This window comes from Arenicella xantha, assembly GCF_003315245.1.
GTDB lineage: Bacteria > Pseudomonadota > Gammaproteobacteria > Arenicellales > Arenicellaceae > Arenicella > Arenicella xantha.
This window is the reverse complement of sequence record NZ_QNRT01000001.1, coordinates 468,336-583,678: the sequence shown is the minus strand read 5'-3', so window position 1 is coordinate 583,678 and position 115,343 is coordinate 468,336. Positions and strand designations below refer to the sequence as shown.

Sequence of the window (115,343 nt, the reverse complement as noted above, 5' to 3'; positions counted from 1 at the left end):
CGTATGAAGATTTCAAAGATATCTATATGTACGCGTATGACAAAGGTCTAAAAGGTTGCACCACCTTCCGCTTCAACCCAGAGGCATTTCAAGGCGTGCTGGTGAAAGAAGATGATTTGGAAAACACCGTTTACCAATTCACTTTAGAAGACGGTACAACTATGGAGTTAAAAGGTAACGAAGAAGTTGAGTATGACGGTGAAACGCATACCGCAGCGAACTTGTTCGATGCTTTGAAAGAAGGTTACTACGGAAAGTTCTAATTGGGAGCATCCATTTTACGCTAGTCCGCATTGGGGAATAATTTTAAGCGCGTTACTTACTTGAAACAGTTCCTCACCTTGCCTAGCAAGAAATGGCCTCACCAAGAGACGTCGACGCAAATACATGGTTCAAACCATTTTGGCTCCATGTATTTGCGAAAGTACTGCTAAGAATAAATATTAAATTACAGAACATTAGTTAGCGCAAACCCAAGCCGGTCGGCACCACCACACCGAGCGGCTCGCGCCACAGAGGAACCAAATCATGGTTAAAAAAATAGAAAGCAAAATCACCAGCTACAAAGTAAAAACCGCTGAGTCGATTGAATTAGATCAAGCGCGACGAGCCACCGCTGATGAAGTCGAAGCGCAGCAAAAGAAAGCCGAAGTAGTGCGTATGCATGAGTCGGTTAAGCGCCCAGATATGTTGGTGGGGTCTACCTACAAGGTGAAAACGCCCGTCACCGAACACGCTATGTACATCACCATTAATGACATTATTCTAAACGAAGGCACCGAGCACGAAGCACGTCGCCCGTTTGAAGTATTCATTAACTCCAAAAACATGGACAACTTTCAATGGGTTGTTGCTCTCACGCGCTTGATCTCTGCGGTGTTCCGTAAAGGCGGCGACACTACCTTCATGGTAGAAGAACTGAAAGCCGTGTTTGATCCAAAGGGCGGTTACTTCAAGCCCGGCGGCATCTTTATGCCAAGTATCGTTGCCGAGATCGGCCACTGCATCGAGCGCCACATGCAAATGATCGGCATGATCAAAACCGACAATCTAGACGAGCATCAGAAAGAATTCTTAGCCAAAAAACGCGAAGAAATTGATGCCGCGCAAGACGCGAGCGATGGTAAGAAATTGGAGAAAGGTGCGTTTCCTGAATCGGCCAGTGTGTGCTCTAAGTGCAGCACCAAGGCTTTAGTTTTGATGGATGGGTGTATGACTTGTCTTAGCTGCGGCGACAGCAAGTGCGGATAGGCAATTCTCAATGATGTTAAAGGTTGATTAAGTAACGGAGTGAGAGGGAGTTTTCATGACTGGAGTTTCTATAGACAGAATTCGGGTGCGGCGTTTTAAAGGCATAGAAGACGCGAATTTTGAGTTAGGCAGCATTAATTGTTTCGTAGGAGCAAACAACGCTGGCAAAAGTACTTTGGTCCAAGCTTTGCACTTTAGTGTAGGTTTGATTCAAGCAATGAATTTACTTGATAAGTGGGGTAACAAACAAACCATCAGCAGCAGTCTTAGTCGAGCAGAACTCTTATATACCCCGTGCGAAGACCTTCATGCTTTGGGTTTTGGCGGCACTCTATTAGAGGATGAAGCAAGAGCCATAAGCGTACAAATCACCCTGAATGACGGTCAGCTAATTGATGTGACGACAAAGAAGGGGCGCAACGGAAATATCCAAGTGATTGTCTCCAATGTTGCAGCAGCTAAAACTATCAGTTCATTGGAACAGCCTTTTACTATATATTCACCGGGATTATCTGGCATAGCGAAGAACGAAACGTACATGTCAGATGGCGTTTTACTTCGGACTATCGCAAGAGGTGACGCAAATCTAGTTTTTAGAAACGTGTTATTGAGGCTGAATGCAAAAAACGAGGATTGGGACAATTTTCTAATAGATTTGCAGAGTCTTTTCCCGAAGATGGATCTAATAGTTTCATTTAATAACAACACCGATGAATTTATAGGCGTGAATATCGTCAACGATAATCGCGAGGTACCAGTCGAACTGGCTGGCACTGGTATCTTACAAGCGGTACAAATCCTGAGCTACGTCCACTATTTCCATCCATCGTTAATAATACTTGACGAGCCGGATTCACATCTTCATCCAAACAATCAGCGTTTACTGTGTGAGCTTTTGAAGTCGGTTTCTGAAGAGAGGCACACACAAGTGGTATTGACCACACATTCTAGACATGTAGTTGACACGCTCAGAGGTCAGGCGAAGTTTGTTTGGGTTCGCGCAGGAACAGCCGAAATAGTTCGAGATGATTATAGTCTTCCGATTTTCTTGGATATTGGAGCTTTAGATGTCAAGGAGATGGTTGCCGAAGATGGATCTAAGATAAATATATTCTTGACTGAAGATACAAATTGTCGTGGTTTGAAACATCTGGCTTTAGTATCAGGTTTCCAGGAGGAAAAGTCTCTTTTTCTTTCATATCACGGCTGTACCAGCTTAAAAAATCTCCGACCTCTGCTTGAAGTCATAAAAGGCTCTAAGCCCGATGCAAATGTTGTCGTACATAGGGATAGCGATTACATGAGCGAGGACGAGCGGGAAGAGTGGAGAGTGAAAATAAGGACCTTGCAGTGCAATCCATTTTTGACAGCAGGAGTCGACATTGAGAGCCACTATTTCACCGCTGAGTGCATCAGTCGGTCTAACCCGGATTTGTCTTTAAAACAGGCAATTGAACTAATTGAAGCCGTGGACATTGAGTTAAAACAACAATACATCAGCAGTTACGTCAATGGACGAATTGATTTCATTAGAAAGAATAAGGGTGGTGCAAGGATCGATATGGGTGCTATTGCAGTCGAAGCAAACGCTATGATCGATAGCGAACTCGAAAGATTCAGGCATGGAAAATCTGCTGTTAAGAAGGCTAGACAAATTTATAGAGAAACAACGGGCAATAATTTGGCGTTGACTCCTCAGGAAATATCACCTGACGATGTTTTAGCCGGCTATGTCCGAGACTAGAAAAAAAGCTAGGAACAGAGAACAAGAGGGTCACCCATTAGCCAACCTGTGTCAACGGGCCGTACAAATCCCGGCCTATTGGTTTGGGCCCGATTCACTCTTAGGCCATCGATTTACTCTCTTCACGCCTGATATTTTCTTTGGTTGTGCTGGGTAAAACTACCCGCAACAGTCACCCATCTGGATTTAGGCAAAGCATTACTGCCGCCCTTGATGCATACGCATCCCACAAGAATAATAGGGGTCAGAGCCGATTTAATTAGTAGAGATGCAACCCCATTTCAGTAATTGTCCGGTTTTTGTACCAGTCGCTTAATTGGGCGAAATTTTAGGCGAGTCCGGGTCTCACGCAGGCGTGACTACTCTAGGAAGCTCGAGTTCAGCTAACCGAACAGTGTTCGGTGTGAATGGGTGTCTAGCTATTGGCGCCAGAAAAGGAGTCAGAGCCGCATTAATTGGAGAGGTCTACTGAGTCGGCCAGGGAGTGTGGCTTGAATTAATCGAAATGGAGTTCGATATACCTAGATTACCAACACAACGCGAGACACATTGGTAAAAGGCCGCATCGGCAAGCGATACCAATCGTTTACGAAGAAGAGTCATCCTTGTCTCTAGCTTCAGTATATTGGACGAAAAGGGGTCAGAGCCGATTTAATTAGTACTTATGGCGAATCGAGCGTTCAGAATAACTATGGTCGCGTGCCTTTCGCGAGTGAGGATTTAGGTCACTTTCAAAAAGCAGTACCCGGCGTCTACTTCTTTATGGGCGTGGCAAACGGTGATCTAGGCAATATTGCTTTCCCACACACGCCGAATTTCGAAGTAGACGAAGCCAGCATCGAGTTTGGCGTAAGACGCTTCTCGACGTTGATCTTGAGCAGACTGCAAGAATGAACTATAGGCAAGTGTTTGGTTAAATTAACTGGGCTCGACAAATCGCGAGCCAAGTATAATCAGCCGTTCTGACCGTAGCAAAGGGCTGCGCCTTAGCTGAGACGGGTAACCTTAAAGCCGTAACCCTTTATTAGTCACAAGCAGCCGATAACTCGTTACCGTTATCATCCGCACTGTACGCGCACTCAATCGTCGCTCCGCTTACGCCACCAACTAGGGTTGACCAATGCACTTTCACTGAGTGAATACTTTCTATTGACAGGCCAGTGCTGGTTAGAGTCGAATATTTAACCGTAGCTTTACTATACAGGGCTCGTGCATCGGTGCCCGATGCGATTAGATCTGAATGGTCGATAACGGTGCTGCTGGCAGCCGCTGAATACACGGCGCGGTTGACAGTGCCACTATTAACCTCAATACGACTGTCGACTATTCGGATGTCACCGGAATAGGCTCGAATGCCATAATTGGGGGTAGTTCCTTCGATAAGCACATCGGCGTTGCGGATCAACACTGAACCCTCTTCAACATAAACACCTCTGCTGCTATTGATCGGTGCTCCACCAACTCGAACTGTCACGTTTTCAATCGTTATATTATCTTGAAAGTTCGATGGGTTGAAAACAGAAATCCCCAATGAATAGCTTGATCCACTTGATGTGTTATGTACCGAGAGATTCGACAAGCGAACATTCGCGACGAGAAATACAGCAGGCGAATCAAAGCCACGGGCTCGCACAGATCCTGAAATAATCGTAGTGCCTTGACCACTGCCCGTGATGTCAACATATTCTTTAGCAACGATGGTGGTAGCAACGTCATATTGGCCTGGCCCGATTACGACCACATAAGGATTCGTTGCACTAGCGTTGCTAATTGAATCTATAGCTGCCTGTATGTTGGTAAAATCTCCATTGGCTTTCGCCACAGTCACTATGTTTTTAAGTGGTTTAAATTCGTCGCCACCTAATGGCACGACCACCACTTTATTATGTGCGACAGCACTATTTATCAAAGCAATAAACAACAATCCCAATAAGCCTATATTTAATCGCATAGTCACCTCTGACTTAATCGTGAGAACCCATCAGAGTTCTGATGTGCCTGTACTCAGTATAGGACTGTAGGGTGCGGGTCGTTGTCGCGCAACAGGCCATCTGGCCCTGTGTTCTGGGTAGGGACTAATGAAGTTGGGTAATTGTTGATGAAAAAGATGGTAAGAAAACTCTTACTCTGCAAGATAACAACGCTACGTATGTATACACAGAGTCGCAATGATTATAAAAATGGGGACAGCTTCAGGCCACGGTTTTTGGCGATCGCCGACTAAATTAAATGAAGGGGTAAGTGGGTGTCCACCATGTGGTTAACCTTTATTGATCTATAAACTTATGATCAGGGTCTTACCGTTAATGAGTGGTAATACAGTCTCAACGTTACCCTGATTCGGATCTTCATTAACTGACTCTACGAACCCTTCAAATGCACCAATATCACAGCGACCCTCAGTACGTGTCTCACCGCGTTGATCGATAATTACATCTGTCCCGGCTCCACAATAGCTTATATTCGCAGCGTCTATTGCGAGACTGTTGACGGCCAAGGCGTGAGTCTGGATGCAGACTGCATCGGAAGTTCGACCAGCAGTTTGTTGGCACCCGTTGTCAGCTAACGGATTCAGGATTGAAGCGATTGAGGTGGCTGATGGTCCATCATACGTCGCATTAAAGTCCGACGCACCAATAACATCACCATCGGCAAATGGAGATTGCAGAATTGCCTCCGCGAGTGGTTTTGCATTGCTACCGACAATATTTGCATTGTCGCTAATAATACTGGCGTAATACCCCAAGTACACTTCTGCCCCTCTCTTGGCAAAGTTGCCCGACATAATATTATTTTTGATACTTAAAGTGGCAAACCTACCTACAGAAACACCGCCCCCCCAAGATTGCGAAATGTTGTTCGTTACAGTGCTATTTGTCAAAGCAACTCCAGACTGGTACAACGAAATTCCGTGCCCGGCGTTACCCGATATCGTACTATTAGTCATTGATAGCCCAGAGCCAACAGAAGGGTACAGCCCGCCAGTGCTTTGGGCTGATCGGCCCAAAGCGCTAACTCCAGTGCTGCTGTTACCGGCGATTGTGCTGTTGGAAATCGAGATACTGCTGCCGGCCAAACCGGAGATACCCTCGCTAAGATTTTGCGAGAAAATACTGTTAATGACATCAACCTTGCCGTAGTAGGATGAGAGACCACGATAAGAGTTGCCTGTAACGAGTGTGTTCTCAATCGTCACGTAGCAGTGCGCCGCGGGGAGCATCTGCATAGTGTCGATGAGGTTAGTGCCTCTAATTTGAATACCACTCCCATTATTGTCGGTGACATTGCTATTTCGCATGCTCGCGCTGCAGCCATTTCGAAGCGAAATACCGTCGCGATAATTATTAGATACTGTGCTTTCGGTAAGGCTTAAGTAACCGGTGTCCTGAACAGCGATGCCACCGCCGCGTAATTCAGCAGAGTTTTCTGAAACTGTGGTGTTGACGAGGCTTAGACTGCTAGCCCCCTTGGCGTAGATGCCCGCGCCTATGCTAGCATCCCCGCCGGCAATGGTTAAGTTGTTGACGCTAAGTGTGCTGTCGTGCAGGTATAAAACTCGGTTTTCGCCTCCGCCGTGGACAGTTAAATTTGCTTCACCAATGCCATTGATGGTAAGTGAAACTTCAGGTGCGATTGAAAGCTGCCCCCCTTGCGCTGCGATCAGCGTGATGGTGTGAGAACTGGCTTGATCAAATTCAACGGGGTCAAAACCAATTGAATCACTTACGCCGAAGGCATCACCACTTTTAACACATCCGTCTTGTTCGTTCGCCAAATTAACTGAAACAATCGCCTCGCGTAAAGTGCAACCTACGCCGTTGTCATCTTGAGCACTGTCAACTAAAAACGAAGCGGTGTGTGCGGGAGTCGCGATCATCTGGCTAATAGTCAGTGTCAATAACGTCTTACCAAAATGGTTCAAAGGAGGCATTTTCTGTTCTCGTGATTTCGTCTATGAAAAAAGATAGTGAATTCGAACAATTCACTCGTCACATCATTGCTAGTATCAGTGTATCATCAATTTTTTGTGAGTTTTTATAAAAGAATTTGAGGATAAACCACGGTTTTCGGCAATCGCCGACTAAGTTAAACGTCGGTCTGTTCCTGTTTCTTTTCAGAGGTATATGAAACCTTCAACGTAGTCACGCTGAACCAATCAGTGCGATAAAGAGCCTCGCGAATTGCGAGGCTTTTGCCTTGCTATTAATAGGAGTCGGGCGGTTGTTGTTTGCCCTAAAAGGAAGCTAGAGGTAACAAGAATCAGGAATTTTCGAAACTTCGTCAGACATGTTTAATAAGCTACTCACCGAGAATATCAAGAATAGATGGCAGGAAACTCATGAAATCCCCATGCTTAAACGTTAACTGGCTTAGTTGACCAGCCGCGGGAACCAGCTCATCTACAACTCTAGAAAAAGGTTGGCTCGCAAAAAATATATCTTCACCGACCTCGACTGCCGAATTAACTGAAAATAATATCGGCGTTCGCTTGACGTCATAAAGTGTGTCAACTCTACTGTCGTAAACAAATAATTTAGTTGGAATAACATCGCGGTTTGTAATCAGCAAAACACGGTTCTTCAAACAGCTGCCGGTAAATTCTACGTCAGGAAAATTTTTACTCAAGCCAGTTTGAGTATCAAGAGTCGTGGCTGAGGTAGGTCTAACGGGATCGAGATGTGTTAATGAAATAAGTGCAGTAGAGTTAGATATACAGACTGCATTCACCTGGGAATTAGAATCAATTTGAAGCAACCTGACATTACCATCGGGATAGCCATTACCCTTCCAGAAACCATCATTAGTAGTAAAGAAGAAGCTATCTTTATCCCCATTGTTTGTGTCAAAGACTCCGCTACAGTTGCCTGCCAAGCGGGTAAGACGACCGTCCGCCGATAATCGCCAGAGAGACGAGTCACTTTCAGCAATAGATGTTCGACAAAAAACGAGTCCCGTTCGAGATTGAACGCTTTTACCAGATACCATCAAGCGCCGGTCTAATTCACCACTAAATCCATTAATATAGCTCAAATGGTCTTGTTCGAGACTGACTCGCCAGAAAGAATAACCTTTTGATTCGTTATAGCCAAAGGCGACAGCGCTATCATTGAGTGCAGACCCTGCGATCATAGTCAGTCCTTGCGTATTCGGATCTGAAATAAGATTCGCCTGCGCAGTATCGAGATCAATCCGCCAAATCGTATAGTCTGATTCGCTGTAGAAGGCAGATTCACCAGCACGTGTAACAAATATAGTATTGCCAACCAGTTCAATATTAACTATTCGTGAAACACGGATCGGAGCAAACCTAGCGTTGTCTGTCTCCCCAAAATCTTTGAGAAGTGAAGTGCCCGCTGCAGTGCCGTTTGACAGGTAAAGCTTACCGAAGACATCGATTAAGAGTCCATTAGGGGTCGTAAAATAATTGGAAGAAAGCCGCTCCCTATTTAGCTTTGCTCTATCCACAGAAATAAGCTTGTCGACTGTCTTGCTTATTGTGTCCTGAGCATAGACTCCAAACCCTTGCTCCGTGTCCAAAAAACTCACTAACTTGTTTTGTACCCGCCCCAGAACACTGGGATTATATGGAAGGCCGGGATAAGCCGATACAGTTGATTCTGAGTAATATTGAGCCTCAACATTGGCGGACAAAGAAAGTAAAATAAACAAAGATATGACTATTTTTTTCATAAAGTAGCCTTCCGAGGCTTTACTAAAAAACTATCAGGTTTAAAAATTCGAAAGCAGAATATCTGAACGGCAGCCATTAGTATATTACGGCAGATGTCAAATTATGTACAACCCTCAGCCCCTGAACGTCATGTAAACACTTCTGAAGAGCTTCGTCATCAATATGCCCGTTCGATCGTATGATTTGGCATTTTATTTAAAATAGCTGAAATTATTTCTATTGGCTCAGAATTTTAAAATTGCACGAGATAAAGGGTTAGGCCTTTGATTTAGGATTCGTTTTCCAAACAAGCTAGGGCCTCTATCGTTCCATTTTAGATCCATCTAAAAGGTATCTAAAGCTTGTTTCACGCGGACACAGTTTTTGGCAATCGCCGACTAAGTTAAACGTCGGCCTGTTCCTGTTCAAGAAACAGTTTTTAGTTGTTGATAGCTCGACGGTGTCATTTTCATCTCGCGCTTGAATAGCCTGCGAAATACACTATCATCTGAATAGCCTAATGAATAAGCGATCTCCTTGACAGACTTGTTGCTCGTGATCAATAGCGTGCAGGCGTGCCGTATGCGTATGCCGTCGATGAAGGACTTTGGGGTTTGGCCGGTGAGTTCTTTGAGTTTGCGATTGAGTGTTCGTTCAGACACCGACATAATTCCAGCCAAATCTCCAGCACTCATGGGTTTGTAGTACGCTTTGCGTATGGCGTATTCTGCATTTGATAAAAATGTGTTTTTAGAAGTTTGATAACCTTCTGGTACATACAAAGCTTGGGACTTCGGGATGGTGTCGACAACCGCAAAGTCGGCAGTGATTCTGGCGGTTTCCGCGCCCGCGAGCTTTTCCACGATGTGCAAGGTGATGTCGACCCAAGACAGTGGTCCACCGGCCGTAACCACCTTAGCGTCATCAACCAATGCGCTGGCCCAAATCGCATTTGCGCGTGGGAAGCGCTGTTTTAATTCGTCGTGTAACCACCAAGTGGTTGTACACCGTTTGTTGTTGAGTATTCCCGCTTCGCCTAGAGCAAACACACCGCTACAAGATCCGCAAACCAGGGCTCCCTGTTTGTGACGTGCGGCTAACCATGACTGTGTTAATGAATCCGTGATTGGCGTTGGCGGACAACCTTCCGCGTTCGGAATAAAACCGGGCACGAGCACCGCATCACACTGATGTATGGCGTCGAGATCAGAATCAACATCAAATGAGCGCCCGTGGCCATCAATGATCGAGTCACCGTCCTGATTTGCCAGGATTACCTTTGGTTCCCATGCGGACTCGTTTGTTGTTCGGTGCGTGCCTTGTTGCACAAAATGGAGCCCGCTTAAGGCGAGCAAGTCTTTTATACCCATTAGGCCCGATGGGAGGGCGTTGTTTAGGCAGAGAATGACAATCGTGTTCATAACGGAAGCTGCGATGAGAAATTGGCAAATATTGCACGTATATAGTCATTTTTGTCACTCACGGTCAAGTTGTGTCCACTCATAAAATGGCTTCTCTGCAATTAAATCAGGCCGAAAAATGAAACTTTTCAATACAAGTAAGCGCATCTGCGTATATACATTCGTGGTGACATTCACCTTTGCTAACGCTGCGCTATCTCAAACCAACAACACAACTTCAGAGAGCGTCATGAAAGAAGCCACCTATATTCCGTTTAAGGCCAACCAAGGCCAAGAAGACAGTCTAGCCCAGTTTCTTAGGGATGGAGCCAAGCTGGTTGAGAAAACTGAGCCCGACACACTGTATTGGTATGCGTTACGCAAAAACCACGGTAGCTACGGTATTTTCGATTTCTTTTCGAGCTCAGATGGTCGTGATGCGCATTTTGCTGGGCAGGTTGCGGCAGCATTAAATGAAAATGCGAGTACACTGGTCCTTGACGGTTGGGATGCTGGTATTGTCGCGAATATCGTTAATCCGTCGGTATTGTCGTTTAAGGCTCCAGAGCTAAATGATACAAGGGCGACTACGGCGACATATATCGTGCTGAATGCACAAGTGGGCAAAGAGCAAGCGCTCGAAGACTTGTTGACTGGGGCTGCCCAGATCATCGACCAAACAGAGCCAGAAACACTGTTGTGGACTGCGCTTAAGTTAAATGAAACTACGTTCGCAATTTTTGATACCTTCGTAGACGAGAGCGGCCGAGAGGCTCACTTCGCTGGCAAAGTGGCTGGTGCGTTGCATGCCAACGCTGATGTGTTGATTGTTGGTGGTTGGGAAGGTGGTGTGCTGAGCAATATCCATAATTTTGATGTCATTGCGCAAGCTGCGAGATAAGCATCTTTAAATCAGACTTGCTCGATCGGTCATCGTATTTCGGGCAAGTCGGTTCATTTGTTAAGATGGTCGAATACGATACATCTTTGTAATAGATACGTACGTAGTGTGCTCAGGATGATGGGTTGGGCTATAGAGTCACTGGATAGATTAAGAAGGTAAAGAGTCTAAGAAGGTCGATGGTCAGGTCTTTGATTTAGGGTTCTGTAGACTAGGAAAGATATAGCTAGTGCCTTACCTTGAATAGTCGTTTCGCTCCTCGTAATGATGCAAAAGATAGACGGTTAAGGTTCTGATTTAACGGTGAACTTTTAAGCGGTTGGAAAAACTAAGTTGACACAGACTGAGGTATTTCCAACTTTTCTTTAGAAAACGTCCAGCGTAATAGCAAACTATTCGTAGCCTAGTTAAGGACTCTCAAGCGACATCTGAATGCTAATCGTTAGGTATTGTCTGCTAATTTTTCTTTTCTGCCTTTAGCGCAGAAACGCATTCCGCTCACAAATACATTTCGTTTACCTGCATTTTCGGCTCTTTGGCGGGCTGAAGATATCATTTCTACACTTCGATCTATTGCTATAACACTACCAGCAGAACCGACTATCTCACATAGGAGCTCGGTGACTTCTCCAGGACCCCAGCCAAGTTCAAGCACCGTCATACCTTCAGAAAGTCCTGCCGCCCTAAACAATCTCTCTGTTGTTGAATTATCTCTCTTCATCTATTAATCCTCCAGTTTTTCCAGGCAGAATAATTTGTTGTCAGACACCGTGTCGCGAAGCTTCAAATGTTTGGGTGCTCAAATCAAGTGTGTTTTCAGATAACTGAAACCGGTATACAAAACCGAATTCTCATGTTTATTGCAAATAAATTAGACCAGCGCTTGCCTAGGATGCCAGATTTGCTCGCAAACTCTGGGAAGTCCAGTCGTTATATATAGGAGGCTGCTCTATTCAGGGTAATAGCGGTTTAAATCATTTGCGAACTGAAGCCATTGCTTGAGGTTTTTTATAAATGTACTGAGGGCCTTTGCTAGGCTAGGTGCGGCTCGGGCACATAGATTTGCTGAGTGCGCGTTTCCGACTGGCCAGATGGCCCGTTGTTTGCCGGCGGATTTGCTTTTAGATTAGGCTATTCATATTACCTGATTTCCCCGAGGGTCATCGTGAACACAAGCGCAGCATTAACTTCTCTATCTAAATATTTTTTTGCGATGACTCTTGTTTTTATTGCGTGTGCCGCACATGCGCAAAATAAAGTCGTTGTTGTTCCCATGTCTGGTGACGACTTAAAGCCGCTTGCAAACATCATTACGGTTGCTAAAGCCAATGGTGACTTTAATGATCCCGTCGAAGCTTTGATGTCAATTACGGATGCCAGCGCAGCGAATCCGTATTTGGTGGTTATTGCGCCAGGTGAATACACGTTAACGGAGCGATTAACCATGAAGCCGTATGTCAACGTGTCAGGTAGCGGCCCAGAAGTGACTCGCTTGCTGGGATCTTTTGCTAGTAGCAGTCAAACTTTTGGCACTGTCGTAGTTGCGACATCAAATTCACGGATTGAGAACTTAACAATTCAGAACACGGGCAGTGGTGCCAATATGTCTGGTATTTACGGGGTTTTTTCCGACTTCACGGTTTCTAATGTACACATATTGGTTGAGGGAAACACGGACGGCACCGTGTACGGAATGATCATTCGAGTTAGTAGCTGGACGGTTTCTGATTCTGTTATCGAAAGCGTTAACGAGGGTGCTGGTGACTCGTATGGTATCTACGGTGAATATGCTACGTCTCGTTTACGAGCCATCAACACGACGGTTGTTGCCCAGACGGATCCCATTAGTGTGCTTGGGGAGAATTGTAGTTTTGTGTTCGACTCATTGACCAGTATATCCCCACTGGATAGCAGCTGCGACTGATTAACTCGGAAGATAGAAGCGCTGGTCTTGAGTTGAGGCTTCGGTAACAAATAAAACAAGGTGACCTCGAAGGCAATTCTTTATAATGTCAGCTGCTAATCATATGCCTCACAGATTGTTGCGTGAGGCATTCGTTAATTGACTGTATTGCTAGAGGTTTGTATGAAAGTGTTGGGTTTTGAGGGAGTTGTTATTCGTTTCGTTTTTGCATTGGTACTGGTCTTTGCTACTTATAACCCGTCAGCGTATTCCTATTTTCATTGGGCGGAAGGCTCGTTTCCACAATTTACTCCAGCACTTGCGATTTGTGGATTATTCCTGGTTATCGCTTGGGGAATCTACCTGCGTGCGACATTTCGCTCGCTTGGCGTAATTGGTCTCATATTGGCTGCTGCATTTTTTGCTAGTTTCGTATGGCTCTTTTATGATCTAGGGTGGCTTGAGGCAAACAATGTCGGTGCCATGACGTGGGTGGTGCTGGTAATCGTCTCATTATTGCTGGCTATTGGTATGTCGTGGTCACATATTCGTCGCAGGCTCACAGGCCAGGTTGATATTGATGATGTCGATGACGATTAAGCAAACAATTAAGGCAATGGATGTGGCGAGCTAAGCGAGGCTACCTCTGTGGTTAAGCCTTTGTGATACACAGGCGGTGGCTTTTTACACGGGCGTTATCATAACTCGGTTTGTCCCTATTCATTGCCGAGAGAATGCCGGCGTTGCCGAAGTTTAAGCTGCCAGCGACTTACCGATAGGGTCGAGCGCTGCATATGGATGTGCATAAACACCTCGCAAATACTTGACGATAGTCTACTTCAGGCTATATGGTGTTTTTTAGGAACTAAGTGTGTGTTTTTTAAGGCAGTTAGACCAATCATCCTAAATAGGCCTCTACCCTAAAGCGCAACGCCTTGGTTTCGTTACGAAAACCAACAGAGAGAGCTATTATGAAAACTATTGCTTCCCGCAGGACCCTACCTCTTTGCCTGACTTTGTTTACATCTATTATTGTCAGTAACTCAAATGTTACCTCGGCCCAAGTTGATGAGGACGGCGAACAAATTTTAGAACAGATTACCGTAACTGGCTCGAGGATTTCTCGACCCGAATTTTCACAGCCGGCACCGGTGGTTACGATTAGCCAAGAAGAGATGACTCGCTTCGCGACCCCCGACGTTGGCAGCATGCTCGCCGAATTGCCGGCGATTGGTGCTACTCGTACCTTGGCTGGTAACACCAGTGGCGACAATGGTGGTAATGAGCTCGCCGGTACCAGCTCGGCTGACCTTCGTCGATTCGGCGAGGAGCGCACCTTAGTATTAGTTGATGGCAAGCGACACGTGGCTGGCGTTGCTGGATCATCGCAAGTTGACTTGACAACGATTCCCGCCGCTTTGGTTGAACGAATTGATATTGTCACCGGCGGAACGTCCGCCGTGTACGGTTCCGATGCGGTTACCGGTGTGGTAAATGTAATTTTGCGCGACGACTTCGAAGGCTTTGAGCTGAATGTGAGTGGCGCGGGCTCGACTGAGGGCGTTAGCAACGATAACTACTCAGCATCCTTGGTTGGCGGTTTTAACTTTTCAGAAGACCGCGGCAACATTACGGTGTATGGAGGGTATGACAAAATTGAAGAGACCCTAGCAACCGATATTCGTCAGTTTTCTAGTTTTGGTACCATCGCAAACCCCGCGGACGGGGGCGAAGATGATGGCATACCAGATCGTTTAGTGGTGCCAAATGTGGTCTCTGAGCGAATTAATTCAACCGGGGTTATCAATCCTTTTGCCGGGGCTGGCGACATCATTACTTTTGACAACGCGGGGAATCCGATTACCCAGCAAGCGCGCGACGGGACTAATAGCTTTGCGTTTGGCAGCTTTCCTAATGGCTGTGATTTTTGTTTCTCAACTGAGGGCTCTGAAAATTATTTGCCAGAAGTTGAGCGTAAGATATTTGGCACATCGCTAAACTACGAAATCAACGAGAATATGACAGCGTATGGTAGTTTTAAATACGTGGAATCAGAGGTTTTACAATTATTTCAACCGGCTTTCCGATTCGGCGATATCGTAATTAATGTTGCCGAGAACCCGTTTCTCGATAACGGCCTACGGCAGACTTTATTGAGCACAGGTCAGACTGCGGTGCCGTATGCTAAGTTCTTTGATGAGCTGGGCTTTCGTTTGGCTGACAATGATCGAGAGTTGTTTCGTTATACCGCAGGCTTGGAAGGTCGTTTCGGGTTAGGCAACACCGATGTTAGCTACGACGTTTATTATGTTGACGGCGAGAGCGAAAACATTCGAACCACACCGAATGATTTAATTCCCAGCAATTTTGATGCAGCGGTTGATTCGGTTATTAATCCGCTAACAGGGCAGCCCGATTGCCGAGCTAACGTACCTAGTGCGCAAGGTGAGGGTTATAGTAATCCGGCGTTGGTTAACCCTGGCGGTTGCGTCCCTTATAACCCATTTGGCTTTCAACAAGCGTCGCAAGAAGCCCGTAGCTATGTGTCCGGAAGCGCAACTCGAACCGATAAGATCACGCAAGAGGTATACGGTGTTTCGTTTGTCACGGACACCCGTGAGTTTTTCAATCTACCTGGTGGCCCAGTAGACTTTGTATTGGGTTATGAACATCGTGAGGAAAGCTCAAGCACAATATCCGATGAAGTTATCAAGTCCGGCGTGTTAACCACAGCGGCAACGCCAGATAACTTTGGACGCTTCGATGTAGATGAGTTTTTCGTTGAGGTGAAGTTGCCATTGTTGGCGGATAAGCCTTTTGCGGAAGAGCTGACAATTGACGCAGCCTTCAGAGCAGCTGATTACTCTCATGCTGGTGATGCTGACGCGTGGAAGATCGGTTTTCTGTACGCGCCAGTTGAAAGTTTGCGTTTACGAGGCACAATTGGCGAAGCGGTGCGTGCACCGAGTATTAGCGAGGCGTTCGACTCGGTATCACCGGGGTTCGCACAAATAAATGACCCATGCGACGCGGACAATATTAATGACGATCCAGACCGTGTAGCTAACTGTGCCGCGTTGGGAATTCCGGCGGGATTTCAAGCTAACGACAATGTCTCAATCGATATTCTGAGCGGCGGAAACTCCGAGTTATTCTCCGAGTCGTCAGAGTCTTACACCGTTGGATTCATTTGGCAGCCCAATTTTGCCGAAAACTTGAACCTCACTTTTGACTATTACGACATTGAGATTACCGATGCGATTGTTAGTGTAACCGCGCAGAATATTCTGGATAATTGTGTGGATGGAAGCGGCGGTTTGGATGCGGGCTTTTGCTCACAGATCGATCGGGACCCGAATACTCGTGATGTGTCTTTAGTTCGCTCAGGCTTCCTGAATGCCTCAGCGTTCAACACCAGTGGCATCGAACTCGCGATTGACTATCGCGGTCTGGCAATTGGGCCTGGTGAATTAGACTTGTATTTATTCGTCAACCAACTGCTGGAGTTAGAGCGATTTGAGTTTCAGAATCGACCAGACGAGATTAATGTTGAAGACGGCGAAGTCGGCGACCCAGAGTTCCAGTATCGAGCTAGTGCGACTTACCATGTAAACGATTTAAGCATCAACTGGTCGGCTCGTTTCATTGATCGTTCGGCGAATTTTGATGTGTCGCCAACAGGCGATACGCCAGAAGATCAATTTCCGGCGTTTATCGCGTCGATCACAACTCATGATCTAAGTGCAAACTATGCCGTAAATGATAGTGTTTCGGTTTATGGCGGTGTGCGTAATGTATTCGATGATGTCCCCGTTGGGCTTATCAAGAATGCGCTTTATGATTTGGTAGGGCGCCGAGTCTTTTTTGGAATTAAAGCGAAATTCTAGGACTTGAAAAATAACCCGAGTGCAAAAAAAATCCTCGCATTTGTGAGGGGTTTTTTTGCACGAAAGTGCCGGGCTAAATTTAAGAGTTAGAGTACGAATATAAACAGCCCTCAGAGTTTAGTGGCGGATGATCGCTTAAGAGCTGGTCGTGACTGTATGCAACTTTTCACTCTATCGACATAAATTCCGCTGCGACTCTCATTCGCTGAACCTCCGATTCGACCCGTCACGTTTTCAATCGTTATCTCATCTAGATTGAGTGATGGCTACGTATTTTTTTGCAACAATCGTGCAGTAACGTCGCACTTGCCCCGCATCTTGTATGTGTAATAGTTAAGAGAATGCTTCGGCCAAGAACTGCCATGGCTGAACTTTTCCGCTGCCACCGTACTTTTTATAGTAGGAGCCTCTGACTCCAGAGTTAATGAGCCCTCGCATATTATTAATTGCCGCCGGATCAGTGACGCCTCCGTAGACGTTTGGAACATCATTAATGTTGTCTGTGGTTACGTATTCGATAAACGCCTCCAAGTAATTCCAACTACTCGGATTGCTTCCGCTGGAGGAAGAGATGCCACGCGCATTGTAGTAATACCAACCGTTGATCAGGCCTAAACGAGTTGTTGGCGTGTAGTTATAGGTTCGCATCTCCTCAAAGTGTTCAGGGATTCGGTTCATGTCGGTAATCCACTGCTTGATCTGATCTGAGGTAATTGGTGTCAGATTAAGGCCCCACGCGTTAAGTTTATTAATAACATAGGCGTTAGACAGGTTCCCACTTGCGCCGACATTGTCATTAATGGGGTCACTCTCACCTTGGCCGTAACTGCTTCTTGATCCTGGCACGGTGGCATGCCTGCCGCGCGTATAAAGTAGTGTGTAATTTTTATTTGACCAGCCACTAATTGTTTTGCTATCACTTGTCGGAGAAAGTGGGTCCCAGACAACTTTCGAACTACTGCCATCTACTCCCACTACCTTTGGCACCACACCATTAAAGCCACTGGATGTTTCATCAATGGCGTAGATGCCAACATATTCCATGTTCTTCATTCCGGGGATTTGAGTCAGACATGGCCACCAGTCGCCAGGGCCTGGTACCGGGTCCAGCGCAATAATTTTTATATCTAAGCTCGCAAACCATTCGGCTAAATAATTTGATGCGATCAAACAAGCGACTCCGCCGCGACTATGGCCGACCAGTGCGACCCTACTAAAAGCGGAGAGGAACTTCGTTATCTTGTCGTTGTCGGCGGCATTCCAGCGCAAACAATAATGGCCAGCGGTGGCTTGAGGGGTGTTGTTCCACATACTATTGTTGACTGGGTATGCTAGATCGTCTTGAGTGTATCCGCCGGCCGTGCTGTCGTCCCAATACTCTTTGATATGATCGAATTCGCCAAGTGGTACGAGGTGAAGCGTGACCCCTAACATGCTGGCTATGCCGGCTACCGCGATAATTTCGACCGACAATCCCAGTGCTGAGTCACTGTACATGGAGAGTGGGTTGGTTAGGTAGTCTACCGCACGTCGAAAGGCTGGCGCTTTATTACATACGCTATGTTCTTGAGGGTCGGGGTCGTTGGGGAATTCTGCTACTGTTTCGATTGTCCAGATTCTGACGGGTAAGTTTTGATGGCTTTGTGAATAGGGCGCGCCACAACCATTCATTGTTACGCAGTTCGCTTGGGCTCCGAGAGCGCGAGTAAGGTCATGGTATATCTTGCTTGGAATATATCCAGAGCTAACGTTGTAAGAGTGCATTTCCTCTGGTTTACGCATCACCAGAGATTGATCCAAATAACAGTCTGTACCGGAATAGCATATTGTGTAGGTCGTCATATTTAAGCCCTATATCGTAGGTCCGCACCGCACATTTGGAGTGGCCAAACGTACATCTAGTTAGTCACTAATAGCGACTACAAAAGTATGGATGAGGATCTAATGACTTGATTGGCTAATCTTATGAAGAACATGGGGTTTATTACTGAGATGTGCAGTGTGCCTATTGCGACGTTATGCCTCGTGCGCTTAACTTGTAAGACACTCCCTTGTGATGTCGCGTTAACCGTGGTTCTGCCTGACCGTGATTTTTTATACAAGTGTAATCTATTGTAATGGAAGTCGGTTAGACCTCTACGTAAGATTTTCTCTCGATGCGGTTATAAGTAACTCCTGCCCCCCAGGGGTGGCTTAAACCCCCTGAAGTAATCACGATACCTTGTTTGGCGGCTTGGGATAAGGCCTAGATCAATTTAGACATAGCGAAAGGGTTGATATGTCGTGGGTATGGATTGGAGTTCAAAATGGACAAATCACGAATAGAGAAACAACAATTGGAAGCGGAGCTAGTGACCGCGTTAAAACAAGCTGGAGCGGCTTGCACCGTTGATACCATCGAGGTGGAAAGGTTTGATCTAAATGCGCCACAACAGGACTTAACGGTGCGAGTGAAAACGTACTCACGCTTCGCTGCGAAGACAAAACCGGTAAACCAATTTAATCGCAATTCAAAAGGTAGTTCTATTACCGTTTCGTTGGTTTATCAGAATAAGCCAATCGGTGACATTGAAATCGTTTTAGCTGAAGAGGGTATGGATTTAGTTGATGTTAAGCGAGCGTTTGAGGACATTGCCTTAGATTTCACTTATTTTATTAAGCGTAAGCAAGCACATAAGAAGATCAAAGATAGCGAAAACCTTGATATGCAATGGCTTGGTCGCAGTCGTGCGGCGAAGCAAGTAGACCAGTTTATTGAAAAATCCTCGAGCGTCGATTTTCCAGTGCTGATTTACGGTGAGTTTGGGTCAGGGAAACTGTTAACCGCATATTCTATTCATTGTCATAGTCTGCGGCGACAAGGGCCGTTTGTTGAGGGGCGTTGTGGCAAATGGCAAGATCAAGACATTATTAAAAATATTGAAACGCTTTGGCAACAGGCTCAAGGCGGGACGCTCTTCCTAAGAGATATTGATCTGCTACCGCAATCGCAGTTTATCAAGGTTAGAAATTTTTGGTTACATGGGACTAGCTCCACAGCTTCAGCCATTCAGGGTGTCGGTGTGCCGGTTAGAGTTATCGCCAGTGTTTCGCAAAAGCGAATTGAGAAACAGCGTTGCGTCTGGCAAGAGCTAGACTATTTGTCGATTGAACTTCCGAGCTTACGTGATCGGCGTGGCGATATTAGAGAGATGACCGAACACTATCTGCGGAAACTCTCGCATATCAACAAGGTGTCACTGTCGTCTGATTGCATGGAGTTACTTGAACGCTTCGATTGGGAGGACAACATACAACAGCTTGAGCGCGTGATTTCAAAGCTGGTATTGATGTCTGACTCGAGTCATCTTGAACCGTCGGGTTTGCTTGCAATCATTCCACAATTGAGTGACAAGCAGGGACAAAAAATAGAATTACCAGAGGCGGAATTTTGCGAACAGTCTCTAACGATCGCTGATATCGCCACTCTGATTGCTAGTGACTCTTACCTTGGGCAAGTCACGCATCATCCGGCACTAGAAAAAGCAATCAACTACCTTGCTGAGCAGTATTCTTCGGATTTGACGCTAAGTGGTCTGGCCGAAAAGGCGTTTGTGAGTGCATCTCACCTTTCGTATTTATTTAAACATCACCTTGATTCTTCATTTAAACAATTACTGATTCAAATTAGGATTGCTAAGGCAAAGTTATTGCTTAAAGAAAAGCCGACTTGCAAGATAACTGAAATAGCGTTTGATGTTGGCTTCCACGATCTTAGTCATTTTGAAAAAACGTTCAAACGAGTCGTAGGTATTAGTCCAGGAAAGTACCGCAGACGTAGAAGGTAGTGGCATTGTTTGACGCATAACTAATGAGCTAAAAATACGCTGATAATACCCAGCCGATTCGTGTTGCCATAGATCGCCATTCAGGCGATGTGGGGTTAATGAAGTCGTTATAAGACAGAGGCACGATGGCCAAATCGCCAAGTGCAAGTTTGTGGTTTCGCCAGTCTTGCTCATTTTGTTCTGCTTGCTCGGCCCATTCACTGATATCAGTTGGCTGATTCCAATGGTTAAATAGGCTGCTCATAACCTGTGCCGCAAAGTCTTCGCTATCGATTTCTAACATGATTTCGCCGTCGTATTGCATTGAGCGATAGGTCCAGTTGCTTGTGCCGATCATGGTGTAGCGTTGATTGAAAATAGCGAGCTTTGAATGCGGATATGGCCACTGATTTGGGGTGGTGGCTTGATTCAATATGGGGCCATACATGAAATTTCTAAGCGGCATTAAACCGGCTAGATATTGAAAATCGTAGGTAAATTGAGTTCCCTCAGCATCATTAAATCGCAGCTTATAGCTGGTGGCGGGATTAAATTTTGCTAACTGGTCAGGAGTGATATTTGGCCCAACAACGGTCGTATTGTGCATGAAACTGTTATCTAGAACGACAGGGTCATTTTGTAAATAGCGCTTCCAAGTTGACCACACTGAGAGTGTGTCGATTACGTTAGAGTGGAGCGACACATAGCTGTAATACATTAAATACGAAAAGGTCTCGAAACCCTCCATAATTTTGTTTTGAGGGTGATTAACAAGAACCACCAAATTGAGTGCCGGGGAGTCTGCAATTTTACTCGTTAAGCTATTGACGATTTCTGGGTCAGTTAATGCGTAATTCTCCATATAGATCGAGCCTTCAGCAGGCGTTTCGCTAATCCGCTGTAATACTCGATTTCTTATGCTGGTTTCAGGCGGTGTTGCTTCGATATTGGTAGTTAGCATCGTGATTGATGTGTCACCAGCACGGTCTTCGTTAGGTAGCAGTTCGGGTGGGGGTTCATCGTGAGAGCGTAGTTTATTCCACCTTCTTACAAACTCCGAATCCACCGCCTGTGCTACTGGCCCTCTTGCCATAACGGCTGTATCGTGCCACCAGTTTAGAGGGTCGTGATTGATGTTGGATAGATACTTTCGTGCAATGTTTTCGCCGCCAACTAAAACCGTTCTGTTGGTGCCGGTATTAACGATAGTGATTTTTTGATGGGTACTGGTACCAACATTGGTCCGCTTGCCATACGACTCCATATACAAGTCAATCGGTCGAAAATGCGCTTGATTAGTATGCTTACGATTAAACTCTTGAACCCACGAATGAAGTTCCCAATTTGACTTCATCTCTGCATTAAATGAATTAACAACTTGCGTACCACTCCACGCGATCAACTGGATCTTATGACCTTGTAAAGCCAATGCGGCCAGCATATCAATAAGTCGAACAGTATTGGTCCGATGGCTGTTGGCAGGCAATATCGCATCAGGTGAAAATTGCCAGTACGCCATTCTTAAGTACGGAGTTGGGTTGTCGTCTTCGAGCTGGATGGCTAAGAGGCTATCTAATAGTGCCCCCAATTGTTTAAAAAACAAATCACCATCGAGAATGAAATCGACCTTATTATTTTGGGTTTCTACTTGCACTGGTGTGAATCCTCGTCGCGTATTAACAGGGCAGCAGTCAAAATTGCATGACCTTAATTAGTCAGAGCTTGATCGTAAAAGAATGGCTGAATCATGACTTGGTCTGAAATTCCATTGATACGACGAAATCAACCTTTTAGTTGTCAAAAATTACGGTTAGCGAAGTTGGCTCGTTGTAGAAAAAGGCTTTACACCAAACTAATCGTAGGTTTCACCGAGCGCAGAGCTGGTATTAATCCTTATGCTAAAAGTGCGTTTCAGCATTAGCCGGGGCGCACACTATTTAAACAACCAAGAGGAAAACCTAATGCATATTATTAAACCGGGTCAAAAACATAACTTCAGTCAAGGCAGTCCTGAATTGGCTGTTACTAACATCGGATCAGGTAGTACTACGTACACCATCAAAATTGGCGAGCATAAGACTAAGAAGAAAACTCTAAATGGCGCGGGCGCCATGGAGACTTATGAAAACGTGAGATATCCAGTGGAGATCGATAATTTAGGGCCTGACAAAATCCAAGTATCGTAAGCACAAGATTGCGTTCAGTGGTGAGGCTCGTGGACTGGCTTCATCACTTCCTTGATCGAAATTTAAGCTAGGGATGCATAGTTGCCTTCGGCCCACACCTCATTATTGGCAAATAAGCTTTGTAGTGCGATAGGTTGCGTACTTGCTAATTCAGAGAAGCTCGACTCCCATACTATTTTAGGACTCGACACTTTAATCACATTGTTGAAATCATCATCCCAATCGATTGGTAGAAAGACCGTTTTTACTTTACGATCACTACCATATAGAAAATCACTACTGTGCAAGCATACTATTCGTCGCTTACCGGCTAGTGATAGCTCGCTCTCCAAAACCATATACTGAAGACTGCTGGTAAACCACGGCATGGTATTGGCTCGGGGATTAGCGCTATTTGTTGGCGAGGCTTGTCGATAATTCGTATTCCAGCAAATACCACTTTCCGCACGATCGCGCTTCCAGCTGTTAAAGGAATCAACTGAGCATGATGCGTACATGATTGCGCTTAAGCCTTTAGTAGTCGGGTCTTCGCGGTCAAGTAGCGCATCAAAGATATCTTGGTCATGCTCTGGGTGACCATTTTCTGCGACTACGTATCGCGCGTATAGACCTAGCATGCTGGCTCGCCTAGCGGCCACTAAGCTTGGACGATTTAGCCCTAAGACAGCAATGCTGACTTCTCCTTTATACCGTACCGACTCCTGTTCGTTATTCCACTTTTGATACTGTGCATGAATGTCAGACTTTTTGTTTGTCGCTGCGCCCGCATCGTCGATTATTGTTAATAAATCTGGGTGGTCCCAAAGGTGCTCGCCGACCTTGTTTTTTGGAATATCTAAATACCAACTGAAAAACTCACTGAGTTTATCAAAGGCATAGGCATGTGATGTTATAGGGTTGAAGCGAATGTGATCCCTTGGATTATCTGTATAGGGGTTAAGAATGAGTGGCACTTCAGCACTTACGTCGACTTGTGGTGCTCGCGGCCCGACAACCGGAAACTGATTGCCTTTGTATAGATCTGTGCATGCTTGACAGCTATACAGTAAATTCTTTGGCTCATAGGCAAACTCAAAATAGCTGTTTCGTTGCCATTGGCCATGACTAAATGCGCCCCAGGGCGGCCGATAATGGCTGACTCGAGCTAAGCTCGCGTGATCAACTGAGCTTTCACAATATGCACAGCGACCATCATGGCTCACTCGCAAACTATCCATGATCGAATCACAAGCGTAGAGTGATGGGTCAAACGCGGAGTGCGTAAACCCAACGACTAGCTGATCATCGTGAGAGTGTCTTACTGCGTCACTTGCTCGCTCAGTATAGAATATAACGTTGTCGACTAGATCCTTGGCGAAGCCTTTCTTGAGTAACATAGCCCGGTCAGCGATCGATAAGGTTGCATGCCGTCGTCCGTCGCTGATCAACTCCATTAAGTCGACCATCTGCTGTGTTGCTGCGGTATTTTTTAGAGATTCATCGGCTGACAATGTCGGCGCCTGAAAACTAATTGCCATCATATGAGATTCTCCTTATTCGTGATTAACCCTACTTTTTAATGTCTGGCTGTTCAGTTGAGTCGGGGTTTTGAGTCAGTGAAGCATGTTGTTCATTGGCTTGGGTTTGCTGGTTCATAAGCTGTTCTAGGGCAGCGTTTTTTTGCTCCATGCCGTGTTGCAAGGCTGCCGCAGTCGCATTAATTGACTGTTGCACTGACTCCATTGCCGCTTGCAAATGTGTTGGCATCTCCATTGATTGCGTTTCTAAAATCGACTGTGCGCTTTGATTGGTATGGGCGGCTTTTCGAACCTGCATGTTCGCCTCATCCATCGACTCGTCCATTGATTTTTGGGCATCGGCCACAGTGGGGTAAGAGCCACTCACCGCTTGTGCTTTATTCAATGGTTCTACTGTTGGTTCATTGATGTGTTCGAGATGGCCCTTGGCCTGATCTATAAGGTCATAGGTCTTTTTTAGATTATCCGAAATACTCTGCTCTGATTGGCGCAGATTGTTATCGATTTCGGTCATTATTTTATTCAGTTCATTGCTAACCTGAGGGTTCGGTGTTGCGGCTTGTCGCCGCGATTTTTTCTTCTTAGTCATGATTGTGTTCCTCGTAAATATGGTGTTCTCTGGTCGAGCCTAAATAGCTTGGACATATGGCGCTAGTGGAAGGTCATGTAATCGAGCGTAAGGCAACCATGTGGGTCGAGAGAAAGCTGCGTCGATGGATTGCTGCTTTCAACTGCGTAGGTCAAGCAAGTACCATCTTGCAAAAGGACCGGTGGCTGAATAATTGCCGATCTTAAAAACATTTGTGTTTTGCCGACATAATCAGCTGTTGCTTTGGCAATGACGGACTCCTGCAGTTGCGTTAACTCCAAGTTCTGCGCAAGCTGAAGTAGTGCTCTAGCATTGGAACAGAAACCGATTGAATTCCCATAATCTAACCAGGTTGATACAGCTTGTGTGATTTCGTCTTCTGCAGTAGAGCCAGATAGTTGGGGACAATTAAGTAATTCCATTGCAAAAGGGTTTAGTGCCTGCATCACCTGCCAGATTGCCTTATTTCTACTAGCAACATCATTGTCAGTGATATCTAGTTTGTCGACGACGACTAAGTTGAATGACATTAGATCCGCAAAGTCTCTCGGAGTCTGAGCAGACTCTAAAGCCAGACTAGATGCCTCCTTGAGTATCGTTGTGTTGGGCGTCTTAGGCATTCGGCTAAATTGGGCATCCAAGCTTAGTAGGTCGCTGATTGACATAGCCTCAAACAAACTGTTTGATTTAACGCCGCATTTGCTCAGCATCTTTTGCGTGACTGAGTTTAACTGTGTATTAGATTGTAAGTTGTAGGTGTCGCAGACCTCAATTGCCTGCTCTATGTTGCCCCCGGAGGCGGCATCCACAATGTATGTTAGCTCCGCTGTGGTCATTGCGTAGAGTTTTTCAGGATCCAAACATAGTTCTAATGATGGAATGAATAAGAGTTTAGTATTATGGAGGCCATCAAGCACTGCGAGGATTAAATCCGACTCAGATTGGAATGTGTAATGTGGTGCCAATTGAGAGGTCGATAAGTCAATCCAGGTAAGCCCGTTGGGAATGAGCTTTAGTATCAACTGGGATTTGTCAGACAAAGATTTTGTGTCTAACATTGATTGTTGGATCGTAATAGTCATATCGAAGCCTCTTTTTAGATTGCCGTGTTACCCACCGGTTGGGAACGACTCGAGAATATTGCTTGCGTTGTCGCCAACCGTTTTGAAGTTAGTAGCACTGTCGGTGAGCATTGTATTAATTTGCGCCATTACTTTGCCGAACGTTTCTGTGTCGCTAGTGGCGATCATCTGAGCGACAGCCACACCAGCGGCTGTTGTTCCGATTGTGTTGAAGTTGCGCAACGTGTCGGTTGCGTCTTGGATTGCAATCGCAGTCGATTGGGCAACCGATTGATACGCTTTTCCTGCACCGGAATGCGAAATTACGGTTCCGGTCATAGATGCTTGTTGCACTGCCTCTATTGAATTAAGAATTTGCGGGTTGACCTTAGTGATGTCATTCATTGTTAGCTCCTCTGCCGTTTAAACGGTGTCGAAAGAATTGAATTGTTGCGCGTCTCGCTACGTTGGCTCACCAGGTTTTGGCGCATTCTTTTTAGCGGTGTCCTTCTTGCCCGTGATGGTCTGTAGCTTAGCGAGCAGGGCTTTCAGACTTTTTTTGTCTGCGGCAGTTGCCGTAGCATCTTTTTCCATCATTGCAATTGCTTCCTCAGCCATCGTCGTTGCCTCTTTTACATAGTCGCCAGCGGTTTTATCGGTGTCTGGTTCTAATGGCATAAATGGCGGTGGTGATGGTGCCGGAGGAGGAGCCACTGTCGGTGGCATACTCGGTGCGGCCTGCAGCATCTTTGCGCAACTTGCTGTGACTGATGCTGATGTCGACATTTGCGAATTCTGTTGAGCGGTCACGGCGTTATGCATGGACATACCTAGGGTCTCGGCCGATACCATCTCGAGTAGGCCGATTGATTGCGACGCGGAGGTACCCAACAATAAAGTATTCACTTGAGAAACCGAGTCGGTAGTTTGACTATTTACTGAGCTTTCATCGATCATTTTAATGTTCCTATTAATGTTGGTGTTCTAGTTAGTGGTAATGCCGGACCATGGTTAAGCCAGTTTTGCTGCACCTGTTGCTATAATTAGCGCACAGCACTGAGTGACGTTACTATTCTGTATAACCTGCGAGTTTCCTTCTGCGGATACTGCGTTGCCCATCAGCTTTGCAATACTATTTGCCATTGCTATATAGGTCAGGCCCATCGACAAAGGTGCTGCGTAACCAACGTTAAGTAAGTTAGATTGATACATTTTATTTCCTAAAAACTATGCTTAAACACGTCAAATTTGACGAAAATTCTTGGTTCCATACATTCGGGCCTTCTACCAACCGCTGTTGCATGAAACCAAGAATAGCTAGTTACGCAAATATTTCACGAGTAGCAACTCCCGTTGACGCTGTATCGATTGAATAGAGCGTTGAGATACCTTGCGTGGTGGCTGCTTGCGCAGTAACGGCTGCCTGTTGTTGCCCGCTTGTTGCATTGTGGGCAGCATTAGACAGGGCCTGGCTGGTAGCGATCATAAAATTACCCATCGCGGTGGCCGGGGCATCCCCTAACACTTTGGTATTAACTTGCGTTATGGAGTCCGTGATTTGGCTGTTCACAGCTGTTGGAAAAGACATAGTTCATTCCTCATACTTATAGTTAAATTAACAGTGCGTTGTTAAAAAACGCGGTTTACTACTAGGCTTAGCGGTTCAGGCGCTACGCCTTTTAGGACGACAAAATAGCGGCTGTTGCTTTGCCAGTAGATGCGGTATCCAGAGAGTACAAAAGTGCTACTCCCATTGTCGTTGCAGCTTGCGCTGCAATATTGGTTTGTTGTTGCGCCACGGTGGCGTTATGTGCCGCATTCGAAAGCGCCTGAGCCGTTGCCTGGAATAAATTCCCCATGGCAATTGCCGGCGCATCACCCAATACTTGTACGTTTGCTTGGGTGACAGAATCGGTAATTTGACTATTTACGGCAGTTGGAAAGGCCATAGTGATCTCCTAGTTAGTTATTTCTGTCGACGCTATTTGAGTTAATGCTAAACGCTTTAGCTATTGAGTATCGACGCTGTTGCTTTACCCGTTGCCGCGGTATCCAGCGCGTATAGCGTTGCGACCCCCATCGTAGTGGAAGCTTGCGCAGTCACGTTAGTTTGCTGCTGGGCAGTCGTTGCATTGTGAGCTGAGTTCGAAAGTGCCTGAGCGGTTGCTTGGAATAAATTGCCCATAGCAGTCGCCGGAGCGTCGCCAAGAACTTTTACATTCGCTTGCGTAACAGAATCGGTTATTTGGCTATTAACAGCAGTTGGAAAGGCCATAATTGTGTCCTCTTAGTAGTAATCGTTAAGGGTTAAAGGCCAGCGGGGCGTGCGCCGCTGTTTAAGATCGCAGAGGTCGCTTTACCCGTCGCGGCTGTGTCTAGCGAATACAGTGTTGCAACGCCCATAGTTGTTGCTGCTTGCGCGGCAACTGAAGTTTGCTGTTGTGCGGTTGTGGCGTTGTGGGCTGCGTTACCGAGTGCTTGAGATGTTGCTTGGAACAAATTCCCCATTGCAATTGCCGGTGCGTCACCGAGTACTTTTACGTTTGCCTGAGTGACTGAATCGGTAATTTGATCGTTTACGGATGTTGGAAATGCCATGATTATTCTCCTGTTCTATTGAGAGTTAACTCAATGCACTAAAATCAAAAAGAGATCACAAGAGAGCACTGAGCAAATAAAATGAGTTGTCCTTGAAACCTAGCGTGGTTGGACAACTCGAAATAAATGGTAGTGCTCAAATCAGAAACGACGTTAGGAAAAAACGACCAATAACATGGAGAAAATGACGAATCGCTATAGTCACTTTAGACAATTTTACGGCGTTAGGAATGGCGGTAAGCGGTTTTGACAAACAAAGAGAGTCATGAGTTTTATAACGTTTTGAGAAGTTAGAACGCAACTAAGAATACGCTTTTGTATGTCTTGATATGCTGGGATTATCTCTTCAGGACGTTGGTGCTTGGTGGTGGAAAGATAAAATTATTCTGTGCTGCTTTGCTGAGCGATAAGCTGTAAGTGGTTTGCAGTTTGAAGCGATACGGGCTATTGCTGCGATTCAGGCTTTGAAGCGAAATGCTCGGTTTAATTGTGCGTAAACAAAACCAGACAGGTGAATGGACAGCGCCACAGCCGTGGGCGGCAATCAACTTATATTCACTAATGTCAGTACCGCGCGTTCGCCGCTATTTTACTTGCAAGGTACCGAACTTGGCGATGATGTCGTGGTAACTATTGAGGTTTTCGAGACGGGTACTGAAACGCCAATTGGTTATGAGTCTTTGTCATCAACCGTTGATGTCGACCCTTCTGGCGTATATCTGGGCACTGGTGACTTTACTATGACTACCTTCGGTGCTAATCGTGCGGTGCAAGTTCGTTCTGCTGTGCTCCGTGATACTGAAGATAGCGTTCACCTCGAAGGCCAGTTCCTCAGAGACCAAGCGGTTCGCGGTGGTCAGAATTTAACGGTGCCAATGCTGGTCGCGGACTCTAATGTGATTGCGCTGCCGGCCGGTGCTAGCGGCGACCTAAGCATCGTCGGTGGACAGCTATCGGGCATAATTGAAGCTGACCCGCTAACCGCTGGTGTGACGACAATCTCGATTGCTAACCAGCCGAATGCGAGCTTTAGTCTGCCTAATAATCGAAGTGGAGAAATCACTGCCACCGTAAGAGCGCCGAGCGTGGCCTTGATCTCTAAGGATCCACTACCCCAGGGTAGTGCGAGCCTTACTTTTGACAAGGTGACCAGCGCTTCAGTGGGTACTATTTATGTGCAAGGCTTGAGCGTCAATGGTGCGACACAGTTGCGCGTTAGCGCACCAGGCTATAGCGACGGCACTGCTGATGTCGCGGTTGTGCCCTCCGGCTTTCAACTGACTGGTAGCTTCAGCAATATGTCTGTCGGCGATTCACGTAATTTGTCGGTACGTAGCGGCCGCTTGTTCAATAACGGTGCTTTTTCGGGAGTGCAAGCGGTTCGAGGCGGTCAATCGTTTGCTATCGACGTCACTTCTTCGGACGCCAGCGTTGGCGCTATAACCAGCCCCGTTATGATATCCAATGGTGAGTCCAGTGGTACCGCTAAGTTCTCAGCTGTGGCGCCAGGCACAACCACGATACAAGTATTGCAGCCCGTCGGGTTTAGTCCCCCAGTAGGCACTTCGGATGCGGATATCACGGTGCAATAATCGAGTACGTGAGCCAAATAAAGAGCCCTCGTACCGCGATTACTTGCAGTGAGTTTGCACTGAAATTGATCACGGGGCGATGGAGAGGTCAATGTTAGTATATTTCTATTAAGCTCGAGAGGCTTATAGCCGGCTTCAATTATGGGAGTTTTTCGACACAACTGTTGGTGCACATTAGCCGTCGCTTAAAGACAATTGCCTGATAATATTTCTTAGCTGCAGCCCCTGTGATGCTTCGTAAGTATTGGGAATAAACGAGGGCGCTGGTAAAACAAGTTGATCTTCATGTGCATTCCCTTCCCGCAACCTAGAACGCTATTTTGGTGTATATTGACTTGGCTTTTTGTGGTCTTTGATCCGCGGGATTGTATATTTGTTCCACGATATTTCATCGTTCTTAATTAGGCTTGTATCGTAGTCAACCTTGTAGAAAGCTGCCCAATATTGACGTGGGTGAAACCAGTTGAGCATACTAAAGCCTAATCCATTTTTCAGAGCCATTTTTTTCACGGAGTCAGGTGTGAACTGTACGCATCCAGGGTATATCCACCCAGACTCTGTGCTGTCCACTTCATCGATAAGAAACGTTGCAAATAGAACTCCGTCGTCCCTTAGGTGGTAGGCAACTTCACTTAACCATCTATCAAAAAGATCAGTGCCCGTGTGACTGAATATTGACTGCGCAAATGCGTAGTCCAAGCCGAGCGGTTGTTTAAATTCTTTCAAACAGTCTGTATATGAAAATATCGGGGCTTTGGTTCTGATTAAATCTTGACCGATTTCGCTTTTAATGCCGTCTTCTACAAGCCATTTATTTGGTTCAACACCGTAATAGTTGCCACGGTTTAAATACGGTATTAACAGACGACCGGTTCGTAAGGATCCGCAACCGATATCCAGCACTTTATGGTGCTGCCGAAGCCCTAAACACGTAAGCAAATTGAATACCATTGCAGATATAAGATCGTAGTCCCCAGGCGGCCCAACGTACGCACGATAATGGGCGTCACCTGGTTTTAAATCTAAACCTAAATTATCTTTTATTTGTTTTTTGAAGGGATTGCTAAACATCAATTATTTAATGGAAAGTAGTTTTCCAAAAGACTGCCACGATCAGCCTGATATTGCTAATAATTCTACAAAAAATCATGAGTTGTTCTGAGCTTCCTTTATTGCAAGTCTAATTGCCGCTCTTCATGGCTTTTTGTTTAGCTAAGGCAATACGTATATCCTCTTCTGTGCCGCCAAGCAGCGCAACGACTCGTGATTCATGGAGATCGATTTGTTCTTCAGTTTCGTAGGGTCTGTTTGCGTGTCGTGCTTCGTGCACTAAGAGTCCAGCGACTCTTATTTTATTGATCCGTTGAATATAGTCGATATCCAGTGCTATGTGCCTGTAATGGTATACGCCTGCAAGTTTGACATTGTCTCTGACGCTGCGTAAATCTTTGGCTAGATAGGTTCTGTCCAAGTGGCGTGCGACGGCGGCATATTCGGGTATTTCTAAGCCCTTCAGTAAGTCTAATGCGGCAATTATTTTTGGGTGATCTTGCGCTTTTCCGACTATGTCGTAGGCGTCAGAAAATTTGGCAAAGTCTGTGGCAACAGGATCTACAGGGGGCACGGGTGTACTTTGAATACCACCGCTTTGAGTGCCACTGTCGCCACAGGCGCTCAGAAATATTGATATGACTAGCGCGGATAAAAGTTGTTTGAACATCGTGCTCATTTTCCTTGTGTTTGAATTAGCCTGTTTAGGCTGTTAAATAATCCTGTAGGTCCATTTCGACTATATTAAAGCAAAATTTCCAAATCAAAATTAAGCGAACCTTGCGCGGGAGACACAGGTTAGTCAGCATCATGACTTCTGATTACGTCACCTAAAGGCTGGGTTCTTGGAAATGGCGTCGCTTGGTGTAATTTATTGTTCCTTTTGGGAATTGAAGACGCAACACTTCAAGGCGACTATAATAGCCGAGAAATTTAGCCTAGCGTGCTGGTTTTTAATTATATGGCAGGTGTTGAGTGACGAGAGGAGGGGCACTTAGCAACTGTTTGAATTCTTCAGCTTTACCGAGCATGGCTGGCATATTTCACTTAACGTCGCTAATTTTTTAACCAGCCGCTCAATGCAGGGACTGTTAATCGTTGTGCACCGCTCTGCCACAAATGCCGTGCGAGAGTGCAACAGGAATCGAGCCAATAATGCTATCTGCACTTAAACGATCATTACAAAGTAAACCATCTTCTCAAGAGATTCAGGCCAATATTCTGGCTGGATTAACCGTTGGCGTTATCGCGCTTCCGCTGTCAATGGCGCTGGCGATAGCCAGTGGCGTGCCGCCGCAACATGGCCTGTATACCGCTATTGTGGCGGGTATTGTTATTGCGTTAACCGGCGGATCTAAAGTCAATATATCGGGGCCGACCGCCGCGTTTGTAGTTATTTTGCTGCCAATTGTTCAAGAGTTTGGTCTTGGCGGTTTATTGATTAGCGGCTTTATGGCCGGGATAATTCTGATCATGATGGGGGTCGGGCGACTCGGTAAGTTTATCGAAATTGTTCCGTACCCGGTCACCGTTGGCTTTACCGCTGGAATTGGTGTAGTCATTGCTACGTTTCAGATAAAGGATTTTCTAGGTTTGGGCATTGAATCACTAGATGGTCATTACGTAGATAAGCTGATGGCGATTGTTTATGCGCTACCGTCGGTCGAGTGGAAAGAGACGTTAATTGGTGTTTTAACCTTAGCTGTATTGTTGGTATGGCCGAAATTTCGATCAAAAGTCCCTGCTCACCTTATTGCGCTGCTCGTTGGTAGTATTTTGGCGTGGTTACTTACCCTGTATGTGCCAGGTTTTTCTGTTGCAACCATCGGCAGTTATTTTTCATACGACATAGACGGGCTTTCTGGAAGTGGAATTCCGCCGATATTGCCGGCTTTTGCATGGCCGTGGAATCTGCCGGGAGCGGACGGCACGCCTATCGGTTTAAGTTTTGAGCTTATTCGACAACTGCTTCCTGCCGCGATAACGATTGCGATCTTGGGTTCATTGGAGTCTTTGTTATGTGCCGTTGTTGCGGATGGTATGTCAGGCAAAAAACACAACTCAAATGATGAGTTGATTGGACAGGGTATTGGGAACCTGATTTCACCGCTGTTTGGGGGCTTGCCTGCCACTGCCGCTATTGCTCGCACAGCCGCGAATATTAAGTCGGGCGGAAGCATGCCGCTCGCATCCGTGGTTCATAGTGTGTTCATTGTGGCTAGTATTTTGCTTCTTGCGCCATTGTTGTCGTACATTCCAATGGCTTCGATGGCGGCACTACTACTGCTAGTTGCGTGGAATATGAGCGATGCTAAACATTTTGTTCGCACGCTGAAAGTTGCGCCAAGAGATGATGTTCTTGTTTTGGTCTTGTGTTTTCTACTCACGGTTTTGTTTGACATGACCGTCGCGGTCGCCGTAGGCATAGGCTTGGCTGGTATGTTGTTTATTCGAAAGAGTATTGGTCTGACTCAGGCCTCGATGATTGAAGGAGATCATGCGGACTATGATTTGCCTGACAGCACAGTGGTCTATGATATTAATGGCCCGCTATTTTTTGGTTCTGCACAAAAAGCGCTTAGAGCAATTACCGCGGTTCGCCCCGAAATTCGCGTCGTCATACTCGATATGTCCGAGGTAACATTACTTGATATGAGTGCCATCGTTGCGATGGAGTCGATTGCGCACGAGTTGCAGGGTCGAAGCGTTGGTATGGTGATTGCGAATCTACAGCCACGCATGATATTGAAGCTCGAGCGTGCTGGAATTCAAACTCAATCAGGCAGTATTGCTTTTTCTGCAACACTTGATGACAGTTTTGACGCAGCAAAGGGAATGCTTCAGTAATGTGCCTGACGAATATAAAGATCTAGCCGCGAGAGGTAGGTATGCGTCGCAGAGAATACTAAAATAAACCTGCGACTTGATGAGTCCTATTCTAAGTTATTTCAGATGTGTAGCGTTGGTTTGGTGTTAGCCGTATTGACTCATAATAACCTTGTGTTGTTCAATTTTTGGACACCGTTTTTTTTGCTAAAACAGGCTAGGCCTTTAAAGTGCTTGGATCTCAGTGGAATCCAATCGCAACCATTTATTCCGCCCATTGGAGCTAGTTCGACCTGTAGTTCATCGGAATGAAACTCCTTTATTTGGCTGATCCGTTTTTTATAGACATCTTCATCTACCTTATCAAGCCCGATATAAAGGTCTGAACGAAAGAGGTACGGTATTGCATCAACAAACTCAGAAAGAGATTGTGCGGTTTTCCAGTCTTTAGGATTCTCCGGCAAATTCATTATGATGCGCTTAACATTTTTTCCAGGGTAACTCGAAAGTTTCAAATCGTAATCTTGAGATTCGGCGAGCGAAATTAAATGTACCCCATCGCCCATTAGCACCTGTGCAACAGGCCGCTCTGTGTAGACAATCCAGGTTCCAAATCCCATGCACGATAATTGCAAGCACCCTATTAGAGTAATATCCCGCTTTAGTTCAGGTTTGGCTAAATCGAAAACAATGAATGTCAACACCGGGCCTAATACTAGGTCGACACCGACGATCAGCTTTAAGCCTTCAAGTCCACCGGCATAGATCATACCATTGGGGTACCATTGTAGTAGAACGATGGTGAGCAAGATGGCTGCCAATAATAAGCTAATCGATAAATGAATAAAGAATGCGTTAAGCCGTGGTTTAATTGTCATATCGCGTTTAAAAGTTTAGCTAGGTTTTTGAAGTTTTTTTGTATTCATTGTCTGTAAGCATTTAAGCATATAGAAATGGCTGAACCAACCTGCAATATCAAGATGAGAGTAAAATGCTGATTCACAATTCAAAGACTACACAATCACTGAGACTCGTTATTTGCGTTTCTATTGTCGCTTATATTCTACTTTGGTTATTAGATACAAGACATTTCTATCTCATATTAAAACAGCTTCAATTGATTGTTTTGAGTATGGTTGTTGCCACTTTGTTTTTGGATACGAAAAAAATCAGACCAAACTCAGCGCTATGCATTTGGTCGATTATATTCGTGGTAATTGCAACGCTATCAACTAACGCATCTCTAAACTACTTGGTTTCGTCGATAAAAATTTGGTTAGATTTTTTTCTAATTGCTTTCGGGGTATTGTTGTGGCTTGTGTTTTCAAAACAGTTATCTAAATCAACTGAATTGATTCTGCTTGTCATTGTATTGGTGTTTCTAATCGGGTCCTGCCCTACGACATTATTGGAGTTATATGATCAGATGCCAGTCGAGCCATTAGGCTCTTGGCCCGAGGGCTTTGAATTAACTCATAGCTTCGATTTGAGTTTGTACGAACATCTTCGGGTTTATAGTTTTCACGCTTTCATTGCTGCTGCATCTGCATATTCATTATGGCGAATCGAGGCAAAGAGTAAGGGTAAAAAATATTTTTACTTGTGCTGTTTCGCGGTGTGTTTACTAGCGTTACTGCTGGCGTACGGTAGAGGGTCTATTTTGGCTTTTTTAGTTTTTGTTGCATGCGATACGTATTTAGCTTATGGGGTTTCACGGGCAATAAAGGTTCTAGGCCTAAATATTTTACTTATTGGGTTAATCTATGCATTGTTCATGTTCACGCCATTTTCAGTAGTTTCTGAATACCTTTTTTCATCATTTCTACCTGGCGGAGATGGGGAAGTCTTACAGATAGCTAATTCTGTTTCTAGCGGTAGGTTAACTATGTGGGTTGAAGGAATTAATTTGGCAAAGGAAAGCCCTGTATTCGGCCACGGAGCGAGCAGTGCAGTATGGCTCTTTGCGGATACCCCGTATTCATTTGCCTCTCAGCCCCACAATGTTTTCGTTCAAATTACAATGGATTATGGATTTGTGGGAGCTTGTGTTTTGATTTGGATTGTTTGCTCGTTGTATATTCCGATTGTCATTAACGTAATAAAAGAGTCCCATTCTGTTGGGTATGGTGGGGCGCTATTAGCTATTCTTGCGGGTTATGCCGCGTATTCTTTAACTGATGGTGTTTTTTATCATCCTTACCCCTTACTGCATTTTACTATCATCAGTGTTCTCTTGTTCTCTCTTGAGAATCGGGGTTATTGTAAAGATATTCCATCTTAGTCTGTCTCTGCATTTAATAGCTCTTGTTTCCAGTAGGCTCGCAGTTTGTTTCGGAGATTGACAATGTTCAATGAGAGCTTTTGCAAGCCATAGGTTTCAGCTAAAGTTGGCGCAATCTCGCTTATATTTCTGCCGAAATTAAGAGTTTTGATGTCGTAGCCCAGGTGCGCGAGAATCGTTGGCGCCACATCAAGGGAGGTCGCAATACGGGGAGGGATTAACTGTTGCTTGTCGAGTGGTAGGCGGCTATTGAATACAGCAAACATATTTTCTCGCTGTTGCCTCGGAATTGACTTTCCTTCACTTTTCAATTCTCCTGGATATAGGTGGTCTGATATAAGGAAGATAACGGTGTCTTTTGTTGATTCGGCTTGAATAATCTCGGATATCAATCCACTAATTAGATGGTCGGCGCAGTGAGCAGCATCTAACAGCTTATCCCCAAGGTCTAAATATGTTAGATTCACACATTTTGGAGATGGGTATCCAGGTGTATGTGTGTCGACCGTTAGAACGACGAGCCCTTGGGGGCTCCGTTGGTTTCGCTGTTTGATAATATTGAGAGTTGTATCGAACAATGTGTCGTCATAGACTCCCCAAGTGGTGGTTGGCTTAGGGGATTGTTGTTGAGACTGGATCTCTTTTTCCCCAAAAAAACGGTCAAACCCTTGTTGGCGAAATAGTCGTTCTTTTGATTCCCACCCGAATTCCGAGCCTCCAATGAATGCGAGCTGGTAGCCATCTGAGTGTAAGATGTCACCGATACATGTTTCGCCCCTCAGGGTTGATGATGCTTTTCGGGCCGCTATTTTCTGTGCGCTGAGTTTTGTTTTTGATGCTTCCGTGAAATCGACAGTCATGGATAGCCCACAGGTTGCCGCAGTCAGGCCGGAGTCGGTCCAATTGCTCAAGGTTAAATCTTTGATTCCTTGGTGGCGGAGACCTCTGTCTTGAATGAGCCGATTAGTGCTACTCATTAATCCTGGAAACCATTTTTCGTCAAAGAATGTTGCTTCCAGGCTCTCGGCGAAAATTATCACGAAATCAAACTTCTTTTCCGGGCTAATGCTGCCTATAGGAGGCGCAATGATTTGAAGTTTCGTTTCATGTTCCGATATTTGGTACTGGCGTTCTAAACTTCTTGTTTTCGCAATGGCTGCTAGGTCTTGAGTTAAAGGATTGAGCGCTAATAAGATGAGCAATGTGCTGGGTGCTATCAGTGTTATGAAAGTTCGAAAGACAGAGGATGTATTTATCGATGTTTTTATAATTCGCCGCTCGAGAAATGCTAATCCAAGTAGCGAAAACAATAATGCCGCTAGCGTTAAGATTGCGATGGGCCAAAATCGAATTAGGGTGCCCCAATCAAGCAAGTATTTCAGGTGGGCGATGACGGTATTATTAAACCCGTCTCTACCGAGCCAATTGGCAATATTGAAGGCGATTAGGAATACTAGCTGAAGCCCTAGAAGTGTAGTGGATAGACGTACGACCAATCTATTCTCAATAATTGCAGTAGTGGCATAGGTGATAAGAAGTAGAGGGATAAGAATGGTGAGAGACATTTTAAATGGGGTTTGTAGGGCGGTCTATTCAGTAATCAAGGTCAAAAAAAACGAGGCCGAAGCCTCGTTTTCTCCTAACCAAAATGTCGCTATGACAATGTTAGTTACGGCAAGATGCTGGGCGCAGATTGGCATCAATTGAGCCGCCGCAAATCCAAGATCGGATTGTTGGCACTGCTGCAGTAAGCGCTGTGTAACTACCAACAGAACTTGAAGGTGAAAGCGTGATGTCACCAGTTACGCCGGTGATGTTTTGAGACGTGGCTGTAATTATACCGGTTGTGGCAGCAACACGTACTTGAGAAACATACTCAGATTGAGTTGTTGGGCAACCCCAACCTGCTGATGTTGATGCTACTGAGCCTTCTGACTGTGTGTATTCGCTAACGGCGGTACGGCAAGCAGACGCAGCAAGAATAACTTCAGAAATTTTTGCTCGTCGCGTGTAGTCTTGGTAAGCCGGTAAAGCAACAGCAGCCAAAATACCGATAATCGCTACAACAATCATCAATTCGATTAGGGTGAAACCCTTAGCGTTTGAACGCTTCATTTGAATATTTTTCATCTTAATAATTCCTCTATTTAAGGATAGTCCAACAATAACGAGTAAGTGCCTGAGTCAGCAGCCTGCTCTCTTAACTTGGGTTGTTTGTCGCCCCAGTGATGATATTTATACCAAATAATTAACCTGCTGTAAGAAAAACCTTCAATTTATATGATAAAAATTGTTACGCGCATAAGTTGTTGATTTAAAATAGAAAAAATGTCAATAAAAATGTCGAAATATTGCCTTTATGCTCTGACAATTATTGTCAGCCGATCTCATACTTGGTTAATTTGTAACGAAATGACCGAAATGTCATGCCGAGCAACTTTGCGGCTTCGGTTTTGTTTCCATCGGTGCTGGCGAGAGCGGATTTCAACGCACGAATTTCTTCCCGCATTAAATATTCCTCTATCGACTCATTGCTTGGCATGTAGGTTCTGAGTTCCGCTGCACGTACTCGCTTAGCTAGCAAAGAAATTGTCCATGCGAGAAACATGAGCAGAATTCCATACCCAGCCATCTGTCCGAGTTTGGCTGTTACCGCTATATCCGACACGAATATGCTGTAAATATGTTCATAAAACAGCAGGATGATTGCGCCAGACGCGAGCCCTAAAGCATGTTTGCGGCGTAGTACCACGCTGCCGGTGGTTACCACCATAAAATACAGCATGGCAAAGCTGCTAGAAATGCTACCTGTGGCATGCACTAAAAAGGTGGTTATGATCAAGTCTATGGCGAATTGCGCGACTAATATCTGATTTAGTGCGAATCGGCGGGTCAAGGTCAACATTGTGAAGCACAACGCTGAAAATAATAGGGCCAATGTACTGCCGAGGAACATTGAAGGGTAAGTCAGTTCATCGATCGCGGATACGCCAGGGAAGAGTTTTGGCAGTGAATATAAGAATAAGAAGAATAGAGCTAAGCCATAACGCATCACATTTAGTGTGAATACGGCTTTCCAAATGTCTTTCCTGAAACTCTTATGAAATCCTTCGTCTACTGGTTCCGCTGCAGTCATCTCCGCTGGGGATTCTTTGACTTTAGTTTTTTCCGCGAGTTTACGTGCGAGATTTGGGTTGGCTATTGCGATTAAATCTGTCGGTTTGGTGGTCATGTTTTATCGTGTAAATTAAGGCGCGATACGCGATTTAGAGGGATGGCGTTGAATCACATATGCTTCTGAAAACACTATACTTTTCCCCCATTTAAAGAGTGTGAGCAACTCCCCATACTTGAATATAGTCTACACCCTTTTTTTTCAAAATTTTAGCAATTTCTCCAACGGTGGCTCCGGTTGTTACTACATCATCAATGATCGCTACGTTCTGCGCTTCAATTTTTCGGTTTAACTTAAAGCAACCATTTAAGTTTTGACTGCGTGCTTTAAGCGATAGTTCCGCTTGGTTTTTAGTCTTAACTGCCTTCTCTAATAGTGTGTAGTCGACCGGTATATCTAGTATTTTTCCCACCTGCTTTGCCAATAAACTAGCTTGGTTGTAGCCCCTTTCTCGTATGCGACTTAGATGTAGGGGGACCGGTACGATTAGTTCTGGCAACACAGAGACTGATGTCTGGAGCTCGTTTGCAAGCAGAGTACCGAGATCACGGGCAAGCTCGGGATGATTACGGTATTTGAGTGCAATGATTTGATCGCTGATTGGGGATTCATAACTAAATGGGCAATAACATAGATCGTAGTCGGGCGGCGACGCGATGCAGCGACCGCAGTGGTCAGTGTGTCCGCTAAAACGTTGGCCGCAACGACGGCAAGTAGCGCTTTGAAACGGCAGTTTGGAGTAGCAGTTGTCGCAGCAAGCTATATTCGGTGTATGTGTCACGCGATCGCAGGCTAAGCATCGCTTGGGGAATAGCCAGTTGAGGCCGTTGCTTATTTGATTGTAAAGTGTAAAATCCATTTTGGTTTACAGCTCCTTTTATTCGATTAACTTCTAACGTCAATGTTCGGCGATCCGTGCCGATCTTCATCATATGCCAAACTCCAAAACGACACAACGCACGCTGACGGTCGAGCCAGGCGGCCTGCGCTGGCCTCTTCATCTGGTTGAAGCTTTGTTTGATCTACCATTCAACGATCTTATGTTCCAAGCTCAATCGGTACATAGGGCGAGCTTTAATCCAAATGAAATACAATTGAGCAGCTTGCTCAGTATCAAAACTGGTGCTTGCCCAGAAGACTGTAAATATTGCCCGCAAAGTGCACGTTACAAAACCGGTCTGGATGCGGAGCGTTTAATGCGCGTCGATAATATAGTAGCTGCCGCACAACGCGCTCGAGACAATGGAGCGAGTCGGTTTTGCATGGGCGCTGCGTGGCGCAGTCCGAAAGATCAAGATTTAACGGTAGTGGAAGAAGCCGTGCGCCAAGTAAAAGAGTTAGGTTTGGAAACCTGCGCGACGTTGGGGATGCTAACGGCGGAGCAAGCGAGCAGCTTGCAGCGTGCCGGATTGGATTATTACAATCATAATTTGGATACGTCAGAAGAATACTACAAGGAAATTATTACCACTCGGACTTATCAGGATCGATTGGATACCCTTGAGCATGTTCGAGATGCCGGCATGAATGTATGTAGCGGTGGCATTATCGGCATGGGGGAGACGCGACGTGACCGAGCGGCATTAATCGCTAACTTGGCGAACTTGCCGGTGCCGCCACAGAGTGTGCCGATCAATAACTTGATTCGTGTCTCGGGTACGCCGCTGGACGATGCTGAGCCGGTCGACGATTTTGAATTTATTCGAACTATTGCCGTGGCACGTATCACAATGCCGGCCTCGTACGTGCGCTTGTCGGCTGGTCGGGAGGCAATGAATGACCAAATGCAGGCAATGTGCTTTTTGGCCGGTGCGAATTCGGTGTTTTATGGCGAAGAATTGCTGACCACCAGTAATGCCTCAGTCGACCACGATCGTGCGTTAATGCAGAAACTTGGTTTGCAGGCGCAAGGTTTGAGAGCCGAAGATTCCGCTGAGCACGGGCTGGTAGAAGCTTCAGGTTCGCACGCCGAATCGCATTGAGCTATGCAGCATACCTGGCGCGCCGATTTGGCGGCTCAACATCACAGCCGCAGAGCTAGCAATCATTGGCGTGAACGCATTGATGTGGGATCAGCGCAATCTACTAAAGTGATTGTTGGTGGGCGGTCAGTCCTGAATTTTTCGAGCAATGATTATTTAGGCTTGGCTAGCCATCCGCAGCTCGGCCGAGCTGCGGCGGATGCCGTGGCGCAATGGGGGGCGGGCAGTGGTGCTTCGCATCTCGTGTGTGGGCACCTTGATCTGCACTCAACTTTAGAACGAGAAATTGCCGAATTTGTTGGTGCTGAGCGAGCGTTGCTGTTCAGTAATGGCTATATGGCTAATCTTGGAATCTGCGCTGCCTTCGCCGAAAAGCGCGATGCTATTGTGCAAGATAAGTTAAATCATGCTTCATTAATAGACGGTGGGCGTTTGAGTCTGGCTCATAGTTACCGGTATCGTCATTTGTCGGTGTCGCATGCCGCCGCTATTTTGCAGCGGAGTGAGGCCGCTCGGCATCTCATTGTGAGCGATGGCGTGTTTAGCATGGATGGCGATGTCGCACCGCTGACGAATCTTAGTGCGCTGGCTGATGCCTATAATGGTTTGTTGATCGTTGATGATGCGCATGGATTCGGCGTATTGGGCGATCAGGGTCGAGGCACCTTGAATGAGCAAGGGTTACGACCGCGCGGAAATGTATTGCTGATGGCGACTCTGGGTAAGGCGCTGGGCAGTTTTGGCGCCTTTGTTGCGGGCGATGCATTGCTTATTGATCATTTGTTACAGACTGCGCGTAGCTATATATATACCACTGCACTGCCGCCTTCGGCAGTTTCGGCTTCATTGGCTGGGTTGCACCTTATAAAGGAAGCAGGAAGCGATCTGCAAATTAGGTTGCGTAAAAACATCGACTACTTGCGGGCTGCGGCGGCGGAACTGGGTCTTAATTTTGAATCGTCTAACACGGCCATCCAGCCGATAATTATCGGTGCGCCACAGCGTGCACTCGAGGTTAGTGAGCGACTGCGCCGTGACGGAGTTTGGGTAGTGGCGATTCGCCCTCCCACCGTTCCAGTAGGCTCATCTAGGTTGCGGGTCACGCTGTCGGCCAATCATACCTTTAATGACATCGATGTGTTGCTGCAGTCTTTAATGGTTGCATTGGGAGAGGCTCAGTGACAAAGGTGAATAATATCGTTTTGGTGCCTGGCTGGGGAATTAACTCGTGTGTTTGGCTGGGGTTGCTTGAGTTGATCGGGTCGTTACGGCCAGACCTTAATGTTCAGCTTATTGATTTCCCTGGGTATGCGCAGCATGCCGACTCTGTTTGTCCTAGCGATCTCAATGATTTGGCAACGTTTTGTCTTGAGCAAGCACCTCAGGATGCAGTTTGGGTAGGCTGGTCATTAGGCGGTATGGTTGCCATGCAGGCGGCGTTGACTAGCGGAACGAGTCGTGTGCGTGGCTTGCAGTTGATAGCGACGAGCGCAAAATTCGTGGCTTCGCCGGATTGGCAATTCGGAGTCGATGTGTCTGTATTCGAACGCTTTTGTAACGAGTTGAGTAATGATTATCGGCAAGCGCTTAAGCGATTCCTATTGTTGCAGGCTGGAAATCGACATGAAGCGCGGGGCGTAGTTAAAGAATTGCACCAACGAATTATCGCAACGACTAGTCCGACTAAAGCCTCCTTGCAAGCAGGTTTGTCATGCTTGGCCGGTGCTGATTTGCGCGGTGTTGTTGATCAAATTGATGTGCCGACTCAGGTTGTCATAGGCAAGTTGGATCGCGTCGCGAACCCCGCAGGCGGTGAAGCGTTGGCGCGATCTTTAGGCGGCGAGTTGGTGGCCTTGCATTGTGGTCATGCTCCCTTTATTACCCATGCAGAAGACGTGGTTGCATCGTTGCTGCGGTTGCTGGCTGACGTTGAGCGAGCTGAATGCAATGATTGAGCGAAAGTTAATTCAGCGGCAATTTAGTGATGCCGCACACCAATACGATCTGAAGTCGAGCATGCAGCGAGACATTGTGGACTCACAATTGGCCGCCATCAACGGTAAGCCCAGCTCGGTCGTCGACTTAGGGTGTGGTACTGGCTATGCGATCGATAAATTGACGCAACTCGGAATTGAGCGAATTGTTGGCGTTGACCTAGCGCCGAGTATGCTAGAAGTGGCACGTCAACGGAATGCCAATGCCAGCTATCTATGTGCTGATTTAGAAGCCGTTCCGCTAGCCGATTGCAGTGTTGATCTAGTGTTGTCGGCATCGGCGTTTCAGTGGTGTGATCTAGCCCGTGCGGCGGCAGAGGCGATTCGTGTTTTGCGCCCGAAAGGTCAGATTGTGTTGAGCACTTTTTCGCACGGAACTCTAGCGCACTGGCGGGACATGTGGGGCTTTAACGATGAGCGTAGGTTCGTTGAGCGTGATGGCTTAATTCGAGCCGTAGAGCAATGCGGGGCAACTGTCTCAGCGGTCAGTAATGTGATTTTTCGTCAGTCATTCGGCAGCTTCAATGATGCGGTATCGAGTATTCGCGATATTGGTGCTGGTGAACGACCTCAAACGGGTTTAATGGGGGCCAAGCGATATCGGCAAGTTCGCGATAAGGTCAACGATATTATCGCGCAGCGAGGGCATATTACTTTGGTCTATCATGTTACAACGATCAACGCCGAAAAGTGCGCTAGCGCATCAAATTGTCGGTCTGGAATGACTCACTCACAGCAATCGCAGCAGAAATCGTATGTCTAATGGCTATTTTATAACCGGCACTGATACTGGTGTTGGTAAAACAGTGTCGGCCGCAGCGTTAATTCGTTTGCTTGTCGCGCAAGGTAAGCGAGTGGCTGGTTTAAAGCCGATTGCGAGCGGTTATGAGATGACCCCAGAGGGGTTGCAGAATGAAGATGTGCAAGCCTTGATGGCTGCGTCGAATGTTGTATTAGATGAGCGCCGAGTTAACCGTTATGGGTTTGAACCAGCGATTGCGCCACATATTGCCGCGTCAATGAACCAGGTGCGCATTGACGCGGATGCTATCTATCGGGATTTATGTTTTGCGCAAAAGTTGGCGGATTTGGTGGTTGTGGAGGGCGTTGGCGGTTGGTTGGTGCCTTTATCGCAGCCGTTTGCAGGGCGAGAGCCGCTGAGTATCGAAAGCTTGGCGCAACGATTGGCGCTGCCGGTGGTGCTGGTCGTGGGCTTGCGTCTTGGCTGCCTGAATCATGCTTTGTTAACGGCCGCGGCAATTCGTGGTTCAGGTCTGCCGCTAGCTGGCTGGGTAGCAAATCATATTGACCCGGATTTTTCTTGCTGCGCAGAAAATCTCCAGACCTTGGAGGCAATGATTGGGGCTCCAAAGCTATTTGAGCTGCCTTATGAACCGCAATCACCGTATACTGTACGGGCGACAAAATGCGACCCTAGTTGGTTGTCACCGGATTGCGCTTGATAAACTTTTATTAAGATTAGCGGTTGAATTTGTTGATGCGGTGTTGTGCCTGTGATACCTTTCCTCCGCCCCGATTTGGGCGCTTTCCACGATTTCTGTCGGGACACTCTTGATGCAAAATTACGGTGATTCACACTGGTGAAAGCGGTAATAAGTCAAAGTGATAAAATCCAACAGCAAGGTGAAGTGATTTACGGAGCAAGGGCGAGGGTAGGTTGAGTACTGATTTATCCAAGTTACCATACCTGAGTTGACATATTTTATTGTTGGCTAAGTGATTGATTCTGTAGAACTTTATCTACCAAAACGAAATTTTAATTGGAGTACCTCTAATTATGGTGTTATCTCAACACACTAGACTGATCGCTAAATTGTCTGCGTTTGGTTCTTTACTGATCGCCACGTTGTTCAGCGGCCTTGCGTTAGCTGAAATGCGCTTGAACTTTCAAGACCCGGTTACCGAAGTCGCGAGAGATATTTATGGCTTACATATGTTGATTTTCTACCTGTGTGTGGTCATCTTCATTGTTGTGTTCAGCGTCATGTTTTACTCGATCTTTAAGCATCGTAAAAGCAAGAATTACCAACCCGCGCAGTTCAGTCATAGCACCTCTGTAGAGATTGTATGGACTATCATACCGTTCCTAATTTTGGTGGCGATGGCCGTTCCTGCGACCAAGGTTTTGATCAAAATGGAAGACACCACGAAGTCTGACTTGACGATCAAAATAACCGGTTATCAGTGGAAATGGGGTTATGACTACTTAGATAGTGGCATCAGTTTTTACAGTACTCTGTCGACTCCACGCGAGCAAATTAACCAGTTTGACGAAGATTCAGCTCAGCCTCTAGGCGAAAATTACTTGCTGGAAACCGACAATATGGTTGTAGTTCCATCGGGCCGTAAAGTACGTGCCTTAATTACAGCCAATGACGTGATTCATGCGTGGTGGATTCCGGCGTTCGGCACTAAGAAAGATGCGATCCCAGGCTATATTAATGAGCTTTGGTTTAATGTTGACGAAGGTAAAGAAGGTATTTATCGAGGTCAATGTGCTGAGTTGTGTGGTAAAGACCATGCGTACATGCCAATTGTTGTCAAAGTAGTTACTGGCGACGAATTTGATGCTTGGGTTGCTGCAGGCGGCAGTTTTGATGCATCAAACATCGCCGACGCTGAAGAAGCAAAAGAGCAAAGCATTCCAGAGGCGGCAGCTGAAGCTGTGGTCGACGCTATCGTTGCAAGTGCTGAGGCGGTTGAAGCCGTCGCTGCAAAAACTTGGACTCAAGATGAGTTGATGGCTAAGGGCAAAGAAGTATCCGCTACCTGTAATGCGTGCCACGGTGTCGATGGTAAAGGCATGCCTGGCGTGTTTCCAGCAATCGCCGCTAGCCCAATTGCTACCGGTCCGATAGAGGATCATCTAAGTATTGTGATGTACGGTAAAGCCGGAACCCCTATGGCGGCGTTTGCAGGCCAATTGAGCGATGAAGAAATCGCAGCCGTTATCACATATCAACGTAATTCCTTTGGCAACGATTCTGGCGACGTAGTATTGCCAGCCGATGTCAAAGCGAAACGTAATTAAGTATTAGAGTAGGAGAATAACCATGTCACATGCAGCAGCGGCGCACGATCACGACCATGATCATCACATGCCAACTGGTTTTAAGCGTTGGTTCATGTCTACCAACCATAAAGATATCGGTACTCTATACCTTATCTTCTCACTGACCATGTTGTTTCTGGGCGGTGCAATGGCTTTGGTCATTCGTGCTGAGTTATGGCAACCCGGTTTACAGTATGTAGACCCGCATTTTTTCAACCAAATGACCACAGTGCATGCACTGATTATGGTGTTTGGTGCGGTTATGCCGGGTTTCGTTGGTTTTGCTAACTGGATGCTACCGTTGATGGTTGGCGCGCCAGATATGGCATTGCCTCGTATGAATAACTGGAGCTTCTGGATTCTACCATTTGCATTCAGTATTTTATTGATGAGCTTTTTCGTACCCGGCGGAGCACCGGCGTCCGGCTGGACGCTATATGCACCACTGACCATTCAAGGTGGAATGAGTGTCGACATGGGTATTGTGGCGATTCACATGATGGGTATCTCATCGATTATGGGTGCCATTAACGTGATCGTTACTGTGCTGAACATGCGTGCGCCTGGAATGACCTTGATGAAAATGCCAATGTTCGTATGGACTTGGTTGATCACTGCGTTTCTGTTGATTGCAGTTATGCCGGTTTTTGCTGGTGCGGTTACCATGTTGTTGACCGATCGTCACTTCGGTACTGCGTTCTTTAATCCTGCTGGCGGCGGCGACCCTGTGCTGTATCAACACATTTTCTGGTTCTTCGGTCATCCAGAGGTGTACATTATGATTCTGCCAGCATTTGGCATTATCTCGCACATTATTCCTACGTTTGCGCGTAAGCCATTATTTGGTTACAGCTCAATGGTATTTGCTACCGCTGCGATTGCATTCTTATCGTTTATCGTTTGGGCTCATCACATGTTTACGGTGGGCATGCCTTTGCAAGGCGAGCTGTTCTTTATGTACGCCACAATGCTTATTTCGGTGCCGACCGGTGTAAAAGTATTTAACTGGGTAACCACAATGTGGCGCGGTTCAATGACGTTTGAAACGCCAATGCTGTATGCGATTGGTGTGGTGTTCTTGTTTACCCTAGGTGGCCTTTCTGGCTTGATGCTAGCGATCACACCGGCTGACTTTCAGTATCACGATACGTATTTCGTAGTGGCTCACTTCCATTACGTACTATTTTCTGGTGCGGTGATGGCTATGATGGGCGGAACGTTCTTCTGGCTGCCTAAATGGACCGGCCATATGTACAACGAGACCTTAGGTAAGTTCCACTTCTGGTTAACCGCGATATTCTTTAATGTTACGTTCTTCCCGCAGCACTTCTTAGGCCTAGCCGGCATGCCGCGTCGTTACGCTGATTATCCAATTCAGTTCACTGAGTTTAATCAAGTGTCATCTATCGGAGCCTTTGGTCTTGGGTTGTCACAATTATTGTTCGTTTACATCATTGTTTCGACCGTTCGTGGTGGTAAAAAAGCCACTGCTGAAGTTTGGGATAACCCTGAGGGTCTAGAGTGGACAGTTCCAAGTCCGGCTCCGTTCCATACGTTTGATACCCCACCGACAATAAAGTAAGCGTGGGTTAGATTGTTCGAATAGACGAGGCCTTAGATGGCCTCGTCAGTTTTAGTGAAGTTCACTTATCCCGGCTAGCAACATTTCTACAAAGCCATAACATCCGCTTAAAAAATGTCTGAAAACGAAATAAGCAATGAGAAGAAAAAGAGTAACGCTCGGGTAGCGTTCTTTATCGCGCTGATTCCATTCGCATTGTTTATTGCTTCTTTTTTTATTATGCGTTAATTGTGAATGATGAATAGACTAGCAAAATTCCAAGGCGGCCGCTCTCAACGGGGTAACATCGTCGTAAAACTGGTTGTTATTGCGGTGTTAATGTTTGGTTTCGGTTACGCCTTGGTTCCGTTGTACGAAGCTTTTTGCAGAGTGACTGGCTTCGGTGGTAAGACTGATATTATCGAAGAAGCGGCAGCCAATGCCGCCACGGTGAGCGACCGAGAAGTGGCAGTTACGTTTACGTCGCATAGTCATACGTCTTTGCCTTGGGAATTTAAGCCGATAACCAAAGGTTTAGATGTAAAGATAGGTGAAGTTCAAGAAGCCGTTTTTTATGTGAAAAACTACTCAGATAAACCTATTACCGGTATGGCAACATTTAATGTTACGCCACCGCGTGCGGGGTTTCATTTTAAGAAGACTGAGTGTTTCTGCTTTAGCAAGCAGGTAATGCAGCCCGGCGAAGAACAGGAAATGAAGGTGCGTTTTATGCTGGATACTGATATGCCAGAAGACGTACAAGAACTAACGTTGTCCTACACGTTTTTCGATAATTCGAAATACGCTGGACAATAATTATCACGAATCCGTTATAAAACGGCTAAAATAGACTAGTTAAAGGTTTATTCAAGAGGAAAACCAGATGTCTTCACATTCTCAAGATCAATATTTCGTACCAGACTCGAGTGTCTACCCGTTCGCGGCGTCTATTGCGCTGTTCTTTATTGCTATGGGTGGCGCTAGCTTCTTAAATGGTTATGCATTTGGACCTAAAATGATGACGGTTGGCTTTATTGGTATGGCCTGTCTGTTGTTTATCTGGTTTCGCAAAGTCATTATTGAGAGTCCTGATTACAATATGGATGTTGATAAGTCGTTTCGCATCGGGATGGCTTGGTTTATTTTCTCCGAAGTGATGTTTTTCGCGGCTTTCTTTGGCGCACTTTACTATCTTCGTACACTGGCGATTCCTTGGTTGGCTGAAACCGAATTGCTATGGCCTGGTTTTGAGGCATCATGGCCTTCGACTGGGCCAATGGGGGCAGCGTTGTTGACCGGCGCCGGTGCCACACCAGATGCTACCGCCATCGCAGAAGGTACTGAGTTCGCGATCATCGACCCTTGGCATCTGCCTTTGTTGAATACATTATTGTTACTTGCTTCAAGCGTGACCTTGACTATTGCTCATCACGCATTGCGTGCTAATAAGCGTGGTCAGCTAATCTTTTGGTTAGGGTTGACTGTGTTCCTCGGCGCATTGTTCTTGTTCTATCAAGCCGAAGAGTATATCGAAGCCTATCAACACTTAGGCTTAACACTGGGAACCGGTGTTTATGGATCTACGTTCTTCTTGCTAACCGGGTTTCACGGATTCCATGTTTGCTTGGGCGCGTTTATTCTGTTTGTGGTTCTGATTCGTTGCATCAAGGGTCACTTTACCGCTGAACGCCACTTCGTATTCGAGGCCGGTGCATGGTATTGGCACTTTGTTGACACTGTCTGGGTCGGACTATTTATCTTCGTATATATTCTATAGTACGAATTTAAGTCACGATTTAGAAAAAAGGGCGTCCATCAGGCGCCCTTTTTTAGTGGTTATAACAGCGGCGTTCGAATTGAGCTCTATCGCACTGAGGGTAATTGAGTTAAATGCATAGGCTAATCAGGATAATCCATAGCCTTTTAATCATCGACAAGCTGGTGTTGATTTGTGTCTGCACGACTCGAGAGGTTTAAGCCGTAGCGTTGAAATAGTGTTTTATGGATTAGATTGGTCAATGCGTTCTTGTTGTTCTTGATTGAACTTTTCAGGATTGACAGAGTTGCTCGGTTTAATCCAGCCTAATTTCAAAGACAGCAGAATAAAAACAAATAGAATGACCCAAATGCCGATGCGCCACGTAAGCGATTTTACTAACTGGTCGCCTTTATCATTTTCATTTGGGGTCTTGATTAAATGAAATAGTCCGACGCCAAGGCTAGCGATCATGGCTAATAGAAGAACGATAATGACAATTTTGCTCATAGTGAAGGGCTGGCCTATAAGGCATGTGCTAAGGTGCGCAAAGTTTAGCGTATTTAGGTCAAAGTGTTGCGAATGAAGCCCAATAAATCTCAATCTGTACCTTGGAAATTGCCAATTATGTTGATTTTGGCAGTCGTGCTGATACTTGCTATGTTGCGCTTGGGTATCTGGCAGTTGGATCGTGCTGAGCAGAAACGAGACATGCTTTCGTCGTTAATTAGTAAAAGTCAGCGTGTCGCCGTGCCTCTCGCATCCGTTAATAGAAATGATGCAAATCTTCGATATACCTCAGTGACCGCCAGCGGACGGTTTCTGCCGGAAAAAACCGTGTTGGTCGATCGTCAGGTGGTTGCAGGCCAGGTTGGGTATACGGTGGTAACGCCATTTGAAGTTGAAGGTATGAGCGATGCTGTTTTAGTGGCGCGCGGTTGGGTCTCGGCGGGTCAAAGTAGGGCAGTGTTGCCGACCGTCGAAACACCGGTTGAGACTTTGACGCTTACTGGCCGACTCAATTTTCCGGCCGCCCAACCGCCTTTATGGGATGACAAGTATCCGGTGTCGGATGGTTTGGTTTGGCAGTATTTACCGCTGACTGAGGTGGCACAGGAAATGACCTTATCGCTATTCCCTTTAGTGTTAGAATTGGCGCCCGATACCGTGGGCCCAGCAGCATTACGTATAGATTGGCCCGCCATAGATGATCAATGGGTTGCCAAGCACCAAGGCTATGCGTTTCAATGGTTTGCCATGGCATTCGCGTTTTTTATTGCTTGTGTGGTGTTACTATTGCGCCGTCGCAATGCGACCGATAACGATGACTCGTAACGTTAGAACAGAACTATGACCGAATTAAATAATACGACTCCTGCCCCGAAAGCTTCAGGCAACAAAGCGCAATTCTGGAATCGCGTACAAATGGTGTTGATTCTTGTTGTTTTTGCTGCCCCAGTTGTCGCCGCCTATTTCTATAAACCGACACACTTTAATAATTACGGCGATATCTATCAGCCTGTCAGGCCAGTTAGTAATTTAATGATGCACGGCACGGACGGTGTTGTTGAGATGGATAGTCTGCGTCGGCAATGGGTATTTTTAATTGTCGCCCAAGATGCATGTAGTGCTGAGTGTGAAGCAAATATTCTCAAAATGCGTCAACTTCGATTTATGCAGAATAATGATATGACGCGTATCCGCACGGTGTTTTTACATAGTGGATTAACCGATGAGCTGGCAGTGGACTTGGCGGCAAAATACAGCCCCATAGAAGCCTACTCTTCAGAGCCTGCAGCGTTTCAGGAGTGGGTTAAAGTTCTCAAGCTTGATGACGCGCCGAAAGAAGCTGAAAAAGACCGATTTTACGTCATCGACCCAGCGGGTAACCTGATGATGAGTTATCCGGCTTCAGCTGATCCGAATATTATGAAAAAAGATGTTAAACGCTTGTTAAAAGCATCGCAGATTGGCTAATTGTCATGACAAACTCGAAGCACGATACTGTATCAAATGGGGCTAACGAAAGTCTAAGTGGTGCGATTCAGCAATACTATGACTTGACCAAACCGCGGGTTGTGATGCTGATAGTGTTTACCGCATTTGTCGGTATGTTGCTAGCGGTCGATGGCATGCCGGACTGGGTTACTGTGGCATTAGCATCTTTGGGTATTGGTCTCGCTGCGTCCTCTGGCGCCGCGATGAATCAGATTATCGACATGCGGGCTGACGCGATTATGGCCCGTACCCAGAATCGTCCACTTTTAACCGGTGGGCTGCAAGTGTGGCAGGCGGTGATTTTCGCTGGCTTACTTTGCGTGCTCGGTATGCTGGTGCTCGTTGTTTGGGTTAATGTCTTAACAGCGGTTCTAACGTTCATATCTATGGTCGGCTATGGGGTAATTTATACTGTCTTCCTTAAACCGGCGACACCGCAGAATATTGTGATCGGCGGTGCGGCTGGAGCGGCACCACCGTTGCTCGGTTGGGTCGCGATGACTAACGCCATCACGCCGGAGGGATGCTTATTATTTTTGGTAATCTTCGCTTGGACGCCGCCGCACTTTTGGGCCTTAGCACTGTATCGGCGAGAAGAATATGCCGCGGCAGGCGTGCCGATGTTGCCGGTCACGCACGGCGAAGAGTTTACCCGCTTACAGATTTTGCTTTATACCTACATTTTGGTGGCAGTAACCTTACTTCCATTCACCATTCATATGTTTGGGGCAATCTATCTAATTGCAGCACTGTATCTGAACGCTCGTTTTATGTTTTATGTATACAAGCTGTACCGCAACTACAGTGATGAGCTTTCGCGCAAGACCTTCTTCTATTCGATAAATTATCTTATGTACCTGTTTGGTGCCATGCTGATTGACCACTATTTATGGGATCGAATACGGTTGTTTTTGATGTCATATGGCTGATTAAATTCAGCAAAATATTTTCCCTGATCGGTTTAACCGGTTCGGTGTTATTGGCGAGCTTACTATTGGTTTGCTGGAGTTTTGAAACGGGCTTTGTTAATTACGTCAGTGCTCAGGAGGAGCGACGACTAAGTCTGATGGCGTTAAATTTTGCTGAGCACTTTGCGGAGAATGGTGGTCATTGGTCCTCCACCATTTTGCTCTAAAGTCAGTAGTTATCAGTTGGTAGATAAGATTTTATAGCTACTAGCAAGGAAACGCTGAACCGGCTTATTTTGTGAATAATACGCGAGAGGCTCGTCGTACCCATTGTCCTAGCGCCTTGATAGCCATGCCAAATTTTCCGGCAATTTCTTCCGGGTTAATGTCTGTATCTACAATTAACTCTGGAGCTAGACGTCGCTTTATCTTGGTGATCGCCGATTTGTCGACTTGGGAAAATTTACTAAAAAGCCATTGGTTAGGAAGATTCCACTGACGGCCCTTGCAGAAACAAGCGACTAAATCGACTAAGATTGGGTCGCCGTCCTGATTGACCAAGGTATTGGTCGGGTTGCGCAGATCATTGTGAGCGACGCCAGCAGCATGCACATTGTCGATTGCTGCGTTGAGCTTGTCGAAAAAGATCGGCCAATCCGGTGTGAATCGATTGAGGTGAGTCACCTGTTCTGCGTCGTGATAGGTCATTAAAAATGAACGCGATGATGGCGTATGTAATAGCGTTGGAACGCAAGCCACAGCGTCTAAGCGACGTAGTGCTTTACACTCTCGCCAATTCAAAATGGGGCCAATCAATAGTGCAAACCATTTATCCGCACCGCCTTGATCTTTCAGTACTGCGCGGTGTCCGTCGATTTCGATCAACATTACATCTGGGCGTGACCCACCACCGGCGCGAAACGACTGTATCGAATGCGCTCGGAGCTGTTCAAGGGAGTAGTTTGACCAATGAAATGACATCAAAGTATGGTAACATCCCGCACTTCGATAAGTCACACTTTCAGTCTTCTATCTGTATCAGACTGCTCCAGAACAGGGCCCCATCTATGCTTGAACTAGACCTTTCAGCGACCACCGCATTAACACCATTAGACGGCCGATATGGCGATAAAGTCGCGGCATTACGGCCCATATTTAGTGAGTTTGGTCTAATAAAATATCGTTCGTTAGTAGAAGTGAAATGGCTGCAAGCACTTGCTGCGGAACAGCATATTGCGGAAGTTCCAAAATTTTCGGATGCCGCAGTCCGGCAACTTGACCAAATCATTGAAACGTTTTCAGTCGCTGATGCCGAAGCCGTAAAGCAGATTGAAGCAACCACCAACCACGATGTGAAAGCGGTTGAATATTTTCTCAAGCAGCGTTGTGAGTCGATTGACGAAGTACACAAAGTCAGTGAGTTTTTTCACTTTGCATGTACTTCCGAAGATATTAATAATTTGTCGTATGCGCTAATGCTCAACGAGGCGCGTGAGCAAGTTGTTGTCCCAACCTTCAAGCAGGTAATTGCCGCTATCGAAGCGTTGGCGAATGATCATGCTGAACTATCTATGTTGGCACGTACGCACGGTCAGCCGGCGTCCCCAACCACGCTCGGTAAAGAGATGCGTAATGTTGTTGCGCGCCTTGAGCGGCAGCTAGCACAGATCAAACAAGTCGAAATTCTCGGTAAGATTAACGGCGCTACAGGTAACTATAATGCTCATGTAGTGGCTTACCCAGAAGTTGATTGGCAAGCATTTTCACAAGGTTTTGTGGAGTCATTAGGTCTCTCTTGGAATCCGCTAACTACGCAAATTGAACCGCATGATTACATGGCGGAATTGTTCCATGCTGTGGTCCGGTTTAACACCATATTGTTGGATTTTGATCGCGATATATGGAGTTATATTTCGATAGGCTATTTCAAACAACGAGTCATTGCTGGTGAGGTCGGGTCATCAACTATGCCGCACAAAGTTAACCCAATCGATTTCGAGAATTCTGAGGGTAATCTTGGCTTAGCTAACGCCGTATTCGAGCACTTAGCGCTTAAGTTGCCGGTTAGTCGCTGGCAACGTGACCTAACCGATTCAACCGTTTTGCGTAACATCGGCGTGGGTTTCGGGTACACCATGCTAGCCTGTGCCGCATCCCTCAAAGGCATTAGTAAGTTAGACGTAAATGCGCAGGCATTAGCCGACGATCTTGACGATAACTGGGCGGTACTTGGCGAAGCCATTCAGACCGTGATGCGTCGTTACGACATTCCTGAGCCTTATGAAAAACTGAAAGCGTTGACGCGTGGTAAAGATGGTATCGATCAATCGACACTAGTCGCATTTATCGAGGCATTGGATGTTCCTCCTGCCGTCAAAGCAGAACTCAAAACATTAACGCCAGCTTCATATGTGGGCTTGGCGGCTAATCTGGCGCGTAGCTAAATGACTGAATTAGTTCGTCTTTCTAAACTTATGTCGCAACGTGGCCTGTGTTCACGTCGCGAGGCTGATAAGCTGATTGAGCAGGGTTTAGTGCGTGTTAACGGCGAAACCGTGAATACGCTGGGTATTAAGTTTCCTGAGAGTGTCGACATTCAGCTGACTCAGCGTGCGCAAGAAATGCAAGACGAGCGCGTGACGATTATGATCAACAAGCCTGTTGGCTATGTGTCTGGTCAAGCGGAGGATGATTATATTCCCGCGGTTCGTTTAATCACCGAAGAAACGCATTCACCAACCGACCAAACCGGTAAGCGTTTGAAGCCGAGTCATTTTCGAGGTCTGGCGCCTGCAGGTCGTTTAGATATTGATTCACAAGGGCTGTTGGTATTAACGCAAGATGGGCGTATCGCTAAGCAGCTTATCGGCCAAGATACTAAGCTTGAAAAAGAATATTTAGTGCGAGTTAGCGGTGACATTAGTGACGAACAAATTGAGCGTTTGACCTTCGGATTGGAGTTAGATGGAAAGCCGTTGAAGCGCGCCAAAGTGCGTCAATTAAATCCTGAGCAGGTTCAAATAATACTGATGGAAGGAAAAAAACGTCAGATTAGGAGAATGTGTGAATTGGTTGGATTGCACGTTACTGGATTGAAACGTGTCCGAGTTGGCGAGCTTCGTTTGGGTAAGTTGGAAGAGGGAATGTGGCGGTTTGTAAGGCCTGAGGAGTTTTTGCATGGAGCCAATAAGCACTCTGGACAAAAGGTGAGTCGAAAGCCTAGGCGTTAGATTTAAGTGATCACAATCATTAACAAATTGTTAATTATTTCTGAAATGTAATAATGTTGTATAGATTTGACCACTTCTGATTCGTCAGAAAAAAGCGCACGCAGTAATTTCGTTCCGTAGCTCGGGGCAAAATGTTGAGTATCTGTGTGACCCTACAACGCTAAATCTCAGGATAAAAATATCATGAAAATGAAAAAAAGTGCTCTTGCGAGCACGCTTTATGGTGCGTCATTAGCCCTACTAACAATGACCTCCAACGCTGTTGTCATGCAAGATGATGCAGCGCAAATAGCAACAACACAATCCACAACCCTTTCTTCCAACTTTGCTCAACGCTTTATCGTTACCTACGACGACAGCAGCGCCAACGCACAACTCCTTACCGCTAATTCAGCATCTACCATGGCCGTCGCGGCAACACGCGCGTCGGGCGTAGGTATGCAGTACTTGCGGAAAACTGCGACTGGTTCGCATGTCTTCAAGCTTGATAAAAAGCTAACTCAACAGCAGGCTCAAGCCGCGATGCTAAAGCTGTCAGCGCAAGCTGGGATTGCTAATGTCGAAGTTGATGAATTGATGCAGCCGATGGCTACCCCGAGCGATCCAAGCTACAACAACCAATGGCATTACTACGAAGCCACTGGTGGTTTGAATCTGCCCGATGCATGGGATACGTCAACGGGTAGCGGTGTGGTAGTTGCTGTACTCGACACAGGCTATACGGCGCATGCGGATTTGCTGCCAAATTTGTTACCTGGCTACGACATGATCAGTGATGCAGGTATTGCTAATGATGGCAATGGTCGTGACTCTGATGCGCGCGATACCGGTGATGCAACGTCCGCCAACGAATGCGGTGATGGTGGCGGTGCTCGTAGTAGTAGCTGGCATGGTTCGCACGTGGCGGGCACCGTGGCAGCGGCCACCAACAATGGTATCGGGGTCGCTGGTGTGGCTTACGATGCCAAGGTGGTACCGGTTAGAGTTCTGGGTAAGTGCGGTGGCTATACTTCGGACATTGCCGATGGCATCATTTGGGCCGCAGGTGGTTCGGTGTCAGGCATACCGAGCAACCCGAATCCAGCTGACGTTATTAACATGAGTCTCGGTGGCAGTGGGTCATGTGGCTCCACTACGCAGGATGCGATAAACCAAGCGGTTAGTTTAGGTGCAACCGTGGTTGTGGCTGCGGGTAACTCCAATACCAATGCGTCCGGTGCTAATCCGGCTAACTGTAACAACGTCGTTACCGTTGCTTCGATCGGTCGATCAGGTTCGCGCGCGTACTACTCAAACTACGGTAGCGTAGTCGATGTTGCGGCTCCTGGTGGAGATCAAAGCACTGGTACCTCAGACGGCGTGTTGTCGACGGTGAATACCGGGTCAGGTGCACCAGCTGGCGACGGCTATGCGTATTTCCAAGGCACCAGCATGGCGGCACCTCATGTCGCTGGCGCTGCGGCCTTGTTGTATGCGGTGGACTCAGGTATTACACCGGCTGAAGTCGAGAGTATTTTGAAGTCGACTGCGCGCAGTTTTCCGGGTTCGTGCTCAAGTTGTGGTAGCGGTATTGTTGATGCTACCGCTGCTGTTGCCGCCGCGTCTGGTACGCCTCCGCCAACAGGTGGTAGTGTGCTAGAAAAAGGCGTGGCTAAAACTGGATTGTCTGGTTCCGCTGCCAACGAGAGACGTTACACGATTGAAGTGCCTGCTGGCGCTACCGATCTAACCATTACTATGTCTGGTGGATCTGGCGATGCTGACTTGTATACTCGCTTTGGTTCCGCTCCTACAACAACGACTTATGATTGTCGTCCATACCTGAGTGGTAACAATGAGTCGTGTTCTGTGGCTTCACCAAGTGCTGGTACCTATCATGTAATGATTCGAGGCTACTCAGCTTATTCGGGCGTATCGATTGTTGCTGATTACACTGCCGGAGGCGGTGGTGGTGGTCAAGCTGACAGCATTGATGAGTCCGGTGTCGCAGGCGCTCGAAACAGTTGGCAGGCATACACATTGGACGTGCCGGCTGGACAGTCGCAACTCTCGGTGCAAATCAGTGGTGGTAGTGGTGACGCAGACCTTTACGTGCGTTACGGTGCTAATCCCACTACGTCTGCTTACGACTGCCGCCCATACCGCAACGGCAACAACGAAACGTGTACTATCAGCAACCCTCAAGCGGGTACTTGGTATATTCGTATTCGTGGATACTCGGCTTACTCTGGAGTACGTCTACAGGCGTCTTCTCAATAATCGGGTGCTGGCTCTATTGATTTAGAGCTAGAAAATCCAATAGGCGGCCAGTCGAGTTTTCGACTGGCCGTTTTTTATTACTGCGCCAATTTACTAATCCCCATTGCGGGCTTACCAGTCACATGGCAATCTTCGCCTATGACTCTACGTAACCAAAAAAATCAGTCGCGTTTACTGCTCAATGCCGATGTCGGTGAGGGTCTAGATACTGATGCCGAACTATTTCTATATCTTGATCAAGCGAATATTGCCTGTGGTGGTCATGCCGGTAGTGCTGAATCGATGCGTCAAGCGGTTGAGGCATGCATCGAAAATATGGTGATTATCGGGGCGCATCCGAGTTACCCTGATATTGAGAATTTTGGTCGCGTGTCTATCGACATAACTCATGATAAGTTGGTGGAATCTATTGTCGCGCAAATTACCGGCCTCGAAGCAATATGTGATCACGCTGGTGCTAAGTTGAGCTACGTTAAGTTTCATGGCGCCTTGTATAACGATATTGCGCGTGATGTCGGTTTGTTTGAAAAGATGGTGCAATTAGTCGCCGCGTACCCGTTACCATTGGCTTTGATGGTATCGGCCACCATGCTAAGCGCGGAGCATCGAGAGACGGCCAAGCGATTTGACCTTACACTGATAGCCGAAGCATTTGCCGACCGACTTTACACGGCGGACGGCGCTCTCACACCTCGAACTGAATCACATGCGGTGCATCAAGACTCGGCGCTGATTTTGGCACAGGCGCAAAGTTTAGTCAGCCGCGGTGCGGTGCTGCTGGCTAACGGTCAGCCACTCAATATTTGCGCGAACAGCGTGTGTCTGCATGGTGACAACCCTGCCTCTGTACGGGCGGTGCGCCAGCTTAGCGCTATACTTAAATGACTGACTCAGTGCTTGTCTCGGAAGTATCGGAAGACAGCTTATTGGTTTCTTGGCGTTTAGCTGCCGGTGAATTGCCGAGCCCGAGGCTTGCTCAATTGATCGGCGGGTTAGGCCAGTATTTAGCATCGACGTATGCCGCTCAGATCTTGAATGTTATACCCGCTTACAACACCTTATTGGTGCAGCGGAAGGTGCTTGGTATCACTGCCGCCGAGTTGACGGATGCGATTCAGCAATGGCTTATTGAATACTCCCCGCATGCGCGCGCCGTGCCACACTGTCATCAGATTGCGGTTTGGTATGACATCAGTGTCGCACCAGATTTGGTAGCGCTGTGCGCGCTGCACCGATTAACCGAGAGCCAGCTGGTCGAGCTACATACCGAGCCGGAATACACTGTATTTGCAGTGGGTTTTCAGCCTGGGTTTGCCTACCTAGGCTACGTAGACGAACGTTTGCAAACACCTCGGCATGCCTCCTTTCGTGCTGAAGTGGCAGCGGGCAGTGTAGCCATCGCAGACCGGCAAACAGCGATCTATCCAAGTGCGTCACCAGGCGGCTGGCAAGTGATTGGCCGAACTCCAACCCCGCCGAATCATGGTCAATTTAGCGCTGGTGATACGGTTCGGTTTATCGCAATAGACCGCGCTGAATACCTAAAGCTTGGTGGTTTGGTTTGAGCTCGCCGCTGATCAGGTTAAAGCGACTCGGTGGTCAGTTATCGATTCAAGACTTTGGTCGCCGTCATTCTATGCAGAATGGTGTTACCGAAGCTGGCGCCGCTGATATCCAAGCTTTTTGCTGGGCTAATAAATTGCTTGATAAGGCAGTGGGCTCGGCAATGTTTGAAATCACCTTAGGCAATCTTGAATTAGAATTTTTGGCTGATTGTCAGGTCGCTATTACCGGCGCTGACTTGAGTGCGACTATTGATGGGGCACCGGTTTTGCCATGGCGTACCTACACTATAAATGCTGGCGGGCGATTGTTATTTGGTTTTCCTAAATCAGGTTTACGGGCATATCTAGCGGTTAATGCTGAATTGGACTTACCGAGTCATTACCAGAGTCATAGTAGCGTGGCGCACGAAAATTTAGTGGGCGCACTTAACTATGTTGTGGGGAAGGTATTTAATGCCGAACAGATTAATCAAGCTACCATGGCGCGTGGCGTCGCTCGTCGCTTTATTCCTGATTATCAGCAGCCTCTCACCGTGGAAGTTATGCTGGGCTATCAATCAGAGGATTTTTCGCAGCAGGCACTCGAGCAATTATTTTTTGCTGACTATACGATTCGACCCGACAGTAATCGCATGGCGTATCGGTTGGAAGGTCCAACGATTAGTCACACTATTCAACAACTCTACTCGGAGGGCATTGCGTATGGTGCTATCCAAATCCCGCCAGATGGCCAGCCGGTGGTTTTACTGAATGACCGTCAAACGATGGGGGGCTACCCTAAAGTGGGTTGCATAACACGACTCTCAGGTTCATCTTTAGCGCAAAGAATGCCCGGCACGTCGGTGAAGTTTGAGCCAGTCACGATTAAGCAGTCGGGTTTGCAATGGACGCGGTTTCTGAGATTTTTTGATGGCCCAGAATAGCCGCATAACGCGGCTTGTAGTCATAAGGTTTTTGCGCAACTGATCCGCGTTGGCCTATCGACCCCCGGGGTCGTATTCCCTAGTTATCGAGAGAATTGCAGGACATGCCCTTTAAACGGATGATCTAAGTAAGTGGTTTGTGTCGGTTTAATATGATCTGAGTGGTAGCCGAAGTCATGCATGAGGTTGCTGAGCTTGTTTTTTCGACCCCGACCTGGATCGACCAAAATAACTTCACAACTTGGTTTTGCATGTGCGTTAATGAAGCCTGCGAGCAATTTAATATGTTGGTCTTCGTACAACAAATCGCTGCCGATAATGAGGTCAAACAGTCCGAGTGTGTCGTTATGATTTGCCCAATCAGATTGCTCATAGGTAATGGCACTGTCCTCATTGAGCTGTGTGTTTCTCAACAAAAATTTACCGACCTCAGGATGGTAGTCGGTGGCGGTGATGTCGGCATTGAGCTTATTTAGCAATAGGCTGCTGAGTGCCATTCCACAGCCTATCTCTAATATTCGTTTGGCTCTGGTGTCGACGCTTGATAAGTGGTGTGCAAGCACTAAACTAGACGGCCAAATCACGCCAAAAATAGGCCACATGGCTGAAGATATTCCCAACTCTTCAGCGATGCCTTCGGGGTCATCAAACTGCTGATTGTCGCGCAAAGTGCAAAGATGAATGTCGGTGTCGCCAAACTCAATCGTTTGGTAGCAATAGCGAAGCTTCGTCATTGAGCAACCTCAGTTGGTGCTGAGTCAGCTATCGAGCGATAAATGACAAAACGGTGAATGTCTACCTAGACTACTCCCTTTAAGCTAAAGCACAAGTTCTATAAGAAACTGGGCGTGAGCCGCTCAGTGTCGATAATTTTGCGTAATTGTAAAATGCAAATGGACCATCGTTGATGCCATCAAGTGCTCTCGAGAGTTAGCAGTTATTGCCGCTATGGAGAGAAGCTACTGGGTTAGTGATAGCACTTCATTAAGCGATGAAATAATGTGTGTGGGGCGTTCTGGAATGTCATCAAAAGCCCGCTCTCGCCGTTGCTGCGAGGGGTCATAGAATACGCCACTCATTCCGGCTCGAATGGCGCCAGCGACATCATTTAAAGCATGGTCGCCGATTTGCCAAGCTTGATGGGGCGCGACATTGGCTCGTGTAAGTGCGAGATCGAACACTGGTTTATGTGGTTTGTGGGCGCGGGCTTGAGCACTGACTATGACGTGGTCAACTTTATGATAGAGATCAAGCTTATTAATCTTACCTAGTTGCACGCGCTCCATCCCATTGGTGATGATTCCGGTAATGTAGCCTTGAGATTGCAAGTCCTGCAGCGTTTGCAAAGCATCATGGTGAAACACCACATTATTCGCACTGAGCTCTAAAAAACGGTCGAACATGGCTTGTGCCAACGTGTGTTGTTCAGTTGCGGGCACGGCATTGATCGCTGCGATACTGGTAGCGAAACACGCGACGAATTGACTTTCCGGAGCTTCATCTCGTTCGAACATTGTCGCCCAAAGATTCGCGGCATTGGCGCGTAGCGATTCGAAAAACGCGGCTTGGTTTTCAATGCCGAGACTGGTTTCGAAATCGAAGTACATTCGCGCAAACAGTTTGGGAACAGGAATTTTATTTTCGATCAGTGTTTCGTCGAGGTCGAAAAAGATCGCTTTAGGTTTGACTGAATTCACAACAATAATTACGGCGTTTGGGTTAATTCGAGCACTCATGCGCAATTACATCGTGAAACGTAAGCGCTGCGACATTAAATTATGCCGCAGGTGAGTTGATGATAATGTTTATTTGCTGGCTGGCGGATTACGTAAAGTTACGTTACCGGTGGCTTCTTCCCAAGCGCGGCGTAACACGAATTTTCGGTCTAAACCTATTGGAATACCGGCGAATTTAATGGCCGTGTAACCGGCGTCGGCAGTGAGGGCTTGATCAGCCACCATGTCGTCTAATGATGTGTCATTGTTGGCTGCGAGTTCCCCGAGCATCGCTAGTTGACTCATGAAGCGTTGATACCCAAGTAAGCCAAGACGGTCGGTGGTGTCACCGTGACCGGGAATGACACGTTCAAAATTTTCAGGTAGCACATTTTCAATGGTCGTTGGCCAAGCTTGTACCGAGCCGCCAGCTTCCAGATCAATGTTGGGATAGTGTTTATTAAAGAATAAGTCGCCCATCACCATGGTGTTTTCCTGCTCTAGAAGCACTACTAAATCGCCGTCGGTATGGCCACGACCGGGATGGATGACGCTGATGGTTTTGTTACCAAGATCAAATTGCTTACGGTCTGAGAAGGTGTCATTGGGGAGCAATAGGGCGGCATCTCCATCCCAGAAATCGGCGTCTAAGGCTTTTAGGTGTGACAAGGTGCGTTCTGTTGAAACCACCGCAGTTCCGGGTTCGAAGCCGGGGTTGCCGTGGGTATGGTCAAGGTGGTAATGGGTGTTAATAAGCAACGCGACTTCGCGGCCGGTCAGTTCTTCGGCTTGTTTGCGAATCAACTTTCCTTGCATCGGAAAAGTCATGCTGTCGATGACTACAGTGCCTTGATCGGTTTTGAGCACGGTGGTGTTGCCACCAATGCCTCGAATGACATAGAGGTCTTCGCTGAGTTGCTCGACTTCAAAGCTACGTACATTCCAGATGACATAACAGACAAAGACGGCAATAAGCAATACGATTAAGCCTGCGGCTCGTTTTAGGAATGTCATCGAAGATTACCTCGGTCTACTTGAACTCTATGATCTCGACACTATAAACGAACCTGAAAATGTAACAAGAGACGCGACCGAACAAATCTACACTCGCGTATTTGTCCCCAGTTGAATAGCTTATTGCTAGCCGAACTTAATGGCATGAAATTCGCACTATGTTAACGGCTTATTGAGCTTGAACTGAGTTGCGCCCCAGTAATTCGTGTTCAATTTCTCGGCAATTTAGGCTTTGCCCCGTTCAGTCCTGCTGATCTGGCTATGATATGATCGGCATCTACTGTGGGGCTTGAGCAACACTTTATGATTGACAACATTCGTTTTAAAAAATTAGAACAAAATACTAGAGAAAATTATGTCTGAAACCAGAATTGAACTCGTGCAATTAGCCAATGGCGATATTGCGCTGCGGCATTCGGACAATCCGGATCAGCCGTTGGTCACGATTAATATTTCGGACCAAGTGCAAGACCTAATGCCAATGGATCGTTTGGATATCGCCCAGTCGATGGTTGAAGCGGGCATTGAACGATATCGTGATATTCAGATCGAGCGCGTTGAGCAGCAAGAACTCGCTGTGGCCTCGGGGATGCTTCATTAGTTATGTGGTACGCCATTATTGCCGATGACGTGGCCGACAGCTTGCCACTGAGAAAAATCCATCGTCCAGCGCACTTGGCACGTTTGACTGCCTTGAATGACGCGGGCAGACTATTGATTGCCGGTCCGCATCCAGCGATTGATGCTATCGATCCAGGTGAAGCTGGGTTTTCCGGTAGCCTAGTCGTGGCCGACTTTGATTCGCTTGAATCAGCGATCACTTGGGCTGAACAAGATCCATATAAACTCAATGGCGTTTACGCTAACGTGCTGGTCAAGCCTTACCTTAAAGTACTGCCATAGCCCCGTGATTTCGACCTTGCCGCTTGAGCTGAAGTTCGTCTAAACAAGTCACTCAAGCAAGCGGCTGACAGATTGCCGCGCTACTAGGTCAGGCCGTTTTATCCATGGATGGTTGCGTGGTTTTATTCTCTTGAAACTGCAGCTCCGATAGTCGTTTATACAGCGGCGAACTGTCTAATAATTCGTTGTGTGTGCCGAGTGCGGCGATATTTCCGTCTTGCATTACGGCGATTTGATCGGCATTTCGAATTGTTGCAAGTCGGTGTGCGATGATAATAGTCGTGCGACCTTGCATAAGATTGTCGAGCGCTTGCTGCACGCGGAATTCGCTTTCAGCGTCGAGCGCTGAGGTGGCCTCGTCCAATAATAGAATTCTTGGGTTTTTGAGAATCGCTCGGGCAATCGCAACACGTTGTTTTTGGCCTCCAGAAAGGCGCACGCCTTGCTCACCGAGGTCGCTTTGATAACCCTCTGGTAATCGTTCAATAAAGTCGTGCGCATTTGCTGCTTTGGCGGCTTCTATGACTTCGGCTTCGCTAGCATTTGGGTTGCCGTATCGAATGTTGTGCAACACGCTACCGCTGAACAACGTTGGAGTCTGTGCCACCACCGCCAGTTGCTCACGAAGGTCTTGTGGAGTAAAGCTTCTCAGGTCCTGGCCGCCAAGCAAAATCTTACCTGCACTCGGGTCGTAAAAACGCTGCAATAGTTCAAATAAGGTTGATTTACCGGCCCCGGAAGGTCCAACTAGCGCTAGCGAACGGCCAGCGGGTATATCAAGAGTGAGTTCGCTGAGAGCGGCCTCATCGGGGCGCGAAGGGTAACAGAAACTGACCTGGTCAAAGTGAATAGCGGCTTCCAGCGGGGCGGCGGGCTGAGGTTTGCCCGGGGCCACAATGAGGCTTTTGATACTCAGCAACTCAAATAGCCGTTCGGCGGCGCCAACCGCTCGTTGTACGTCACCAATTACTTCGGAAATTGTCGCGACTGAGCCGGCCACGATAATTGCGTAGAACACAAAGGCTCCGAGTTCACCAGCAGACATTGCACCACTGATTACATCGTTACCGCCGACCCAGAGCATGGCGGCAATAGCGCTAAAAATAAGCGATATCACCACAGCTATCAGCAGTGCTCGTTGACGAATCCGTCGCTTTGCTGCGGCAAATGCGCCTTCGACGTGTGCGTTAAAGGCGCGCTTTTCGTTATCTTCTTGCGTGTAGCTTTGCACGGTTTTGATTTGTTGGATTATTTCACCAGCGTAGCTGCCAACGCCAGCGATTGACTCTTGGCTTTGCCGCGAGAGGTTACGTACGCGTCTGCCGAACAACATGATAGGCAACAGCACCACAGGCACGCCGGCCAATACAAACGCGCTTAGCTTTAAATTGGTGACGAGTAGCAGAATCATGCCACCGATAAAGGTTAACAACGATCGCAACGCCATGGAGGCGGATGACCCGATTACGGTTTCAAGGAGCGTGGTGTCGGTGGTGAGTCGCGACATGATTTCGCCGCTCCGATTTTCTTCAAAGTAACTCGGATGCAGGGTCAGGAGGTGGTCAAAGACCGCTTGACGAATGTCTGCAGAGACGCGCTCGCCTAACCATGAAACCAAGTAAAATCGAATGTAGGTGCCAATCGACATCAACACGGCGACTCCGATGATGAAAATAGCGGCCCCATTTAATTTGTCAGGCGAGCCAGCTACAAAGCCATCATCAATCAGAAGCTTGACACCTTGGCCCATCGCCAGTGTGACGCCGGCGGTGAACATGAGGGCTAGCCCAGCGCCGACCAGCGTTGCCTTGTAGTGTGAAAGAAATACCGCGAGTTTGCTTAGGACGGTGTAAGTATTGTTCTTCATAGATGAGTGGCTCACGGGTCAGGCTAGGGCTGAATCGGTAGGTTTATAATTACATGGCTTATCTCATACATGGTTACAATTACGTTTTATTCAATTGCTATTGTTTGCGCCACACCTTGAGTGATAATGTTGTCATGAAAAAGTATTTGTTGAACCATTCTTTAATTGGCTTAGCCGTTGGGTTAATGCTGCTGGCTTTATCTGCTTGTTCGGATGCGCCGGTGCTTGATGTTGAGTCTGATCCAGTGTTAACCGAACGTGTGACAATCAGTTTTTCGGACGGCCCGAATAAGGGTGAATACGTTTATCTGGCAAGCGACCTACCGAATGCTGGTGTGTCGCTCAGTTATAGTCAGCCGAACTCGGTAAGCTTTTTTGCTGCATCAGATTTAGTTTCGAATATTGATAACCATACGATCGGGTCATTACGACGATTCACCAAAGGTGAATTAGTTGTTGGTGACAACCTCGCATCTAGTTGGCTTACTAAGCCAACTGCGTTAAAGCAAAATTCAGTGCTAGATTGTGGGCGCCTCGAAATCCGCGATACCGAGAACCTGCGAGATTACCGCGTTGTGTATGGCACGTTTATTAATTGTGGCCCGACTACCATTTCGGAATTAACCGAGTGGCAAGTGGATGAAGTGAGTAATACTCGTTTTCGTCAAGTAGTCGGGCAGTTTTCCGACCGTGTGCGACTGCAGGTTGCTATGGATTCGGCACGCTTTCAAAATATTGAGTCGGCGATATTGGTCGAGTTTTCATTAATTCAGCGCGAACCAATAGCCGCCGCCGCATCAAATTAGCCAGCGTTTTCGACGCTTACCCTTATAAATATCGTTAAATTAGGAGACATTGATATGACGCCAGATATGGCTATACCGGATATGGCAATAATAGGACCAGTAGTTGCCTTGGTCGCGTGGTCGATGATTATGTGGGTATGGATGTACGTAACACGTATTCCAGCGATTCTTGCAGTGAACATGGAATTAGATTCACATGCTCCGCGTGGTCAGCAAATGGCAACCTTACCCGCCAAGGTTCGTTGGAAGGCCGACAACTATAATCATTTAATGGAGCAGCCGACATTGTTCTACGCGCTGGCTATTTCGTTGGCGGTTATCGGTGAAGGCAGCGGAATTAATCTGTATTTTGCCTGGGGCTATGTGGCGCTGCGTATTTTGCATAGCCTAATTCAGTCGTTGACCAACAAGGTCGAGGTCCGTTTTGCTATTTTCATGCTCTCTAACGTGCCGTTGTTGGTACTTACGTATAACGCCGGAATGGTTTTCCTAACCTGAATTGTTCAATCTAGATCAAGCCTACTCGACGTTATGGTTGAAAGGCTTGAATTGAACGGTTTTCCGAGCGTTGCTCGCTTAATCATTGTTTAAGGCTGTCAGCAAGGGGATCTACACCAGTGTTATTTTATTTCAGGGTTTTGTTGTGAGCGGTGCTAAACAGCTAGCTGTTATTGCCTTGTTGTTGTGTGTGCTCAGTGTGTCAGCTGTTTATTATTTTGGTCGATCGTTGTGGTACCCGGTTGTGATTAAAATTCAAGGCAAGCAAACCGTGAGTCAGGTGCTGGAGAAGTATTCTGCTACTACCGACAGCGAGATGCGACCGTTGTTTAGCCAGGCGGGTATTCAATACCCACCAACTAAGTTGGCGTTAATCACCTTCAAGGACGAGCGGTTAATGCACCTATGGGCCGCGAATGATGATGTTCAGTATCAACTGATTGTGTCGTATCCCGTGCTTGCGGCCAGTGGTAAGCTGGGCCCAAAACTTCGCGAAGGTGATCGACAGGTTCCTGAAGGCATGTACCGAATTAGCGGTTTAAATCCGAACAGCAGCTATCATTTATCGATGAAGCTAGATTATCCTAATCAGTTCGATTTAAAGCATGCAAAAATAGAAGGTAGAACCGAGCCTGGTAGCAATATTTTCATTCATGGACGAGCGCGTTCAATTGGGTGTTTGGCGATGGGAGATGAGGTGATTGAGCGCTTATTCACGTTGGTGAATGCGGTCGGTCTAACCAATACCCAAGTGATTATTGCGCCTAGCAATCCGGCACGTGGTCAGCTGGTTAGCCCCGCGGATGCGCCCACTTGGGTTCCTGAGTTGTATCGTGATATTGAGCTGCATTATGCGCAGCTGACTGAGGGTTTCGATCGAGCTTAGAGGGTACTCGTGCAATAATATGTATCGCGTTACACTGATCAAGACTTCCGTGTCTTGATCGCAGGTAAACGTCTTATCAAAGGCTAAAATTAAGCGGTTAATTAGCCACCAAACAAATCACCTAGTTTAGGCATTTCGGGCATGTCTTTGGGTTCAGCGGTGATTTCTGACTTTGCTCCGTTCATACCGAACTCAACTAACTGCGACTCATACCGGCTTTCCTTGCCGTTAGTAGTTGTGGTGCCATCAACCTTGACGGTTCCAAACGGTACTTTGGTCGACAACCATGAGGTGTTGTCACTTTCGACATTAATTTTTTTGAACATAACCTTCATGCTCACACTGCCTTGGCCGCGAATTTTCTGAGCACTAAAGTCGCCGGCAGGGACAGTGACCGATTCATTGCCAAGTGATTCGAAATCAAATTCAATTTCGGTGTTGAATGCTTTCATCACGCCGGCCATCATGCCGTCAGTATCGCCCATACGCATTGGCGCTTCGTTACCGCTTTGAACAATGGTTTCTACACCAAAGCCACGAAGGTTGTTGAGTACGTTGGCTGGATCGGCTTTGAGCGTGGATTCTGGAATGAGAGTCTTAATTATTGCGCGGTCGCCTTGGGGTTTACGCTTGCCCTTTTTTGAAATTTTGTAAGAATCCATGGCTACCTCAATCCAATAATATGCTTTGCCATCACGCACTTCACGCTCTAGCATAGAGGTTCTAATGCTGGAACCAGTTTGTCGGCCTTTAGCATCGGTCTCTGTGTCCTCGCGTAATTGCCAGCTGCCGGATGGGGTTGATGCCAGTAGATTAAAATCGACTTGCGCGTTAGCGGGTTTGAACGAGACTAGCGCGATTGCAACGAGTGTTGATAAAACAATCATCAGGTTTTTCATATGGGGCTCCAAAAAAATTAATATAGTTATGCGTGCGGTTACGAAGTTAGCGTTGCACATCACGAAATATTAGTGCAAAAATGTGACAATCCTCTCACGCCGCATTAGGCTACACTTATCGTTTGTTTCATGCGGGCTGAATGGTCAGCCGCTTACTTAGCCATTTACTCAGCACTATAGTATTTTATTGGAACATAGAAACCCGATTCGGCGCAAACAGTTCGCTGATGAAGCCTTTGAACTGCGAGACTAAACGTAACCTTTATTATTCATGCCTAGACTTTCATCTATCGAGATACGTAAACAGTATCTACATTTCTCAGCGGCGCATTTCACCATCTTTTCAGCCACTGAGCGTGAGCGATTGCACGGACACAATTGGCGTCTAGGCGTAGAAATAACGGGTGAAATCGATGCCAATGGCCTGTGTTTTGATTACGCGATATATAAGAAGATCCTCAAGGACTTATGCCATCAATATGATGAATACACCTTGATTGCCGATCATTCGCCGTATCTGCAGATAAGTGAAGACGAAGAATTCTACTTTGTCACGCATAACCACCGAACCCAACCGTTGTTAAAAACAGATACGCTGTTATTGCCGGTTAAGAACATTACGATTGAAGAGCTGGCCAACTATTTTCTCAAGCTTTTAACTGACGACCGTGAGCGCTTAGAAGAGTTGAAGATTTACCGCTTTGAGGTGCGAGTCTCGTCTGGACCGGATCAATGGGGCATTGCTCGTTGGGACCGTTTGGCGGAGGCCAATGATGTCTGAGTTCGCTATTTCGGATTCACTACTGCAGGAACGACGCGAACGAGTTTTTCTGGTATTAGCGGGTTTTTTTCTGTGTGCGATGACCTTGCTGAATGTCATCGGCATTACGCGTTTTGTGCAAGTGGGGCCGATGCAGCTGGCGGTTGGTGTACTTGCTTACCCGCTGACATTCCTTTGCACTGACTTGATTTCTGAGCTTTATGGTCGCGCTCGTGCCAATTTCATGGTTACAGTCGGCTTGGTCCTGAATATATTTATTCTTGCGGTGATGTGGCTAGGTAACGCTTTGCCGGCGGTCGATGTTGCGGTGCAAGCGCCTTGGCAGACATTGCCGCTGGCGGATGATGTTGGCTTACCAAACGGCACTAGCGTGCGCGGCGACGTTGAGTTGTTTGCGCTTATCTATGCGACCACGGCTGGTGCTGTTCTGGCCTCAATGGTGGCGTATATACTGGCGCAATATGTCGATGTCTTTCTGTTTCATTGGATCAAACAAAAAACCAAAGGCAAACATCTTTGGTTGCGCAACAATGGCAGTACCATTGTCAGTCAAGGCGTTGATTCGGTCACCGTGATCTTAGTTACGTTTGGCGCTGCCATTGTTGCTGGTGACATGGCGTGGCAGGCGGTGCTTGGCCTGATGCTAAGCAATTATCTATTTAAGTTGTGTTCAGCCTTAGCGGATACTCCGATAATCTATGGATTAGTCCACGTTCTAAGGCCCTATTTGGGCTTAAATAAGCAGCCCTCAGGAGAAATATGATGAACCAGGTTCTAGTTATTAGCGGTGCGAGCAAAGGCATTGGTTGGGCGACCGCCAAGCGCTATCTTCAAGCAGGGTTTCGTGTCATCAACCTGTCTCGCTCGCCCTGCGAGTTGCCGGAGGTCAGTAATTTATCGGTAGACTTGTTGGACCCAAATTGGGAGCAGCAGCATACTGACGCGCTGCTAGACTTGGTTGGCGAGCCTGAAAAACTGGTGTTAGTGCACAATGCGGCGATGATGACTAAGGAGACGGTTCAAACGTTAGAGAGTGAGACCTTACGACGCGTGATGGAGCTAAATGTAGTGGCGCCAGCGGCCTTGAATCGCCTGTTAATACCTCGGATGAAAACGGGTTCATCTATTATTTATATTAGCTCTACCTTGGGTCGGAAAGCGGTCGCGAATACACATGCTTACGTTGTGTCGAAACACGCGGCAATTGGCCAGATGCGTGCAACCTGTCAAGATCTTGCTGGGACTCTAATTCATACGGCTGCGGTTTGCCCAGGTTTTACCGAAACCGAGATGTTGAAAGAGCATTTAGGGGCACATCCAGAGGTATACCAACAAATCACCGCGGGTATCGCACACAAGCGTTTGGCCCAACCCGAGGAGATTGCTGAAACAATTTGGTTTGCAAGCCAAAATCCCGTGCTCAATGGTGCCATTATTGATGCAAATCTAGGGCAAATAGAAGTGTGAGTAAGCTCGATCCAGCGCTTGAGGCTTGGCGTGCAAGAGGAAGCTTCTATTCAGTTAAGCCGTTAGCATTACACGTTTTTGCACTCGACCTTGGTGACTCTGGTGCCAGTTCTGATGATACGCTGCTGCTATTGCATGGCTTTCCTGAGTCATCTTTTTCATTTAATAAGGTTGTTGATGGTCTCCGCAATACGTTTGCGCGGATCGTGCTACTCGATATGCCCGGATATGGCTTTAGCGATAAGCCAGGTGCGGAATACAGTTACTCACTGGTGCCTCAAGCTGACTCGGTATTGCAAGTTTGGCAGCAATTGGGTGTGCGCGGAGGTCATGTACTGAGTCACGACATGGGTACTAGCGTGCTGACTGAGTTGGTGGCGCGGCATGTGAACCGCCAGTTGCCAGCGAGCTTTAGTGATGGCCTAAAGAGTATTACTTTTACCAATGGCAGCATGGTACTGAAATTGGCGAAACTCCGATTGATGCAAAAACTCTTGTTGAATAAAGCGGTCGGTCCGCTTGTGAGTTCGCAGGCAAGGTATGCAGTATTTCGTCAGACTGTGTTGAGTGGGCATGGTGTCGGCATTGGTTCCCCCGGTGGCTTGAGCGAACAAGATATTCAATTATTGTGGCAAGGTTGCACGCTGCAAAACGGTCACCAAAAAAATCATCACTTGATACGTTATCTTAATGATCGTAAACGTTTTGAGTCGACACGTTGGCTACCAGCATTGAAGTTGCTTGATGGCGACGTACCGATACATATATGTTGGGGCGATGCAGACCAGGTAGCCAGAGTTGAAATGGCGCATTACCTACAGGCGCAGATCTGCCCATCGGCAAGTTTGTCAATCATGCCGAGTGCCGGACATTTCTGCCAGCTCGGGAGTCCGGCGCTGTGGCTTGACACGGTTAGTCAGTTCTTTGGTGATTTATCATCATTCCGCGTTTAGAATTGTGCTTCTAAGGTGTTTGTCGGACTCACAGCAACACCGTATAATCGAATTCTTGTGTGTCAAAAGGCACTCGAATTCTAACCTCAATGCTGAGACAGCTGACCTGACGAGTTATCATTGTTCGACGTGAAAAACACACCTGCCCACCTCGATATTCTCGATTCCCATTCACTTGCTACGGCAAGTTTAGAGAATCTGTACCGTATCTTCACGGTTCCGGAAGCACCTAACAGTACGTTGGGCGCTATTGATAAAGAAATTTCGGATAATCTGATGGGCTTTCTTACTGATCGTATTGTTGCTCGGGAGCGCTCGTTAAAAGCAATTGAAGCTGATTTTTCTGGTAGTCAAATTCCTGAAGTGCCACAGTTTGTTTCTGACTACACTGATTTTGTGCTAGAGAAGCTGGTTGCGCAATCGGTGCATACGGCCGCGCCAGGCTTTATTGGTCACATGGCGACACCACTGCCTTACTTTATGTTGCCGTTGTCGCGCATCATGGTGGCGTTAAATCAAAATCTAGTCAAAATTGAAACCTCTAAAGCGTTCACACCACTAGAAAGGCAAGTGCTGGGAATGCTGCATGGCATGGTGTACGAGCAGAGTGATGAGTTCTACGCTGAGAATTTACACAATAGTGAACGAGCATTAGGTTCGTTTTGTTCGGGCGGAACTACTGCAAATATCACCGCGCTATGGGTTGCTAGAAATCGAATGTTTCGCCCGACAGAAGGTTTTCAGGGGCTCGCAAAAGAGGGTATTGCCGCGGCGATGGCGCATGCCAATTATGACCGACTCGCAATCGTTGTGTCAGAACGCGGGCACTACTCGTTAAGTAAAGCCGCTGATGTGCTCGGCATAGGTCGGAACAACGTTATTTCAGTGCCAACCGATGCCTCGTCGAAAATCAGTCTTGACGCGTTGCGTGCTACGTGTGCTGAGCTAACAGCTAACGGCACTGGAATTGTATCTATTGTGGGTATTGCTGGTGCCACTGAAACCGGTCAAGTCGACCCGTTGACCGAGATGGCGGCAGTAGCCCAAGAGTTTGGCACCCATTTTCATGTCGATGCGGCGTGGGGCGGGCCGACCTTGTTGTCGAACACCTATAAACATATTTTAAAGGGCATTGAGTTGGCTGACTCGGTGACCATTGATGCGCACAAGCAATTGTATGTGCCGATGGGCGCGGGCATGGTGGTGTTTAAAAACCCGAGTGCACTTGGAGCGGTTGAGCACCATGCTGAGTATATTTTACGCGCAGGGTCAAAAGATCTAGGGCAATATTCAATTGAAGGCAGTCGTCCTGGAATGGCGATGTTAGTTCACGCTGCATTTCATATTATTGGGCGCAAAGGCTACGAAATAATTATTGATCAGAATGTGCAGAAGGCTAAAACTTTTGCTCGTATGATTGCCGCGCATCCTGATTTCGAACTGATTACCGACCCAGAACTGAACATACTTAATTATCGATACGTGCCGGCGGCGGTACAAGCCAAGTTGGCGGCTGTTGATACCGAGGCGCAAAAGGTGATTAATGACGTACTGGATCGCGCCAATCGACGTATGCAAAAACAGCAGCGTGCCGCGGGTAAAACTTTTGTATCACGTACACGTTTTTCGCAGCATCGTTACGGCGGCCAGCCGGTGTCGGTGTTCAGAGTGGTGATGGCGAATCCAATGACGACACTCGAAACACTGCAAATCATCTTGGATGAGCAAGTCGAATTGGCCGGTCGTGAGGGCACTAAAGCAATTTTGGCAGAAATACCGCTCGAGTCTTAAGCGTTAGTAAGTGACGTAGTAGTGGCAATCTAAAGTTGTCGTTGTAGTGGTAGAGCGGTCGTGTTTTTAATTTCAGTAACCGCCATGTGTGAGTGAATTTCGCCGATATTGGGCACCTCGACCAGTAGTTGATTACGCACAAATATTTCATAGTGGCGAATGTCTTTCACCACAACTTTTAGCATGTAATCCCACGCTCCAGTCATGGTGTAGCACTCTACTACTTCGTCTAACTTGGCGACCGCGGATTCAAACATCTCCATATTTTGTCGACCAGCTTGGCTCAAATTAATTGTCGTAAACGCAACTAAATCCATCCCCACTGCCTCACGATTAATAATCGCGACTTTTTTCTCAATAATGCCTTCTTGCTCTAAGCGGTTAATGCGCCGCCAACAAGGTGATTGACTCATATTCAGCTGTTCAGCGATGTCGGCAGAGCTGCGATCAGCGTTGTTTTGCAGTATTTCTAGAATCTTAATGTCTTGAAGGCTTAATTCGGTCATATTTATTCGTTAATTTGGCTATCTGGGTCTAATTTAGACTGCTCGGCTTGCAAAGTCGACTCGCAAAGCATAATTTTTGCACTCACTCATCGATATAATTCGCCAATAATAAAATTAAGGTCGAGGATCGACGTACCGATACCCCGATCGAGCTCTAATTCATAGCTGACCTGAAGTCGCAGGACGTCCGGTTAGAATTGACGTGCTAATCAGAGATCGCAGCGCTAATGACTACGCGATTTCGCCATTTAAAAGGAGACTCATGTGAGTACCATTGCCCCATTGCACCTAAGGGTGCCAGAACCTGGTTGCCGTCCAGGGGATGAGCCTGACTTTTCTGATTTTGTTATTCCCAAAGCTGGCGCAGTCGCTAAGCCAGATGTCGATGTCGATCCAAACACAATCCGAGACATGGCATTTTCAATTATTCGTGTGCTCAACGAAGACGGCGAAGCGGTCGGTCCATGGGCTGGCACCTTGTCGAGCGACGAGTTGATTGACGGGCTACGCCATATGTTGACTCTGCGTATTTTTGATGAGCGAATGATGACTGCGCAGCGTCAAGGGAAAACCAGTTTCTATATTCAGCATTTAGGTGAAGAGGCGGTTAGTTGTGCTTTTCGAATGGCCTTAGAAAAGGGCGATATGAATTTCCCAACTTACCGTCAAGCTGGCTTGTTAATAGCCGGCGGGTATCCGATGGTCGAGATGATGAATCAGATCTACTCGAATGCGATGGACCCCTTACACGGGCGTCAGTTGCCAATCATGTACTCGTCAAAAGAACATGGTTTTTTCAGTATCTCCGGCAACTTAGGAACTCAGTTTATGCAGTCTGTAGGATGGGCGATGGCATCGGCTATATCGGGTGATACGCGAATCGCTACTGGCTGGATAGGTGACGGGTCTACGGCGGAAAGTGATTTTCATGCAGCATTGGTTTTTGCTTCTACTTATCATGCTCCAGTGGTGCTGAATATTGTTAATAACCAATGGGCGATTTCGACCTTTCAAGGTATCGCTCGCGGTGATGTTGGCACGTTTGCAGCGCGTGGTCATGGGTTTGGTATTCCGGCGGTTCGCGTCGATGGCAATGACTATTTGGCGGTGCATGCTGTGGCTAAATGGGCCTCAGAACGTGCGCGTGCTGGTCATGGTCCAACGCTGATCGAGCATGTTACCTACCGCGCCGGTGGGCATTCGTCGTCAGATGATCCGTCAGCCTATCGAGCTAAAGAAGAAAGCGCTGCGTGGCCGTTAGGTGACCCAATAGAACGATTGAAAACGCACTTAATTCGAGTCGGCGCTTGGTCTGACGAGCAACATGCTGACGCTGAACAGGAAATTCGCGCCTCGGTAGTGGCCGCCCAAAAAGAAGCAGAAGCGAACGGTACCCTAGGGTCTGGAAAGCTACCCTCACCACGCGATATGTTTGAAGGTGTATACGAAACCATGCCACCGCACTTAGTGCGTCAACGTCAGGAAGCGGGGTACTAGATCATGACACGTATGACAATGATTGAAGCGATTCGCGATGCCCACGATGTGGCAATGGAGCGCGATGAACGAGTCGTCGTCTTCGGTGAAGACGTTGGCTATTTTGGTGGCGTATTCCGCTGTACGGCGGGCTTACAGAAAAAGTACGGAAGAACGCGTTGTTTTGACGCGCCAATTAGTGAGCTTGGCATCGTTGGCGCGGCGGTTGGCATGGCGTCTTACGGTTTACATCCGGTAGTCGAAATTCAATTTGCTGACTATGTTTACCCTGCGATTGACCAAATTGCGTCAGAAGCGGCTCGACTTCGATACCGTTCGGCTGGTGACTTTACTTGTCCATTGGTTATTCGCATGCCTACTGGCGGTGGAATATTTGGGGGTCAAACTCACAGTCAGTCACCCGAAGCGTTCTTTACTCATGTTAGTGGTCTGAAGACGGTGATGCCGTCGAACCCGCAAGACGCAAAAGGCTTGCTATTGGCCGCGATTGAAGATCCTGATCCGGTAATTTTTCTGGAACCGAAGCGTTTATATAATGGTCCGTTTGATGGTCATCATGACCAACCAATTGTGCCTTGGAAGAAACATGATTTAGGCGAAGTCGATGACGGGTATTACGTGACTCCGCTCGGTAAAGCTGCGGTACGCCGCGCTGGTGAAGCGGTTACGATTTTAGCTTATGGCACCATGGTTTATGTTGCCGAAGCCGCCGCCGATGAAGCCGGTATTGATGCTGAGATTATCGACCTAAGAACGTTATTGCCTCTGGACCTAGATACGATCACCGAGTCGGTACAAAAGACCGGTCGCTGTTTAGTAGTGCACGAAGCAACTAAAACTGGGGGCTTCGGAGCCGAGCTGATGGCACAGGTGCAAGAGCATTGTTTTTACCACCTTGAGTCACCGGTCATTCGAGTAACCGGTTGGGATACGCCATACCCACATGCGCAAGAGTGGGATTATTTTCCTGGGCCAGCGCGTGTCGTTGCCGCCCTGCACCAGTTGATGGAGGATTAAGCGATGGGAATATACACAATAAGATTGCCTGACGTTGGTGAAGGTATTGCCGAAGCGGAATTAGTTGAATGGCATGTCAAAGTTGGCGATGTCGTCAATGAAGATGACGTAGTGGCGGCGGTGATGACCGACAAAGCGGCGGTTGAAGTGCCGAGCTCTGTATCGGGTACTGTGACCTGGCTTGGTGGTGAGGTCGGCGACATGATCGCGATAGGGGAGAAGCTTATCCAGCTTGAAGTTGCCGGTGAAGGCAACGATCAAGTTATGGAATCAGCGACTCCGACAAGTGCTTCTACGGAAGTTTCCAGTAGCGATGGAGCGGACCACAAAGTCGCTTTACAGGCCTCAGTGCAAGTTCAAGCGGAAGAAGTCCCCTCAAGGACTAAAGATATACCGGACGAGGCGCGGGTTACTGATGCCAAAAAAGGCGCATCAAAGCGTCCGCCGGCATCGGCTAAAGCCACTGCGAATAAGCCCTTGGCGGCGCCGTCGGTACGTGCGCGTGCTAAAGAAGAAGGGATTGATCTACGTTCGGTTCTGGGCACTGGCCCGGCCGGTCGGATAAGCCATCACGATTTAACTAATTATATCGATGAGGGCGGTGCAAGCCCGGTGTCAGTCGGTGCGCATGTTAAGAATACTAGCGTTAAGGAAGTGAAAGTTATTGGCATGCGACGCAAAATCGCAGAAAAGATGTCGCTTTCGAAATCACGTATTCCGCATATCACTATTGTCGAAGAAATCGACATGACTGAGCTAGAAGAGCTACGCGCAGCGCTCAATAAAAAACATGCTGGTAGTCGCCCAAAATTAACGATATTGCCGTTTTTGATGCGCGCCATCGTGGAAGCGGTAAGAGATCAACCTGAGCTCAATGCGCGGTTTGATGACGAAGCTGGTGTGGTGCATCAATACGGAGCGGTCAATATTGGTATCGCAACACAAACCGATAATGGGCTTAATGTGACAGTAGTGCAGCACGCCGAAGCCGCGAATCTATGGAAAAATGCGGAGCGAGTTTCTGACTTAGCGGATGCCGCCCGCGCGGGAACCATTCGTCTGGAAGATTTAACGGGAGGCACCATCACGATTACCTCGCTGGGCGCCATGGGCGCAATCGCAACCACACCGATTATTAATCATCCGGAAGTGGCGATTGTTGGCGTGAATAAAATGCAAATCCGTCCGATGTGGGACGGGCAGCAGTTCCAACCGTGCAAAATGATGAACATTTCGTGCTCCTTTGACCACCGCGTGGTGGATGGTTGGGATGCTGCTGTGTTTGTACAAAAACTAAAGACCTTGTTGGAATCGCCAGCAATGTTGTTTGTGGAGAGCTAGATGTCGGATATTAAAACTAAGTTGTTGATTATTGGCGCTGGCCCCGGTGGTTATGTCTGTGCAATTCGAGCGGGTCAACTGGGTATTGATACGGTGATCGTTGATACTCAGGCGCCCGGCGGAACCTGTTTGAATGTCGGCTGTATTCCGTCCAAAGCACTGATCCATGCGTCCGACGAGTTCTACAAAATGCTACACGCCAACCAAGGGCCTTTGGGTATTTCGCTGCAATCTCCTAAGATCGATCTTGCGCAAACGGTGAGCTGGAAAAACGGTATTGTCACGCGACTGAACCAAGGCGTAGCAGGTTTGATGAAAAAAGCCGGCGTGAAGCGTATTCAAGGGCAAGCTAAGTTTGTTGATGGCAAAACAATCAATGTAGTCAGTACGGATGAAGACCACACAATACGCGCTGAAAATATTGTCATTGCAACCGGCTCCGCGCCGATCGAGATACCGTCGTTGCCGTTTGGAGGCGACATAATGTCATCGACCGAAGCTTTAGCGCTAGAGTCTGTGCCAACGTCATTGGCGGTGGTTGGCGGTGGCTATATTGGGTTAGAAATTGGCACCGCTTTTGCTAAGCTGGGCGCTAAAGTGACGATCGTAGAAGCGACCCAGAAGATTCTGCCGCAGTACGATGACGCGTTAACCAAGCCGGTCTTAGAGCATATCAAGTCACTTGGTATCGACGTGCAGGTCGGCACCAAAGCGCAGAACTTCAAAGATGGTCAACTACATACCGATAAAGGCGTGATTCAGGCTGAGAAGGTACTGGTTACGGTGGGGCGTCGTCCGCGGACTGAGTCGGTTGGTATTGATGAATTGAGTTTGTCTATGAACGGGCCGTTTATTGAGATCAATGATGCTTGTCAAACCTCGATGCGTGGCATTTATGCGATTGGCGACGTGACCGGTGAACCAATGTTGGCGCACCGAGCCATGGCGCAAGGTGAACTAGTTGCCGAACGAGTCGCGGGCCATAAAGTGGTTTGGGACAAGCGCTGTATTCCTGCCGTGTGTTTTACCGACCCTGAGATTGTCAGCTGTGGCCTGCTGCCAGATGAGTTGCAAGATGCCAAGGTTGCCGAATTCCCATTCGCGGCCAATGGCCGGGCGATGACAACCGAGCGCGAAGATGGATTTGTACGCGTGGTTGCTCGTGCGTCCGATGATGCGGTGCTAGGGATCCAAGCCGTTGGTGTTGGGGTGGCTGAAATGTCCGCAGCGTTTTCGCTTGCGATTGAAATGGGCGCGACACTACAAGATATCGGCGCGACTATTCACGCTCATCCCACACAATCCGAGGGCTTTCAAGAAGCCGCATTGCGGGCACTTGGCAAAGCACTCCACATATAGCTAAGGCTAGATAAACCAAATATATTATTTAGAGGATATGCAGAATGAATGCGAATCAATCCCCATCATTTGATAATCACGAGCACGTTGCCACTATCGATGATGCCGCGAGTGGCTTACGCGCCATTATTGCGGTGCACAATACTAAGCTCGGCCCAGCCGTTGGTGGCTGTCGTATGTTTCCATATGCGAACGAGGAGCAGGCATTGGAAGATGTGTTGCGGCTTAGTCGCGGCATGACCTATAAGTCGGCCTTAGCTGGATTGCCTATGGGCGGTGGTAAGGCGGTTATTATCGGTGACCCAGCCACACAAAAGTCGCCAGCGCTATTTCATAAAATGGGCGAGTTCATTGAATCGTTAAACGGCATGTATGTCACCGCTGAAGATTCGGGTACTTGTGTTGATGACTTGCGACAGATTGCCACAGAAACTAAGCATGTGTTGGGCGTCAACGATGCACAAGAATTTGGTGGCGACCCGTCACCATTAACTGCTTATGGAATTTTTTGTGGTATTCAATCTGCGGTTAGATATCAGCTTAAGCGAGACTCATTAAATGGCACGACCGTGGCAGTGCAAGGTGCTGGATCGGTTGGTCGTTATTTGATCAAATTGCTACGCGAAGCCGGTGCTGAGTGTTTAGCGTGCGATATTAATCCACAAAACGTAGCTCGTGCTGAGGAGCTTGGTGCCACCATTGTTGGTGTGAATGATATTATTTCAGCTGACGTTGATGTGTTCGCTCCGTGTGCCATGGGCGCGATTTTGAATGATGATTCGATACCGCAATTGAAAGCAACGATTGTGGCCGGTGGCGCTAATAACCAGCTTGCTAAGGGGTATCATGCGCAAATGTTGCGGGATCAAGGTGTTTTGTATGCTCCTGATTTCGTGATTAATGCTGGTGGTATTATTGAGATTTACCGTCAATATAAAGACCTGCCGATGGAACAGTGTCGCAGTAAAATTGAAGGGATCGGTGACACACTCACAAGTATTTTTGAGCAAAGTGACTCTGACAACATGACCACCGCCGATGTGGCTGAGAAAATTGCAGAGCGTCGATTCAAGCCAAATGCCAAAGTGAATAATGCTGCTTAAACGCTGAGTTCATAAGGTGTAGCCTTTGCTGAGCAAGGGCCATAGAAACGGGGTTGCCGGCAAGGCTACCCCGTTTTTAATTTGTTGGCTGTACGTGATCGTCGGCATACGCTAAGATTCACGCCTGACGCGCTTGAGGGAGCTCGAGTGATCTGATAATTCAAGTTAGGAAGAAATTACCACATGATAGTAGTGCCGGTCGAAAAGAGGATCGATTGGAAGCGACCGCCCGTGGTACTGATAGGTTTGGTGCTGATCAATATTTTGGTTTTCGCTTTCTATCAAAGTAGTGACATGGAGCGTGCTGAGGAAGCGGTGGTTCTATATCACGAACTTAACCTTCAGCAATTGGAGCTTTCCGCATTTCGCTCATATATGCGCAAACGCGACCCCGCCTATCAGCTAGATCAAGAGGATGAAACCGTTATCTGGCAGATGGCAAGTGACCCTGGGTTTGCCGAATTTCTTGATGAGCACTATAAACGCTATATACCGCTTAAAGATCGCGGCAAGTGGGAACGGTTTCGTGCTGAGGTTAATAAAATTGCGGGCACCATTAGCTCACGGATCTTAGGTCTCAATCCGAATGACATCGGCATTGTTACTCTTTTCTCACATCAGTTTTTACACGGTAGTGTCGACCACCTAATTGGCAATATGGTGTTCTTATTACTCACTGGATTTGCCGTAGAAGCCGCGCTAGGTAGTAAGCGATTTTTATTGTTTTACCTAATCTCCGGGGTCGGTGCCGGTTTGTTATTTTCTGTTGTGGAAATGGCTTCAGGCGGACACAGCGCCAGTTTAATTGGTGCGTCAGGATCTATTTCTGGTGTCATGGCAATGTACGTGGTGCTGTTTGGCATGCGTAAAATTGAATTCTTCTACTGGCTGTTTATATTCACAGGGTATTTCCGTGCAGCGGCCATCATTATGTTGCCGGCGTATATCGTCAAAGAACTCATCATGCAGTTTTCGGGTGATGCCAGCAATGTGGCTTATCTGGCGCACGTTGGTGGTTTTATAGCAGGCGCAGCGTTGGTTTACGCAACACGCTCGGTGCAACACGATGCCATCGATGACCGCTACTTAGACAATGCTGAGGAAGCGGTCGACCCTTATTTAGCCGGCCTTCAGAGTGTTTATAATGAATTAGGCCGGTGCGAGTTTAAGCGAGCGTACGCGTTACTCCGGCCACTCAAACAAAAACGCCCACATGATCCCGAGCTAATCGATATTGAGTTCAATATCGTCAAGGCATTGAACGGCGCAAAGGCGCATGAGTATCTATTGCGACGACTCGGCCAGAACGGTAATAGTCACCGTATAGTGGCGGCGCAGCTGCAGCGTTGGAACCGAATGTCACTCAAAGACAAGTCGCACCTTAGTTTTGAACAAAAGGCCGATTTACTGATAGCTGCACTGGAACTTGGGCGCGAAGATATATCTGAAGTGATCTACCAAGAACTTTCACAAGATGAAGAAAGGTCGCTCGAACTAGCAACTCTATCGAGACGTATGGCTTCGTGTTTTCAGGCTTTAGGGCAGCACAACAAGAGTGAGCAGTTTGACCGTCAGGCTCGCGACCTAATGAGTCCTCAATATGGTTCGCAAGGTGGTGCTGCGTGACTCATTGTGTCTACCATCCAACTCAACAGGCAATACGCAGTTGCGATCATTGCGATCAAAGTTACTGTACGGCCTGCAGCGACGAATCGCCGCTTCGAACTAGTCATGTGGCCGACTATTCGTGTTTCGTCTGTGGAGGGAGCTTATTTACTCTCCAAGCCGCTGCCGACGTTGAGCCGTTTTGGCGACGGTTAGGTGCAATCTACCAATACCCCTTAAGCAAGGCCTCGGTCGCAGTAATACTAATCACGGCGTTGTTGTCGGCGTTGTTTAGTAATTTCGGCTTATTAGGTCTATTTCCCAGCATTGCGATGTCGCTTTACTGTTTTGCTTGTCTGCGAGAAACCGCCACTGGTGATATGCGTGCGCCATCTGTTGAAGCTTCATTTGAAGGGTCGCTGACGCCTGTTTTCAGCGTGCTTGGTGTGATGTTTGTTGCGACGCTGGCTACGGTGAAAATATTTGCCACATTCGGCACGGGGTTTGGCATTTTAGCGACGTTCTTTTTTACGGTAACGTTGCCAGCGGCGATTTTAGTGCTCGCCATTGAGGAGAAATTTTTACCGGCAATTGATCCGTCGCGTTTGCTTTCGGTCGTGCTAGCCACGGGCAGTTCCTATTTTGTGATGCTGCTTTTTTTGGTGATGATGTTATCGTCAGTGGGCATTTTGTCATCGTGGGTCTGGAGTGAAGAGCCTGGCAAGTTCGAGTTTTTCGTGCAGTCAGTCATATCTAATTACTACAATATCGTCGCCTTTCACATTATGGGTTATTTGGTCTTCCAGAATCGTTACCGGCTCGGCTTTAACAATATGGCGGTTGTGACAAACGATGAGTTGCGGTCTGATACCGACTGGCTGAATGCTAAACTAGAAGTATTGGTGAAGGCTGGCGAATACTCAGCCGCAATTACCGTTGCTAAGCAGCAAGTGGCCAATGGTAGGGCTTTGGAATGGCAATGGGCGCGATGCTTTAAACTAATGTGCACGGGCACTTCGTTTAAAGAGCTAAAAGCGTTTGCGCCTAAATATTTTGATCGCCTGTTCTCGCTAGAGCAGTACGAAACCATTGCCGATAGTTACGTGGAGCTTAAAAAACGTATCCGCGATTATCGTATTGACGATAATGAACGTTGTATTGCTATTGCTCGGGCGCTGTTCGAGGTGGGGCGTTATGTCTATGTGGTAGAAATGCTGCAACAATTTCATACGCGTACCGCGCCAAACGAGTTAATCAATGAATCACTCACACTTCTAGCTAAAAGTTACCGCAAGATCCCCGGTAAGGAAAAAAACGCTCAGTTGTTCCAGAAAATTTTTGAAATGCGTAATAGCGCAACCTAAACTTGCTAGACACTTTGTTCAACCTATATCATCTATCTAGGTTTTAAATAAAAAACATCTTAATGATCACACTTTGACTCGAGGAATTTATGCGTCACTTATTATTAGCTTTACTCGCTTGTTTGTTTATAGCGTCATGTGGAAATCAACCGGCCACAGATTCTTCGGTTGCTGAGACAGCAGAGGCCGCCGCACCAACTGCCGCAGAACCAGTTGCAGAGCAGAAATCCGAAACCGAAAAATTGAACGAATGGTTTGAGGTAAAGTACGAAGAGGAACTGATGATGAGCCCTATCGGTCTGACGTTCCAGGGACGCAAAGAACGCTATGGTGAGATCGACGACGTTAGCGAGGCCGCACAATTAGAACAAATTGAATGGAAGGGCAAGACCGTCGAAGAAATGAAGTCTACGTTTGATTACGCAAAACTTACCGACGATGGCAAGCTCTCTTACGACTTGTGGGCGCACCAATATCAAATGGCTCTTGATGGTAAGCCGTTTATGCGTCGTGGCTATGTATTTGAACAAATGAATGGCTCACACTCGTTTTTCCCAACCTTGATGATGAGTTTTCATAAGGTTGAGAGCGAACAGGATATGAAAGATTACGTGTCTCGTTTGTCCGGTATCGGCGTGGTAATAAACGAGTTGATTGAACAAGCGAAGTTGGCGGCTAGTGAAGGCGTTCGTTCGCCTCGTTTTGCGTATGAAATTGTGGCCAAAGAAGCGCAAGCAATCATTACTGGAGCGCCATTTGATGACAGCACTGATGACTCGTCGCTATTGGCTGACGCCAAGTCTAAGGTCGCCGCGTTGGTTGAGGCTGAGACGATTACGCAGGAGCAAGCTGATAGTTTAGTTGTAGCAGCTAGCAAAGCGATGAAGGATGACTTCGGAACCGCCTATCAAAATTTGATTACGTTTTTGAATGACGACATTAGTAACACCAGCGAACAAGCTCAAGGAGTACATGCCTTACCGGATGGCGCAGCTTACTACGAGTATCGCTTGAAGAGTATTACCACCACCGATATGACGGCAGACGAGATCCATGAACTTGGTCTGGCTGAAGTAAAGCGCATTCGCGCTCAGATGGAAGAGATCAAAGAAAAAGATGGTTTCACTGGCACGCTGCAAGAGTACTTTGCTTATATTCGTGACAGTAAAGATGACGAGAAATTCTACTATCCGAATACCGATGAAGGTCGCCAAGCTTATATCGATGACGCCACAGCGGCGCTCGATATTATCAAGCAAGAATTACCGAATTACTTCGGTGTTCTACCTAAAGCCGACATGGTGGTTAAGCGAGTAGAGGCCTTCCGCGAGCAAGATGGTGCACCACAACACTACTACCCAGGCACTCCCGATGGTTCTCGCCCCGGTGTTTATTACGCGCATCTTTCAGATATGAAGGCGATGCCAAAGAATGAACTTGAAGTGATTGCGTATCACGAAGGCTTACCGGGTCATCATATGCAAATCTCAATTGCGCAAGAGCTTGAAGGAATTCCTACGTTCCGAACTCAGGCTGGTAGTACGGCATATATTGAGGGTTGGGCGCTATACAGTGAAGCTTTGGCGAAAGAAATGCCAAACACATTTACTACCTTGGGCTCTGATTTTGGACGTTTAGGCAGTGAGATTTGGCGTGCTATCCGTTTGGTTGTGGATACTGGAATGCACCATAAGAAATGGACTCAGCAACAAGCTGTGGATTTTTTCTCTGCTAACTCGCCAGCTCCGTTAGAAACAATTGAAACCGAAGTTCGCCGCTATTTAGTCATTCCAGGCCAAGCCACCGCCTACAAGATCGGCATGATTGATATCCAGCGACTGCGCAAAATGGCTCAAGATGAGCTTGGTGACAAATTTGATATTAAGGCGTTTCACGACACTATCTTAGGTGGTGGAGCCTTGCCATTGAGTATGTTGGAGCGTCAAGTTAAAAGCTGGATCGCAGCAACTAAAGCGAGCTAGGCGGCAATTTGTGGCGATAAATTTCACATGGCGCTCGCCCGATGAAATGATCGGCGAGCGTTATATGCGGCGCTGGCATTTGCGTCGTAAACCGGGTCGCCACAATTTGTATTTGCATCGCTACGACGGTAGCGATGATGATCGGGCCCTGCATGACCATCCCTGGAAGTCGATTGGGATTGTATTGTGGGGCAGTCTATATGAAGTGACAGAGTCTGGTGAACGCCGGCTCTGGCCACTCTTTCCAAAATACCGAAAAGCCGAATACGCACATCGCTTGAAGCTGAAGAGTAAGGTCGCATTTACGCTATTTTTTACATTTCCCAAAGAGCGCGAGTGGGGCTTTTTGTGCCCAAATGGGTGGGTTCACTGGAGTCAATTTACCGACAGCTCGGGTCAGCAAACTGGTTCTGGTTGCCCAGACGATAGTTGAATCTCTACGGCAAAAATTAAGCTCTTCATCGTATTTCAATATGCTACTCGCCGTTATCTCGACGGGCGTTGGTCAGGTGCATCGGGTTTAATAATTTTTCCAGTTCGTCACGACTTAGGTCGGTATTTTCGACGGCTACATCGATGACAGGTCGATTCGAGGCATACGCTAATTTGGCGATCTTTGCCGCTTGTTCGTAGCCAATGATTGGATTGAGAGCAGTTGCTAGAATAGGATTGCTGGCTAAGGTTTCAGTGACATTGCCAGTATTCACGCTGAATCGGCGGATTCCGAGCTCGCCCAAATGCGTGGCTGAATTGCTTAGTAGCTCGATGCTTTGCAGTAAGTTGTAGGCAATCACGGGTAGCATTACATTGAGCTGAAAGTTACTCGACATAGCGCCTACGGTAATCGTTGCATCGTTGCCAATAACTTGTGCGCAGGCCATGCTTACCGCCTCGGGAATGACCGGATTGACCTTGCCGGGCATAATGCTGCTACCGGGTTGGAGTGCCTCGAGTTCGATTTCTGCAATGCCCGCTAGCGGACCGCTGTTCATCCATCTTAAGTCAGTGGCTATCTTGTTTAGAGACACTGCTAATACTCTCAGGTGCCCTGACAAGCCGACCGACAGATCTTGTGAGCTGAGCCCTCTAAAAAAATTATCGGAGACGGAGAATTCATGACCGCTAAAATCGCTTATTTTATTTGCGAAGCATTCGGCAAAACGTTCGTCTGTGTTGACCCCAGTGCCGACCGCCGTACCACCTTGCGGTAAGGCCGCCAGACTCAGGGTGAAATCCTCTAGATTGATTAACGCTGAGCGAATTTGTGATGACCAACCAGATAATTCTTGCCCAAAGGTGAGTGGCATCGCATCCATTAAGTGGGTTCGCCCAGTTTTGGCTACGTACATCAATTCATTCGTGCGGTGGTCGATCGCTTCAATCAACTGGTTGAATGCTGGGATTAGGTTTTCGGTTAGGTCCGTCAAGCTGGCGACTTGAATGGTGGTTGGAATAACGTCGTTGCTGCTTTGCCCTAAGTTGACATGATCATTTGGATGCACTTCAACGCCAAAGTCGCGACGACATATCGTAGTAAGTACCTCGTTCATATTCATGTTGGTGCTGGTTCCAGAACCGGTCTGAAAAATATCCAGCGGAAACTGCGTTAGGTGTTTACCAGCGAGAATTTGGTCGGCAGCCTGGGCGATCGCGTCAGCTTTTGGCTGATCCAGTAAGCCAAGTTCAGCATTAACCGTCGCGGCGGTTTTCTTAACCAGTGCAAGTGATTGAATAAAGCTTTTGGAAAACTTCAGGTCACTAATATTGAAGTTATCAATTGCGCGCTGTGTCTGTGCTCCATAGAGCGCTGAGTTGGCTACGCGCACTTTTCCCATGCTGTCCTGCTCTATTCGATGCTTTGGTATTTGGCCCATTCTGTTTGCCCAGTGGTGGATGTTATGTTGCTCAACGTAGTCGTGTGCTAGGTGTTCATTGGTAGCATCACTTTTGCCTGTTCCTTTAGTTAGCATAATCAGTGCCAATCCGATAAGCTAATTTTGCTGGACACTTAGCTGTGAAGTCGGCTTAATGTCAGTTGGCCCTCGTTGAGTGTGGTGGATATCAGCCGCTTTGCAGGGTTATATGCACCACTTGCAGATTAGTTGAAACTGGCCACCAAGCGAGTATGATTTTGATAAGTAATGAGCTGGTTGTTTGTTAATGTAAAACAACCGCATAGTTAGCAACAGTTGATCAATTTTCGGGAGTAATTATGCCTACACCACCTCGGGGTTCCAAGCCAAGCTATACGACTATAATTGTTGCCATTGATGATGACGATCCGGAAGCTGTCTGCCGGCGTGCTGATCAGTTAGCGTTGCAGTTTGATGCAAGTGTACTACTGGTAAACGTGGTTGAGCCATTTGCGCCGATGGTAACGCCGGGCGTAATGGGCGGTGCAACGATGGTGACGCCGCTAGAGGCGGCTGAGTATGACAAGCTGCTAGAGCAACACCGGCGCAGATTAACCGACATAGCGGCTAATATGGCGGTCGAAAACGTAGAGAGTAAAGTGCTCGAATCTGCGGATCTGGGGTTGGCGATTCATACTGAGGCAAGCGAACAAGGAGCCGACTTGATTATCGTTGGTAGTCACGGTCGCCATGGTTTAGCCTTACTCTTTAATGGATCAACGGCGAGCGACATGCTAAAAGCTTCGCCCTGTGATGTGCTCGCCGTCGCGATTTAATATTCGATTACACTGCGGATACTTTCGCCAGCGTGCATTAAATCGAATGCTTTGTTGATATCGGTTAACGGCATTTTATGCGTGATGAGTGAATCGATATCAATTTTCCCGTCCATATACCAATCGACGATTTTGGGAACATCGGTTCGACCTCTAGCGCCACCAAAAGCTGTGCCGCGCCAAACTCGTCCAGTGACTAATTGAAACGGACGGGTTGAGATCTCTTGCCCGGCTCCAGCGACGCCAATAATAATGCTCTCGCCCCAGCCCTTGTGGCAGCATTCCAAGGCTTGTCGCATGGTATTAACGTTGCCGATGCACTCAAATGAGTAGTCGGCTCCGCCGTTAGTTAGATCTTGAATTGCCTCGATCAAATCTTCCGTATTACTTGGGTTGATAAAGTCGGTCATGCCAAACTCGCGTGCCATCCCAACTTTACTCTCGTTGAGGTCGACCCCAATTATTTTATTTGCCCCGACCATTCTGGCGCCTTGAATTACATTCAAACCAATACCACCAAGGCCAAATACAACAACGTTGGAGCCGGGTTCTACTTTCGCGTCAAACACGACGGCGCCGACACCCGTAGTGACACCGCAACCTATGTAACAAATCTTATCGAACGGCGCATCGCTACGAACTTTGGCTAGTGCTATTTCGGGTAAAACGGTGAAATTTGCAAAGGTTGAGCAACCCATATAGTGCAGCAGTGGTTTACCGTTTAATGAAAAGCGAGAGGTGCCATCAGGCATTAGACCTTGGCCTTGCGTGCTGCGAATAGCTTGGCACAGATTGGTTTTCGGATGCAGGCAGTAGTCGCACTCTCGACATTCTGGTGTGTACAGCGGGATTACATGGTCGCCAGGTTTTAGCGATGTAACACCGGCGCCAACTTCTCGCACGATCCCAGCGCCTTCATGGCCAAGAATCGCAGGAAATTCACCTTCAGGGTCGTCGCCTGAAAGCGTAAATGCATCCGTGTGACAAACGCCAGTTGCCATTACTTCAATCAAAACTTCGCCGGCTTGAGGCCCGTCCAATTGAACTGTTTCGATGGTTAATGGTTGGCCCGCAGCGTACGCAACAGCGGCTTTAACATCCATAACTTTCTCCTAGGTTTGGTAAGTCAGTTTCATTGCCGCAAAGTGTACACTTGAGTTGCTCGAAATGCTAAACGGAATATTGGGTGTAGCAAGCAAACATGCCACGGTGAGATGGGTTACATTTTTGAGTTCGACTTAGACTAAATATCGCGATTGTCGATAACTTGGAAGGCCGGTTGCTGCGGTGATTCATTTAACGCTACGCTGGCTACTCGTTGCGCGACCTTGTCAACCGATACAAATTGCCAAGGCATGAGCGTTGCAAGGGGGCGCATAAACCAGTCTAGGTGGAGCGCCTTTCCGCTGGCCAAGTATCGCGTACCGTAGATTGCACCGGGTTGTAATACCGTGGCTTGGTTGCCGGGCACGGCAGCAAACTGTTCGGCCGCCTCACGGGCTAACCGCTTGCCTTTAGCATAGCCAAATTGGTCGCTTTGCAATAGCGCGGGAAGTTTCGCACCAAGCAAAACAATACGTTTCACACCGGCTTGTTGGGCTTTATCAATTACCGTGGCGTTGGTGACACCGTTCATAAAAACTTGTTGCTCATAGGCTTGTTTAGAAAAGGTTGGCACCGGTGGCGAGCCCACTAAGCAAATCAATACATCCATTCGTTGCAGAAGTTGCTCATCCGGATCGCTGGCATCGCCTTTACACCAACGAATGCGTTCACTCCAAGACTCATCTTTTAAGTGCAACGGTTTATAGCCAGTGCGGCTGAGGCAAACCGTGCAGGCATCTTGGTCGGCGAGCTCTTTTGCTATATGGGTGCCAACAAAGCCGTTGCCGCCGTAAATCACAATTCTGGTTGGGCTGTCGGTTTCTATATCACAGTGTTCCACTTTAAACCCTTTACTTGGTAATTCTAAAACTAATACGTTTCAAGCATAGTCCCAAGCATGTTGATAAAATGTGTTGCAATAGGAATTAATATTATTTGGTGTTATAACGTCGCGATGAATATAAAAAATAAAGTAGCAGTAGTCACTGGCGCAGCTGGTGGAATCGGCTCGGCTCTGTGTCGGGCATTGTCAGCAGCCGGCGCCAAAGTAGTGGTGTCAGACCTTGATCTGGCATCAGCAAACGCGGTGGCGCAAGATATTGGTGCTCTGGCGGTCCAGTGCGATGTTAGTCAGCCACAATCAATTGATGCCTTGATCGAAAAAGTTGAAGACGAACTCGGTGATATCGACTTATTTGTATCTAACGCCGGCTTCGGTGTTGGTGAGCCTGATACGGCTGCATCGGCGGCGGATGCGGTTTGGCAGAAAAATTGGGATGTGCACGTTATGGCGCATGTTTGGGCGGCACGAAATCTGTTGCCAAAAATGATTGCCCGCGGCGATGGCTATCTAGTTAACACCGCGTCAGCGGCTGGCCTATTAAATCAGATTGGTGATGCGGCCTACAGTGCGACTAAGCACGCTGCGGTGTCGTTCGCTGAATCACTGGCGATTGCGCATAACGATCAAGGCATTAAAGTGTCGGTAATATGCCCGCAATACGTTAATACTAATATCTTGGCTATTTCCGATGAGCAGCGAAAGCAGGATATTGAAGGTGTTATCACGCCAGAGGACTGCGCCAATAGTGTATTGGCAGGCATTGAAGCTGAACAATTCATGATATTGCCACACGCTGAAGTCGCTGGCTATTATCAAAACCGCGCGAACGATCCGCAGCGTTGGGTCAGTGGAATGCGACGTTACCGAGCCGCCATGTTAGACGACAACGGTAAGGTCGATTTCAATAAAATATTTGGTGTCTAATAAAGACCAATCAGCTTGCAACGTAGGGCTAGTCTTCTAAATCGTCAGGCAACGTGTCGGCGATTCCAGGTTTGCCCTGTTTGATCTCGCTGATGCTGAGTCCGCGCAACTCGTGCGGAAATACCAGCCAGCTATCGGTCTCGTTGACGTAGTAATCGGGCATGATGTCGGTGGTGTTACGGGCCGGCTTATACCAAGGACAAGCAATTTTTATTTGCTCTGGCATATTGCGGCGTGTTTTCTTTTTGAGGCGCTCCAAAATAGCTAAGATGCTGCGCCCAGAATCAAACACGTCATCGACTAGTAGCACGCGGTCATCGGCGTTGATATTGTCAACGATGTAATCGAGACCGTGGACGCGCACGGTTTTTTCCTGCTGGCCAATATTGGTATATGACGACGTGCGAATGGCGATGTGGTCAGTCTGAATACCGGCAAAATCTAGATATTCTTGAATAGCGATACCCACCGGTGCGCCGCCACGCCACACGCCAATAATAAAATTTGGTTTGAAGTCGCCCTCATACACTTGCTTGGCCAATTTGAACGAGTCTCGTAAAAGATCTTCGGCGCTGATAAATACTTTTTCCATAATGATGTTTGTTGGGCCGCACAATGGGCGTTCGGTGATTGGTTTATAAAAAGGTAAATTTAAGGGCAAATATTACGGCAATAACGTATACCGCGGCAGGGCATTCAGCGCCACGACCGGCCAGTAATTTGATTAGTGCGTACGTTATGAATCCGAATCCAATGCCATCGGCGATTGAGTAACTTAAAGGCATGCTGATCGCTGCGACAATGGCTGGTGCCGTGTCGGTGATGTCATCCCACTCTAGATCAGCTAATGAGCGAATCATTAGGCAGGCCACGAATAGTAATGCCGCGCCGGTCGCGTAAGGCGGAATGCTTTGTGCCAATGGCGCAATAAACAAACAGGCCAGAAACAATATGCCGGTGACCACAGCGGTCAGACCCGTGCGTCCGCCAGCCTCAACGCCGGCGGCACTTTCGACGTAACTGGTGGTGGATGATGTCCCGAGTAATGCTCCGGCAGCGGTCGCCGAAGAGTCCGCTAATAAGGCTTTATTGAGTCGCGGGAGATTACCGTTGGCATCGAGTAAATTGGCACGCGTCGCGACGCCGACCAAGGTGCCAGCGGTATCGAACACGTCGATTAGCAACAAGGTGAGAATTACCGTTAACATCGATATATTAAATGCACCGGCGATATCTAATTCGAGTAGCGCGCTGGCAGACGGCGGTGCTGACACAATGCCTTTAAATTCAGCTAGCCCAGTGGCCCACGCAATCGCGGTGACGACTAAAATGCCGATCATTACTGCGCCGGTTATTCCGCGTGCAGTGAGTGCCGCAATTAACACAAAGCCGAGCATTAACAATAACGGGGCAGGAGTGGTGAGGTCACCAAACGAAACCAATGTGGCAGGGTTGTCGACCACAACCTGACCGCCGCTTAGCGCGATAATAGCTAAGAATAGCCCGATGCCAGCGGCCATCCCCAGTTTTAGCGATTTGGGGATTGAGTTAATTAACCATTCTCTAATGGGTAGCACACTAATAATGATAAACAACACACCAGAGATAAACACCGCGCCCAAAGCAACCTGCCAACTGTGTCCCATGCCGATACAGATACCATAAGCAAAAAACGCGTTTTGCCCCATCCCTGGTGCCAGTGCAATCGGATAGTTAGCGAAAACGCCCATCGCAATACTACCCAGCGCAGCAGCAACACAGGTGGCGACGAATACCGCGCCGAAATCCATGCCGGCTTCCGACAAAATAGCTGGGTTCACCACCGTAATATAAGCCATGGCTAAAAAGGTGGTGATGCCGGCAATGACTTCGCGCTGCACACTGCTGTGGTTTTTCTCGATGTTAAAGAAAGAATTTAGCCAATTGGTCATAGTCGTGAACCTGGGTTGGGACAAGCACGCATTTCGTGACTTTATCTGATTGAGGTGCTTTTAAAAGAAGCGAATTGAGAGCTAGTGAAGCGACTCTATCTTGGCAGTGGCCATGATATGTTCGGCGATTTGCAGGATGACTTGCTCGAATGAATCGGCTATTTCGCCGTGACCTGATTGTAACGCTCCGATCATCATAAGGTTGTCAGCCATTGCGAAGTTTTCAATTGATTGGCCGTGGGCATCCTTCTCGGGGTTGTCTGGGTCTGTTGGGTAGTGCTTAGCGACTCGTTCAGCATATACACCAGGTTTCTCGACGGCGCCGTAAAAAGGTTTAGCATCGTAGTAGGCGAATACTGGTTTGTTGAGTCCGCGCATGTAACCCATTTCAAATGCAGTGCCGACATCCATACTTGGGCCGCGAAACCGAACCATGTTGGCGGTCACAAAATGTGCTTTATCCATTAGGTTAACGTTAGCCTGATATATGGCGATTCCAGTTTTAAAATCGGGGGCGAAATCTTCGATCTCGTTATCCATCGGGTAAAGCCCAACCAGTTTAAACGGCCATTTGTGTTGTTGGTTTAGCATTTGGATAGCCTGCTTTTTATGTACGCCGGCGGCAATCGGGTCGGGCAAGAAGACTTCTGGCCCGGCTAAATACACATAATAGGTTGGTATATCACCTTCGGGCACTGTTTTGGCTCGGGCCGATTCAGTCTGAACAAGTGCTAACGCAGCCAAAAATAACGCGAAGACAAAGGTTTGGGTAAGTAATGAGCGGCGGCGGGCAGTAACAATATCTAGCACAGAAAACTCCAATCAGTTGGTCATCGGCAAGGCGTATAATGACCTTACCACGGTGGCGCGTATTTTAGAGCGCCGAGACCCAGTATTCTATAACAATGAGACCTTATATCCATGTCGTCTGATGAATTTATCAATTGGCTGAAGCGCGTACCAAAAGCCGAACTCCATCTTCACATCGATGGCAGCATGCAGCCCAAGCGTATGTTGTCGTTGGCTAAAAAGAACGGTATTTCGCTGCCATACGACTCCCTTGATGCGGTACAAGCGGCGTATGCGTTTGAGGACTTACAGAGTTTTCTTGATTTATACTATTTGGGCGCGTCGGTTCTATTGGAAGAAGACGACTTCTTTCACTTGATGATGGACTATTTATTAAAGTGCCGAGAGCAGAATATTGTGCACGCAGAAATCATGATTGAACCGCAAACTTACGCGCCGAATGGTGTGTCGTTTGCCACCATGATGTCGGGTTTTAAGCGCGCGATCAAGCAAGCCCACGACCAATGGGGGCAATCGGTTATTCTGATTCTAAGTTTCTTGCGTCACCTCAGTGAACAAGACGCGCTTGAGATGCTCGAACAAGCGACAGACTTTCGTGATGACTTAATGGCTATCGGTTTAGCGAGCTCGGAGCTTGGTAACCCACCACAGAAATTTAGTCAGCTGTATCAAGAAGCCGCTCGGCTAGGTTTCCGCTTGTCCGCACATGCAGGAGAAGAGGGCCCGGCTGACTTTATTTGGCAAGCGCTCAAAGGACTAGATGTTGAGCGCATTGATCACGGAGTTAGGTGCGTTGATGATCCAGAATTAGTCGATTTTTTGTGTGAGCGTCAAATACCGTTAACGGTGTGTCCGCTGTCGAATACTAAGCTTCGAGTGTTTGAAACTATGCATCAGCATACGGTGTTGAGTCTGTTAGACCGAGGTCTCTGCGTGACGATTAACTCCGATGACCCAGCCTATTTTGGTGGCTACTTGAACGAAAATTATATCGCTTTACATGAGCATCTTGGCATGAATCAAGCGCAAGCACTTCGCTTGGTAGAAAATAGTTTTAAAGCGAGTTTTCTGAGTCCGGAGCGTAAACAAGCGTTTATTAAGCAGGTGCATGCGACCGAATAGCCTGCTTAGCTGTGAAATTGATCAGCCTTGATTAACGTTTGGAAAATGTTGTCGCGTGTCTAATGACTTCGGTCTAGACTACGGATTAAATTAGACTCTCATCGAGCCAAACTTCTTAATTGGTCCAATCTCTATGAAACCTTCCAACGTTTTTTCTTGTAGTTTTTCTCTTATGGCACAACGCATTCTAATGGTGACCGGCTTCATGATGGCCGCTCTTCTGGCGATATCAAGCATTGGCGTTGGTGTGGCGCAGGCACAGGAGGACTCGGTTATCAGCAAAGAAGAGTTCGTTCAGAGTCAGTTGGCGCTGATGGAGCAAATGAAGAAAATGCAGGCTAATGATGAGGCCGGTGCGGCGTCGGAGCTAGAGCAGCAATTGTCGCCAGAAGCTTATGCTGAGTACCAACAGGAGTTAGAGGCGCGACAAAATGAGCAAGATCAGAAGGTTGCGGCTTGTTTGGGAGTTCCTGTTGCGGAAATTGCCAATTTATCTAAAAAAGTAGGCCCTGACTTTCAGATCACCTTAATCAAAAAGTGTTCTGAAAAGCTGCCTGCGAGTGTGAATTTGAGCCAGCTCAGTATGGACGAGAATAGTGGTTTGGAAGCGTATCGAATGTGTGCAGAAGGCATGGTAGCGAAAGAAATTGGCGTTACATCTGAGAAGTTGCGGTTATGCAGCCAAGTTGCTGATCAACCTTAAACCGCGTTTACTTGCGCGACGGTTTTCGCAGCTTTTTAACTCTCAGCTTTTTAACTCTCAGCTTTTAAATTGGGGCTTTTAAATTTAGCTCAATAATGTCGTAAACAATGCGCGCGGCGGTCTTGGCGGTGCGCTGGTCGATGTCGTACTTAGGATTTAACTCGGCGATATCGGCCATCAGCCAGCGAACTGAATGCTTGTCACACGCATCTGACACCATCGTTAATGATGCCAGTAGATCCGTCAATCTAACTCCATTGGCCGCCGGTGCACTAACGCCTGGAGCTACACTTGCGGGTAAGGCGTCAAGGCAAACGGTGACGTATAAATAATCGATCTCGGCAATAAATTGATTTATCAAGCTTTCGCTAGTGGAGCGATTAAAATCACTATCGAGCAGGTAGGGAACTTTTAGCTTATCAGCGGTATTAAACAAAGCGCGGGTATTGGCAGTTCGGCTAACGCCTAAGCAGGCATACTTGAACGGCAATTCGCGTGCAGCACAGTCTTGTGCGACCTGATAAAAAGGGGTTCCAGAGCTGCCTGCCCACGGAGCATCAACCGGCGGTTTGCGAAGATCAAAGTGTGCATCAAAGTTTAGAATGCCGATCCGTGACTTATGCTTTCCACAGTGATCAAGGTAATGCCGACAGCCTTGATAGCTGCCCCAAGCGATTTCATGACCGCCGCCGAGACCGAGCACAAACTGTTGGTTACATAATGCGTTATAAACGGCCGTCGCATAATCGGTTTGCGCGTCACTCAGTGCATCGACTTCAGTATTGTCGGCGACGGTGATATTGCCCGCATCATAGACCGGTGACGCACCGTGCCAAGCGATGTTGGCTAATGCGCTACGCAGTGCTTGTGGCCCAGCTTGAGCGCCGACTCGACCTTGATTATGTTGTACGCCAAGATCCGATGCGAAGCCAATCAGAGTGGTGCCGCCAGGGGCTACCGCATTGGAGTAGGCCTGCACTACTTGATGTAGTCGCAGCCCATCATCGCCATCTTCGGGGTCTGCACGACCACTCCATACCTCGTTAATGTCGTTGTTTGTCATTGTCGGCCTATTAGGTTTCGTTCGGTATTGTTAGTTGGCTTGAGGTCTAGTTGTGGCTAACTAGGTTACCATCTTGCCAGATCGCGGTGGGGCGATGAAAGTTAATACTGTATGACAACTCAGCTAGGTGTTGGATGTCCCATAACGCTAAATCGGCATCCATACCATCGTGTAAGCGCCCTTTGGTAGCTAAGCCGAGTGCTTTTGCTGCCTGTTTTGTGGTGCCCATGAGTGCTTCTTCAGGTGTTAGTCCAAATAGCACGCAAGATTGATTCATCGCGGTTAATAACGACGCGAGTGGCGCGGTGCCAGGGTTTAGGTCAGTTGCTACGGCCATTGCAACACCGTGTTGGCGGAATGCCTCGACCGGTGGTTTTTGTTGTTCATGCAGAAAATAGTAGGCGGCTGGCAATAGCACGGCTACGGTGTCTATTAGTTTGGGTACGTCCGCGAGAGCCAGGTATTCAACATGATCAACCGATAACGCCTTATGCTGAGCCGCCATTACGGCACCGCCAAGGTTACTCAATTGTTCCACATGACCCTTAATTGGCAGTTTGTGTGCATGAGCGGCAAGGAATACTTGTTCGCATTGGTCGCTTGAAAAACCAATACCTTCGCAGAAAACATCGACGGCATCGGCCAAGCCTAGCGCGGCGATTTCTGGCAGCATCGTGTTGCAAACGTAATCTATGTAATGTTGTTTGCCGTTAGCTTGCTTAGCGAATTCGACTGGCACCGCATGGGCACCTAAGAAGGTGGTTTTAACGGTAACGGGGTAGGCGTCACCGAGAGCTCTAGCAACCTTGAGCATTTTTATTTCATGCTCAGTTGACAAGCCGTAGCCAGATTTGATCTCGACTGTTGTAACCCCCTCTTGCAACAAGCGTTCAAGGCGTGGCGCCGATTGATCGAAAAGTTGTGCTTCGCTCACACCGCGTGTTGCTGCTACGGTCGACACAATGCCGCCACCTCGCGCGGCAATTGATTCATACGAATCACCTTGCAGTCGCCACTCAAATTCATTGGCTCGATTGCCGCCAAATACTAAATGCGTGTGGCAATCGATGAGTCCTGGTGTGAGCCATTTTCCATCCGCGTCGATGCGGTGATCAGCGGTTGCCGCGGTGAAGCCTTGTTTGGGGAGTAACTCGATTCGCCCATCACGCACACCGACGCTGGTATCTCGCGTTTCGCCGTAGGCGGTATTTTGATGATCAAATGTGGCTAGCTTGGCGTTGTGAATAAGCCAGTCGTAGTGATTGCTCATTGGCGTAGGGGCTCAGCTTTTAAGTGTTGATGTTGGTTTGCGTATTTTAAATTCAGTGTACTTGTATAGTGTTGTATATACAAGTACACTCGGCGACGATACTGGACTCACGTTGAACTATTATGAGCGAACCTCGCTACGCGGCTATTAAGCAACACCTGCTCGATCAAATAGAACGAGGCATATTGATGCCTGGTCATAAAGTGGCGTCTGAAAACAAACTGTCTGAGACCTTTTCGGTGAGTCGAATGACAGCGCGGCGCGCTTTGGATGAGCTGTCGGAGGCTGGCTTTTTGTTTCGTAGCCAGGGGCTAGGTACGTTTGTCGCTGACCATCGACCGATGAGTTCGATGGTGGAGATTCGTAATATTGCTGAGGAAATTCGGCAGCGCGGGCATGTTTGCACCGTCCAGGTGGTTGCCATGGTTGAGACCGAAGCAAATGCCGATCAAGCGCACTGGATGGGCGTGAAAGAAGCAAGCCCGTTATTTCGCAGCGTGTTGGTCTATTTCGAGAATGCTCAAGCGATTCAATTTGAAGATCGCTTGGTGAGTCCTAGATTGGTGCCCGAGTATCTCTTGCAGGATTTTTCAGCAACTACGCCGAATGAATATCTCTCTCAGGTCGCGCCGTTGACTGAAGCCGATCATATTGTGGAAGCGATCCTACCGAGCAATGTGACGGCATATTCGTTAGCTGATTTATTGCAAATTGAAGCGCAGGCGCCTTGTTTGAAGGTAACTAGACGTACTTATTCTAAGCGTGGGATCGTCAGCTTCGCCCATCTTATCCATCCTGGTGAACGTTATCGCCTAGGTGGACACCTGAATTTTTCCTAATCTGAACTCGGCCTAGTTTGAACTAATGCCGAATTGATCTATCTGAGCCGCGTGCTAACAGGTAACAACTGGAGACCAATGATGAACTCAATCAATCTAAACCGACACGATATAAAGCGCTCGATCAAAGCCGCTACTGGCACCACTTTGAGCGCAAAATCATGGTTAACTGAAGCGCCTCTGCGGATGCTAATGAATAATTTAGATGCCGAAGTGGCCGAACATCCGCAAGATTTAGTGGTGTACGGTGGCATCGGTCGAGCGGCTCGTAATTGGGCGTGTTACGACAAAATTGTCGAAGTATTGAAGCGCCTTGAGAGCAACGAGACCTTGTTAGTGCAAAGCGGTAAGCCCGTTGGCGTCTTCGAAACTCACGAAAATGCGCCACGCGTGATTATTGCTAACTCTAATTTGGTACCGCATTGGGCCAACTGGGAGCACTTTAATGAACTAGATAAGCAAGGTCTGATGATGTATGGGCAGATGACGGCTGGTTCTTGGATCTATATTGGGTCACAGGGCATCGTGCAGGGTACCTATGAGACCTTTGTGAGCGTTGCTAAACAACATTTTGCCGGCGATGCCAGCGGTCGTTGGGTGCTCACTGCCGGCCTCGGAGGTATGGGCGGCGCACAACCATTGGCTGCGACCATGGCGGGATTCTCTATGATCGACGTCGAAGTTGACGAAAGTCGCATTGATTTTCGCTTGAAGACGCGATATCTCGATAAAAAGGCCACCTCATTGGACGAAGCGCTCGCCATGATAGACGCCGCTAAGTCGAATGGTGAAGCGGTTTCAATTGGCTTACTTGGTAATGCTGCGGATATTTTTCCGGAGCTGGTTGCGCGTGGCGTTGTTCCCGATGTGGTGACCGATCAAACCAGTGCGCATGACCCCTTGAACGGATATTTACCTAAAGGCTGGTCAATGCAACAGGCTGCCGATGCACGCAAGCGCGACGAAGCGGCGGTAGTTGCGGCGGCTAAAGCGTCGATGGCAATTCAAGTGAAAGCCATGCTGGAGCTGCAAGCGCGCGGTGCGGCGACCCTTGATTATGGCAATAATATTCGGCAGATGGCTTTGGAGGAGGGGGTGGAGAATGCGTTCGATTTTCCGGGGTTTGTACCAGCTTACATTCGGCCATTGTTTTGCCAAGGAATTGGCCCGTTTCGATGGGTTGCTTTGAGTGGTGATCCGCAAGATATTTATAAAACTGATGCCAAAATAAAAGAACTGATTCCAGATGACCCGCATTTGCACAATTGGTTGGATATGGCTCGCGAACGCATTCAATTTCAAGGTTTACCGGCACGGATTTGTTGGGTCGGACTGAAAGATCGAGCACGCCTTGGGGCGGCCTTTAATGACATGGTGGCAAGCGGTGAACTATCTGCGCCGATCGTGATTGGTCGTGACCACCTTGATAGTGGATCGGTAGCCTCACCGAATCGTGAGACTGAAGCAATGTTGGATGGTTCCGATGCGGTATCAGATTGGCCGCTACTCAACGCCATGTTGAATACCGCTGGTGGCGCAACATGGGTTAGCTTGCATCACGGCGGCGGTGTTGGCATGGGCTTTAGTCAACATTCGGGCATGGTCGTGGTGTGTGATGGAACCGCAGAAGCTGGTCAGCGCGTGGCGCGTGTGCTGCGCAATGATCCTGGTACCGGAGTGATGCGCCATGCGGATGCTGGCTACCAGATAGCGGTCGACTGTGCCCATGAACAGGGCTTAGATTTACCCATGCTTGATCAATCAAACTAGCCGCGGAGCTACCAGTAATGAAAACTTTATGTATTACACCCGGTGAGCTAACACTAGCCGATTTACGCTTAGTTAACCGCGAGGCAGTTAAGGTTTCTTTAGACTCAAGTTGTTTGGAAGGAATTGACCGAGCAGCGCAAGTCGTAGCGAATGTGATTGCCGAAAACCGTACTGTTTATGGAATCAATACCGGCTTTGGCTTGTTGGCAAATACTAAAATTGCGGTGGATGAGTTAGAAACCTTGCAGCGAAGCATTGTGCTGTCGCATGCTGCGGGCATCGGTAAATTTATGCAAGAAAACACAGTGCGACTCTTGATGGTACTCAAGATCAACTCCTTAGCACGCGGTTTCTCAGGCATTCGCTTATCGGTAATTGAGGCATTGATTCAGCTGGTTAACAGCGAGGTGTATCCAGCTATTCCACAGAAAGGTTCTGTCGGTGCGTCAGGTGATTTGGCGCCGTTGGCGCATATGAGCGCGGTGCTATTGGGCGAAGGCGAAGCGATTTATCGGGGCGAGCGTATATCGGCCGTTGAGGCGCTGAGAATCGCCAAAATTGCGCCTATTACGCTGGCTCCCAAAGAAGGCTTGGCGCTGTTAAATGGCACGCAAGCGAGCACTGCATTTACTTTGCAAGGGTTGTTTCATGCTGAGAACTGTCTTAAATCTTCGGCCATCATTGGCGCGATGTCGGTTGAAGCGGCTAAGGGATCGCGTGTGCCGTTTGACCATCGAATTCATTTGGCGCGCGGTCACGCTGCACAAATTGATATGGCCACTGCCTATCGGGAGCTTTTGCAAGAGTCTGAAATTGGTGCCAGCCACTCCGGTTGCGACAAAGTGCAAGACCCGTACTCATTGCGATGCCAACCGCAAGTCATGGGAGCGTGTTTGCAGCAGATTCGTTTTTCCGCGGAAACGTTGTTGGTCGAAGCCAACGGTGTGTCAGATAACCCGCTGGTTTTTTCAGACAGTGATAGTATTCTGTCGGGCGGTAATTTTCATGCCGAACCGGTGGCGATGGCGGCCGATGTACTAGCGATTGTTCTCGCTGAAATTGGCTCTCTTTCTGAGCGTAGAATGGCGCTGCTTATCGATTCTAATCTTAGTGGTCTACCGCCGTTTCTAGTCGATAATGGTGGGGTAAATTCTGGGTTTATGATTGCACAAGTCACCAGTGCGGCACTGGCCAGTGAGAATAAGACGTTGGCGCATCCAGCCTCGATTGACTCGCTGCCAACTTCGGCCAACCAAGAAGATCACGTTTCGATGGCCACGTTTGCGGGTCGACGCTTGGCCGATATTTTCGAAAATGTCGCCGGAATCCTCGGTGTTGAATGGTTGGCCGCAACTCAAGGTATGGACTTTCGCGCGCCATTAACGAGTAGCCCACCACTTGAGCAGGCGAGGTCGATCTTGCGTGCGAAAGTGCCGTTTTATGATAAAGATCGTTACTTTGCTACCGACATTGAGCAAGCCGTAGAGCTGATTCATCAAGAGCGACTTGCGCCAGTGTTGGATGATTCGATACTCGGGTTTTAAGTTTTAAGGCCTGAGATGTAAAGCTTGGGAGTCAAGTTGCGAGGTTCAAGGTCGAAACCTCGCAACTTAGTCTGATGGCTACTACTGCAGCAACATGGCTGATTCCATGGTTAGGTCTTTGCGGCTAACTGTCTGAGCACATAATGTAAGATGCCACCGTTGCGGTAGTAGTCGATCTCTTTTGGTGTGTCTAAACGCACGCGTGCTTTGAACTGGGTTTGCTTTCCGTCGTTGGCCGTGGCGGTAATGTCTACCGTTTTAGCCTTGCCATTATCCAAGCCGGTAATATCAAATGTCTCTTGACCAGTGAGACCCAGTGATGCGGCGCTGTCGCCTGGTAGGTAATTGAGCGGGAGTACGCCCATGCCAACCAAATTGGAGCGGTGAATGCGTTCAAAACTCTCTGTGAGTACTGCTTTGACACCGAGTAAAATAGTTCCCTTGGCTGCCCAATCGCGAGACGAGCCAGTACCGTATTCTTTTCCGCCGAGCACCACTAAAGGTGTTTTGTCATCTTGATACTGCATTGAAGCGTCAAAGATCGGCATTACCTCACCGCTTGGAATATGCGTGGTCCAGCCGCCTTCGGTGCCTGGTGCCAGCTGGTTTTTTAACCGCACGTTGGCGAAGGTGCCGCGCATCATTACTTCATGGTTGCCGCGTCGCGAGCCGTAGGAATTAAAATCAGCCGGTTGCACGCCTTGCTCGGCAAGGTATTTCGCTGCTGGACTATCTGCTGCAATCGATCCTGCTGGTGAAATATGATCGGTGGTGATCGAATCACCTAATAGGGCTAGGCAGCGCGCACCATGAATATCTTTAACCTCTTCCACTTGCATGGTCATGCCGTCGAAATACGGCGGGTTCCGAATATAAGTCGATGCGTCTAACCAATCGTACTGGGCGCCCTGTGGCGCATCTACGGCATTCCATTGTGGGTTGCCGTTGAAGACACTTGCGTAACTATCGATGAACATTTGCGGGTTCACATTGTCGGTAATCACTTGTTGGATCTCATGGTTGCTTGGCCACACATCTTTTAGAAATACATCTCGCCCCTCATGGTCTTGACCCAGCGGTTCATTGTATAAATCGATATTCATGTTGCCGGCAATCGCATATGCCACGACTAGCGGTGGCGAGGCCAGATAGTTGGTTTTTACATCGGCATGAATGCGGCCTTCGAAATTACGGTTTCCTGACAGTACTGAAGCGACGACTAAGTCATTATCACGTACAGCGCTACCTATGGCTGGCGGCAGTGGACCCGAATTACCGATGCAGGTAGTGCAGCCGTAACCCACCACATTAAAGCCCAGAGACTCAAGGTCGTCTAATACATCCGCCTTGCGCAAGTAGTCGGTAACCACCTGAGAGCCCGGCGCTAATGATGTTTTGACCCATGGTTTGACGGTTAAGCCTTTGGCTACAGCATTGCGCGCCAATAGGCCAGCACCGAGCATGACTGCTGGGTTTGAGGTGTTAGTGCACGAAGTGATAGCCGCGATAACCACTGCTCCGTGCTGTAATTCAAAGGTGTTGTCGCCTTGTGTTACGCTCACTGATGTGGGCCGGCTTGGGTCAGCCATTGACGTCAAGGTATCGGCAAAAGCGGCTTTAGATTCGGACAATAACACGCGGTCTTGCGGGCGTTTAGGGCCTGCCAAGCTGGGTAATACTGTCGACATATCTAAACTCAATAGCCCTGAGTACACTGCTTCTGGCTGGTCAGCGTGGCGGAACATGCCTTGCGCTTTGGCGTATGCCTCGACTAAATTAATCTGTTCTTCATCGCGCCCCGATAGACGCAGGTATCGCAATACTTCGTCATCAATTGGAAAAATACCACTGGTAGCGCCGTATTCAGGGGCCATATTGGCGATAGTCGCACGATCCGCTAATGGCAGGTGATCTAAACCGTCACCAAAGAACTCAACAAATTTTCCGACCACGCCGTATTCGCGTAGCATTTGTACCACGGTTAAAACTAAGTCGGTCGCGGTGGCTCCTTCGGGTAATTTCCCGGTCAATTTAAAGCCAACGGTTTGCGGAATTAGCATTGAGATGGGCTGCCCCAACATCGCCGCTTCGGCTTCAATACCGCCTACGCCCCAGCCTAGTACCCCAATCCCATTGATCATTGTAGTGTGTGAATCGGTGCCCACTAAGGTGTCTGGGTACGCCATCAACTTGCCGTCTTTCTCCTTGGCAAACACTACTCGCGCTAGATACTCAAGATTGACTTGGTGCACGATGCCGGTTGACGGCGGCACCACGGCAAAATCATCAAACGCGCCTTGGCCCCATTTCAAGAACTGATAGCGTTCTTTATTACGTTGGAATTCGATTTTGGCGTTGAGGTCAAGCGCTTCATTGGTGCCGAAATAATCGATTTGCACTGAATGGTCGATAACCAGTTCGACCGGAGACAATGGGTTGATTTGTTCGGCATTGCCACCTAAAGCTACTACCGCTTCTCGCATTGCGGCCAAATCGACCACAGCCGGAACGCCGGTGAAATCTTGCAGCAGTACGCGTGCTGGTGTGAAGGCGATTTCGGTGCTGGGTTCGGCGCTGGCGTCCCAGCCTAGGAGTGCCTCGATATCGCTCTGGCTAATATCTCGACCGTCTTCGTGCCGGAGCAAATTTTCTAGCAGTATCTTTTGCGCAAACGGCAGTGTTTGCAAGTCGTACTTATCGGCCAGTTTCGGCAGGCTGTAAAAATGGTAATCGCGGCCGTTGGCAGTGAAGGTTGAAAGCGTATCAAATGAATTGGTCATAGGGTCCTCTAGCTAAGTATTAGTGCGGATGAGCATCAATATCTAGCTAGTATGGCATCTTCACGTGTGTGAAGCATAAAGGTGTTGCGCAATGGTAAGTGTCGCGCTCTAAAACTTTATGTTTGCAGCACTGGGAAGTCTAGAATATGACGAATCTCTTGCGGCCCATTGACTAAGTGACTTCGTATTCCCAGCGCTTGCGCGCTGTCGATATTGTGTTGGTTATCGTCAAAAAATAGCACTTGTTCAGGAACCAGTGATAGCTCGTTTAAGACCTGTTGAAAAATCGCGGGGTCGGGTTTTGACTTATGCAGTAAGTGTGATGAATATAGTTGCTCCATATAATGCTGTAGACCTAATTCTTGACTCAGTTGCGGCCAATGAATTTCGTTTGAATTAGACAGTACCGCGAGTCGATAGTGTGGTGCTAGCTGCTCGAGTAAGGTCGTGACGCCGGGCATTAGTCCGCGAGGCCAATCCTTAAACGCCGACAAAATATCTCGCCTGCTAGCGGTAATACCCAATTCACTTTTAAGCGCGGTGGCAAACTCCATCGGTGTACAAAGTCCACGTTCGAAATGGGTAGCGCTTGGTGAACTAAACCACTCTTTCACGCTAAAACTCGGCGACGCATGATGGAGCCAATCAGACGGCAGCGGCGATGGGCCTAGTTCTACTAGCACTCCGCCAAGGTCGAATAAAATTAGTTTTATCGGTTCTTTCATTTGGACTATTTTAAACAATCGCGTTAGGTTAAATTTTACTATCTCTCGACTTGGTTTAGCTTGTGGCAATGCTGTCAACATAGCTCACGATTGAGCGTGGTCACGAGGAGAGCTATAACACCTAGAATATTTTAGCAGTTTACCGTGCTTGCCAGTGGTGTGAGATGCAGTGCTGAAATAGATCGGGCGGTTGACATACACGAAGGCGGCATAATTGGCTAAGATAGGGCAAGATAAGGTCATTGCTTAGAAGCTGCCTCGACCAGAGCCAGCCCAATGTCCACAACTAGTCAAAAACCAAACAGGAATATGAACGTTATTAAGGTAGAAACTAAGCCATTCGAAGGGCAAAAACCTGGCACATCGGGTCTGCGTAAAAAGGTCTCTGAGTTCGCTCAGCCTGGGTATTTAGAGAATTTTGTACAAGCCATCTTCAATGTGTTGGGAAATTGCCAAGACAAGTCCTTAGTGATCGGTGGTGATGGACGTTACTTTAATCGAGCAGCTATTCAAACTATTTTACGCTTAGCGATAGGCAATGGGTTTACGCGTCTTATTGTGGGTCAAGGTGGCTTGTTATCAACCCCGGCAGCCTCGTGTTTAATTCGTCAATATCAAACCTTTGGCGGCATCATTCTGTCGGCGAGTCATAATCCTGCTGGCCCTGATGAGGATTTTGGGATTAAGTACAACGGCGAAAACGGTGGGCCAGCGACCGAAGCGGTTACCAATCAGATTTTTAGTCAGACTCAATCGTTAGATCATTATTTGAGCGCACAAATCGACGACATCGACCTCGATACCTTGGGTAAAACTCAAGTTGCCGGCGTGACGATCGAAATCATTGATCCGGTCGCAGATTACGCCAATCTGATGGAGTCCATCTTTGATTTCGCTAAGATATCGCGCCTGTTGCAGCGTGATGATTTTGCGATGTGTTTTGATGGTATGCATGCCATTACTGGGCCCTATGCTATCGAGATATTAGAGCGTCGCTTAGGTGCCGCGGCTGGCACGGTTATAAATGGGGTTCCGTCAGAAGATTTTGGCGGACACCATCCCGACCCAAACTTAGTGCATGCTAAAGAGCTAGTCGAAAAGGTTAATGCGGATCCGGCGCTGGTATTTGCTGCGGCATCTGACGGCGACGGTGATCGCAATATGGTACTGGGCAAGAATTTCTATATAAATCCATGCGATTCCTTAGCGGTGTTAGCGGCATATGCGGAGAAAATTCCTGGTTACCAACAAGGTTTATCAGGTGTGGCACGATCAATGCCAACCAGTCCGGCGGTGGACCGCGTCGCGACCGTTCGCGGAATTGAGTGCTTTGAAACGCCGACAGGTTGGAAGTTCTTTGGTAACTTGATGGATGCGGGTCGCATCGTCTTATGTGGTGAGGAAAGTTTTGGCACTGGATCAGACCACGTGCGTGAAAAAGACGGTCTGTGGGCGGTATTGTTCTGGCTGAATATATTGGCTGAATCCGGAAAAACGCCGCAACAAGTAGTGACCGAGCACTGGCAACGTTATGGCCGCGATTACTTCACACGTCATGACTTCGAAGGGGTTGATAGCGAGTCAGCGAGTAATTTGGTCTCACGCCTGCGACAGATGTTGCCTCAGCTGATTGGTCAAACTTATGTCGGGCTGACCGTCGCCTCGGCGGACGATTTTGCCTACACCGACCCGATTGATCAAAGTGTGAGTCAGTCACAGGGTATCCGAATTCAGTTTGCGGAAGGCGCGCGAATCGTTCTACGATTGTCTGGAACCGAAACCTCCGGCGCAACCCTGCGTCTTTACTGCGATCGATTTGAAGACGCTCCCGATCGCTTGCAGATGGACCCTCAGCAGGCACTTGCCGAGGTTTTACAGGCGGCGGACCAGATAGCTCAGATTCAGCAGTTCACTGGTCGAAGTGCTCCAGATGTCATTACCTAAGGTGCAACTTATCCGGTTTTGGCAGCGAGTGCTTTACCCGCTTTTGACTGGTTGTCGCGTTCTAGACGTTGAGAAATGAACTGGCCGATCGCGACCACCTGATCCAAATTAACGCCAGTGTGAATGCCCAGCCCGTTAAGTAGGTACAACACGTCTTCTGTGGCTACATTGCCTGACGCACCTTTTGCATAAGGGCAACCGCCAAGGCCAGCCACAGAGCTATCAAAGATGCTTATTCCCATTTGCAATGCGCTATGGATGTTAGCAATGGCTTGTCCGTAAGTGTCGTGGCAGTGCATGGCTAATTGGTGTGTTGGAATTGTTTGCATCACGGCCGTAAGCATCTGCTTAACTGAGTTTGGCGTGCCGACACCAATCGTGTCACCAAGCGATATTTCATAGCAACCCATGTCAAGCAATCGGTGCGCGACCTCGGCTACCGCGCTTGGTTCAATCGCGCCTTCATAAGGGCAGCCAACCACACAGGATACATAGCCGCGCACAGCGATGCCCTGAGCCGTTGCAGCTTCAACTAGTGGTGCAAAACGCGCTAAGCTTTCAGCGATGCTGCAATTGATATTTTTTTGTGAGAAGGATTCCGATGCAGCACCAAACACAGCGACTTCGTCGACGCCGGCTTCGACAGCCGCATTAAGACCGAATAAATTGGGCGTGAGTGCCGAATAGGTGACCCCTTCAAACCGCTCAATGCGTTTAAACACCTCGTCACTGTTGGCCATTTGAGGAACCCATTTGGCCGACACGAAACTACCGGTCTCGATGGTTTTAAGACCGGTCTGCGACAAACGATTGACTAGTTCGACCTTGTCTTCTACTGGAATGGTTCGCGCTTCGTTTTGTAGCCCATCGCGCGGGCCGACTTCGACCAACTTGACGGTTGACGGGTAGTTCATGTAGTTACTCCGCAAGCGCTTCGAAGCGCAGTAGTTCAGCACCACCATCGACCAAGTCGCCGACAACGCAATACAGTTCGCTTACTATGCCGTCGCTTGGCGCTTTGATCGTGTGTTGCATTTTCATCGCCTCCATTACTAGCAATACTGAACCAGCCGCGACGGTATCACCTTGATTCGCTTTAACTTCGACAATCGTGCCATTCATGGGTGCGTTAAAGTTGCCTGCGTTACTGGCTTCTTCCGCGACACCGGTATCATCAGATTCGACATGGAAAGAAATCGGTGTTGCGCCATCAAAGGCAATGAAATGGGTATCGTGTGCGGCCATTGCGACCGATGTTCGGTGGCCGTTGATGGTTGCTGTTAAAACATCATTATTCAGTATACCGACAGCGGCGAAGTCTTGATCGTTCACAGTAATCTGGTAGCGGCGGTCAACTCGATTACCCTGAACTTCCAAAGCGTAGTCGATGCGCTCACCATTCCAAATCAGCGTATCGTGGTAGGTGTTGGTTTGATTTAGTCGCCATGAGGAGACTTCATCCCATGGAGAGACTTCATCCCATGGAGACGCTAAACGATTGCTATTACCAGTAATTTTAGCCGCGCAGCTGTGCTGTTCTCGCCGTAGCTGCAGAAACAGACATGCCAACGGCACCAGCTCTGTCGACGGGCTGAATGCTTGTTCGAATAACGCTTCGTGGTGTTTGACTAAAAAGCCGGTATCTAAATCGGCTGCGATCAAGGCTGGATGCCCCGCCAAGCGATGCAGAAACGGGATGTTGGTGGTAACACCGCCAATCCGGTACGCATTCAGCGCGTCGCTTAATCGTGCGATGGCTTTATCACGGTCGGTATCCCAAACAATTAACTTGGCAATCATTGGGTCATAGTAGGGCGTCACCGCGTCACCTTGTACCACGCCAGTGTCGACACGGACATGTGCGTTACTCGACGGTAGCGAGACATAGTCTAGCTTGCCAGTTGCAGGCATAAAATCGTTGTCCGCGTCTTCGGCATAGATGCGGGCTTCAAAGGCGTGGCCGTTAATTTGCAATGCAGATTGTTCGCATGGCAGAGGGTTGCCTCCGGCTACGTGCAGTTGCCATTCGACTAAGTCTTGGCCGGTAATCATCTCGGTCACCGGGTGTTCAACTTGAAGGCGAGTATTCATTTCCATAAAGTAAAATGAACCATCGGTATCCAGCAGAAACTCTACCGTGCCAGCGCCAACGTAATCAATTGCTTGCGCCGCGCGCACTGCCGCATCCCCCATTTTCTCGCGCGTGCCAGCGGGTAAATTAGGTGCTGGCGCCTCCTCTAGAATCTTCTGGTGTCTACGCTGAATTGAGCAATCACGCTCGAATAAATAAACACCGTTGCCTTGCGTGTCACAGAACACTTGAACTTCAACGTGACGTGGTTGGGTCAGGTATTTCTCGACCAACATATCGTCGTTGCCGAAGCTGGCTTTAGCTTCGCGTTTAGCGTCGTCTAATGCGTCATCAAATTCGTTGGCATCCCAGACTTGGCGCATACCTTTGCCGCCACCACCGGCGACTGCTTTCAATAGCACGGGGTAACCCATGTCGTCGGCGGCGCGCTTTAATAAATCACGAGCTTGGTCTGCGCCATGGTAGCCCGGCACCAACGGTACACCGGCATCTTGCATAATAGTCTTGGCCGCTGATTTCGAGCCCATGGCACGAATAGCTGCTGCTGGTGGCCCAATAAACACTAAGCCGTTTGCCGCACATTGTTCAGCAAACTGGGCATTTTCAGATAAAAAGCCATAACCCGGATGCACTGCTTGGGCGCCGCATTGCAGCGCTGCGTTAATGATTACGTCGCCTCTTAGATATGAGTCAGCCGATGGCGCTGCGCCGATATGAATTGCTTCATCGGCCATCTTTACATGCAATGCTCGGTGGTCTGCATCGGAATAGACGGCCACCGTTTTGACGTTGAGTCGCTGCGCTGTTTGGATAATGCGGCAGGCAATTTCACCACGGTTTGCGATTAATATTTTGTCGAACATGGTTAGGCTTAGTCGGTCGTCAAGAATGGGTTATTTAGGAAGCCAGTTGGGCGAGCGTTTCTCAAGAAATGCTGTGAGCCCTTCTTGGCCTTCAGGTGAAACGCGAATGGCGGCGATTCGTGCACTGGTGTTATTCATTAGCGCATCGTCGATAGAACGATTGCTAACTTCGTCGATTAAACATTTCGATGCGGCTAGTGCGGCAGGGCTGTTGGCCAATAATGTTTCGACCAATTGCTCGACGTGCGCGTCGAGCTGATCGGCACTGACGGTGCTAGACACTAACCCCAACTGAGTTGCGGTGCTGGCGGAGAACCGTTCAGCGGTCAAGAAGTAACGTCGTGCTGCACGTTGCCCAATGGCCTGAATGACGTAGGGCGCAATAGTGGCTGGCAGTAGGCCGATCTTTACTTCACTTAAACAAAAACTAGCGTGCTCACTGGCGATCGCCATATCGCAACAACTCACTAAGCCGACCGCGCCACCGAATGCCGCACCTTGTACTTTTGCAATGGTCGGTTTTGATAGCGAATTTAAGCGGTGTAGCATCGTTGCCAGCGCCTTCGCGTCGGCCAGGTTTTCTGACTCTGTATAACTTGCCATGCGTTGCATCCACGCTAGGTCTGCGCCGGCTGAGAAGCTCTTTCCGGCAGCGGCCAGTATGACAACTCGAATCGTCGGGTCGGCGTCCAGCTGAACGAATAGCTCGGTTAGTTCGAGTATGATTTGATCGTCGAACGCATTGTGTTTCTCAGCGCGGTTTAAGGTGACTGTTGCCACGCCGCGTGCGTCGCTATCGAGTTGAATGTTTTGGCTCATAATTACATTCGGAACACGCCGAACTGCGTGTCTTCAATTGGTTTGTTTAGGGCGGCGGCAATAGCCAGTGCTAATACGTTGCGAGTTTCTGCCGGATCAATAACGCCGTCGTCCCATAGTCGAGCCGACGCGTAGTATGGGTGACCTTGTTGCTCATAAGTATCGAGTACTGGCTGTTTAAATGCGGCTTCTTGTGCGGCTGACCATGATTCACCAGCGCGTTCTTTCTGAGCACCTTTGACCTGCGCGAGAACCCCCGCTGCCTGCTCACCTCCCATCACCGAAATGCGGGCGTTGGGCCACATGAATAGAAAATTTGGGTCATAAGCGCGACCGCACATGCCGTAGTTGCCAGCGCCATAAGAATTACCAATCAATACAGTGAATTTGGGAACTTTGGCACACGAAACGGCGGTTACCATTTTGGCACCATGCTTAGCGATGCCACCGGCCTCGTATTGCTTGCCAACCATAAAGCCGGTGATGTTTTGTAGAAATACTAAGGGGATTTTTCGTTGTGCGCAGAGCTCAATAAAGTGCGCGCCTTTCTGTGCGGATTCGCTAAATAGAATGCCATTGTTGGCTACAATTCCAACTGGAAACCCATGTAGTCGTGCAAATCCGCATACTAAGGTTGTGCCAAACAGCGCTTTAAACTCATCAAAGTCCGAGTCATCCACAATACGCGCGATAATTTCGCGAACGTCAAACGGTTGTGTCAGGCTTTTAGGAATGATGCCGTAGATTTCTTTAGCGTCGTAGCGAGGTTCAACACTGGACTTAATATCAATGTCTTTCGGTTTGACCCGATTTAGTCGGCTGACGGACTGTCGAACCAGCTCAAGTGCATGATGGTCATTACGAGCATAATGGTCGGCAACCCCGGATTCACGACAATGTACTTCGGCACCGCCTAGTTCTTGTGCGGTGACCACCTCGCCAGTCGCTGCCTTCACTAGTGGCGGTCCGGCTAAAAAAATGGTGGCATGATCTTTGACAATAATTGATTCATCCGCCATGGCTGGCACATACGCGCCGCCAGCGGTACACGAGCCCATGACGGCCGCGATCTGCGGAATATTCTTCGCCGACATATTGGCTTGATTAAAAAATATTCGACCGAAATGTTCGCGGTCTGGAAACACCTCGTCTTGGCGCGGTAAGTTTGCGCCACCTGAGTCCACCAAATACACGCAGGGTAGGTGGTTCTGCGCCGCAATAGCTTGCGCACGGAGGTGCTTCTTGACTGTTAATGGGTAGTAAGTGCCCCCCTTAACCGTGGCGTCATTTGCCACGATCATGCACTCTTGACCAGCAACTCGACCGATGCCTGTGACAATGCCAGCCGCAGCGACTGTTTCGTTACCGTATACGGCGTGTGCGGCTAATTGTGACAGCTCCAAAAAAGGAGAGCCGGGGTCAAGTAGCGCGTCGATACGCTCGCGAGCCAACAGTTTGCCGCGCGATTTGTGACGTGCTTGATACGACTCACCGCCGCCAAGTTTAATGTCGTCAATCAAACCGTGCAGGTCGTCAACTTGGGCCTGCATATGCGCCGCGTTATCTAGGAATTCGGCCGAACGCGGGTTGATCTTGGATTCTAAAATGCTCATAGGCGCTTATCGTGTCTCGGCAAATAATTCACGGCCAATTAGCATACGCCTGACCTCTGAGGTACCCGCTCCAATCTCGTAGAGCTTCGCATCGCGCAACAAGCGTCCAGCCGGGTACTCGTTAATATAACCGTTGCCGCCTAGTGCCTGAATCGCCTGTAACGCCATTTGGGTAGCTTGCTCAGCGGTAAATAAAATTACTGCGGCGGCGTCTTTGCGGCTTTCGTGGTTGGCATCGCATGCACGGGCAACTGCATACAAGTACGAGCGACACGCGCTTAGCGAGGTATACATATCGGCAAGCTTGCCCTGCATTAGTTGAAATTCGCCGATGGCTTTATCGAATTGTTTGCGTTCGTGCACATAGGGAACAACCAAGTCCAAACAGGCTTGCATAATACCGACCGGCCCACCGGAGAGAACGGTGCGTTCATAGTCCAGACCTGACATCAGTACGCGCACTCCGCCACCTTCAAAGCCTAGGATATTCTCCTCTGGTACGGCGCAGTCTTGAAAGACTAATTCACATGTGTTCGAACCACGCATTCCGAGTTTGTCTAACTTCTGAGCTTGAGTAAACCCGGCAAAGCCGCGCTCTATAATGAAGGCGGTTATGCCTTTAGAGCCACCATTCACATCGGTTTTTGCATAGACTACGTAGGTGTCGGCGTCGGGACCATTAGTGATCCACATTTTGTTGCCATTCAACACATAATGATCACCGCGCTTGTCGGCACGGAGTTTCATGCTGACGACGTCGGATCCGGCATTAGGCTCAGACATGGCGAGCGCACCAATATGCTCGCCGGAGCATAATTTAGGCAGGTATTTTTGTTTCTGCGCATCGTTGCCGTTTTTAAAAATTTGATTGACGCATAAATTTGAGTGAGCACCATAAGACAGGCCGACTGAGGCCGAGGCGCGGCTAATCTCTTCCATCGCCAAAACATGTGCCAAGTAACCCATGTTGCTGCCACCGTATTCTTCTGAGACAGTAATGCCAAGTAAGCCCAGGTCACCGAATTTTTGCCATAAATCGGCAGGGAAAAGGTTGTCTCGATCGATGTCGGCGGCACGTGGTGCAATTTCCGCCTGCGCGAATTGGTGGGTCATGTCGCGCAACATATCAAGTTCTTCGCCAAGAAAGTGTTGCAGGGTCGGATAGCTAGTGGTCATAGTCGTTTCGTCAATCAGTTGGTTTGTCTGGGTGTTTTATGCTTTGCGTTGTTGCGGCGCGTCATTTAAGGCTTGTAAGCAACGTTCTTCGGCATCGGCTAAATCGAGTAGCATGTGTTCCAAATCCTGTTGTTGCAAAATCAGCTGCGCGCGTTTATCGCGAATCTTGCTGATCAAGGTTTGGATTTGCTGTTGATTTCCTGCACCAGGGTTATACATGCGAATAATGTCGCTGCTTTCTTCAAGAGTCAGGCCAAGTCGCTTACCGCGTAAGATTAATCGTAATCGGGTTCGGTCAGCGTTTCCGTAAGTACGGGTTTGCTTGGATCGGGTCGGCGTTAAGAGTCCTTTCTCTTCGTAAAACCGAAGGGCACGCGTGGTGATATCAAATTCTTCAGCTAGCTCTCGAATAGAATAACGTTTGGTCATATTGGTTTGGGTCATCGTGCTTGGGTTTCAGTGGCACAGTTCTGAGTTTTGCTATATGGATCTTGGGTAAATACAGCTGCTAGTCAATGTGGCTACTAACATATGCTGTAGAACTAAGCATGGAGCTGTTTTATGGTATTGAAACTCAGTATAGACCAAAGTTACGTTTACGTAAACGTAAAGCAAATGTCGCGATGATTGCTATGACCAAAAGGGGAGCGGCTTAACGTCAGTATTGAAGCAAGGGC

At 47.8% G+C, this 115,343-nt stretch carries 106 protein-coding genes (1 of these 106 only partly in view); 58 read left to right on the top strand and 48 right to left on the bottom strand.

What is annotated here, in order from left to right; translation table 11 throughout:
• The 4 genes from DFR28_RS02530 to DFR28_RS02515 form a co-directional block, all read left to right on the top strand.
• Positions 1-263, top strand: the 3' portion of a protein-coding gene (locus DFR28_RS02530) for an adenosylcobalamin-dependent ribonucleoside-diphosphate reductase (RefSeq protein WP_342773275.1). It extends 1,846 nt beyond the left edge of the window; 263 of the gene's 2,109 nt are visible here — the last part of the coding sequence; its start codon lies beyond the left edge, outside the window; it ends in the stop codon at positions 261-263.
• Between the two features lie 265 nt (positions 264-528).
• Positions 529-1,251 carry a TSCPD domain-containing protein gene (locus DFR28_RS02525; RefSeq protein WP_113952724.1) on the top strand — a complete coding sequence of 241 codons (723 nt, stop codon included), beginning with the start codon at positions 529-531 and terminating at the stop codon, positions 1,249-1,251.
• A 55-nt stretch (positions 1,252-1,306) separates the two neighbouring features.
• Positions 1,307-2,995, top strand: a complete 1,689-nt coding sequence (locus DFR28_RS02520) for an AAA family ATPase (RefSeq protein ID WP_113952723.1) — start codon at positions 1,307-1,309, stop codon at positions 2,993-2,995.
• 699 nt (positions 2,996-3,694) lie between these two features.
• Positions 3,695-3,889 (top strand): hypothetical protein, encoded by a 195-nt coding sequence (locus DFR28_RS02515; RefSeq protein WP_113952722.1) that lies wholly within the window; start codon positions 3,695-3,697, stop codon positions 3,887-3,889.
• Positions 3,890-4,019: 130 nt separating this feature from the next.
• Here DFR28_RS02515 and DFR28_RS02510 read toward each other — a convergent pair whose 3' ends face one another.
• From DFR28_RS02510 to DFR28_RS02495, 4 genes are all read right to left on the bottom strand, one after another.
• On the bottom strand, positions 4,020-4,946 hold the full coding sequence (locus tag DFR28_RS02510; protein ID WP_113952721.1) for a glycosyl hydrolase family 28-related protein: 927 nt from the start codon (positions 4,944-4,946) through the stop codon (positions 4,020-4,022).
• Positions 4,947-5,270: 324 nt separating this feature from the next.
• Positions 5,271-6,926 (bottom strand): right-handed parallel beta-helix repeat-containing protein, encoded by a 1,656-nt coding sequence (locus DFR28_RS02505; RefSeq protein WP_113952720.1) that lies wholly within the window; start codon positions 6,924-6,926, stop codon positions 5,271-5,273.
• A 368-nt stretch (positions 6,927-7,294) separates the two neighbouring features.
• Positions 7,295-8,686: a hypothetical protein gene (locus DFR28_RS02500; protein WP_113952719.1), complete on the bottom strand. Its 1,392-nt coding sequence runs from the start codon at positions 8,684-8,686 to the stop codon at positions 7,295-7,297.
• A gap of 405 nt (positions 8,687-9,091) precedes the next feature.
• Entirely contained in the window at positions 9,092-10,087 is a 996-nt protein-coding gene (locus tag DFR28_RS02495) for a GlxA family transcriptional regulator (protein WP_113952718.1), read from the bottom strand.
• Positions 10,088-10,316: 229 nt separating this feature from the next.
• Here DFR28_RS02495 and DFR28_RS02490 point away from each other — a divergent pair, with 229 nt between their 5' ends.
• The gene (locus tag DFR28_RS02490; RefSeq protein WP_113953381.1) at positions 10,317-10,967 is read left to right on the top strand and encodes a hypothetical protein; all 651 of its coding nucleotides are present in this window, start codon (positions 10,317-10,319) and stop codon (positions 10,965-10,967) included.
• A gap of 442 nt (positions 10,968-11,409) precedes the next feature.
• Here the strand turns inward: DFR28_RS02490 and DFR28_RS02485 are convergent, their stop codons facing one another.
• A complete protein-coding gene (locus tag DFR28_RS02485; protein WP_113952717.1) occupies positions 11,410-11,688 on the bottom strand; it encodes a methyltransferase domain-containing protein in 279 nt (92 codons plus the stop codon).
• 492 nt (positions 11,689-12,180) lie between these two features.
• On the opposite strand from DFR28_RS02485, the gene DFR28_RS02480 reads away from it, so the two are divergent.
• From DFR28_RS02480 to DFR28_RS02470, 3 genes are all read left to right on the top strand, one after another.
• Positions 12,181-12,891 carry a pectinesterase gene (locus tag DFR28_RS02480; RefSeq protein WP_113952716.1) on the top strand — a complete coding sequence of 237 codons (711 nt, stop codon included), beginning with the start codon at positions 12,181-12,183 and terminating at the stop codon, positions 12,889-12,891.
• Between the two features lie 162 nt (positions 12,892-13,053).
• Positions 13,054-13,470, top strand: a complete 417-nt coding sequence (locus tag DFR28_RS02475; RefSeq protein WP_113952715.1) for a DUF6524 family protein — start codon at positions 13,054-13,056, stop codon at positions 13,468-13,470.
• A gap of 371 nt (positions 13,471-13,841) precedes the next feature.
• The gene (locus tag DFR28_RS02470) at positions 13,842-16,757 is read left to right on the top strand and encodes a TonB-dependent receptor plug domain-containing protein (RefSeq protein WP_113952714.1); all 2,916 of its coding nucleotides are present in this window, start codon (positions 13,842-13,844) and stop codon (positions 16,755-16,757) included.
• 333 nt (positions 16,758-17,090) lie between these two features.
• On the opposite strand, the gene DFR28_RS02465 is transcribed toward DFR28_RS02470, so the two are convergent.
• A complete protein-coding gene (locus DFR28_RS02465; protein WP_147250908.1) occupies positions 17,091-18,599 on the bottom strand; it encodes an alpha/beta hydrolase family protein in 1,509 nt (502 codons plus the stop codon).
• A gap of 464 nt (positions 18,600-19,063) precedes the next feature.
• Here DFR28_RS02465 and DFR28_RS02460 point away from each other — a divergent pair, with 464 nt between their 5' ends.
• Positions 19,064-20,584: a helix-turn-helix domain-containing protein gene (locus DFR28_RS02460; protein WP_113952712.1), complete on the top strand. Its 1,521-nt coding sequence runs from the start codon at positions 19,064-19,066 to the stop codon at positions 20,582-20,584.
• 28 nt (positions 20,585-20,612) lie between these two features.
• Here the strand turns inward: DFR28_RS02460 and DFR28_RS02455 are convergent, their stop codons facing one another.
• Positions 20,613-22,217, bottom strand: coding sequence for a phospholipase D-like domain-containing protein (locus DFR28_RS02455; RefSeq protein ID WP_113952711.1), 1,605 nt, complete (start codon positions 22,215-22,217; stop codon positions 20,613-20,615).
• 307 nt (positions 22,218-22,524) lie between these two features.
• Between DFR28_RS02455 and DFR28_RS02450 the strand changes: the two genes are divergently transcribed.
• Positions 22,525-22,749: a hypothetical protein gene (locus tag DFR28_RS02450; protein WP_147250907.1), complete on the top strand. Its 225-nt coding sequence runs from the start codon at positions 22,525-22,527 to the stop codon at positions 22,747-22,749.
• Between the two features lie 62 nt (positions 22,750-22,811).
• Here DFR28_RS02450 and DFR28_RS02445 read toward each other — a convergent pair whose 3' ends face one another.
• From DFR28_RS02445 to DFR28_RS02400, 10 genes are all read right to left on the bottom strand, one after another.
• Positions 22,812-24,269 (bottom strand): HNH endonuclease family protein, encoded by a 1,458-nt coding sequence (locus tag DFR28_RS02445; protein WP_113952709.1) that lies wholly within the window; start codon positions 24,267-24,269, stop codon positions 22,812-22,814.
• Between the two features lie 28 nt (positions 24,270-24,297).
• Positions 24,298-24,855 carry a hypothetical protein gene (locus DFR28_RS02440; RefSeq protein WP_113952708.1) on the bottom strand — a complete coding sequence of 186 codons (558 nt, stop codon included), beginning with the start codon at positions 24,853-24,855 and terminating at the stop codon, positions 24,298-24,300.
• 62 nt (positions 24,856-24,917) lie between these two features.
• Positions 24,918-25,937, bottom strand: coding sequence for a hypothetical protein (locus tag DFR28_RS02435; protein WP_113952707.1), 1,020 nt, complete (start codon positions 25,935-25,937; stop codon positions 24,918-24,920).
• A 27-nt stretch (positions 25,938-25,964) separates the two neighbouring features.
• Positions 25,965-26,321: a hypothetical protein gene (locus tag DFR28_RS02430; RefSeq protein WP_113952706.1), complete on the bottom strand. Its 357-nt coding sequence runs from the start codon at positions 26,319-26,321 to the stop codon at positions 25,965-25,967.
• Between the two features lie 57 nt (positions 26,322-26,378).
• Positions 26,379-26,873, bottom strand: coding sequence for a RebB family R body protein (locus DFR28_RS02425; protein WP_113952705.1), 495 nt, complete (start codon positions 26,871-26,873; stop codon positions 26,379-26,381).
• A 54-nt stretch (positions 26,874-26,927) separates the two neighbouring features.
• The gene (locus DFR28_RS02420) at positions 26,928-27,128 is read right to left on the bottom strand and encodes a RebB family R body protein (protein WP_113952704.1); all 201 of its coding nucleotides are present in this window, start codon (positions 27,126-27,128) and stop codon (positions 26,928-26,930) included.
• 109 nt (positions 27,129-27,237) lie between these two features.
• Entirely contained in the window at positions 27,238-27,504 is a 267-nt protein-coding gene (locus DFR28_RS02415) for a RebB family R body protein (RefSeq protein WP_113952703.1), read from the bottom strand.
• 91 nt (positions 27,505-27,595) lie between these two features.
• On the bottom strand, positions 27,596-27,865 hold the full coding sequence (locus tag DFR28_RS02410; RefSeq protein ID WP_113952702.1) for a RebB family R body protein: 270 nt from the start codon (positions 27,863-27,865) through the stop codon (positions 27,596-27,598).
• A gap of 56 nt (positions 27,866-27,921) precedes the next feature.
• A complete protein-coding gene (locus DFR28_RS02405) occupies positions 27,922-28,191 on the bottom strand; it encodes a RebB family R body protein (protein WP_113952701.1) in 270 nt (89 codons plus the stop codon).
• 32 nt (positions 28,192-28,223) lie between these two features.
• Positions 28,224-28,514: a RebB family R body protein gene (locus DFR28_RS02400; protein ID WP_113952700.1), complete on the bottom strand. Its 291-nt coding sequence runs from the start codon at positions 28,512-28,514 to the stop codon at positions 28,224-28,226.
• Positions 28,515-29,029: 515 nt separating this feature from the next.
• On the opposite strand from DFR28_RS02400, the gene DFR28_RS02395 reads away from it, so the two are divergent.
• Positions 29,030-30,106, top strand: coding sequence for a hypothetical protein (locus DFR28_RS02395; RefSeq protein WP_113952699.1), 1,077 nt, complete (start codon positions 29,030-29,032; stop codon positions 30,104-30,106).
• Positions 30,107-30,421: 315 nt separating this feature from the next.
• Here DFR28_RS02395 and DFR28_RS02390 read toward each other — a convergent pair whose 3' ends face one another.
• Entirely contained in the window at positions 30,422-31,177 is a 756-nt protein-coding gene (locus tag DFR28_RS02390) for a class I SAM-dependent methyltransferase (RefSeq protein WP_113952698.1), read from the bottom strand.
• Between the two features lie 109 nt (positions 31,178-31,286).
• Positions 31,287-31,826, bottom strand: coding sequence for a hypothetical protein (locus DFR28_RS02385; RefSeq protein WP_113952697.1), 540 nt, complete (start codon positions 31,824-31,826; stop codon positions 31,287-31,289).
• A gap of 485 nt (positions 31,827-32,311) precedes the next feature.
• On the opposite strand from DFR28_RS02385, the gene dauA reads away from it, so the two are divergent.
• The gene (gene dauA, locus DFR28_RS02380; protein WP_113952696.1) at positions 32,312-34,003 is read left to right on the top strand and encodes a C4-dicarboxylic acid transporter DauA; all 1,692 of its coding nucleotides are present in this window, start codon (positions 32,312-32,314) and stop codon (positions 34,001-34,003) included.
• Positions 34,004-34,143: 140 nt separating this feature from the next.
• Here the strand turns inward: dauA and DFR28_RS02375 are convergent, their stop codons facing one another.
• On the bottom strand, positions 34,144-34,860 hold the full coding sequence (locus DFR28_RS02375) for a hypothetical protein (protein ID WP_113952695.1): 717 nt from the start codon (positions 34,858-34,860) through the stop codon (positions 34,144-34,146).
• Positions 34,861-34,973: 113 nt separating this feature from the next.
• Here DFR28_RS02375 and DFR28_RS02370 point away from each other — a divergent pair, with 113 nt between their 5' ends.
• Positions 34,974-36,263, top strand: coding sequence for an O-antigen ligase family protein (locus tag DFR28_RS02370; RefSeq protein WP_113952694.1), 1,290 nt, complete (start codon positions 34,974-34,976; stop codon positions 36,261-36,263).
• Here DFR28_RS02370 and DFR28_RS02365 read toward each other — a convergent pair.
• The 4 genes from DFR28_RS02365 to DFR28_RS02350 all read right to left on the bottom strand — a co-directional run bounded on the left by DFR28_RS02365 (position 36,260) and on the right by DFR28_RS02350 (position 40,297).
• Positions 36,260-37,828, bottom strand: coding sequence for a sulfatase-like hydrolase/transferase (locus DFR28_RS02365; RefSeq protein WP_113952693.1), 1,569 nt, complete (start codon positions 37,826-37,828; stop codon positions 36,260-36,262). The two genes, DFR28_RS02370 and DFR28_RS02365, sit on opposite strands and share 4 nt — an antisense overlap.
• A gap of 100 nt (positions 37,829-37,928) precedes the next feature.
• Positions 37,929-38,378: a pilin gene (locus DFR28_RS19975; RefSeq protein ID WP_113953380.1), complete on the bottom strand. Its 450-nt coding sequence runs from the start codon at positions 38,376-38,378 to the stop codon at positions 37,929-37,931.
• A gap of 262 nt (positions 38,379-38,640) precedes the next feature.
• The gene (locus DFR28_RS02355; protein ID WP_113952692.1) at positions 38,641-39,495 is read right to left on the bottom strand and encodes a helix-turn-helix domain-containing protein; all 855 of its coding nucleotides are present in this window, start codon (positions 39,493-39,495) and stop codon (positions 38,641-38,643) included.
• 91 nt (positions 39,496-39,586) lie between these two features.
• Entirely contained in the window at positions 39,587-40,297 is a 711-nt protein-coding gene (locus tag DFR28_RS02350) for a ComF family protein (protein WP_113952691.1), read from the bottom strand.
• Between the two features lie 73 nt (positions 40,298-40,370).
• On the opposite strand from DFR28_RS02350, the gene bioB reads away from it, so the two are divergent.
• The 9 genes from bioB to DFR28_RS02305 all read left to right on the top strand — a co-directional run bounded on the left by bioB (position 40,371) and on the right by DFR28_RS02305 (position 49,825).
• Positions 40,371-41,420: a biotin synthase BioB gene (gene bioB, locus DFR28_RS02345; RefSeq protein ID WP_113952690.1), complete on the top strand. Its 1,050-nt coding sequence runs from the start codon at positions 40,371-40,373 to the stop codon at positions 41,418-41,420.
• A gap of 3 nt (positions 41,421-41,423) precedes the next feature.
• Positions 41,424-42,602: an 8-amino-7-oxononanoate synthase gene (bioF, locus tag DFR28_RS02340; protein ID WP_113952689.1), complete on the top strand. Its 1,179-nt coding sequence runs from the start codon at positions 41,424-41,426 to the stop codon at positions 42,600-42,602.
• Positions 42,599-43,375: an alpha/beta fold hydrolase gene (locus DFR28_RS02335; RefSeq protein WP_211316819.1), complete on the top strand. Its 777-nt coding sequence runs from the start codon at positions 42,599-42,601 to the stop codon at positions 43,373-43,375. The genes bioF and DFR28_RS02335 overlap by 4 nt, the downstream gene beginning before the upstream one ends.
• On the top strand, positions 43,368-44,177 hold the full coding sequence (locus tag DFR28_RS02330) for a methyltransferase domain-containing protein (protein ID WP_170131945.1): 810 nt from the start codon (positions 43,368-43,370) through the stop codon (positions 44,175-44,177). Before DFR28_RS02335 ends, DFR28_RS02330 begins: the two co-directional genes overlap by 8 nt.
• Positions 44,170-44,877, top strand: coding sequence for a dethiobiotin synthase (bioD, locus tag DFR28_RS02325; protein ID WP_113952686.1), 708 nt, complete (start codon positions 44,170-44,172; stop codon positions 44,875-44,877). The genes DFR28_RS02330 and bioD overlap by 8 nt, the downstream gene beginning before the upstream one ends.
• Positions 44,878-45,212: 335 nt before the next feature.
• Entirely contained in the window at positions 45,213-46,466 is a 1,254-nt protein-coding gene (gene coxB / locus DFR28_RS02320) for a cytochrome c oxidase subunit II (RefSeq protein WP_113952685.1), read from the top strand.
• A gap of 22 nt (positions 46,467-46,488) precedes the next feature.
• Positions 46,489-48,069 carry a cytochrome c oxidase subunit I gene (gene ctaD, locus DFR28_RS02315; RefSeq protein WP_113952684.1) on the top strand — a complete coding sequence of 527 codons (1,581 nt, stop codon included), beginning with the start codon at positions 46,489-46,491 and terminating at the stop codon, positions 48,067-48,069.
• Between the two features lie 234 nt (positions 48,070-48,303).
• Entirely contained in the window at positions 48,304-48,864 is a 561-nt protein-coding gene (locus DFR28_RS02310; RefSeq protein WP_211316818.1) for a cytochrome c oxidase assembly protein, read from the top strand.
• 67 nt (positions 48,865-48,931) lie between these two features.
• On the top strand, positions 48,932-49,825 hold the full coding sequence (locus tag DFR28_RS02305) for a cytochrome c oxidase subunit 3 (protein WP_113952683.1): 894 nt from the start codon (positions 48,932-48,934) through the stop codon (positions 49,823-49,825).
• A gap of 222 nt (positions 49,826-50,047) precedes the next feature.
• Here the strand turns inward: DFR28_RS02305 and DFR28_RS02300 are convergent, their stop codons facing one another.
• Positions 50,048-50,314, bottom strand: coding sequence for a twin transmembrane helix small protein (locus DFR28_RS02300; RefSeq protein WP_113952682.1), 267 nt, complete (start codon positions 50,312-50,314; stop codon positions 50,048-50,050).
• Positions 50,315-50,386: 72 nt separating this feature from the next.
• Here DFR28_RS02300 and DFR28_RS02295 point away from each other — a divergent pair, with 72 nt between their 5' ends.
• Genes DFR28_RS02295 through cyoE form a run of 3 tightly spaced genes read left to right on the top strand, consistent with a single transcriptional unit; the run spans position 50,387 to position 52,731 of the window.
• A complete protein-coding gene (locus DFR28_RS02295) occupies positions 50,387-51,139 on the top strand; it encodes an SURF1 family protein (RefSeq protein WP_113952681.1) in 753 nt (250 codons plus the stop codon).
• Between the two features lie 15 nt (positions 51,140-51,154).
• Entirely contained in the window at positions 51,155-51,781 is a 627-nt protein-coding gene (locus DFR28_RS02290) for a cytochrome C oxidase subunit I (protein ID WP_113952680.1), read from the top strand.
• Positions 51,782-51,786: 5 nt separating this feature from the next.
• Complete coding sequence (gene cyoE, locus DFR28_RS02285; RefSeq protein ID WP_113952679.1) at positions 51,787-52,731, top strand: heme o synthase; 945 nt, start codon at positions 51,787-51,789, stop codon at positions 52,729-52,731.
• Positions 52,732-53,001: 270 nt separating this feature from the next.
• On the opposite strand, the gene DFR28_RS02275 is transcribed toward cyoE, so the two are convergent.
• Positions 53,002-53,727: a hypothetical protein gene (locus DFR28_RS02275; protein ID WP_147250906.1), complete on the bottom strand. Its 726-nt coding sequence runs from the start codon at positions 53,725-53,727 to the stop codon at positions 53,002-53,004.
• Between the two features lie 50 nt (positions 53,728-53,777).
• On the opposite strand from DFR28_RS02275, the gene purB reads away from it, so the two are divergent.
• The 6 genes from purB to DFR28_RS02245 all read left to right on the top strand — a co-directional run bounded on the left by purB (position 53,778) and on the right by DFR28_RS02245 (position 60,687).
• Complete coding sequence (purB, locus tag DFR28_RS02270) at positions 53,778-55,154, top strand: adenylosuccinate lyase (RefSeq protein ID WP_113952676.1); 1,377 nt, start codon at positions 53,778-53,780, stop codon at positions 55,152-55,154.
• Positions 55,155-55,940: a pseudouridine synthase gene (locus DFR28_RS02265; protein WP_113952675.1), complete on the top strand. Its 786-nt coding sequence runs from the start codon at positions 55,155-55,157 to the stop codon at positions 55,938-55,940.
• Positions 55,941-56,123: 183 nt separating this feature from the next.
• The gene (locus DFR28_RS19970; RefSeq protein WP_211316817.1) at positions 56,124-58,199 is read left to right on the top strand and encodes a S8 family peptidase; all 2,076 of its coding nucleotides are present in this window, start codon (positions 56,124-56,126) and stop codon (positions 58,197-58,199) included.
• Positions 58,200-58,337: 138 nt separating this feature from the next.
• Positions 58,338-59,084, top strand: coding sequence for a 5-oxoprolinase subunit PxpA (locus DFR28_RS02255; protein ID WP_113952674.1), 747 nt, complete (start codon positions 58,338-58,340; stop codon positions 59,082-59,084).
• Positions 59,081-59,764, top strand: coding sequence for a 5-oxoprolinase subunit B family protein (locus DFR28_RS02250; RefSeq protein WP_113952673.1), 684 nt, complete (start codon positions 59,081-59,083; stop codon positions 59,762-59,764). Before DFR28_RS02255 ends, DFR28_RS02250 begins: the two co-directional genes overlap by 4 nt.
• Positions 59,761-60,687, top strand: coding sequence for a 5-oxoprolinase subunit C family protein (locus DFR28_RS02245; RefSeq protein ID WP_113952672.1), 927 nt, complete (start codon positions 59,761-59,763; stop codon positions 60,685-60,687). The genes DFR28_RS02250 and DFR28_RS02245 overlap by 4 nt, the downstream gene beginning before the upstream one ends.
• 83 nt (positions 60,688-60,770) lie before the next feature.
• Here DFR28_RS02245 and DFR28_RS02240 read toward each other — a convergent pair whose 3' ends face one another.
• From DFR28_RS02240 to DFR28_RS02230, 3 genes are all read right to left on the bottom strand, one after another.
• Complete coding sequence (locus DFR28_RS02240) at positions 60,771-61,421, bottom strand: class I SAM-dependent methyltransferase (protein ID WP_113952671.1); 651 nt, start codon at positions 61,419-61,421, stop codon at positions 60,771-60,773.
• A gap of 225 nt (positions 61,422-61,646) precedes the next feature.
• Positions 61,647-62,423: an HAD family hydrolase gene (locus DFR28_RS02235; protein WP_113952670.1), complete on the bottom strand. Its 777-nt coding sequence runs from the start codon at positions 62,421-62,423 to the stop codon at positions 61,647-61,649.
• Positions 62,424-62,492: 69 nt separating this feature from the next.
• Entirely contained in the window at positions 62,493-63,416 is a 924-nt protein-coding gene (locus DFR28_RS02230) for an MBL fold metallo-hydrolase (RefSeq protein ID WP_113952669.1), read from the bottom strand.
• Between the two features lie 355 nt (positions 63,417-63,771).
• Between DFR28_RS02230 and DFR28_RS02225 the strand changes: the two genes are divergently transcribed.
• Both DFR28_RS02225 and DFR28_RS02220 read left to right on the top strand, forming a co-directional pair.
• A complete protein-coding gene (locus DFR28_RS02225) occupies positions 63,772-64,017 on the top strand; it encodes a hypothetical protein (protein ID WP_113952668.1) in 246 nt (81 codons plus the stop codon).
• A gap of 2 nt (positions 64,018-64,019) precedes the next feature.
• The gene (locus DFR28_RS02220; RefSeq protein ID WP_113952667.1) at positions 64,020-64,319 is read left to right on the top strand and encodes a YciI family protein; all 300 of its coding nucleotides are present in this window, start codon (positions 64,020-64,022) and stop codon (positions 64,317-64,319) included.
• A gap of 88 nt (positions 64,320-64,407) precedes the next feature.
• Here the strand turns inward: DFR28_RS02220 and DFR28_RS02215 are convergent, their stop codons facing one another.
• On the bottom strand, positions 64,408-66,186 hold the full coding sequence (locus DFR28_RS02215) for an ABC transporter transmembrane domain-containing protein (protein WP_113952666.1): 1,779 nt from the start codon (positions 66,184-66,186) through the stop codon (positions 64,408-64,410).
• Positions 66,187-66,320: 134 nt separating this feature from the next.
• Between DFR28_RS02215 and DFR28_RS02210 the strand changes: the two genes are divergently transcribed.
• From DFR28_RS02210 to DFR28_RS02200, 3 genes are all read left to right on the top strand, one after another.
• On the top strand, positions 66,321-66,992 hold the full coding sequence (locus tag DFR28_RS02210; protein WP_147250905.1) for a hypothetical protein: 672 nt from the start codon (positions 66,321-66,323) through the stop codon (positions 66,990-66,992).
• Between the two features lie 54 nt (positions 66,993-67,046).
• On the top strand, positions 67,047-67,490 hold the full coding sequence (locus DFR28_RS02205) for an MAPEG family protein (RefSeq protein WP_211316816.1): 444 nt from the start codon (positions 67,047-67,049) through the stop codon (positions 67,488-67,490).
• 244 nt (positions 67,491-67,734) lie between these two features.
• A complete protein-coding gene (locus DFR28_RS02200; RefSeq protein WP_211316815.1) occupies positions 67,735-68,376 on the top strand; it encodes a L,D-transpeptidase family protein in 642 nt (213 codons plus the stop codon).
• A gap of 101 nt (positions 68,377-68,477) precedes the next feature.
• Here the strand turns inward: DFR28_RS02200 and DFR28_RS02195 are convergent, their stop codons facing one another.
• Complete coding sequence (locus tag DFR28_RS02195; protein ID WP_113952664.1) at positions 68,478-69,275, bottom strand: hypothetical protein; 798 nt, start codon at positions 69,273-69,275, stop codon at positions 68,478-68,480.
• A gap of 271 nt (positions 69,276-69,546) precedes the next feature.
• Between DFR28_RS02195 and DFR28_RS02190 the strand changes: the two genes are divergently transcribed.
• The 5 genes from DFR28_RS02190 (at position 69,547) to panP (ending at position 74,267) form a co-directional block, all read left to right on the top strand.
• Positions 69,547-70,056 carry a 6-pyruvoyl trahydropterin synthase family protein gene (locus DFR28_RS02190; protein WP_113952663.1) on the top strand — a complete coding sequence of 170 codons (510 nt, stop codon included), beginning with the start codon at positions 69,547-69,549 and terminating at the stop codon, positions 70,054-70,056.
• Positions 70,049-70,819 (top strand): queuosine precursor transporter, encoded by a 771-nt coding sequence (locus tag DFR28_RS02185; RefSeq protein WP_113952662.1) that lies wholly within the window; start codon positions 70,049-70,051, stop codon positions 70,817-70,819. Before DFR28_RS02190 ends, DFR28_RS02185 begins: the two co-directional genes overlap by 8 nt.
• Complete coding sequence (locus DFR28_RS02180; RefSeq protein ID WP_211316814.1) at positions 70,819-71,523, top strand: SDR family NAD(P)-dependent oxidoreductase; 705 nt, start codon at positions 70,819-70,821, stop codon at positions 71,521-71,523. The genes DFR28_RS02185 and DFR28_RS02180 overlap by 1 nt, the downstream gene beginning before the upstream one ends.
• Positions 71,520-72,476, top strand: coding sequence for an alpha/beta fold hydrolase (locus DFR28_RS02175; RefSeq protein ID WP_113952660.1), 957 nt, complete (start codon positions 71,520-71,522; stop codon positions 72,474-72,476). The genes DFR28_RS02180 and DFR28_RS02175 overlap by 4 nt, the downstream gene beginning before the upstream one ends.
• 129 nt (positions 72,477-72,605) lie before the next feature.
• Positions 72,606-74,267, top strand: a complete 1,662-nt coding sequence (panP, locus tag DFR28_RS02170) for a pyridoxal-dependent aspartate 1-decarboxylase PanP (protein WP_245941723.1) — start codon at positions 72,606-72,608, stop codon at positions 74,265-74,267.
• 29 nt (positions 74,268-74,296) lie between these two features.
• On the opposite strand, the gene DFR28_RS02165 is transcribed toward panP, so the two are convergent.
• Complete coding sequence (locus tag DFR28_RS02165) at positions 74,297-74,773, bottom strand: Lrp/AsnC family transcriptional regulator (protein ID WP_113952659.1); 477 nt, start codon at positions 74,771-74,773, stop codon at positions 74,297-74,299.
• A gap of 264 nt (positions 74,774-75,037) precedes the next feature.
• Between DFR28_RS02165 and DFR28_RS02160 the strand changes: the two genes are divergently transcribed.
• The 9 genes from DFR28_RS02160 to DFR28_RS02120 all read left to right on the top strand — a co-directional run bounded on the left by DFR28_RS02160 (position 75,038) and on the right by DFR28_RS02120 (position 86,474).
• Positions 75,038-76,270, top strand: coding sequence for a 3-methyl-2-oxobutanoate dehydrogenase (2-methylpropanoyl-transferring) subunit alpha (locus DFR28_RS02160; RefSeq protein WP_113952658.1), 1,233 nt, complete (start codon positions 75,038-75,040; stop codon positions 76,268-76,270).
• 3 nt (positions 76,271-76,273) lie between these two features.
• Positions 76,274-77,287 carry an alpha-ketoacid dehydrogenase subunit beta gene (locus DFR28_RS02155; RefSeq protein ID WP_113952657.1) on the top strand — a complete coding sequence of 338 codons (1,014 nt, stop codon included), beginning with the start codon at positions 76,274-76,276 and terminating at the stop codon, positions 77,285-77,287.
• A 3-nt stretch (positions 77,288-77,290) separates the two neighbouring features.
• On the top strand, positions 77,291-78,628 hold the full coding sequence (locus DFR28_RS02150) for a dihydrolipoamide acetyltransferase family protein (RefSeq protein WP_113952656.1): 1,338 nt from the start codon (positions 77,291-77,293) through the stop codon (positions 78,626-78,628).
• Positions 78,629-79,987 carry a dihydrolipoyl dehydrogenase gene (gene lpdA / locus DFR28_RS02145; protein ID WP_113952655.1) on the top strand — a complete coding sequence of 453 codons (1,359 nt, stop codon included), beginning with the start codon at positions 78,629-78,631 and terminating at the stop codon, positions 79,985-79,987.
• Between the two features lie 44 nt (positions 79,988-80,031).
• Positions 80,032-81,090, top strand: coding sequence for a Leu/Phe/Val dehydrogenase (locus DFR28_RS02140; RefSeq protein WP_113952654.1), 1,059 nt, complete (start codon positions 80,032-80,034; stop codon positions 81,088-81,090).
• A 183-nt stretch (positions 81,091-81,273) separates the two neighbouring features.
• Complete coding sequence (locus tag DFR28_RS02135; protein WP_113952653.1) at positions 81,274-82,716, top strand: rhomboid family intramembrane serine protease; 1,443 nt, start codon at positions 81,274-81,276, stop codon at positions 82,714-82,716.
• Entirely contained in the window at positions 82,713-84,059 is a 1,347-nt protein-coding gene (locus DFR28_RS02130; protein ID WP_147250904.1) for a DUF4013 domain-containing protein, read from the top strand. The genes DFR28_RS02135 and DFR28_RS02130 overlap by 4 nt, the downstream gene beginning before the upstream one ends.
• A gap of 89 nt (positions 84,060-84,148) precedes the next feature.
• Positions 84,149-86,041 carry a DUF885 domain-containing protein gene (locus DFR28_RS02125; RefSeq protein ID WP_113952651.1) on the top strand — a complete coding sequence of 631 codons (1,893 nt, stop codon included), beginning with the start codon at positions 84,149-84,151 and terminating at the stop codon, positions 86,039-86,041.
• A 10-nt stretch (positions 86,042-86,051) separates the two neighbouring features.
• Positions 86,052-86,474, top strand: coding sequence for a hypothetical protein (locus DFR28_RS02120; protein ID WP_113952650.1), 423 nt, complete (start codon positions 86,052-86,054; stop codon positions 86,472-86,474).
• Between the two features lie 43 nt (positions 86,475-86,517).
• On the opposite strand, the gene DFR28_RS02115 is transcribed toward DFR28_RS02120, so the two are convergent.
• Positions 86,518-87,915 carry a lyase family protein gene (locus DFR28_RS02115; RefSeq protein ID WP_113953374.1) on the bottom strand — a complete coding sequence of 466 codons (1,398 nt, stop codon included), beginning with the start codon at positions 87,913-87,915 and terminating at the stop codon, positions 86,518-86,520.
• Positions 87,916-88,253: 338 nt separating this feature from the next.
• Between DFR28_RS02115 and DFR28_RS02110 the strand changes: the two genes are divergently transcribed.
• Positions 88,254-88,730, top strand: a complete 477-nt coding sequence (locus tag DFR28_RS02110; RefSeq protein WP_113952649.1) for a universal stress protein — start codon at positions 88,254-88,256, stop codon at positions 88,728-88,730.
• Here the strand turns inward: DFR28_RS02110 and DFR28_RS02105 are convergent.
• Together DFR28_RS02105 and DFR28_RS02100 are read right to left on the bottom strand one after the other, a co-directional pair.
• On the bottom strand, positions 88,727-89,833 hold the full coding sequence (locus DFR28_RS02105) for an S-(hydroxymethyl)glutathione dehydrogenase/class III alcohol dehydrogenase (protein ID WP_113952648.1): 1,107 nt from the start codon (positions 89,831-89,833) through the stop codon (positions 88,727-88,729). The two genes, DFR28_RS02110 and DFR28_RS02105, sit on opposite strands and share 4 nt — an antisense overlap.
• A 140-nt stretch (positions 89,834-89,973) precedes the next feature.
• Positions 89,974-90,675 (bottom strand): SDR family oxidoreductase, encoded by a 702-nt coding sequence (locus DFR28_RS02100; protein WP_113952647.1) that lies wholly within the window; start codon positions 90,673-90,675, stop codon positions 89,974-89,976.
• Positions 90,676-90,789: 114 nt separating this feature from the next.
• Between DFR28_RS02100 and DFR28_RS02095 the strand changes: the two genes are divergently transcribed.
• Complete coding sequence (locus tag DFR28_RS02095; RefSeq protein WP_113952646.1) at positions 90,790-91,602, top strand: SDR family oxidoreductase; 813 nt, start codon at positions 90,790-90,792, stop codon at positions 91,600-91,602.
• 28 nt (positions 91,603-91,630) lie between these two features.
• On the opposite strand, the gene DFR28_RS02090 is transcribed toward DFR28_RS02095, so the two are convergent.
• The 3 genes from DFR28_RS02090 to DFR28_RS02080 all read right to left on the bottom strand — a co-directional run bounded on the left by DFR28_RS02090 (position 91,631) and on the right by DFR28_RS02080 (position 94,343).
• The gene (locus DFR28_RS02090) at positions 91,631-92,194 is read right to left on the bottom strand and encodes a phosphoribosyltransferase (RefSeq protein WP_113952645.1); all 564 of its coding nucleotides are present in this window, start codon (positions 92,192-92,194) and stop codon (positions 91,631-91,633) included.
• 43 nt (positions 92,195-92,237) lie between these two features.
• Positions 92,238-93,533 (bottom strand): NCS2 family permease, encoded by a 1,296-nt coding sequence (locus DFR28_RS02085; RefSeq protein WP_113952644.1) that lies wholly within the window; start codon positions 93,531-93,533, stop codon positions 92,238-92,240.
• A gap of 81 nt (positions 93,534-93,614) precedes the next feature.
• Positions 93,615-94,343, bottom strand: a complete 729-nt coding sequence (locus DFR28_RS02080) for a nucleoside 2-deoxyribosyltransferase (protein ID WP_170131944.1) — start codon at positions 94,341-94,343, stop codon at positions 93,615-93,617.
• 111 nt (positions 94,344-94,454) lie between these two features.
• On the opposite strand from DFR28_RS02080, the gene DFR28_RS02075 reads away from it, so the two are divergent.
• Together DFR28_RS02075 and DFR28_RS02070 are read left to right on the top strand one after the other, a co-directional pair.
• On the top strand, positions 94,455-95,465 hold the full coding sequence (locus tag DFR28_RS02075; protein ID WP_113952642.1) for an adenosine deaminase: 1,011 nt from the start codon (positions 94,455-94,457) through the stop codon (positions 95,463-95,465).
• Between the two features lie 172 nt (positions 95,466-95,637).
• A complete protein-coding gene (locus tag DFR28_RS02070) occupies positions 95,638-96,168 on the top strand; it encodes a hypothetical protein (RefSeq protein ID WP_113952641.1) in 531 nt (176 codons plus the stop codon).
• Positions 96,169-96,232: 64 nt separating this feature from the next.
• On the opposite strand, the gene hutG is transcribed toward DFR28_RS02070, so the two are convergent.
• On the bottom strand, positions 96,233-97,231 hold the full coding sequence (gene hutG / locus DFR28_RS02065; RefSeq protein WP_113952640.1) for a formimidoylglutamase: 999 nt from the start codon (positions 97,229-97,231) through the stop codon (positions 96,233-96,235).
• A gap of 46 nt (positions 97,232-97,277) precedes the next feature.
• On the bottom strand, positions 97,278-98,501 hold the full coding sequence (hutI, locus tag DFR28_RS02060) for an imidazolonepropionase (protein WP_113952639.1): 1,224 nt from the start codon (positions 98,499-98,501) through the stop codon (positions 97,278-97,280).
• A gap of 122 nt (positions 98,502-98,623) precedes the next feature.
• Here hutI and hutC point away from each other — a divergent pair, with 122 nt between their 5' ends.
• The 3 genes from hutC to hutH all read left to right on the top strand — a co-directional run bounded on the left by hutC (position 98,624) and on the right by hutH (position 102,654).
• Positions 98,624-99,340 carry a histidine utilization transcriptional repressor HutC gene (gene hutC / locus DFR28_RS02055; RefSeq protein WP_113952638.1) on the top strand — a complete coding sequence of 239 codons (717 nt, stop codon included), beginning with the start codon at positions 98,624-98,626 and terminating at the stop codon, positions 99,338-99,340.
• An 81-nt stretch (positions 99,341-99,421) separates the two neighbouring features.
• Entirely contained in the window at positions 99,422-101,110 is a 1,689-nt protein-coding gene (gene hutU, locus DFR28_RS02050; protein WP_211316812.1) for a urocanate hydratase, read from the top strand.
• Between the two features lie 17 nt (positions 101,111-101,127).
• Positions 101,128-102,654, top strand: coding sequence for a histidine ammonia-lyase (gene hutH, locus DFR28_RS02045; protein ID WP_113952636.1), 1,527 nt, complete (start codon positions 101,128-101,130; stop codon positions 102,652-102,654).
• 110 nt (positions 102,655-102,764) lie between these two features.
• Here the strand turns inward: hutH and acnA are convergent, their stop codons facing one another.
• Entirely contained in the window at positions 102,765-105,434 is a 2,670-nt protein-coding gene (acnA, locus tag DFR28_RS02040) for an aconitate hydratase AcnA (RefSeq protein ID WP_113952635.1), read from the bottom strand.
• A 116-nt stretch (positions 105,435-105,550) separates the two neighbouring features.
• Positions 105,551-106,159, bottom strand: coding sequence for an HAD family hydrolase (locus DFR28_RS02035; RefSeq protein WP_170131943.1), 609 nt, complete (start codon positions 106,157-106,159; stop codon positions 105,551-105,553).
• A 309-nt stretch (positions 106,160-106,468) separates the two neighbouring features.
• On the opposite strand from DFR28_RS02035, the gene DFR28_RS02030 reads away from it, so the two are divergent.
• Positions 106,469-108,103, top strand: coding sequence for an alpha-D-glucose phosphate-specific phosphoglucomutase (locus DFR28_RS02030; protein WP_113952633.1), 1,635 nt, complete (start codon positions 106,469-106,471; stop codon positions 108,101-108,103).
• Between the two features lie 8 nt (positions 108,104-108,111).
• Here the strand turns inward: DFR28_RS02030 and DFR28_RS02025 are convergent, their stop codons facing one another.
• Genes DFR28_RS02025 through DFR28_RS02000 form a run of 6 tightly spaced genes read right to left on the bottom strand, consistent with a single transcriptional unit; the run spans position 108,112 to position 115,110 of the window.
• Positions 108,112-109,017, bottom strand: a complete 906-nt coding sequence (locus DFR28_RS02025) for a hydroxymethylglutaryl-CoA lyase (protein ID WP_113952632.1) — start codon at positions 109,015-109,017, stop codon at positions 108,112-108,114.
• Positions 109,018-109,021: 4 nt separating this feature from the next.
• Positions 109,022-111,058, bottom strand: a complete 2,037-nt coding sequence (locus DFR28_RS02020) for an acetyl/propionyl/methylcrotonyl-CoA carboxylase subunit alpha (protein ID WP_113952631.1) — start codon at positions 111,056-111,058, stop codon at positions 109,022-109,024.
• Between the two features lie 30 nt (positions 111,059-111,088).
• On the bottom strand, positions 111,089-111,877 hold the full coding sequence (locus DFR28_RS02015; protein ID WP_113952630.1) for an enoyl-CoA hydratase/isomerase family protein: 789 nt from the start codon (positions 111,875-111,877) through the stop codon (positions 111,089-111,091).
• Between the two features lie 2 nt (positions 111,878-111,879).
• On the bottom strand, positions 111,880-113,490 hold the full coding sequence (locus tag DFR28_RS02010; protein ID WP_113952629.1) for a carboxyl transferase domain-containing protein: 1,611 nt from the start codon (positions 113,488-113,490) through the stop codon (positions 111,880-111,882).
• A 6-nt stretch (positions 113,491-113,496) separates the two neighbouring features.
• Entirely contained in the window at positions 113,497-114,666 is a 1,170-nt protein-coding gene (locus tag DFR28_RS02005; protein ID WP_113952628.1) for an isovaleryl-CoA dehydrogenase, read from the bottom strand.
• Positions 114,667-114,702: 36 nt separating this feature from the next.
• Positions 114,703-115,110, bottom strand: coding sequence for a MerR family transcriptional regulator (locus DFR28_RS02000; RefSeq protein ID WP_245941722.1), 408 nt, complete (start codon positions 115,108-115,110; stop codon positions 114,703-114,705).
• Between the last annotated feature and the right edge of the window lie 233 nt (positions 115,111-115,343).

Coding starts and splice junctions, on each gene's coding strand:
- hutG (WP_113952640.1), bottom strand. CDS start 97,231: ATGACAAACAACGACATTAACGAGGTATGGAGTGGTCGTGCAGACCCC.
- DFR28_RS02250 (WP_113952673.1), top strand. CDS start 59,081: ATGACTGACTCAGTGCTTGTCTCGGAAGTATCGGAAGACAGCTTATTG.
- DFR28_RS02105 (WP_113952648.1), bottom strand. CDS start 89,833: ATGGATGTTAAAGCCGCTGTTGCGTACGCTGCGGGCCAACCATTAACC.
- DFR28_RS02025 (WP_113952632.1), bottom strand. CDS start 109,017: ATGAACTACCCGTCAACCGTCAAGTTGGTCGAAGTCGGCCCGCGCGAT.
- DFR28_RS02155 (WP_113952657.1), top strand. CDS start 76,274: ATGACACGTATGACAATGATTGAAGCGATTCGCGATGCCCACGATGTG.
- DFR28_RS02220 (WP_113952667.1), top strand. CDS start 64,020: ATGTGGTACGCCATTATTGCCGATGACGTGGCCGACAGCTTGCCACTG.
- DFR28_RS02185 (WP_113952662.1), top strand. CDS start 70,049: ATGTCTGAGTTCGCTATTTCGGATTCACTACTGCAGGAACGACGCGAA.
- DFR28_RS02015 (WP_113952630.1), bottom strand. CDS start 111,877: ATGAGCCAAAACATTCAACTCGATAGCGACGCACGCGGCGTGGCAACA.
- dauA (WP_113952696.1), top strand. CDS start 32,312: ATGCTATCTGCACTTAAACGATCATTACAAAGTAAACCATCTTCTCAA.
- DFR28_RS02240 (WP_113952671.1), bottom strand. CDS start 61,421: ATGACGAAGCTTCGCTATTGCTACCAAACGATTGAGTTTGGCGACACC.
- DFR28_RS02415 (WP_113952703.1), bottom strand. CDS start 27,504: ATGTCTTTTCCAACAGCTGTGAACAGCCAAATCACGGACTCCATAACG.
- DFR28_RS02440 (WP_113952708.1), bottom strand. CDS start 24,855: ATGACTAAGAAGAAAAAATCGCGGCGACAAGCCGCAACACCGAACCCT.
- DFR28_RS02310 (WP_211316818.1), top strand. CDS start 48,304: ATGATGAATAGACTAGCAAAATTCCAAGGCGGCCGCTCTCAACGGGGT.
- DFR28_RS02290 (WP_113952680.1), top strand. CDS start 51,155: ATGACCGAATTAAATAATACGACTCCTGCCCCGAAAGCTTCAGGCAAC.
- DFR28_RS02400 (WP_113952700.1), bottom strand. CDS start 28,514: ATGGCATTTCCAACATCCGTAAACGATCAAATTACCGATTCAGTCACT.
- DFR28_RS02165 (WP_113952659.1), bottom strand. CDS start 74,773: ATGACCGAATTAAGCCTTCAAGACATTAAGATTCTAGAAATACTGCAA.
- DFR28_RS02470 (WP_113952714.1), top strand. CDS start 13,842: ATGAAAACTATTGCTTCCCGCAGGACCCTACCTCTTTGCCTGACTTTG.
- hutC (WP_113952638.1), top strand. CDS start 98,624: ATGAGCGAACCTCGCTACGCGGCTATTAAGCAACACCTGCTCGATCAA.
- DFR28_RS02205 (WP_211316816.1), top strand. CDS start 67,047: ATGACGCCAGATATGGCTATACCGGATATGGCAATAATAGGACCAGTA.
- DFR28_RS02510 (WP_113952721.1), bottom strand. CDS start 4,946: ATGCGATTAAATATAGGCTTATTGGGATTGTTGTTTATTGCTTTGATA.
- DFR28_RS02410 (WP_113952702.1), bottom strand. CDS start 27,865: ATGGCCTTTCCAACTGCCGTAAATAGTCAAATTACCGATTCTGTCACC.
- DFR28_RS02520 (WP_113952723.1), top strand. CDS start 1,307: ATGACTGGAGTTTCTATAGACAGAATTCGGGTGCGGCGTTTTAAAGGC.
- DFR28_RS02085 (WP_113952644.1), bottom strand. CDS start 93,533: ATGACCAATTGGCTAAATTCTTTCTTTAACATCGAGAAAAACCACAGC.
- DFR28_RS02445 (WP_113952709.1), bottom strand. CDS start 24,269: ATGATGGCAATTAGTTTTCAGGCGCCGACATTGTCAGCCGATGAATCT.
- DFR28_RS02005 (WP_113952628.1), bottom strand. CDS start 114,666: ATGACCACTAGCTATCCGACCCTGCAACACTTTCTTGGCGAAGAACTT.
- DFR28_RS02140 (WP_113952654.1), top strand. CDS start 80,032: ATGAATGCGAATCAATCCCCATCATTTGATAATCACGAGCACGTTGCC.
- DFR28_RS02255 (WP_113952674.1), top strand. CDS start 58,338: ATGACTCTACGTAACCAAAAAAATCAGTCGCGTTTACTGCTCAATGCC.
- DFR28_RS02430 (WP_113952706.1), bottom strand. CDS start 26,321: ATGAATGACATCACTAAGGTCAACCCGCAAATTCTTAATTCAATAGAG.
- DFR28_RS02300 (WP_113952682.1), bottom strand. CDS start 50,314: ATGAGCAAAATTGTCATTATCGTTCTTCTATTAGCCATGATCGCTAGC.
- DFR28_RS02425 (WP_113952705.1), bottom strand. CDS start 26,873: ATGATCGATGAAAGCTCAGTAAATAGTCAAACTACCGACTCGGTTTCT.
- DFR28_RS02215 (WP_113952666.1), bottom strand. CDS start 66,186: ATGAAGAACAATACTTACACCGTCCTAAGCAAACTCGCGGTATTTCTT.
- DFR28_RS02265 (WP_113952675.1), top strand. CDS start 55,155: ATGACTGAATTAGTTCGTCTTTCTAAACTTATGTCGCAACGTGGCCTG.
- DFR28_RS02480 (WP_113952716.1), top strand. CDS start 12,181: ATGACTCTTGTTTTTATTGCGTGTGCCGCACATGCGCAAAATAAAGTC.
- DFR28_RS02405 (WP_113952701.1), bottom strand. CDS start 28,191: ATGGCCTTTCCAACTGCTGTTAATAGCCAAATAACCGATTCTGTTACG.
- DFR28_RS02125 (WP_113952651.1), top strand. CDS start 84,149: ATGCGTCACTTATTATTAGCTTTACTCGCTTGTTTGTTTATAGCGTCA.
- ctaD (WP_113952684.1), top strand. CDS start 46,489: ATGTCACATGCAGCAGCGGCGCACGATCACGACCATGATCATCACATG.
- DFR28_RS02500 (WP_113952719.1), bottom strand. CDS start 8,686: ATGAAAAAAATAGTCATATCTTTGTTTATTTTACTTTCTTTGTCCGCC.
- DFR28_RS02525 (WP_113952724.1), top strand. CDS start 529: ATGGTTAAAAAAATAGAAAGCAAAATCACCAGCTACAAAGTAAAAACC.
- DFR28_RS02020 (WP_113952631.1), bottom strand. CDS start 111,058: ATGTTCGACAAAATATTAATCGCAAACCGTGGTGAAATTGCCTGCCGC.
- bioB (WP_113952690.1), top strand. CDS start 40,371: ATGCCAAACTCCAAAACGACACAACGCACGCTGACGGTCGAGCCAGGC.
- DFR28_RS02235 (WP_113952670.1), bottom strand. CDS start 62,423: ATGAGTGCTCGAATTAACCCAAACGCCGTAATTATTGTTGTGAATTCA.
- DFR28_RS02505 (WP_113952720.1), bottom strand. CDS start 6,926: ATGCCTCCTTTGAACCATTTTGGTAAGACGTTATTGACACTGACTATT.
- DFR28_RS02465 (WP_147250908.1), bottom strand. CDS start 18,599: ATGACGACCTACACAATATGCTATTCCGGTACAGACTGTTATTTGGAT.
- hutI (WP_113952639.1), bottom strand. CDS start 98,501: ATGAGCAATCACTACGACTGGCTTATTCACAACGCCAAGCTAGCCACA.
- DFR28_RS02150 (WP_113952656.1), top strand. CDS start 77,291: ATGGGAATATACACAATAAGATTGCCTGACGTTGGTGAAGGTATTGCC.
- DFR28_RS02010 (WP_113952629.1), bottom strand. CDS start 113,490: ATGAGCATTTTAGAATCCAAGATCAACCCGCGTTCGGCCGAATTCCTA.
- DFR28_RS02090 (WP_113952645.1), bottom strand. CDS start 92,194: ATGGAAAAAGTATTTATCAGCGCCGAAGATCTTTTACGAGACTCGTTC.
- bioF (WP_113952689.1), top strand. CDS start 41,424: ATGCAGCATACCTGGCGCGCCGATTTGGCGGCTCAACATCACAGCCGC.
- DFR28_RS02485 (WP_113952717.1), bottom strand. CDS start 11,688: ATGAAGAGAGATAATTCAACAACAGAGAGATTGTTTAGGGCGGCAGGA.
- coxB (WP_113952685.1), top strand. CDS start 45,213: ATGGTGTTATCTCAACACACTAGACTGATCGCTAAATTGTCTGCGTTT.
- DFR28_RS02305 (WP_113952683.1), top strand. CDS start 48,932: ATGTCTTCACATTCTCAAGATCAATATTTCGTACCAGACTCGAGTGTC.
- DFR28_RS02370 (WP_113952694.1), top strand. CDS start 34,974: ATGCTGATTCACAATTCAAAGACTACACAATCACTGAGACTCGTTATT.
- DFR28_RS02420 (WP_113952704.1), bottom strand. CDS start 27,128: ATGTATCAATCTAACTTACTTAACGTTGGTTACGCAGCACCTTTGTCG.
- DFR28_RS02365 (WP_113952693.1), bottom strand. CDS start 37,828: ATGTCTCTCACCATTCTTATCCCTCTACTTCTTATCACCTATGCCACT.
- DFR28_RS02075 (WP_113952642.1), top strand. CDS start 94,455: ATGTCGTCTGATGAATTTATCAATTGGCTGAAGCGCGTACCAAAAGCC.
- DFR28_RS02395 (WP_113952699.1), top strand. CDS start 29,030: ATGGACAGCGCCACAGCCGTGGGCGGCAATCAACTTATATTCACTAAT.
- DFR28_RS02110 (WP_113952649.1), top strand. CDS start 88,254: ATGCCTACACCACCTCGGGGTTCCAAGCCAAGCTATACGACTATAATT.
- hutH (WP_113952636.1), top strand. CDS start 101,128: ATGAAAACTTTATGTATTACACCCGGTGAGCTAACACTAGCCGATTTA.
- DFR28_RS02030 (WP_113952633.1), top strand. CDS start 106,469: ATGAACGTTATTAAGGTAGAAACTAAGCCATTCGAAGGGCAAAAACCT.
- lpdA (WP_113952655.1), top strand. CDS start 78,629: ATGTCGGATATTAAAACTAAGTTGTTGATTATTGGCGCTGGCCCCGGT.
- DFR28_RS02390 (WP_113952698.1), bottom strand. CDS start 31,177: ATGTTTAGCAATCCCTTCAAAAAACAAATAAAAGATAATTTAGGTTTA.
- DFR28_RS02000 (WP_245941722.1), bottom strand. CDS start 115,110: ATGACCCAAACCAATATGACCAAACGTTATTCTATTCGAGAGCTAGCT.
- DFR28_RS02450 (WP_147250907.1), top strand. CDS start 22,525: ATGCATATTATTAAACCGGGTCAAAAACATAACTTCAGTCAAGGCAGT.
- DFR28_RS02435 (WP_113952707.1), bottom strand. CDS start 25,937: ATGACTATTACGATCCAACAATCAATGTTAGACACAAAATCTTTGTCT.
- DFR28_RS02225 (WP_113952668.1), top strand. CDS start 63,772: ATGTCTGAAACCAGAATTGAACTCGTGCAATTAGCCAATGGCGATATT.
- DFR28_RS02495 (WP_113952718.1), bottom strand. CDS start 10,087: ATGAACACGATTGTCATTCTCTGCCTAAACAACGCCCTCCCATCGGGC.
- DFR28_RS02490 (WP_113953381.1), top strand. CDS start 10,317: ATGAAAGAAGCCACCTATATTCCGTTTAAGGCCAACCAAGGCCAAGAA.
- DFR28_RS02330 (WP_170131945.1), top strand. CDS start 43,368: ATGATTGAGCGAAAGTTAATTCAGCGGCAATTTAGTGATGCCGCACAC.
- DFR28_RS02230 (WP_113952669.1), bottom strand. CDS start 63,416: ATGACATTCCTAAAACGAGCCGCAGGCTTAATCGTATTGCTTATTGCC.
- cyoE (WP_113952679.1), top strand. CDS start 51,787: ATGACAAACTCGAAGCACGATACTGTATCAAATGGGGCTAACGAAAGT.
- DFR28_RS02035 (WP_170131943.1), bottom strand. CDS start 106,159: ATGAAAGAACCGATAAAACTAATTTTATTCGACCTTGGCGGAGTGCTA.
- DFR28_RS02195 (WP_113952664.1), bottom strand. CDS start 69,275: ATGAAAAACCTGATGATTGTTTTATCAACACTCGTTGCAATCGCGCTA.
- DFR28_RS02210 (WP_147250905.1), top strand. CDS start 66,321: ATGAAAAAGTATTTGTTGAACCATTCTTTAATTGGCTTAGCCGTTGGG.
- DFR28_RS19970 (WP_211316817.1), top strand. CDS start 56,124: ATGAAAATGAAAAAAAGTGCTCTTGCGAGCACGCTTTATGGTGCGTCA.
- DFR28_RS02475 (WP_113952715.1), top strand. CDS start 13,054: ATGAAAGTGTTGGGTTTTGAGGGAGTTGTTATTCGTTTCGTTTTTGCA.
- DFR28_RS02355 (WP_113952692.1), bottom strand. CDS start 39,495: ATGACCACCAAACCGACAGATTTAATCGCAATAGCCAACCCAAATCTC.
- DFR28_RS02385 (WP_113952697.1), bottom strand. CDS start 31,826: ATGTTCAAACAACTTTTATCCGCGCTAGTCATATCAATATTTCTGAGC.
- DFR28_RS02135 (WP_113952653.1), top strand. CDS start 81,274: ATGATAGTAGTGCCGGTCGAAAAGAGGATCGATTGGAAGCGACCGCCC.
- DFR28_RS02350 (WP_113952691.1), bottom strand. CDS start 40,297: ATGGATTTTACACTTTACAATCAAATAAGCAACGGCCTCAACTGGCTA.
- DFR28_RS02375 (WP_113952695.1), bottom strand. CDS start 34,860: ATGACAATTAAACCACGGCTTAACGCATTCTTTATTCATTTATCGATT.
- DFR28_RS19975 (WP_113953380.1), bottom strand. CDS start 38,378: ATGAAGCGTTCAAACGCTAAGGGTTTCACCCTAATCGAATTGATGATT.
- DFR28_RS02115 (WP_113953374.1), bottom strand. CDS start 87,915: ATGGGCCAAATACCAAAGCATCGAATAGAGCAGGACAGCATGGGAAAA.
- DFR28_RS02460 (WP_113952712.1), top strand. CDS start 19,064: ATGGACAAATCACGAATAGAGAAACAACAATTGGAAGCGGAGCTAGTG.
- DFR28_RS02070 (WP_113952641.1), top strand. CDS start 95,638: ATGGCACAACGCATTCTAATGGTGACCGGCTTCATGATGGCCGCTCTT.
- DFR28_RS02095 (WP_113952646.1), top strand. CDS start 90,790: ATGAATATAAAAAATAAAGTAGCAGTAGTCACTGGCGCAGCTGGTGGA.
- acnA (WP_113952635.1), bottom strand. CDS start 105,434: ATGACCAATTCATTTGATACGCTTTCAACCTTCACTGCCAACGGCCGC.
- hutU (WP_211316812.1), top strand. CDS start 99,422: ATGAACTCAATCAATCTAAACCGACACGATATAAAGCGCTCGATCAAA.
- DFR28_RS02180 (WP_211316814.1), top strand. CDS start 70,819: ATGAACCAGGTTCTAGTTATTAGCGGTGCGAGCAAAGGCATTGGTTGG.
- purB (WP_113952676.1), top strand. CDS start 53,778: ATGCTTGAACTAGACCTTTCAGCGACCACCGCATTAACACCATTAGAC.
- DFR28_RS02295 (WP_113952681.1), top strand. CDS start 50,387: ATGAAGCCCAATAAATCTCAATCTGTACCTTGGAAATTGCCAATTATG.
- DFR28_RS02190 (WP_113952663.1), top strand. CDS start 69,547: ATGCCTAGACTTTCATCTATCGAGATACGTAAACAGTATCTACATTTC.
- bioD (WP_113952686.1), top strand. CDS start 44,170: ATGTCTAATGGCTATTTTATAACCGGCACTGATACTGGTGTTGGTAAA.